This is a genomic window from Thermomicrobiales bacterium (assembly GCA_041390825.1).
Lineage (GTDB): Bacteria > Chloroflexota > Chloroflexia > Thermomicrobiales > UBA6265 > JAMLHN01.
This window is the reverse complement of sequence record JAWKPF010000014.1, coordinates 1-115343: the sequence shown is the minus strand read 5'-3', so window position 1 is coordinate 115343 and position 115343 is coordinate 1. Positions and strand designations below refer to the sequence as shown.

At 61.1% G+C, this 115343-nt stretch carries 99 protein-coding genes, 3 tRNA genes, 1 pseudogene and 1 riboswitch (1 of these 104 running past the window's edge); of the genes and pseudogenes, 47 read left to right on the top strand and 56 right to left on the bottom strand.

Going from position 1 to position 115343, the window contains the following annotated elements:
* From R2855_09305 to R2855_09270, 8 genes are all read left to right on the top strand, one after another.
* A protein-coding gene (locus R2855_09305) for a DUF2085 domain-containing protein (protein MEZ4531214.1) crosses the window boundary here: on the top strand, positions 1 to 608 show its 3' portion. It extends 241 nt beyond the left edge of the window; only the last 608 of its 849 coding nucleotides appear in the window; its start codon lies beyond the left edge, outside the window; the stop codon is at positions 606 to 608.
* A gap of 105 nt (positions 609 to 713) precedes the next feature.
* Positions 714 to 1493: a nuclease-related domain-containing protein gene (locus tag R2855_09300; protein ID MEZ4531213.1), complete on the top strand. Its 780-nt coding sequence runs from the start codon at positions 714 to 716 to the stop codon at positions 1491 to 1493.
* Entirely contained in the window at positions 1493 to 2536 is a 1044-nt protein-coding gene (locus tag R2855_09295) for a hypothetical protein (GenBank protein MEZ4531212.1), read from the top strand. The genes R2855_09300 and R2855_09295 overlap by 1 nt, the downstream gene beginning before the upstream one ends.
* Positions 2509 to 3744, top strand: a complete 1236-nt coding sequence (ricT, locus tag R2855_09290) for a regulatory iron-sulfur-containing complex subunit RicT (protein ID MEZ4531211.1) — start codon at positions 2509 to 2511, stop codon at positions 3742 to 3744. Before R2855_09295 ends, ricT begins: the two co-directional genes overlap by 28 nt.
* The gene (locus R2855_09285) at positions 3741 to 4052 is read left to right on the top strand and encodes a hypothetical protein (GenBank protein MEZ4531210.1); all 312 of its coding nucleotides are present in this window, start codon (positions 3741 to 3743) and stop codon (positions 4050 to 4052) included. Before ricT ends, R2855_09285 begins: the two co-directional genes overlap by 4 nt.
* A 19-nt stretch (positions 4053 to 4071) precedes the next feature.
* Positions 4072 to 5772, top strand: coding sequence for a DNA repair protein RecN (gene recN / locus R2855_09280; GenBank protein ID MEZ4531209.1), 1701 nt, complete (start codon positions 4072 to 4074; stop codon positions 5770 to 5772).
* 88 nt (positions 5773 to 5860) lie between these two features.
* Entirely contained in the window at positions 5861 to 6163 is a 303-nt protein-coding gene (locus R2855_09275) for a YbaB/EbfC family nucleoid-associated protein (protein MEZ4531208.1), read from the top strand.
* Between the two features lie 19 nt (positions 6164 to 6182).
* A complete protein-coding gene (locus R2855_09270; GenBank protein ID MEZ4531207.1) occupies positions 6183 to 6437 on the top strand; it encodes a DUF951 domain-containing protein in 255 nt (84 codons plus the stop codon).
* Here R2855_09270 and pyrB read toward each other — a convergent pair.
* Positions 6411 to 7334 carry an aspartate carbamoyltransferase gene (gene pyrB, locus R2855_09265; protein MEZ4531206.1) on the bottom strand — a complete coding sequence of 308 codons (924 nt, stop codon included), beginning with the start codon at positions 7332 to 7334 and terminating at the stop codon, positions 6411 to 6413. The two genes, R2855_09270 and pyrB, sit on opposite strands and share 27 nt — an antisense overlap.
* A 95-nt stretch (positions 7335 to 7429) precedes the next feature.
* Between pyrB and R2855_09260 the strand changes: the two genes are divergently transcribed.
* The gene (locus R2855_09260) at positions 7430 to 8320 is read left to right on the top strand and encodes an MBL fold metallo-hydrolase (GenBank protein ID MEZ4531205.1); all 891 of its coding nucleotides are present in this window, start codon (positions 7430 to 7432) and stop codon (positions 8318 to 8320) included.
* A 13-nt stretch (positions 8321 to 8333) separates the two neighbouring features.
* On the opposite strand, the gene R2855_09255 is transcribed toward R2855_09260, so the two are convergent.
* The 7 genes from R2855_09255 to nadD form a co-directional block, all read right to left on the bottom strand.
* Positions 8334 to 9653, bottom strand: coding sequence for an NAD(P)/FAD-dependent oxidoreductase (locus R2855_09255; GenBank protein ID MEZ4531204.1), 1320 nt, complete (start codon positions 9651 to 9653; stop codon positions 8334 to 8336).
* Between the two features lie 77 nt (positions 9654 to 9730).
* The gene (locus tag R2855_09250) at positions 9731 to 10042 is read right to left on the bottom strand and encodes a sodium/proton-translocating pyrophosphatase (GenBank protein ID MEZ4531203.1); all 312 of its coding nucleotides are present in this window, start codon (positions 10040 to 10042) and stop codon (positions 9731 to 9733) included.
* Complete coding sequence (locus R2855_09245; protein MEZ4531202.1) at positions 10042 to 11379, bottom strand: sodium/proton-translocating pyrophosphatase; 1338 nt, start codon at positions 11377 to 11379, stop codon at positions 10042 to 10044. Before R2855_09245 ends, R2855_09250 begins: the two co-directional genes overlap by 1 nt.
* Positions 11279 to 11890 (bottom strand): sodium/proton-translocating pyrophosphatase, encoded by a 612-nt coding sequence (locus tag R2855_09240; protein MEZ4531201.1) that lies wholly within the window; start codon positions 11888 to 11890, stop codon positions 11279 to 11281. The genes R2855_09245 and R2855_09240 overlap by 101 nt, the downstream gene beginning before the upstream one ends.
* A 247-nt stretch (positions 11891 to 12137) precedes the next feature.
* A complete protein-coding gene (secF, locus tag R2855_09235; protein MEZ4531200.1) occupies positions 12138 to 13091 on the bottom strand; it encodes a protein translocase subunit SecF in 954 nt (317 codons plus the stop codon).
* 12 nt (positions 13092 to 13103) lie between these two features.
* Positions 13104 to 14537: a protein translocase subunit SecD gene (gene secD / locus R2855_09230; protein MEZ4531199.1), complete on the bottom strand. Its 1434-nt coding sequence runs from the start codon at positions 14535 to 14537 to the stop codon at positions 13104 to 13106.
* Between the two features lie 121 nt (positions 14538 to 14658).
* The gene (nadD, locus tag R2855_09225; protein MEZ4531198.1) at positions 14659 to 15303 is read right to left on the bottom strand and encodes a nicotinate-nucleotide adenylyltransferase; all 645 of its coding nucleotides are present in this window, start codon (positions 15301 to 15303) and stop codon (positions 14659 to 14661) included.
* Positions 15304 to 15392: 89 nt separating this feature from the next.
* On the opposite strand from nadD, the gene R2855_09220 reads away from it, so the two are divergent.
* Together R2855_09220 and R2855_09215 are read left to right on the top strand one after the other, a co-directional pair.
* Complete coding sequence (locus R2855_09220; protein MEZ4531197.1) at positions 15393 to 16217, top strand: histidinol-phosphatase HisJ family protein; 825 nt, start codon at positions 15393 to 15395, stop codon at positions 16215 to 16217.
* Positions 16218 to 16222: 5 nt separating this feature from the next.
* Positions 16223 to 17179, top strand: coding sequence for a hypothetical protein (locus tag R2855_09215; GenBank protein ID MEZ4531196.1), 957 nt, complete (start codon positions 16223 to 16225; stop codon positions 17177 to 17179).
* A gap of 56 nt (positions 17180 to 17235) precedes the next feature.
* On the opposite strand, the gene gyrA is transcribed toward R2855_09215, so the two are convergent.
* The 12 genes from gyrA to lexA all read right to left on the bottom strand — a co-directional run bounded on the left by gyrA (position 17236) and on the right by lexA (position 29317).
* The gene (gene gyrA, locus R2855_09210; protein ID MEZ4531195.1) at positions 17236 to 19710 is read right to left on the bottom strand and encodes a DNA gyrase subunit A; all 2475 of its coding nucleotides are present in this window, start codon (positions 19708 to 19710) and stop codon (positions 17236 to 17238) included.
* Positions 19711 to 19973: 263 nt separating this feature from the next.
* Positions 19974 to 20960 (bottom strand): SPFH domain-containing protein, encoded by a 987-nt coding sequence (locus R2855_09205; GenBank protein MEZ4531194.1) that lies wholly within the window; start codon positions 20958 to 20960, stop codon positions 19974 to 19976.
* 45 nt (positions 20961 to 21005) lie between these two features.
* Complete coding sequence (locus tag R2855_09200) at positions 21006 to 21707, bottom strand: PspA/IM30 family protein (GenBank protein ID MEZ4531193.1); 702 nt, start codon at positions 21705 to 21707, stop codon at positions 21006 to 21008.
* Between the two features lie 87 nt (positions 21708 to 21794).
* Complete coding sequence (locus R2855_09195) at positions 21795 to 22898, bottom strand: hypothetical protein (GenBank protein MEZ4531192.1); 1104 nt, start codon at positions 22896 to 22898, stop codon at positions 21795 to 21797.
* A gap of 47 nt (positions 22899 to 22945) precedes the next feature.
* Positions 22946 to 23470, bottom strand: a complete 525-nt coding sequence (locus R2855_09190) for a hypothetical protein (GenBank protein MEZ4531191.1) — start codon at positions 23468 to 23470, stop codon at positions 22946 to 22948.
* Between the two features lie 36 nt (positions 23471 to 23506).
* Positions 23507 to 24598, bottom strand: coding sequence for a glycosyltransferase family 1 protein (locus R2855_09185; GenBank protein MEZ4531190.1), 1092 nt, complete (start codon positions 24596 to 24598; stop codon positions 23507 to 23509).
* Between the two features lie 29 nt (positions 24599 to 24627).
* On the bottom strand, positions 24628 to 25095 hold the full coding sequence (gene fabZ, locus R2855_09180) for a 3-hydroxyacyl-ACP dehydratase FabZ (protein MEZ4531189.1): 468 nt from the start codon (positions 25093 to 25095) through the stop codon (positions 24628 to 24630).
* Positions 25096 to 25108: 13 nt separating this feature from the next.
* The gene (locus R2855_09175; protein ID MEZ4531188.1) at positions 25109 to 26407 is read right to left on the bottom strand and encodes an adenylosuccinate synthase; all 1299 of its coding nucleotides are present in this window, start codon (positions 26405 to 26407) and stop codon (positions 25109 to 25111) included.
* Between the two features lie 41 nt (positions 26408 to 26448).
* Complete coding sequence (locus R2855_09170) at positions 26449 to 26769, bottom strand: MerR family transcriptional regulator (protein MEZ4531187.1); 321 nt, start codon at positions 26767 to 26769, stop codon at positions 26449 to 26451.
* A gap of 3 nt (positions 26770 to 26772) precedes the next feature.
* Entirely contained in the window at positions 26773 to 27837 is a 1065-nt protein-coding gene (locus R2855_09165; protein MEZ4531186.1) for a J domain-containing protein, read from the bottom strand.
* Positions 27824 to 28522 (bottom strand): DUF4126 domain-containing protein, encoded by a 699-nt coding sequence (locus tag R2855_09160; protein MEZ4531185.1) that lies wholly within the window; start codon positions 28520 to 28522, stop codon positions 27824 to 27826. Before R2855_09160 ends, R2855_09165 begins: the two co-directional genes overlap by 14 nt.
* Positions 28523 to 28678: 156 nt before the next feature.
* Positions 28679 to 29317 (bottom strand): transcriptional repressor LexA, encoded by a 639-nt coding sequence (gene lexA, locus R2855_09155; protein MEZ4531184.1) that lies wholly within the window; start codon positions 29315 to 29317, stop codon positions 28679 to 28681.
* A 171-nt stretch (positions 29318 to 29488) separates the two neighbouring features.
* Between lexA and R2855_09150 the strand changes: the two genes are divergently transcribed.
* Positions 29489 to 31891 carry an endonuclease MutS2 gene (locus R2855_09150; GenBank protein MEZ4531183.1) on the top strand — a complete coding sequence of 801 codons (2403 nt, stop codon included), beginning with the start codon at positions 29489 to 29491 and terminating at the stop codon, positions 31889 to 31891.
* A 14-nt stretch (positions 31892 to 31905) separates the two neighbouring features.
* Here the strand turns inward: R2855_09150 and mfd are convergent, their stop codons facing one another.
* Complete coding sequence (gene mfd, locus R2855_09145) at positions 31906 to 35400, bottom strand: transcription-repair coupling factor (protein ID MEZ4531182.1); 3495 nt, start codon at positions 35398 to 35400, stop codon at positions 31906 to 31908.
* A gap of 150 nt (positions 35401 to 35550) precedes the next feature.
* Here mfd and R2855_09140 point away from each other — a divergent pair, with 150 nt between their 5' ends.
* The 6 genes from R2855_09140 (at position 35551) to R2855_09115 (ending at position 41203) form a co-directional block, all read left to right on the top strand.
* Complete coding sequence (locus tag R2855_09140) at positions 35551 to 36102, top strand: ComEA family DNA-binding protein (protein MEZ4531181.1); 552 nt, start codon at positions 35551 to 35553, stop codon at positions 36100 to 36102.
* A gap of 3 nt (positions 36103 to 36105) precedes the next feature.
* Positions 36106 to 37518 carry a ComEC/Rec2 family competence protein gene (locus R2855_09135; GenBank protein MEZ4531180.1) on the top strand — a complete coding sequence of 471 codons (1413 nt, stop codon included), beginning with the start codon at positions 36106 to 36108 and terminating at the stop codon, positions 37516 to 37518.
* Between the two features lie 73 nt (positions 37519 to 37591).
* Positions 37592 to 37665, top strand: a tRNA-Glu gene (locus R2855_09130).
* 119 nt (positions 37666 to 37784) lie between these two features.
* Positions 37785 to 38759, top strand: coding sequence for a sugar phosphate nucleotidyltransferase (locus tag R2855_09125; GenBank protein ID MEZ4531179.1), 975 nt, complete (start codon positions 37785 to 37787; stop codon positions 38757 to 38759).
* Positions 38756 to 39688, top strand: coding sequence for a 50S ribosomal protein L11 methyltransferase (gene prmA, locus R2855_09120; GenBank protein MEZ4531178.1), 933 nt, complete (start codon positions 38756 to 38758; stop codon positions 39686 to 39688). The genes R2855_09125 and prmA overlap by 4 nt, the downstream gene beginning before the upstream one ends.
* 90 nt (positions 39689 to 39778) lie before the next feature.
* Complete coding sequence (locus R2855_09115) at positions 39779 to 41203, top strand: DUF512 domain-containing protein (protein MEZ4531177.1); 1425 nt, start codon at positions 39779 to 39781, stop codon at positions 41201 to 41203.
* 54 nt (positions 41204 to 41257) lie between these two features.
* Here R2855_09115 and R2855_09110 read toward each other — a convergent pair whose 3' ends face one another.
* From R2855_09110 to R2855_09095, 4 genes are all read right to left on the bottom strand, one after another.
* Positions 41258 to 42133: a glycosyltransferase family 2 protein gene (locus tag R2855_09110; GenBank protein ID MEZ4531176.1), complete on the bottom strand. Its 876-nt coding sequence runs from the start codon at positions 42131 to 42133 to the stop codon at positions 41258 to 41260.
* Between the two features lie 13 nt (positions 42134 to 42146).
* The gene (locus tag R2855_09105; GenBank protein ID MEZ4531175.1) at positions 42147 to 44030 is read right to left on the bottom strand and encodes a VanW family protein; all 1884 of its coding nucleotides are present in this window, start codon (positions 44028 to 44030) and stop codon (positions 42147 to 42149) included.
* A gap of 85 nt (positions 44031 to 44115) precedes the next feature.
* Positions 44116 to 44565, bottom strand: coding sequence for an FHA domain-containing protein (locus R2855_09100; GenBank protein ID MEZ4531174.1), 450 nt, complete (start codon positions 44563 to 44565; stop codon positions 44116 to 44118).
* 25 nt (positions 44566 to 44590) lie between these two features.
* Positions 44591 to 45340, bottom strand: coding sequence for a DUF3662 and FHA domain-containing protein (locus R2855_09095; protein MEZ4531173.1), 750 nt, complete (start codon positions 45338 to 45340; stop codon positions 44591 to 44593).
* Positions 45341 to 45460: 120 nt separating this feature from the next.
* Between R2855_09095 and rpe the strand changes: the two genes are divergently transcribed.
* The 4 genes from rpe to ruvA are packed head-to-tail and all read left to right on the top strand — an operon-like array spanning position 45461 to position 48472.
* Complete coding sequence (rpe, locus tag R2855_09090; GenBank protein MEZ4531172.1) at positions 45461 to 46138, top strand: ribulose-phosphate 3-epimerase; 678 nt, start codon at positions 45461 to 45463, stop codon at positions 46136 to 46138.
* 29 nt (positions 46139 to 46167) lie between these two features.
* The gene (locus R2855_09085; GenBank protein ID MEZ4531171.1) at positions 46168 to 47031 is read left to right on the top strand and encodes a PP2C family serine/threonine-protein phosphatase; all 864 of its coding nucleotides are present in this window, start codon (positions 46168 to 46170) and stop codon (positions 47029 to 47031) included.
* A gap of 5 nt (positions 47032 to 47036) precedes the next feature.
* Positions 47037 to 47894 (top strand): amidohydrolase family protein, encoded by an 858-nt coding sequence (locus tag R2855_09080; GenBank protein MEZ4531170.1) that lies wholly within the window; start codon positions 47037 to 47039, stop codon positions 47892 to 47894.
* Positions 47891 to 48472, top strand: a complete 582-nt coding sequence (gene ruvA / locus R2855_09075; GenBank protein MEZ4531169.1) for a Holliday junction branch migration protein RuvA — start codon at positions 47891 to 47893, stop codon at positions 48470 to 48472. Before R2855_09080 ends, ruvA begins: the two co-directional genes overlap by 4 nt.
* Here the strand turns inward: ruvA and hisD are convergent.
* From hisD to pheS, 3 genes are read right to left on the bottom strand one after another with little or no spacing between them, the layout of a single operon-like run.
* Entirely contained in the window at positions 48469 to 49821 is a 1353-nt protein-coding gene (gene hisD / locus R2855_09070) for a histidinol dehydrogenase (protein MEZ4531168.1), read from the bottom strand. The two genes, ruvA and hisD, sit on opposite strands and share 4 nt — an antisense overlap.
* The gene (pheT, locus tag R2855_09065; protein ID MEZ4531167.1) at positions 49818 to 52265 is read right to left on the bottom strand and encodes a phenylalanine--tRNA ligase subunit beta; all 2448 of its coding nucleotides are present in this window, start codon (positions 52263 to 52265) and stop codon (positions 49818 to 49820) included. Before pheT ends, hisD begins: the two co-directional genes overlap by 4 nt.
* On the bottom strand, positions 52262 to 53335 hold the full coding sequence (gene pheS / locus R2855_09060; protein ID MEZ4531166.1) for a phenylalanine--tRNA ligase subunit alpha: 1074 nt from the start codon (positions 53333 to 53335) through the stop codon (positions 52262 to 52264). The genes pheT and pheS overlap by 4 nt, the downstream gene beginning before the upstream one ends.
* Positions 53336 to 53714: 379 nt before the next feature.
* Between pheS and eno the strand changes: the two genes are divergently transcribed.
* Positions 53715 to 54992, top strand: a complete 1278-nt coding sequence (gene eno / locus R2855_09055) for a phosphopyruvate hydratase (protein MEZ4531165.1) — start codon at positions 53715 to 53717, stop codon at positions 54990 to 54992.
* Between the two features lie 65 nt (positions 54993 to 55057).
* Here eno and gpmI read toward each other — a convergent pair whose 3' ends face one another.
* The gene (gene gpmI, locus R2855_09050) at positions 55058 to 56629 is read right to left on the bottom strand and encodes a 2,3-bisphosphoglycerate-independent phosphoglycerate mutase (GenBank protein ID MEZ4531164.1); all 1572 of its coding nucleotides are present in this window, start codon (positions 56627 to 56629) and stop codon (positions 55058 to 55060) included.
* A gap of 113 nt (positions 56630 to 56742) precedes the next feature.
* Here gpmI and R2855_09045 point away from each other — a divergent pair, with 113 nt between their 5' ends.
* A complete protein-coding gene (locus R2855_09045) occupies positions 56743 to 57819 on the top strand; it encodes an isocitrate/isopropylmalate dehydrogenase family protein (protein ID MEZ4531163.1) in 1077 nt (358 codons plus the stop codon).
* On the opposite strand, the gene R2855_09040 is transcribed toward R2855_09045, so the two are convergent.
* Positions 57816 to 59024 carry an FAD-dependent oxidoreductase gene (locus R2855_09040; protein ID MEZ4531162.1) on the bottom strand — a complete coding sequence of 403 codons (1209 nt, stop codon included), beginning with the start codon at positions 59022 to 59024 and terminating at the stop codon, positions 57816 to 57818. The genes R2855_09045 and R2855_09040 overlap by 4 nt on opposite strands.
* Positions 59025 to 59156: 132 nt before the next feature.
* On the opposite strand from R2855_09040, the gene R2855_09035 reads away from it, so the two are divergent.
* From R2855_09035 to R2855_09025, 3 genes are read left to right on the top strand one after another with little or no spacing between them, the layout of a single operon-like run.
* Positions 59157 to 60617 carry an FAD-linked oxidase C-terminal domain-containing protein gene (locus R2855_09035; GenBank protein ID MEZ4531161.1) on the top strand — a complete coding sequence of 487 codons (1461 nt, stop codon included), beginning with the start codon at positions 59157 to 59159 and terminating at the stop codon, positions 60615 to 60617.
* Positions 60598 to 61797, top strand: coding sequence for an FAD-binding oxidoreductase (locus R2855_09030; protein MEZ4531160.1), 1200 nt, complete (start codon positions 60598 to 60600; stop codon positions 61795 to 61797). The genes R2855_09035 and R2855_09030 overlap by 20 nt, the downstream gene beginning before the upstream one ends.
* Positions 61798 to 63141, top strand: coding sequence for a heterodisulfide reductase-related iron-sulfur binding cluster (locus R2855_09025; GenBank protein ID MEZ4531159.1), 1344 nt, complete (start codon positions 61798 to 61800; stop codon positions 63139 to 63141).
* 2 nt (positions 63142 to 63143) lie between these two features.
* Here the strand turns inward: R2855_09025 and R2855_09020 are convergent, their stop codons facing one another.
* Positions 63144 to 65069, bottom strand: a complete 1926-nt coding sequence (locus R2855_09020) for a GAF domain-containing protein (GenBank protein ID MEZ4531158.1) — start codon at positions 65067 to 65069, stop codon at positions 63144 to 63146.
* Between the two features lie 209 nt (positions 65070 to 65278).
* Between R2855_09020 and R2855_09015 the strand changes: the two genes are divergently transcribed.
* From R2855_09015 to R2855_09005, 3 genes are all read left to right on the top strand, one after another.
* Positions 65279 to 68317 (top strand): O-antigen ligase family protein, encoded by a 3039-nt coding sequence (locus R2855_09015; GenBank protein ID MEZ4531157.1) that lies wholly within the window; start codon positions 65279 to 65281, stop codon positions 68315 to 68317.
* A gap of 46 nt (positions 68318 to 68363) precedes the next feature.
* Positions 68364 to 69740, top strand: coding sequence for an O-antigen ligase family protein (locus R2855_09010; GenBank protein ID MEZ4531156.1), 1377 nt, complete (start codon positions 68364 to 68366; stop codon positions 69738 to 69740).
* Positions 69741 to 69929: 189 nt separating this feature from the next.
* Positions 69930 to 70826, top strand: coding sequence for a lysylphosphatidylglycerol synthase transmembrane domain-containing protein (locus R2855_09005; protein ID MEZ4531155.1), 897 nt, complete (start codon positions 69930 to 69932; stop codon positions 70824 to 70826).
* A 311-nt stretch (positions 70827 to 71137) separates the two neighbouring features.
* Here the strand turns inward: R2855_09005 and R2855_09000 are convergent, their stop codons facing one another.
* The gene (locus tag R2855_09000; GenBank protein MEZ4531154.1) at positions 71138 to 71428 is read right to left on the bottom strand and encodes a hypothetical protein; all 291 of its coding nucleotides are present in this window, start codon (positions 71426 to 71428) and stop codon (positions 71138 to 71140) included.
* 524 nt (positions 71429 to 71952) lie between these two features.
* Between R2855_09000 and R2855_08995 the strand changes: the two genes are divergently transcribed.
* Entirely contained in the window at positions 71953 to 72174 is a 222-nt protein-coding gene (locus R2855_08995; protein ID MEZ4531153.1) for a hypothetical protein, read from the top strand.
* On the opposite strand, the gene R2855_08990 is transcribed toward R2855_08995, so the two are convergent.
* Positions 72143 to 72634 carry a hypothetical protein gene (locus R2855_08990; GenBank protein ID MEZ4531152.1) on the bottom strand — a complete coding sequence of 164 codons (492 nt, stop codon included), beginning with the start codon at positions 72632 to 72634 and terminating at the stop codon, positions 72143 to 72145. The genes R2855_08995 and R2855_08990 overlap by 32 nt on opposite strands.
* Before the next feature lie 50 nt (positions 72635 to 72684).
* On the opposite strand from R2855_08990, the gene R2855_08985 reads away from it, so the two are divergent.
* Positions 72685 to 73194 carry a MoxR family ATPase gene (locus tag R2855_08985; GenBank protein ID MEZ4531151.1) on the top strand — a complete coding sequence of 170 codons (510 nt, stop codon included), beginning with the start codon at positions 72685 to 72687 and terminating at the stop codon, positions 73192 to 73194.
* Positions 73195 to 73197: 3 nt separating this feature from the next.
* On the opposite strand, the gene serS is transcribed toward R2855_08985, so the two are convergent.
* From serS to uvrA, 3 genes are all read right to left on the bottom strand, one after another.
* Positions 73198 to 74502 carry a serine--tRNA ligase gene (serS, locus tag R2855_08980; protein ID MEZ4531150.1) on the bottom strand — a complete coding sequence of 435 codons (1305 nt, stop codon included), beginning with the start codon at positions 74500 to 74502 and terminating at the stop codon, positions 73198 to 73200.
* Positions 74503 to 74587: 85 nt separating this feature from the next.
* Complete coding sequence (locus R2855_08975) at positions 74588 to 75142, bottom strand: HNH endonuclease (protein MEZ4531149.1); 555 nt, start codon at positions 75140 to 75142, stop codon at positions 74588 to 74590.
* 192 nt (positions 75143 to 75334) lie between these two features.
* The gene (uvrA, locus tag R2855_08970) at positions 75335 to 78247 is read right to left on the bottom strand and encodes an excinuclease ABC subunit UvrA (GenBank protein MEZ4531148.1); all 2913 of its coding nucleotides are present in this window, start codon (positions 78245 to 78247) and stop codon (positions 75335 to 75337) included.
* A 124-nt stretch (positions 78248 to 78371) separates the two neighbouring features.
* On the opposite strand from uvrA, the gene R2855_08965 reads away from it, so the two are divergent.
* The 3 genes from R2855_08965 to mutL are packed head-to-tail and all read left to right on the top strand — an operon-like array spanning position 78372 to position 83438.
* The gene (locus tag R2855_08965; protein MEZ4531147.1) at positions 78372 to 81041 is read left to right on the top strand and encodes a valine--tRNA ligase; all 2670 of its coding nucleotides are present in this window, start codon (positions 78372 to 78374) and stop codon (positions 81039 to 81041) included.
* Positions 81034 to 81651, top strand: coding sequence for a DNA-3-methyladenine glycosylase (locus tag R2855_08960; GenBank protein ID MEZ4531146.1), 618 nt, complete (start codon positions 81034 to 81036; stop codon positions 81649 to 81651). Before R2855_08965 ends, R2855_08960 begins: the two co-directional genes overlap by 8 nt.
* Positions 81648 to 83438 carry a DNA mismatch repair endonuclease MutL gene (gene mutL / locus R2855_08955; GenBank protein MEZ4531145.1) on the top strand — a complete coding sequence of 597 codons (1791 nt, stop codon included), beginning with the start codon at positions 81648 to 81650 and terminating at the stop codon, positions 83436 to 83438. Before R2855_08960 ends, mutL begins: the two co-directional genes overlap by 4 nt.
* 6 nt (positions 83439 to 83444) lie before the next feature.
* Here mutL and R2855_08950 read toward each other — a convergent pair whose 3' ends face one another.
* Genes R2855_08950 through R2855_08940 form a run of 3 tightly spaced genes read right to left on the bottom strand, consistent with a single transcriptional unit; the run spans position 83445 to position 86717 of the window.
* The gene (locus R2855_08950) at positions 83445 to 84380 is read right to left on the bottom strand and encodes a sugar ABC transporter permease (GenBank protein MEZ4531144.1); all 936 of its coding nucleotides are present in this window, start codon (positions 84378 to 84380) and stop codon (positions 83445 to 83447) included.
* Between the two features lie 58 nt (positions 84381 to 84438).
* Positions 84439 to 85785: an extracellular solute-binding protein gene (locus R2855_08945; protein MEZ4531143.1), complete on the bottom strand. Its 1347-nt coding sequence runs from the start codon at positions 85783 to 85785 to the stop codon at positions 84439 to 84441.
* A gap of 44 nt (positions 85786 to 85829) precedes the next feature.
* Positions 85830 to 86717, bottom strand: coding sequence for a carbohydrate ABC transporter permease (locus R2855_08940; GenBank protein ID MEZ4531142.1), 888 nt, complete (start codon positions 86715 to 86717; stop codon positions 85830 to 85832).
* Positions 86718 to 86823: 106 nt separating this feature from the next.
* Between R2855_08940 and R2855_08935 the strand changes: the two genes are divergently transcribed.
* Positions 86824 to 87594: an SDR family NAD(P)-dependent oxidoreductase gene (locus R2855_08935; protein ID MEZ4531141.1), complete on the top strand. Its 771-nt coding sequence runs from the start codon at positions 86824 to 86826 to the stop codon at positions 87592 to 87594.
* On the opposite strand, the gene R2855_08930 is transcribed toward R2855_08935, so the two are convergent.
* A complete protein-coding gene (locus R2855_08930) occupies positions 87591 to 88307 on the bottom strand; it encodes a response regulator transcription factor (GenBank protein MEZ4531140.1) in 717 nt (238 codons plus the stop codon). The two genes, R2855_08935 and R2855_08930, sit on opposite strands and share 4 nt — an antisense overlap.
* A gap of 114 nt (positions 88308 to 88421) precedes the next feature.
* A complete protein-coding gene (locus tag R2855_08925; protein MEZ4531139.1) occupies positions 88422 to 89210 on the bottom strand; it encodes a glycosyltransferase family 2 protein in 789 nt (262 codons plus the stop codon).
* A gap of 107 nt (positions 89211 to 89317) precedes the next feature.
* Here R2855_08925 and R2855_08920 point away from each other — a divergent pair, with 107 nt between their 5' ends.
* Both R2855_08920 and R2855_08915 read left to right on the top strand, forming a co-directional pair.
* Positions 89318 to 90166: a deoxyribonuclease IV gene (locus R2855_08920; GenBank protein ID MEZ4531138.1), complete on the top strand. Its 849-nt coding sequence runs from the start codon at positions 89318 to 89320 to the stop codon at positions 90164 to 90166.
* Positions 90167 to 90184: 18 nt separating this feature from the next.
* Positions 90185 to 90544, top strand: a complete 360-nt coding sequence (locus tag R2855_08915) for a DUF2200 domain-containing protein (GenBank protein ID MEZ4531137.1) — start codon at positions 90185 to 90187, stop codon at positions 90542 to 90544.
* Between the two features lie 90 nt (positions 90545 to 90634).
* Here the strand turns inward: R2855_08915 and R2855_08910 are convergent, their stop codons facing one another.
* The 3 genes from R2855_08910 to R2855_08900 form a co-directional block, all read right to left on the bottom strand.
* Positions 90635 to 92080 carry an aldehyde dehydrogenase family protein gene (locus R2855_08910; GenBank protein MEZ4531136.1) on the bottom strand — a complete coding sequence of 482 codons (1446 nt, stop codon included), beginning with the start codon at positions 92078 to 92080 and terminating at the stop codon, positions 90635 to 90637.
* A 73-nt stretch (positions 92081 to 92153) separates the two neighbouring features.
* Positions 92154 to 92615, bottom strand: coding sequence for an NADH-quinone oxidoreductase subunit I (locus R2855_08905; protein MEZ4531135.1), 462 nt, complete (start codon positions 92613 to 92615; stop codon positions 92154 to 92156).
* A gap of 18 nt (positions 92616 to 92633) precedes the next feature.
* Positions 92634 to 95012 carry a molybdopterin-dependent oxidoreductase gene (locus tag R2855_08900; GenBank protein ID MEZ4531134.1) on the bottom strand — a complete coding sequence of 793 codons (2379 nt, stop codon included), beginning with the start codon at positions 95010 to 95012 and terminating at the stop codon, positions 92634 to 92636.
* A gap of 250 nt (positions 95013 to 95262) precedes the next feature.
* On the opposite strand from R2855_08900, the gene gatB reads away from it, so the two are divergent.
* Positions 95263 to 96723, top strand: a complete 1461-nt coding sequence (gatB, locus tag R2855_08895; GenBank protein MEZ4531133.1) for an Asp-tRNA(Asn)/Glu-tRNA(Gln) amidotransferase subunit GatB — start codon at positions 95263 to 95265, stop codon at positions 96721 to 96723.
* A 4-nt stretch (positions 96724 to 96727) separates the two neighbouring features.
* Complete coding sequence (locus R2855_08890; GenBank protein ID MEZ4531132.1) at positions 96728 to 98083, top strand: Glu/Leu/Phe/Val dehydrogenase; 1356 nt, start codon at positions 96728 to 96730, stop codon at positions 98081 to 98083.
* A gap of 110 nt (positions 98084 to 98193) precedes the next feature.
* On the opposite strand, the gene R2855_08885 is transcribed toward R2855_08890, so the two are convergent.
* The 5 genes from R2855_08885 to mnmG all read right to left on the bottom strand — a co-directional run bounded on the left by R2855_08885 (position 98194) and on the right by mnmG (position 102555).
* A complete protein-coding gene (locus R2855_08885; GenBank protein MEZ4531131.1) occupies positions 98194 to 98859 on the bottom strand; it encodes a TrkA family potassium uptake protein in 666 nt (221 codons plus the stop codon).
* A 2-nt stretch (positions 98860 to 98861) separates the two neighbouring features.
* A complete protein-coding gene (locus tag R2855_08880) occupies positions 98862 to 99293 on the bottom strand; it encodes a TrkA family potassium uptake protein (protein ID MEZ4531130.1) in 432 nt (143 codons plus the stop codon).
* Positions 99290 to 99760 carry a universal stress protein gene (locus tag R2855_08875; GenBank protein ID MEZ4531129.1) on the bottom strand — a complete coding sequence of 157 codons (471 nt, stop codon included), beginning with the start codon at positions 99758 to 99760 and terminating at the stop codon, positions 99290 to 99292. Before R2855_08875 ends, R2855_08880 begins: the two co-directional genes overlap by 4 nt.
* Positions 99761 to 99859: 99 nt before the next feature.
* Complete coding sequence (locus R2855_08870; protein MEZ4531128.1) at positions 99860 to 100588, bottom strand: metallophosphoesterase family protein; 729 nt, start codon at positions 100586 to 100588, stop codon at positions 99860 to 99862.
* On the bottom strand, positions 100585 to 102555 hold the full coding sequence (mnmG, locus tag R2855_08865; protein ID MEZ4531127.1) for a tRNA uridine-5-carboxymethylaminomethyl(34) synthesis enzyme MnmG: 1971 nt from the start codon (positions 102553 to 102555) through the stop codon (positions 100585 to 100587). Before mnmG ends, R2855_08870 begins: the two co-directional genes overlap by 4 nt.
* Positions 102556 to 102623: 68 nt before the next feature.
* Between mnmG and R2855_08860 the strand changes: the two genes are divergently transcribed.
* The gene (locus R2855_08860; protein ID MEZ4531126.1) at positions 102624 to 103301 is read left to right on the top strand and encodes a hypothetical protein; all 678 of its coding nucleotides are present in this window, start codon (positions 102624 to 102626) and stop codon (positions 103299 to 103301) included.
* Between the two features lie 51 nt (positions 103302 to 103352).
* Here the strand turns inward: R2855_08860 and secA are convergent, their stop codons facing one another.
* Positions 103353 to 105932, bottom strand: a complete 2580-nt coding sequence (gene secA, locus R2855_08855; GenBank protein MEZ4531125.1) for a preprotein translocase subunit SecA — start codon at positions 105930 to 105932, stop codon at positions 103353 to 103355.
* A 141-nt stretch (positions 105933 to 106073) separates the two neighbouring features.
* Here secA and R2855_08850 point away from each other — a divergent pair.
* Positions 106074 to 106352: pseudogene (locus tag R2855_08850) on the top strand (MGMT family protein).
* A 72-nt stretch (positions 106353 to 106424) separates the two neighbouring features.
* Here the strand turns inward: R2855_08850 and thiS are convergent.
* From thiS to thiD, 4 genes are read right to left on the bottom strand one after another with little or no spacing between them, the layout of a single operon-like run.
* Positions 106425 to 107261 (bottom strand): sulfur carrier protein ThiS, encoded by an 837-nt coding sequence (thiS, locus tag R2855_08845; protein MEZ4531124.1) that lies wholly within the window; start codon positions 107259 to 107261, stop codon positions 106425 to 106427.
* Positions 107248 to 107889 (bottom strand): thiamine phosphate synthase, encoded by a 642-nt coding sequence (gene thiE, locus R2855_08840; GenBank protein MEZ4531123.1) that lies wholly within the window; start codon positions 107887 to 107889, stop codon positions 107248 to 107250. The genes thiS and thiE overlap by 14 nt, the downstream gene beginning before the upstream one ends.
* Positions 107886 to 108698 carry a thiazole synthase gene (locus R2855_08835; protein ID MEZ4531122.1) on the bottom strand — a complete coding sequence of 271 codons (813 nt, stop codon included), beginning with the start codon at positions 108696 to 108698 and terminating at the stop codon, positions 107886 to 107888. Before R2855_08835 ends, thiE begins: the two co-directional genes overlap by 4 nt.
* A 12-nt stretch (positions 108699 to 108710) precedes the next feature.
* Positions 108711 to 109535 carry a bifunctional hydroxymethylpyrimidine kinase/phosphomethylpyrimidine kinase gene (thiD, locus tag R2855_08830; GenBank protein MEZ4531121.1) on the bottom strand — a complete coding sequence of 275 codons (825 nt, stop codon included), beginning with the start codon at positions 109533 to 109535 and terminating at the stop codon, positions 108711 to 108713.
* A gap of 45 nt (positions 109536 to 109580) precedes the next feature.
* Positions 109581 to 109690, bottom strand: a riboswitch (TPP riboswitch).
* A 118-nt stretch (positions 109691 to 109808) separates the two neighbouring features.
* On the opposite strand from thiD, the gene R2855_08825 reads away from it, so the two are divergent.
* Together R2855_08825 and R2855_08820 are read left to right on the top strand one after the other, a co-directional pair.
* The gene (locus tag R2855_08825) at positions 109809 to 110162 is read left to right on the top strand and encodes a hypothetical protein (protein MEZ4531120.1); all 354 of its coding nucleotides are present in this window, start codon (positions 109809 to 109811) and stop codon (positions 110160 to 110162) included.
* A 50-nt stretch (positions 110163 to 110212) separates the two neighbouring features.
* Positions 110213 to 111493 carry an aminotransferase class III-fold pyridoxal phosphate-dependent enzyme gene (locus tag R2855_08820; protein MEZ4531119.1) on the top strand — a complete coding sequence of 427 codons (1281 nt, stop codon included), beginning with the start codon at positions 110213 to 110215 and terminating at the stop codon, positions 111491 to 111493.
* Positions 111494 to 111559: 66 nt separating this feature from the next.
* Here the strand turns inward: R2855_08820 and R2855_08815 are convergent, their stop codons facing one another.
* A complete protein-coding gene (locus R2855_08815; protein MEZ4531118.1) occupies positions 111560 to 112885 on the bottom strand; it encodes a glycosyltransferase in 1326 nt (441 codons plus the stop codon).
* Positions 112886 to 113069: 184 nt separating this feature from the next.
* Here R2855_08815 and R2855_08810 point away from each other — a divergent pair.
* From R2855_08810 to selA, 3 genes are all read left to right on the top strand, one after another.
* A tRNA-Arg gene (locus R2855_08810) sits at positions 113070 to 113145 on the top strand.
* 70 nt (positions 113146 to 113215) lie between these two features.
* Positions 113216 to 113290 (top strand) — tRNA-Pro (locus R2855_08805).
* Between the two features lie 65 nt (positions 113291 to 113355).
* The gene (gene selA, locus R2855_08800; GenBank protein ID MEZ4531117.1) at positions 113356 to 114714 is read left to right on the top strand and encodes an L-seryl-tRNA(Sec) selenium transferase; all 1359 of its coding nucleotides are present in this window, start codon (positions 113356 to 113358) and stop codon (positions 114712 to 114714) included.
* 9 nt (positions 114715 to 114723) lie between these two features.
* Here the strand turns inward: selA and R2855_08795 are convergent.
* On the bottom strand, positions 114724 to 115343 hold a 620-nt coding region (locus R2855_08795; GenBank protein MEZ4531116.1), incomplete at its 5' end, for a hypothetical protein.

Genomic DNA, 115343 nt, shown 5'->3' with positions numbered 1-115343 from the left:
TCGGCATCTTCGGCGGGATGTTTTGCACGATGTTGCTGCTGATTGGCGCCGGACGTCATCGGGCGGCGGGGTTGCCGTCGATCGGGGCTGGCGTCCTGCTCATCGCCTTTCTGGGAGCCATGGCACTGGATGGCATCAACTCGTTGATGACCGATCTCGGCAAGCCGCGCCTCTATGTCCCAACCAATGATCTCCGGCTCCTGACCGGATGGCTGACGGGGATAGGACTGGGCAGCATCTTGATCATGGTTACCGGGATGACGTTCTGGAGAAGACCGAGAACGCAAATGCGGGTGCTCCCGAGCTGGTGGTGGCCCTTGGCGCTCGCGGTTCCGTGCCTGCCTGTATGGTTGTTGCTGCAAACGGATGCAGGTGCAGTCTTCTACTCGATCAGCGTAGCGCTCATTGCTTCCGCGCTCGTCGCATTTGGCGCCCTGGCTGCTTGCGCGATCGTGATGCTGCGCAATCGGGACAATACGTACGAACGATGGGATCAGCTGGCGCCGCTTGCGACGGCGGGGTTCGCGATCGCGCTGGTGATCCTCTTGGGTCTCGCCGGGGGACGCTTCTGGATCGAGTCGACGTTGGGATTGCCCACGCCATCGTAAGCGAAGCATTTTCCGCATGGTAGAATCGCGACCGTCAGCCGGTCGCGGACGTCTGTGATCGTGCCAACGCGCGTTTTCCACCACCAGACGAGACCACCCTCACCCATGCGAATCTATCGAAACACCGGTTATATCGACGCGTCGAAACGCCGCGCCAAGCTGATGGCGGTTGGTGGTTTTGCCCTCCTGATCGCGACGTTTCCAGTTGCGTTCTTCATGAGCAGCCGGAACAACAACTTCATCTTCTTGACCTATGTCTTTCTCGTGATCGGTTTCATCCTGTTCAACCGCGGGATGCAGCAGATCGGAAGATGGGGGAACAACGCGCGTCATGTGCGTGAGGATCTCTCGCTCGACAGCCACCTCAAGTCGCTTTCGGACAAATACACCTTGATCCACTACGGAGAACCGCTGGACAAGGTGGTCGACCACACCCTGGTGCATCCCGGTGGAGTGCTCGTCATCACCACCAAGGACTTCCCAGGGCAGGTGAAGGTCCAGAACGATGTGTGGCGCAAGAACGGTTCCGTCCTGAGCAGAATGTTCGCGTTCAGCGGTCCACAGGTTGGAAACCCGACCAAGGAAACCGAGCAGTCGCTCGATAGGGTCGAGGCCGCTTTGCGTTCCGCGGACCTGGAAGCCGACATCGAAGCAGTCATCGTGTTCACAGCAAGCACGGCGGAGATCGAAGTCGACGGTTCGAGCGACCCGGTCATCCCGGTCGAGGAGCTGGACGCCTATGTGCGTGACCTCGAGCCCGAGATCGAGCTGTCGACCGAAGAGCGAAACGCCATCGTCTCGTTGCTGTCCAAGGGCGAGCAGGTCGAGGAGCCGATCAAGACGACGACTCGGCGTCCCGTCAAGGTCAAGAAACGGGCGGCGTAGTGACTCCGACCGGTTGGCGATTCTGTGGCAATCGCCAGGCCGTGGACAGGCTGCGGAGCGCTGCGGCGCGACGTTCCCCCAGACACGCGTTTCTCTTCTCTGGCGTGCCGTCGCTCGGCAAGGGAACGCTCGCCAGGCGATTTGCCCAGACCCTTCTCTGCGAGCAACCGACTGCCGGTGATCCGTGCTTCGCATGCGCAAGCTGCCGCCGAGTCATGCGCGATGTGCATCCGGACATCTCGATCTTTTCGCTCGATCAGCAGACTGCCGCTGGCAGCGATCGCGCGAGCAAGTCTTCGTCGCTCACCATCGAGACAGCCCGTGCAATCGCCGCGCAGGCGCCTCTCCGGCCGCTCAATGGCGATTGGCGATTCGTGATCGTCGAGGACGCGGAACTGCTCTTGCCGGACGCCCAGGAGGCGCTCCTCAAGACTGTGGAAGAACCGCCTGCGTTCATGGTGCTGGTGCTCGTGACGGACGACCTGGAGGCCATCTTGCCCACTATCCGCAGCCGATGCGAGCTGGTCGAGTTTGGCGCTACTCCCATCAAGGAAATCGAACAGTTCCTGCTCGACCGTGAGATCGAACCGGACATCGCGGAAGCCGCCGCGACGTTCTCGAACGGCGCGCCAGGCTGGGCGATTCGAGCAAGCGAGGATCCCGTCCTGATCGAAGAGAGTGCATCGATCGTGGAGCAGGCCGCCAGTTGGATCGAATCGACCGACTTCGATCGCATCGCCACCGCGTTTGCGATGAGTGACGTGCTGGCCAGGCAACGAGCTGACACGATCGCGGTCATCGAAGCCTCGGCTGGTCTCTGGCGCGATTCGATGCTGGTCAGAAGCGGCAACTCCGATAGAATTACCTATCGAGCCCATTCGGACTTGACTGCTCGACTTGCCGGCTCGCATGACATTGCAGAACTGCTCGGAGCGCTGAGCGCCGTATGGACGTGTCTGGACGACCTCCGGATCAATGTCCGGCCGCGGCTCGCGCTCGAATCGATGGTGCTCTCATGGCCGAAGATGCCAGCCCGCAGTTGACGGGCGGTGTGGCGGAATCCCCGATCTCGTTTCCAAAGAACGTCGACGAGGCTCGTACTCTGGCGAAGCAGCGATTCAAGGATCGACTCGCGAATGGCGAGAAGGTTGGAGATTGCTCCTGCCATGACGACGAGCCTGGATTGGCGGCCGTAGCGCCCGAACATGCCAGGCGCGTGATCGGCACCCGGTTCATCGATTCCGGACAGGTCTACTTCTTCGATCCAGGAGCGACCGAGCTCGAGGCTGGCGATTGGGTGGTGGTCGAGACCTCCCGGGGGCTCGAAGCCGCCCGGGTCGTGATCGCTCCACATCAGGTGGCGGCCAGTCAGCTGAAAGGCGAACTCAAGCCAATACAGCGACGCATGAGCGAGCGGGACATCGAGCGAATGCAATCGCTGCGCAAGAGCTCGGCAAGCGCGATTCGCACCTTCAGCAGTGAGATTCATGCCCGCAAGCTTCCGATGAAGCCCATCAGCGCCGAATACAATTTCGATGGCAGTCAGCTGACCTTGAGTTTTTCGGCCGCCGATCGGGTCGATTTCAGGGAATTGGCTCGCGACCTGAACCAGAAGCTCAAATGCCGCATCGAATTGCGCCAGGTCTCTGCGCGAGAGGAAGCGAAGTTGCTGGGCGGTTTGGGACGATGCGGCCGCACGCTCTGTTGCTCGACCTGGTTGCCGATGTTCCCGGACATCACCATGGGTATGGCAAAGACGCAGGATCTTTCGCTCAATCCAAGCAAGGTCTCTGGCGTCTGTGGGCGGCTTCTCTGCTGCCTTTCGTATGAGAACGAGCAGTACCGGCAGATGAAGGCCGTGATGCCCAAACTGGGACAGAAAACCGAGACTCCATATGGAACCGGTACGGTGGTTTCGTTGCAGTTGCTCAAGGGACTCGTGACCGTCCTCATCGACAACGACAACCAGGAGCAGACGTTTCCTGCTCGGGAGCTCGGTTTTGGTGAGGCTCCGGTGGCGCCAATCCGGGTCGAAAAGCGCCCCAAGGTGGCCGTGCACGAGACCGTCGAGATCGATGTCGTCGACGTCGAAGAAGTCGTTGCCGCAGTCGATGAACCGGAGTCGAAGACCGAGGGCCCCGAGAAGACAGGCGGATCGCGTAGCGGAAAGCGCCGACGCCGGCGTCGCAATCGCGGAGGACAGAGCCAGGACGCGAACAAGTCCGGGCAGGGGAGTGAGCAAAGCGCATGACCACCTATTTGGTCATCCACACGCCAGTCGAATCTGATGAGGCAGACGTCAAGCCACCCACTGATCTCGCTGGTCTGGCGGCAGCGCACGGTAGAGATGGGGCCAGTCCGAGATGGTTGAAGGCTTGGTCGCCCGACTTGTCCGACGATCGCATCTTCTCGTTGTGGGAAGCGAAGAACGCGGGCGAAATCGTGCTCGTGCTGGAGCGGTATGGATTCCTCGACCAGATGGATTACGCCGCGATTCCGGTGAACGAGTGGGGCCCGGACGAGATCATTGCGGCGCAACGCGAGACGGCCGGTTCCTGACCGGGTTGATGGCGCGGCAATGCTGCTCGAACTGGAAATCCGCGATTTCGCGATCATCGACGATCTCCGAATTCAGTTCGGGGCAGGCGTCAACGCGCTGACGGGGGAAACCGGGGCAGGAAAATCGATCATCATCGACGCCCTCGGCGCAGTGCTCGGCGAACGCGTTTCCGCGGACATGGTGCGTGCAGGCGCGCGCACGGCCTATGTCGATGCGCGGTTTCTTCTCGACGATCTGTCTGCATCACAAACCCTTCACTCCTTGCTCGATGAGCATGGCGTCGCATACGAAGATGGCGAGGTCATTCTGAGCCGCGAGATCCAGGCCGGCGGCCGGAGTAGCGCGCGCATCAACGGCCGCAGCGCCACCGCTGCCCTGTTGGGGCAGATCGGAGCGCTGCTCGTCGATATTCACGGGCAAAGCGATCACCTTTCGCTCCTGCGGCCGGCGTCACAACTGGCAATCCTCGACCGTTTTGCGCAGACCGATCCCGTTCGATCCGAGGTCTCATCGCTTGTCCGGGAATGGCGGGCTGCGCGTGCCAGGCTCGACGCGATCGATTCCGGCGCCCGCGATCGGGCGCAACGCATCGATCTTCTTCGCTATCAGGTCCAGGAGATCGAATCCGCTGGACTGCGGCCCATAGAGGAACTGGAGCTCGAAACAGAACGCAGCCGGCTGGCCAATGCCGAGCGGCTCGGTCAACTCGTCGGCAGCGCGGCCGCATCGATCGGGGGCGACGAACTCGGAGAAGCGACCGCCGCGGATGGCTTGCGCACTGCCACACGATCGATTGGGGAGGCTGCGGCGCTCGATCCCTCGCTTGCGGGTGTTTCCGAGCGACTGATGGAGGCGGCCATTCTCGTCGATGAGCTTGCGCTGGAGCTTCGGGACTACCTCGAACAGATCGAAGCCAATCCCGACCGGTTGCTTCTGGTGCTCGAACGGATCGAGGCCATCAAGCAGCTCAAGCGCAAGTACGGCGCGACCATCGAAGACATCCTGGACTATCAGGCGGAGGCGGCGCGCGAGCTCGATTCATTGGGCGGATCCGAGCACGACGAGTCTGCTCTGCGAGCGACGGTGGAACACCTCGAAGAGTCGCTTCGTTCTGCCGCTGCTCGGCTGACCAGGGCGCGAGAGGCAGCAGCAAAGCGCCTGGCGGCCGACGCCTCCGCTGCCGCGGCCGATCTGAATCTCGGGAGCATGATGTTCGATGTCGCGGTGCGGTCGAAAACCGGCTCCCTGGCGATCGACGAAACAGGCGCCGATATCGTCGAGTTCATGTTCGCGCCGAACCGGGGAGAGGCGCCCAAGTCGCTGGCCAGAACCGCATCGGGTGGAGAGACCGCTCGCATGATGCTGGCGCTGAAATCGGTCCTGGCGGATTCGGACAACACGCCAACGCTTGTGTTCGATGAAGTCGATGTCGGAATCGGTGGTCGTTCCGGCCAAATGGTCGGAATGAAGCTCCAGCAACTCGGTATTGGCCATCAGGTGATCGTGATCACCCACCTGCCTCAGATTGCGGCTGTGGCGCAGCAGCACTTCAAGATCAAGAAGACTGCGATCGATGGCCGCACGACATCGCATGTGCTCCTGCTGGAAGGCGACGAGCGCGTCGATGAGATCGCGTCGATGATCGACGGCGAGCCGCCCTCTGCCACGTCGCGCAAGGGCGCGCGCGAAATGCTGGACCGGGCGGCCGTTTCAGCCTGATCTGGTAATTCTCTGCCGTATACTCGATCGGTCGCGGGCGCTCGGGAAGCGCCGCGCTTCGAACTGAACCGAAAGGATGTTTGGCCGCATGGGCGTCAACATGAAGATGATCCAGCAGATGCAGAATCGCATGGCGAAGATTCAGCAGGAGTTGGAAGAGACCGTGGTCGAAGGATCCGCGGGTGGTGGAGTGGTCGTTGCGCGAGTCACCGGAGCCAAGGAGTTCCAGGGCATCAAGATCGATCCCTCTGCGGTCGACCCGTCAGATGTCGAAATGCTCGAGGATCTGATTACCGCTGCCATCCAGGATGCCATGACCAAGGCGACCAATCTGAGCGCTGACAAACTGGGCGCATTGACCGGCGGGATGAAGATCCCCGGATTGATGTAACAGACGCCAGGAACTCTCGATGCCTGTACAGCAGGACGGTCCGCTCGACTTTCGTGTTGGCGACGTCGTGCGCCTGCGCAAGCCGCATCCATGCGGCGGGTTCGAGTGGTCGGTCCTGCGGATCGGTGGCGAGATCGGCGTGAAATGCCAGGTATGCGGCCGGCGATTGATGCTGACGCGGAGAGAGCTGGAACGACGGATGAAGAGCTTTGTCAGCCGCGGTCCCGAAAATGCGCCGGCGAGCGTGTCAGGCGCTCCAGCGTCCGACGAGTAGCGATTCCAGCAGCGCCATTCGTACGAAGACTCCGTTGTGCGCTTCGTCGAAGTACTTGGCACGGGGATCTCGATCGAACGACGGCGCGATTTCGTCGACGCGCGGCAATGGATGGAGCACGATGGCCGACGATGGCAGTCTTGCCATCGTCGATTCATTGACGATGTAAATGCCCTTGTTGCGGGCATACGCTTCGTCTGAAGCGAATCGTTCCTTCTGGATGCGAGTCTGATAGACGACATCGACGCCATCGATAGCGGTGGACAGATCGCTTTCGTCCCGGAACGGTATCCCTGCCTTGCTCAGCGCCTGGCGTACATCGTCGCCCATCTGCACCTCGGGCGGCGAAACGAAGATCAATTCGATCCCCGTGGATTGGGTGAGCAACATCGCCAGCGACCGGACGGCCCGGCCATACCGCAAATCGCCCACGAGCGCGATGCGCAGGTCATCGATGCGGCCAAGCTCGTGCCGGATGGTGTACAGATCCAACAGGGCCTGTGTGGGATGTTCGCCGGGCCCGTCGCCGGCATTCAGGATCGGTACTGAAGCCACCCCAGCCGCTCGAGCCGCCGCGCCTTGCTCGTAGTGGCGAATCACAATGGCGTCGGCGTACCCCTCGACGATGCGAATCGTGTCTTCGACCGATTCTCCCTTGATGGCCGACGAGAACTCGCGCGCATTCTCGGTCGAGATCACATTTCCGCCCAGCCTCAGCATGGCGGATTCGAAACTCAGGCGCGTGCGTGTGGAGGGCTCATAGAAAAGCGTCGCAAGAATGAGCCCTTCGAGACGGCGATCGGGCTTGCGCAGGGCACGCATCTCGTCGGCACGGTCGAAAACGAACTCGAGGTCGCCACGCGAGAACTGACTCACTTCGACGATGTGACGTGGCACCGATCTCCCCTTCTGTCGCGCTCGATTCTCCCGGAACAGTATAGTGAGCGGGGCTGCTCGGAAGGGCCGGTTTGCGGCAAACACCAGGGGGTTGGATGACAGTCGAGTTCTTGACCGAACAGGTGGGTTACGTCCCCGGCGCGGTCAATGTGGGGGTAGTGCGCGCTGCCAATGACCGATACATCCTGATCGACACCGGGCTCAACGACACAAGCGGCAAGAAGGCGATCAAGGCGATTCAGGAACTGAACGGAACCATTGTCGCCATTGTGACCACCCATGCGCATGCCGATCACTTCGGGGCAAACGCGACGGTCGTCAAGCGGACCGGCGCCAAGGTCTATGCACCGGCAATCGACGAAGCAATCATTCGCTATCCGATCCTGCAACCGTCGTTGCTCTACGCTGGAGCGGACCCGCCATCGATGTTGCGCAGCCGGTTCTTGCTTGCTGACGCGAGCCCGGTAGATACCATCATCTCAGCCGATGCCTTCGTGATCGAAGATGTGCCCTTCAAGGTGATTCCACTCGCTGGCCATTCCCCGAACCAGTTGGGTTTCAAGGTCGACGGCGTCTTTTTCAGCGCCGATGTGGCGTTGCCGGAATCGGTGCTGGAGAAGTACCGAATTCCATACCTGTATGCAGTGGGTGACCATCTGAATGCCATCGAAACCGCTCGGGGAGTCGACGCGGACTGGATCGTTCCGGGACACGGCCCGGTTGCGGAATCGATCGAGGATGTGCTCTTGCTGAATCGATCGCTTGTCCTCGAGGTGACCAGCCGACTGCAGGAGTTCGCGCAGTCGCCGGCGACCGCGAGCGACTTGATGGCTAAAGTGCTCGCGAGCTTCGATGCGCCTGTGAGCGATCACGCAGCCTATTTCCTGCTCCATCCGACGTTCTATGCGTTTCTGAGCTATCTACACGGCCAGGGAGCGCTGGAAAGCGCGGTCGAGGGATATCAGACCCTGTGGTGGCGAACGTAGCTCATCTGGCTGGCTACGCGAGATCGGCCTTCACCATCGCCGCGATATCGTTGCCAAGCCGCACAGAGTAATTTGTGCCGCGGTCTTCCGGATAGATTTGGCTGGTGTTCGCCAGATAGAGTCCCGAGAGCGGTGTGCGGTGGTCGGGGAGGCGCTCACTGTAGTTCAGCGTGATGATCGGTTGCGCTGCCCGCTCCCGGAAGACCCAGTAGTTGCTGATCCAGCTCTTCTCGAACGACTTGTTGACCTTGCGCAGGTGCGGCAGATAAGCGTCGATCACGTCCGTGTCGGGCATCGTGAAGTACGGATTGTCTGGCTCGAGATACTTGCTCAAATAGACGTAATGTTTTCCGTTGTAGTTGCCCGGCGCGACGAAGTTCGTGTGCTCGATGATGGCCGTGAATGGCATCGATGGATCAGCGATATTCATCCAGTAAACATCCGAAAGCGCGCGATCCATTTCGAGCAGAACCACGACCGCCGCTTCGTAGTCGAGCGCCAGGAGCTTGGCGCGATAGTCCTCCGGCAGCTGCGGAGCCAGCTTCGCGAAGATGGGCGACGGAACAGACCCGATCACTGCATCAAACGTTTGGTCATCCTGGCCGTCGATCCTGACGATCCAGGAACCGTCCGCTGCTTGTTCGAGTTTCGAGGGACCGACGCCCGAAATCAACGTTGCTCCGGCGTTACGCGCCCCTTCGACGATCGCGTCGATGACCACATCGAAGCTGCCGATGGGATAGCCGAGCTTTTCTCCTTCGAGCGGCGAGCGTCTCGATGTGGTGCGCAGCCAGATCTTCCCCCAGAACCAAACCATGGCGATCTGGTCGGCGTAGCGTCCGAACTTCGCGTCCAGTTGCGCGCCGAACGTCCGAGAATAGGCGCGTTCGCCCATTGCCCGGGTGAGCCACTGCTTGGCGGTGACCTGTTCGTATGGTTTCCAGTTCTTGACTCGCTGCAGGTACGCCGTCACCAGTCCCACCCTGATGCGGTCATGGAAGGGGAGGATGGGTAGCGTCAGAAGGTCCTTCGCGCCATTGAGCGGATAGATCGTGCCATCCGCGAAGTAGCCGACATTCGAGGGAAGCCAGGCCAGCCGATCGCCAATACCGAGCTCCTGGATGAGTTCGGTGATCTGTGTGTCGCTTTGGAAGAGATGGTGATAGAAGTACTCGAGCTTGCCGCCTTCTACCTCGAACGCTCCGGCCTGTCCGCCGAATTTGGGCGCTCGCTCCCAAAGCGTGACCTCGTGTCCCGACTGCGCGAGTCGAAGGGCGGCCGTGAGCCCGGCAATCCCGCCGCCGACGATTGCAATCCGTTTCCGCTCGGTCATTCCGCTCGTCCTCTACTTCTCAAACAAAGAGCGGTCCGCATTGGCGAACCGCTCTCTGTGTGTCGCAAAGTGAAATCCTAGATGAAGAGTGGCGCCAGCACCAGCGTGATTGTCGCGAAGAGCTTGATCAACACATGGAGCGACGGGCCGGCAGTGTCCTTGAACGGGTCACCGACGGTATCACCCACGACCGCGGCATTGTGGGCGTCGGAGCCCTTGCCGAGGACGTTGCCGTTGTCATCCTTGAGATTGCCGGCTTCGATGTACTTCTTCGCGTTGTCCCAGGCGCCACCACCGTTGTTCAGGAAGAGCGCCATGAGCACGCCAGCAATGGTGCCGATCATGAGCAGTCCGGCAGCAGCTTCCCATCCCAGAGCCGTGCCAACCACTACCGGACCCGCGACGGCAAGTACGAGTCCGGCAGCACCATTTCGCGCAGCGCGGAGCGAACCGAGATATCGACGCAGCGTGCGTAGTCGGGCTGGGATGTGCCAGCGATGATGCCGGGGTCGGCTTTGAATTGGCGACGAACCTCTTCGATCATGTCGCCGGCGGCATTGCCGACCGCGCGAATGGCGAGCGAGGTGAAGAGGAACACGATCATCGCGCCGATGAGACCGCCAACGAAGACCTTCGGCTCGGCGACATTGACCACGCGCTCGACTTCATTGCCAACGCCCTTGAAGCGATTGACCTCTTCCAGGAAGGCCGAGAAGAGCAGGAATGCGGCCAGAGCGGCAGTTCCGACGGCGTAGCCCTTGGTGAGCGCCTTGGTGGTATTGCCCACCGAGTCCAGCGCATCGGTCACATCGCGGACCGACTCCGGCTGATCCGACATCTCGACGATACCGCCGGCGTTGTCGGTAATGGGTCCGAACGTGTCCATTGCCAGGATGTATGCGGCCGACATGAGCATACCCATGGTCGCCACCGCGGTGCCGAAAATGCCCGCGGAGACTGCTGCATCAGTCGGGAACTCGACAGAGTGGCCAATGGCATACGACGCGAGCAACGCGGCCGAAATGACGATCGCCGGAAGACCCGTGGTCTCCATACCGACCGAAAGACCAGAAATCATGTTGGTCGCGACGCCGCGCCGCGATTGTTCGGCGATCTCACGAACCGGTCGATAGGTTCCCGCGGTGTAGTACTGCGTGATGAAGAGGAACGCGATCGATGTCACGATCCCGATGACGCCGCAAACAGCGAACTGCCACTGCCCATAGGGGAGCACCCAGTAGCTGACAGCGAAGAGTCCCACCACAGCAAGCGCGGAGACGACATAGAAGCCCTTGTTCAGCTCGCCCATCGGGTCGGTGATGGCTCCCTTGGGACGGACCGACAGAAGGCCAATCAGCGAACAGATCACGCCGACAGCGCCGACGAGCAGCGGGAAGAAGATCCAGGCGATGTTGTCGTCACCGGAGCCGGAGGCCTTGGCCATAGAGGCGACACCGAGGACCATCGCGCCGATGAACTCGGCTGATGACGACTCGAACAGGTCGGCGCCGCGGCCAGCGCAGTCACCGACGTTGTCGCCGACGAGATCGGCGATCACTGCCGGGTTGCGCGGATCGTCTTCCGGAATGCCCGCTTCGAACTTGCCGACCAGGTCGGCGCCAACATCAGCAGCCTTGGTGTAAATACCGCCGCCAAGTTGGGCAAAGAGCGCCACAAAGCTGGCGCCAAACGCGAATCCGACGATCCAGTACGGCGTTTCCGCCACGGTCGGCAGCGCCTTCAGCGAACTGGTAGACGACCAGGTAGACACCCGCCACACCGAGGAGCGCCAGGGCAACCACCAGGAACCCGGACACTGCGCCACCGCGCAACGCGACGTTCATCGCGTCGGCCAGGCTCTTGCGAGCGCCCGCTGCGGTTCGGATGTTGGAGCGCACCGCCACATACATCCCGATGAACCCCGAGATGCCGGAAAGGGCGGCTCCAAAGAGGAACGAGATCGATGTCACCAGGGCCCGCGTGGACTGGTGATCGTTCTCGAAGAAGTAGACGAGGACGCCGAGCACCACGGCAACGACGATAGCGAGGAGCGCAATCGTCCGGTACTGACGCTTCAGATAGGCAAGCGCCCCTTCGAAGATGCGGTCGGAGATGTCCCGCATTTCCGGGGTGCCCGTATCCTTCCGCATCACATCGCGAGCAAGATAGATCGCGAAGATGATCGCTATGACGCCAATGATGATGACTGGCGCGAGATACGAACGAATATCGTCCAAGTTCCCCTCCTCGATTCCCGCATGCGCGAACCGGCTAGTGCCAAAAGCAGTTTCGCTCTACCGTGGTACACACAAAAGTGGCTCTTCGCGAGCAGAACCTTGCCGCTTCGAAGAGTCACTCACAGGCTGATGCAGCCGTTTCGCGTGGATTGTCCGCACCGTTTCTCCTCCCGGCGCGACCACGAAGTTTACCACCGTCGTCGGGTTGTGCCGTCTCCACAATCAGGACGTCGCAATCGGAACTGCATTACCGAGATGGTGCGACGGCAGGAGCACCGCGCTTGCGGGACTCGCGCCACTTCCGAAAGTCATGCTCTTCCCAGGACACGAGGATCTGGGCGGCGTTGAAGATCGATGAGTAGGTGCCGCTGATGACGCCGATGAGCAATGCCAGAACAAAGGTGCGGGTCGATTCGCCGCCAAAGAGGAAGAGCGCCAGCAGCGTGAACACAACCGTCAGCGAGGTGTTGACCGAACGCACGATCGTTTGGGCGAGACTGTAGTTCACGATGCCTTCGAATGTGGGATCGGATTGCCGGGCGAGATTCTCCCGGATACGGTCAAAGACCACGATGGTGTCGTGCACCGAGAATCCAATGATGGTCAGAATCGCGGTGACGAAGAGCGCGTCGACCTGCACACCGAACAACCATCCAAGGATCGAGAAGACGCCGAGCACCAGGAAGACATCGTGCAGCATGCCGATGATTGCCGCGGCGCCGTAATGCAGCGGACGTTGAGTGTTTCGGAACGCGAACGCGATATAGGCCAGGATACCCAGCGACGCCACAGCAATCGCCAGGATCGAGCGAGTGGCAACCTGATCGCTCACGGACGATCCCACCGTCGAGATCTGCAGTTCTGTGAACGGCCCGATCTGGTCTGTCAGCGCTTCGGTAAGCTGGGTCTTGAGTTCAGATGGAGTCGCCATCTCCTCCATGCGGATGATGGCGACATTGTCCGTGCCACCGTCTTCCGACGACGTCTGGACGACCGAATCGTCGACGCCGTACTGAGCGAGCACGTTCTTGACTTCCTCGGTCGAAACCGACTTGTCGAACTGAATCTCCCAGATCGTTCCGCCGGTGAAATCGATCCCAAGGTCGAGCCCGTTGATGATCAGCGAAACGAGCCCCGGGAGGATGATGATGATCGAGAGGAGATACCACCATTTGCGATACGTCGCGAGATGTTCGATCACGATCTGCTTCCCCTAGTCCGCGGCGCTCGAGCTGGCCACCGACTTGCGCGTGGTGCCAAGCCACCAGGTGTTGTGAATGCGGGTCGAACTGAGCACGAGGCGCAGGAAGGTGCGCGTGACGGTGTACGCGGTGAACATACTCACCGCGACGCCGATGAAGAGCGTCAGTGCGAACCCGGTGATGATGGTGGCGCCAGTGTATTGGCCGAACCAATAGAGGATTGCGGCGGTAATCATCGACGTAATGTTCGAGTCGCGAATCGACGGCCAGGCATGCGCAAAGCCGTTCTCGACCGCTTGGGATGCCGGTCTACCGAGCCGTAACTCCTCTTTTAGTCTCGAGAAGATGAGGATGTTTGCGTCGACCGCCATACCGATCGACAAGACGAAACCGGCGATGCCCGCAAGCGTCAAGGTGACCGGAATGAGTTTGAACAACGCGAGCACCAGCAGCGTGTAGATCCCGAGCGCAATCACGGACAGGAATCCCGGCAGGCGGTAGTAAATGATCATGAACAGGGCAACGGTGCCGAGTCCGATGATGGCCGCAGTGAGACTCTTGTCGATCGAATCCTGACCGAGCGAAGGGCCAACAACACGGCTCTGGACGACTTCGAGCGGAACCGCCAACGCTCCTGCCTTCAGCTGGACCACCAGGTTGTCGACATCGGCCGGAGCGATGCCCTCGATTTGCCCCTGATCGGAAATGGCTCCGTTGATGACCGGGGAGGAAATGACGGTCTTGTCGATGACGATCGACATCGGACGGCCGATGTTCTGGCTGGTGAAGTCGTAGAACCGGTCAGCAGCGTCTCCGTTCAGTTCGAAGCCGACGACCACCTGACCCAACGGACCAGTCGCGCGGTAGGCGTCCTTGAGATCGGACCCGGAGATGATGGTTTGGAACACCGGCCCATCAGCCGCGGTGTCGTCCATCGATGCTACTGGAGAAGCCTCTGGCGATGCGACTGGGGATCCGTCCACGGCTGTGGGGGAACCCGGCGTAGTGCTCGACGCGGAACCAAGCGTGGTGTTGACGATCGTTCCGGCCGGGAGCACCTGGCCGTTCGTGTCGATGATCTCGAGCAATGCGGTCTGGCGCACGACCTCGACAGCTTCTTCCGGGTCGGTGACGCCGGGAAGCTCGACGATGATCTGATTATTGCCACGAGTCTGAACCAGCGGTTCGCTGACCCCCAAACCGCCAACTCGCCGTTCGATGGTGTCACGCGTGCCGGACAGCGTGTCCGAATCCAGCTTCTGGCCCTCGGCCGGACGTGCTTCCAGCAATACCTGGACGCCGCCTTGCAGGTCCAGTCCTTCCTGGATCGGGTGGTCCGCCTTGAACGAGCCGACGTCGAGATCTTCGCCGGGGAGCGCGACCCAACCCGCGAAGAGGGTGAGGACGACGATGAATGCGAGTGTTATCCAGGGAGAGATTTTCAACGATGGCACTCCAGTCGCGGCGCGGGGATCAGGTCTCTCGGCACTGCGCGCGACCAAAATAAAGACCCCGTACATCGCAGGGGCCGCTCTGCCGGAGTATAGGGCGTGGCGCGAAGGACGGTCAATCGACTATCTGGCGGTTGGTGAACACCTCGTGCGCGTCGAGGTAGAGACCATTCGCCTCGATATAGCGTTGCACGGCATGTGGGACGAGGTAGTCGATTGGGAGCGCTTGCGACACACGGTGGCGCACTTCGGTCGAGGAGATCTCGATTAGCGGAATATCGACAAAGGTCGTCTGCACGCGCGTTGGAGGAAGCGCACGCGCGAGTTCCACCTCATCGAATGTGCTTTTCGGCCGCAACCCCACCAGAAGATCGGCGTGGTCAAATAGTCTCATTGGCTCATGCCAGCGAGGAAGATCGCGATAGGAGTCGCTTCCCATCAAGAAGTAGATCTTCGCTCCCGGATTCTGCGCCGCCAAAATCGCGAGGGTATCGGCCGAGTAGTGGGGTCCTTCTCGGTCGAGATCAACCGTGGTCATCTCGAAACGCGGATCGGGATCGATAGCACGGAGCAACATTTCGATCCGGTCCGAAACGGGTGAGACGCGCCGGTCCTTGTGCGGGGGATCGGCGGCGGGAGCAAACAGCAATCGATCCAACCCGGCTCCGCTCACAGCATAAGACGCCAGAATCAGGTGGCCGTGATGGATGGGGTCGAACGTGCCCCCGAAGAAGCCGATTTTCGGTGTGCGGTCGCTCATATGCGCGTCGACCGCAAGCAGACCAGTCTGTAAGGGGCGCTGGTATAGTTGGCCGGCGTCGGAGCAGATTCGATGGAGAGAGGTTTGCGTTGTTCGACTACCACGTCCACACCGAGTTTTCGGTCGATTGCGCCACGGCCATGGCGACCTCCTGCGTTGCAGCGATCGATGCCGGCATCACTGAGATCGCATTCACCGATCACATCGATCACCAGCCGAGTGACTTTGGCTTCGGATACTACCGTATCGACGACTATTTTCGGGCGCTCGATGATGTGCGGGCGGAGTTTGGCGATCGTCTGACAATCCTTGCCGGCGCGGAGATCGACTTCCATACCGACACGTACGACGCGGTAGAACAATGGGTGAACGCCAATCTCGAACGATATGACTTCACGATCGGCTCAGTTCACTACGCCAGCGACGGTCGTCTGATCTATCCGCCGCTCTATGACGAAATGACGCTCGACGAGGTGTTCACGGCATACCTGCAGGAAATCGAGACCGCGGTGCGCACCGGTTGGTTCTGTTCGATTGGTCACCTGGACATCCCGAAACGCTATTTGCCCAAGCGCTATCGAATGTACGAACCGGCAGATATTCGTGACCGTTTGCAGCCGGTTTTCCAGGCCATGATCGACTCGAATGTCGGTTTCGAGATCAACACGTCTGGCATTCGGCAGGCCCCCAAGACGAGCATGCCTGGACCAACGATCGTTCGCTGGTATGCGGATGCGGGCGGCACTCGTATCACCACGGGTACCGATTCCCACACAGAGCGCACGATCGGCGCGGGTGTGCCACTGACGCTCGAGATGCTGCGACTCTGCGGTGTGCCCGCCGTCATGTCCTTTCGGGAGCGCCAGGGAACTCCGGTGCCAATCGATCAGCTCCTGGCGCGTGGCGCCGCCTGACAATCATGCGATCGCAGGGGGGCAATCGCTCGAATCAGTCCGGTCTTGGGGACCGGCTGCCTGATTGGGAAGACGATTGGAAACCCCAGACGTGGAAACCACCGGCTGAGGCTGACGAGTACGACGCGGCCGGAAATCGGCGCCCTCGCATTAGCCGGGCAGCCGTTCGGGCTGCCCAGCAGCCCCGCATCGATCGAAGGCGGGAACAACTCCTCCTGGCAGTCTCCCCGGCGGTCACCGGACTGCTTGCCCTCTTGCTTTGGTTTCTGTCGCCATTGCCGGGAGCCGGGTCGATGCCATTGGCATTCATCGTTCTGGCCGCGGTCCAGGTGGTCGGATTCCTGGTGACGCGGGACGATCGGCCTGATGCGTTGGCCAAGCCATGGACGATTCACCTGGCTGCCTCGATCGGGTTGCTCCCAATGTTGGCCATCCAGGTCGCGCTCATTCGTGAACCATATGTCTCGATCGAAAGCGGTTCCGCGATTCCGGCTGTCCTGGCGACCCTGCTGGTGATCTTTTTTTCGTTCGCGCTCGCGGTCGTTTCCGCCGCCCGATTCTGGTCGCGGCCGGATCAAGCGTCACGTGTCTTCTTGCCGGTCGCGCTCCTGATTCCCCAAGCTGTTGGGGAGCGCGAGCAGATTGGCGTTGAGCAGGCGCTCGGCATCGTGGCGATGGCAATGCTCCTTGGCGCCGTGGCGACGGCGATATCGTCCTATGTCGGGGTGGGAATCCGCCTGCTCATCCCACCGGCTGTGCTTGCGCTGCAAATCCTGATTCTTTGGGTTGCCGACCGGGGTCCGGTTTTTCACCCAACCAGCGGTGGCATCGTCCGTTTTCTCTACATCCTGATGTTGGCGACCGCGGTCGTGCTGGTTGTCAGCGTGCCGATTTTTGCAGTTTGGTTGCGCCGCTGGGCGCCGCCAGGGGCGACCGGCGCCGCGTCTGTGCGATCGCGGTAGCAGGAACGAAAATGGCCGGGCGAGCTGCATGCTCACCCGGCCGTTCAGACACGACGTTAGCTGATCGCCTTGCCGTTCAGGGACGCATTCTCCTCGGATCGATCTGTCGAGGGGTCACTGACCGCGACCGATACGACGACCTCGTTCGGTTTCGGTTTCATGACGGTCACACCCTGGGTGGCACGCCCAATGAGCGAGATTTGTGACGCCGGCATGCGAATGACCTGACCGCTCGAACTGATGAGCATGACGGTCTGGTCCGGCCGAACCATCTGCGCTCCCACCAGGTCGCCAGTCTTCTCGGTGCGTTTCATTGCGGTTACGCCCTTTCCGCCTCGCTTCTGAAGCGGGAAGTGCTTGAGCGCGGTTCGCTTGCCGAATCCGTTGGCGGAAATCACGAGCAGGTCTGAACCCTCGGACGAGACCTCCGACGCAATCACCATGTCGCCTTCTTCCAGACGAATTCCGCGCACTCCAGCGGCGGGGCGACCCATCGGCCGGACGTCCTCTTCCGAGAAGCGGATCGCCTGCCCGAGCTTGGTCGAGAGCACGACGTCATCGCTACCGGAACTTACCCGCACCCAAACGAGCTCGTCCCCTTCCTCGAGACCGATCGCGATCAACCCGTTGGATCGCACGGCCTTGAACTGGTCGAGCGACACACGTTTCACCGTTCCCTTGCGGGTCGTGAAGAAGAGGTAACTCGCCGATGAAAAGTCGCGAATGTTGAGGAACGTCGTGACGGTTTCATCCGGAAGCATGCTCACGATGTTGACGATCGGGAGACCCTTGGCCGTGCGGCCGGCATCGGGCAGCTCGTGGACCTTCACCTGATAGACCTTGCCACGGTTTGTAAAGACAAGCAGGGAGTCCATGGTGTTCGCAGCCAGGATGTGTTGCACGCCGTCCTCGTCGCGCATGGTCAGGCCGGTAACACCTTTGCCGCCCCGGCGTTGAGTGCGATAGACATCGGCCGGGATTCGCTTGACATAGCCGCGATTGGTCATCGTGACCAGCACATCGACTTCCGGGATCAAGTCTTCGACACTTAGATCGGACGACACATCCTGGATGATCGTGCGGCGCTCGTCGCCGTACTTCTCCTTGAGATATGCCAGGTCCTGCTTGATCGCGGCCAGAACTTTCTGCGGGTCGGCGAGCAGCGCTTCCAGCTCCGCAATGATCGCCATGACCTCTTTGTACTCGTCTTCGATCTTCTGGCGCTCGAGACCGGCCAGGCGCGCCAATCGCATATCGAGAATGGCGTTGGCCTGTATTTCGGTGAATCCAAAGCCGCTCATCAGGTTGGACCGAGCTTCTTCGGTCGTTCCTGAGGCGCGAATCGTGGCAATGATCTGATCGATGGAGTCGAGCGCCTTGAGCAGCCCTTCGAGGATATGAGCGCGGCGACGGGCGCGCTCCAGCTCGTACTCCGCTCTGCGGACGACGACCTCTTGCCGGTGGCCGATGTACTCCTGAAGCGCGCGTCGCAGGCTGAGAATACGTGGCTGGGATCCTCGCTCCACCAGCGCCAGCATATTGACGCCAAACGATTGCTGCAGCGAGGTGTGCTTGAAGAGGTTGTTGAGCACCTTGAGCGGCTGTGCATCGCGTTTGAGCTCGATGACCATTCGCATTCCGGTACGGTCGGACTCGTCACGCAGGTCGCTGATCCCGTCGAGCTTGCCGTCCTTCACCAGTTCGGCAATGCGCTCGAGCAAGAGGGCTTTGTTGACCTGGTAGGGGAGCTCGGTAACGATGATCTGGAAACGATTGCCGCGCGCCGACTCTTCGACGAATGCTTTGGCGCGGATGACGACGCGACCTCGGCCAGTCGCATAGGCAGCGCGGATGCCTTCAGTGCCGAGAATGGTCCCTCCGGTAGGGAAGTCGGGACCTGGCACGTGTTCCATGAGCTCATCGACGGACGCATCCGGATTGTCGATGAGATGTGAAATGGCATCGCACAGTTCGCCAAGGTTATGCGGCGGAATATTGGTCGCCATGCCCACGGCAATACCGGCCGAACCGTTGAGCAGCAGGTTTGGTAGCCGCCCGGGAAGAACTGTCGGCTCTTCCATGGAGGCATCGTAATTGGGTTTGAAGTCGACGGTGTTCTTGTCGATATCGAGCAGCAGCTCGTCGGAAATGAGCGACAGCCGCGATTCGGTGTAGCGCATCGCCGCCGCGCCATCGCCATCGACCGAGCCGAAGTTGCCTTGCCCATCGATGAGGGGATAGCGAAGATTGAACGGCTGCGCCATGCGGACGAGCGTGTCGTAGACGGCATCGTCACTGTGGGGGTGGTAGTTCTTGAGCACCTCACCAACGGTACCGGCACTCTTGCGGTAGCGCTGGGTCGAGCGCATCCCCATTTCCCACATCGCATAGAGGACGCGGCGGTGAACTGGTTTGAGGCCGTCGCGGGCATCGGGAAGCGCGCGCTGAACGATGACGCTCATTGCGTAGTCGAGATATGACTGCCGCACTTCGGTATCGATGTTCGCTACGCGAACGTTTCCAATATCCACGAATCAGGGATCCTTTTCAGAGTAGATCGCAGTCAAAATGACCCTGAATTCTACCATTTTCCTGGCGTAATTTCGAGTGTTCGTACAAGTCAGATTCCGCGTGATTGCTGACGATTTCCATCGATCTCGTGGCGAGAACGCCAGACAAGAAACGCCGACTGACGAGGCAGAGCAAAGCTGACTGACAGGTCGGTCGAGCGACAAGAAAACGGGTCGCCCTCTCGTGAAGGCGACCCGTACCAGTTGGATCCTGTTGCGCGCGACTACCCTGCGACGAGCTGGTACCCGCAATTGGTGCAGAACTTCGCTCCTGGGGTCACAGGTGTGCCGCAGTTCGGGCAGAAGTTGAGCTGGCCCTGCGCTCCGCCAGGCGCCGCCGCCGCAGCGCCGCCCTGGTTTCCGCTCTGGCTCTGCTTGATCGCGTCGGCCATCGCCTGACCCATGGCCATGCCAGCGCCCAGGCCAACGCCTGTTGCCGCTGCGCCACCGCCGCTGGGGTTCTGTGCGGCGTCGCGCATCGCTTGCGCGGCCTGAAACTGGGTGAAGGCGCCCATGTCGCCAATCGCGCCCATGCCAGAGCGCTGGTCGATCATCGCGGCAACTTCTTCCGGCGGAGTGATGGCCTCCACCTGGAAGGTCACCAGCTCGAGACCGATGCGGTCGAAGTCGTCGCTCAGTGACGCGCGAGAGACCGAATTGAGGTCGGTCATCATGCCGGGTAGATCGGTGAGCGTGCTCTTCATATCCCCGAGGATGTCGTTGAAGTTGCTCACGATGATCGAGCGCAGGAAGTCCTCGATGTTCGCGATCGAGTATCCCCCGCGTGTGCCGACGATGTAGTTCACGAAGAGCGTGGGATTCGTGACGCGGATCGAGAACGTGCCGAACGCGCGCAGGCGCACCATGCCGAGCTGCGTGTCGGAGAAGGTCATTGGGGTCGGTGTGCCCCATTTCAGTCCGGTGAACTCACGGGACGAAACGAAAAAGACCTCGGCCGTAAACGGTGATTTGCCGCCGAATGGCGCACCGATGATGCTGCCCAGGAGCGGGATGTTGTTGGTCGAGAGCGTGTGCCGTCCGGGGCCGAAGGTATCGAGCGCTTTGCCGTCCCGGACGAAAACCGCAGTCTGGTTCTCCCGAACGACAAGTTGGGATCCAAGGCGGAACTCGCCAGAGCCGCTTTCTGGCACACGCCGGACGATCTCGTCTGGCCGCTCATCTGTCCACTGAACCAGGTCCAAAACTGCCAATGTAGCTACTCCTGTCGAAAGCGAATCGACACGTGCAAAGGGGTGCTAGCCTTCAGATTCGAGCGAAGCGGGGAGCTCGGCAGCCGCCGCGTTGCCGGCCTTGAGCGCCGCCAGGCGCTCCTCGATGTCCGCGTCGTAGTCGAGTTCCTCGAACTGCGCATCGATCGAGTCGTCCTGCATTTCGAGCATGGCGGCGGTTCTGGCTTCCTGATTCCGGATCTTGCGCTCCATGCGGTCGAGATCGGACGTGGGATCCATCGACGAGAAATCCGTGCCAGAAAGCGATTCCGCGATCTGTGCCTGGGCGCGAGCGCGCTTCTGGCGGGCAATGAGCGAATCGCGCTGGCTGCGCGTCTGATCGTACTTGGCCTCCAGCTGGGAAAGTTGGCTCTTTAGCTTCGCGACGGCCTGGTTCTGGAGCTCGAGTTGCTGCTCGTAGAGCGCGGCATTGTCGCCATAGTCTTTCTGTCGGCGCAACGCTTCACGGGCCAGGTCGTCTTTCCCGGCGTCGACGGCGCGCTGCGCCTTTTCGCCCCATGCGTCGGCCAGTTTCCGCGTTTCGTTGCGCTCGAACTCGAGCTCTTTTTCTTGCGCAATCATGGCTGCGACCTGCTTGCGAGCGTCGCCGATGTTCGACTCCATGTCGCGCAGGATCTGGTCGATCATGATCTCCGGGTCTTCGGCCTGATCGAGCAAATCATTGACATTGGCGCGCACAAGGCGTGACACGCGATCGATAACTCCCATTGATGATTCCTCCGTTTTCGTTGCAGTGGCGCGTGGCTGCTCTCACGCGGATTGCAGACCGATTGTTTCGCGCCGAAATCAATTATCTCACTTGGCCCGATAGGTTTCGATATCGTCGGGATGCACGTCGGTCGCGGTGAAGTTCTGTACCGCGCCATCGATATCGAGTTGCACGACACTGGAATCTGCCGATGTGCCGGTGCGGATCACTCCTGGGCCGCTTCGGCTGCGTTCGTTCGGCACAGTGACCTTCGCCTTGCCAATCGTCTCCGACCATGCCACCCCTGCTGGCTCGCTGGCAGCCAATAGGCGTCGGGGCGACGTCGCCGGGTCAGTGGACAGCCAGAGCCACATCTGCGGCTTGTTGTCCAGCCGAATAAAGCGCTCGGTGCCGGCGGAGGTGTCGACATCGATGATCGCCTCGATCAGATGGTCGTCACCCATGATCGACATGGCGTCGCCCAGGCTGAGCTCCGGAAGCTCGACACGCTCAGGCGCCTTGGCCTCCCCGTCGTCGAAGGCCTTCTCGGTTGCTGGTGCGGGCTTGACCTCTTTCACCGGCTTGACCGGCCGGCCCTTGTCGATGACATTGCCGCGAAGCGAGAGGCTCGCTTTCAGTTCCGCGATCTGCGCGGTTACCGCTGCGGCCGCTCCGTCCTCGCCGGCTTCGATGGCGTCCACCCCTGTGTCGAGGGCAGTCGCCTTGACCAGCAATCCTTCGTCGAAGAGCCGCAGTTGCGCCAGCGCGATGTCATCGACGGGACGGTCGGAGAAGAGACCGCCATAGCCATAGCTGAGCGACTGAACCAGGTTCGCCGCGTTGCGAAGACCTTGCACGACCGGCTCGAGTTCGTTCACCTGCGTCACGTTTCGCGCCGCGGCGGCGGTGCGCTGAATCGATTCGACCCGGGTTGCATCCTGGTTCAGCTGGCGAGCAATTTCATTGCGAAGCACGCGATCGGAATCACGTGCTTGTTCCTTGCTCTTGTAACCGGTGTAGCCATGAATTCTGCCGAGCATCGATTCGGCGCTGTCTTCATAGTTCTCGGCGAACTCGTTCGTCCGACCGACCGCATCATCGACCGCGCCCTTGACCGTATCGGTCCCGCTGCTCACGCTTTCCTTGATCCAGTTTTCGAACTGATCGGCTTTTGCTTCGGCCTTCAACATGGTTTCTCGAAACCAACTCATTGTTCCCGCTCCTTGATTGGTCGCTTGGCGACCATACTATCCGATGCTCAGGAAAGGAAGATCTGCGCTCCGCAATAGGGGCACGTGACCACTCCCTTTCCTGCAAGCTCCAGCTTTCCGCCGCAATTGGGACAGAACTGCGCGCCTTGCAGTTTGGATGCGTCGACGGAATACAGCATGCCCTTGTTCCAGTCGACGTAGCCACTGAACAGACCGCGACCGACGAGCTCGTTCAAGTCCTTCTCGACCTGGTCTCGGGTCGAATGCATCTCGAGCACGAGATCCGAGATAGAGACCTGTCCGCGCGTCGAGACAATGTTGAGCAGTTGACGCTGCTGATCCACCTTCGCCATCTGCTTTTCTTCCAGCGATCCCTTGCGAGTGAAGAATACGCCTCCCGCAACGAGGGGAATCACAACTGCGCCAAGCAGCAGCACCAGACCGAAAATGGCGGCAGTTCGGTCGAGCTTGTCCTCGTTCATTGCAGAGACCAGCCACGCGCCACCGGCGATCCCCAGGATCGCTCCCGCCGCGATCATGCCCAGTCCAACCATTTTTCCCGATGAGCTCATCGCATACCTCGATCGAACCAACGAGCGCCGTTTCGCTCAGGAGGAATTGTCGCGAACTTCACGCAAGAACGCGAGTGTCTGTAGCGCGCAATTTTGCCATGTGAACATTGCCGACCGTTCCCGACCCCGTGAGACTGCGCTCCTGCGCCAGTTCTCATCGTCAAGCGCGCGCGCCAACGCACCGGCAATTCGGTGGGCATCGCACGGATCGACCAGTATCCCTGCGTCGCCGCAAAGCTCAGGCAGTGACGACCGATTTGCCGCGACCACTGGAGTTCCGCACGCCATCGATTCGAGCACGGGTAGTCCGAAACCTTCGTAGAGCGAAACGAACGCCGTCACGGACGCGGCGGAGTAGAGCGTTGGGAGATCGGCATCGCCAACGTACCCGACGTGCCGGATTCTCGTGGAGAATGGGCTGCGTCGCGCTCGATCGAGAATCTCGTCGCCTCGCCATCCTGGTCGACCGCACAGCACGAGGACCAGCTCAGGATCGTCTCCAGCCAGAATCTCGAACGCCTGGATCAGTCTCAGGAGATTCTTGCGGGGGTGAATTGTTCCGACAGCGAGTATGTATCGCTGTGGCAGCTCGAGGGAAGCTCGAAGCCGATCGATAGCCACAGGGTCGGCGGGGGAGAACGCTGGCGAGATCCCATGCGGAATCACGGCGATCTTCTCCTGTGGAATATCGAGCAGTTCGACGAGATCGCGTCGGGTGGACTCCGAGACAGCGATGATTCCGGTCGCCGCATGACAGTTCCAACGCGTGGTCCATTCCAGTTGCTTACGGTGAAATGGTTCGTGACTCTCCGGTTCGATGAGATATCCGAGATCGTGCACGGTTACGACCGAAACAGGATGCACCGGGGGAATGACATGTGAGGGGACAAAGAGGAGATCGGGTGGATTCCGGCGCATCTCGAGCGAGAGGTTGCGCAAGGTCCAGAAACGCGGTCCCGGAATACAGACTGCCTCCCCGGGGAAGCTCACGTTCTGGGGTGGCGTGGATCGGTTGAAGTAGACGCGGACGTCGTCAGACGGATCGAGTTCGGCAAGCGCGCCGAGCAATTCGATGGCATACCGTTCGGTGCCGGTCGGTTGACCGACCGTTGCCCGGCTTCCGTCGATGCCGATGCTGCGCGCCTGCCGCGGCGTGGTCAGCTCAGCTCCGACAGCAACGGCCCAAGCGCGAACATGAAATCACCCTTGCAGGCAACTTCGCCATCGACCGTGGCAGTCCCGCTTCCAGTTCCGATCGAGCGGCGGACTTGACCAATCTCGACTTCGAGCCGGAGCGTATCGCCAGGTTTCACCTGGCGCTTGAAACGCACGTTGTCGATCCCGGCAAAGAAAGCGATTCGCCCCTTGTACTCATCCAGCGATCCAAGCGCAATACCGCCAACCTGGGCGAGCGCCTCGACGATGAGCACGCCTGGCATCACCGGATACTCGGGAAAGTGCCCCTGAAAAAAGTGCTCGTTGATCGTCACGTTCTTGATGCCGACCGCACGCTTGCCGGCCTCCAGCTCGACGACACGATCGACAAGCAAGAAGGGAAACCGGTGCGGCAAGATCTTCTGAATGGCGACAGCGTCGAGGATCGTCGTCGACTCCTTGTCGGTCATGATTGGCGCCTTTCTAGCGGACGGCCGCGCCGGCAAGGTCGCCGACGGGAACCAACTGATCGCGATCTGGCCCGACTCCCACCATCGATACCGGTGCTCCGGCGAGCTCACCGATTCGCGCAATGTAGTCGAGTGCTCTGGGTGGAAGTTCGCTCGCCGCGCGCGCGGCGGTGATGTCCTCCAGCCACCCTGTGGACGGAGACAGCACCGGCTGGACACGATCGTAGTCCGTGGAAATGCTCGGCACCGTGGTGATAGGGCGGCCGTCGAGCTCGTATCCGACTCCGAACTGGATCGGATCGAAGGCATCGAGCACGTCCAGCAGGGTCAGGGCAATCTCGGTCACGCCGTTGAGCCTTACGACCCGACGCGCCGCCACGGCATCGAACCAGCCCACGCGCCGGGCGCGTCCTGTGGTGGTGCCATATTCACGTCCACGCTCACGAATCTCGTTTCCGGTCTCGTCGAAGAGCTCGGTCGGGAACGGGCCGCTTCCAACCCGGGAGCTATAGGCTTTGAAGACCCCGATGACGGTATCGACCTGATTGGGCGCGATACCGGCGCCCTGGCAGGCTCCGGCTGCGGTCGGGGAGGACGAGGTGACATAGGGATAGCTCCCATAGTCGATGTCCAGCAGCGCGCCCTGGGCGCATTCGACGACCACTCGTTCACCTCGGTCGAGCGCGTCCTGCACCACTTCTTCCGCGTGCCCCAGATAGGGGACGAGAATCTCTGCCGCCTGGAGCAAGAGATCGGTGGTTGCAGCCGCGTCGACTTCTTCAGCGCCGTAGTAACCGGAAAGCAGCCGGTTTCGCGCGTCGAAGTTCCGTGCCAGATCTTCTCGTACAGTCCGCTCGTCGCAGAGGTCGACCATGCGCATTCCACGGCGGGACACCTTGTCCGCATAGGCTGGCCCGATCCCGCGAAGCGTTGTGCCGATCGGCGCCTTTCCACGCAGCGATTCTTCTCCGCGATCGATCCTGGAATGAAACGGGAGCACCACATGGGCACGGTCCGAGATGACGAGCGCGGAGGTGTCGATCCCACGCTCCTGCAGTTCGGCAAGTTCCCTGGCCAGTTGCAGAGGGTCGATGACCACGCCAGCGCCGATGACGCAGGTCGTACCAGGTGAAAGGATGCCGGATGGCACGAGGTGCATCTTGAAGACGCCCTGTGATGTGGAGATGGTGTGACCGGCGTTGCTGCCCCCGTTGGCGCGAACCACCATGCCCGAGGCGCCGGCAAGCGCATCGGTGATCTTGCCCTTCCCCTCGTCTCCCCACTGTCCGCCGAGTACGATCGTTGCTGGCATCGTCTTCCTAACGTGTTCCGAATTCGATCTCGTGCGATCGATCAACCATTTCCTGGAGTCCAGTCCTTTGGGGCGCCCGCCTGGGACTGCAACGCGATGATCTGCTCGCGCATGTTCAGGATGATCTCGACTCCCGCAAGGTTGACCCCAAGATCGTTGGTCAACCGCTCGATGGTCATGACGCGTTCGATGGTTTCTTCCCGATAGAGCCGAAAATGCTCATCGGACTCCGCCGGACCGATCAGTCCGGCTCGCTCGAGATAGCGTACCCGGCGCGCAGTCACGCCAGCGCGCGTCGAGATCGCCTGAAGCGTCACATAGCGAGTTTCGATCATATCGCCAGATCTGCCGGCCTGGTTCATGGGTCAACCTCCAGATCGCAGGTCCCGCAACTCTTCGAGCAGCGCTTTTTCGCGGTCGGTCAGATTCGTGGGTAGCATGACGTTCGCCTTCGCGAGCAGGTCGCCGCGTTCGCCGGTTTTCGACTTCAGCCTCGGCATTCCCTGGCCCCGGAGCCGGAAGACCTTGCCCTGTTGCGTTTCGGCAGGGATCGTCAGCTCGACGCGGCCGGTGGGTGTGGCCACCGTGGCTTTTCCGCCCAACAGCGCGGTGAGCATCGGGACTTCGACCTCGGTGCGCAGGTTGTCGCCCTCGCGTACAAACCGCTTGTCGTCGGCCACCTTGACGATCAGATAGACATCCCCGTTGGGGCCACCAGCTTCGCCTGCGCCGCCTTGACCGGCGACGCGGATGCGTGAGCCATTGGCAACTCCCGCCGGAATCTTGACCTCGATGGTCTTGATGCGTGGAATGTACCCGGCGCCATCGCACGTCGGACAGATCGTGTTGCGCACCAGGCCAGTGCCTCCGCAGGTAGGACAAACCTCCTCGGCCTGTATGTCGAAGCGGCGAGCAGTACCCCTGAACGCCTCCTCGAACGTGACCTCGACCTCTGCGTCTATGTCCTGACCTCGTCGCGGCCGGGGAGTGGCCCGTGCAAACGTATCCGAACCGCGCCGTCCGCCACCAAAGCTGCCGAACAGCGTCTCGAAGAAGTCCGAATGATCACCCGTCGAACCGAAGTTCGTGGTGGTGTATCCACCGCTCTGCCCGGTGAACCAACTGCCGAAGTCCTCGCTCGAAGCCCGACGCGGGCCGCCTGCTGGCTCGTCGCCCGTGTATCCGGCATCCTTGTACCGTTGCCATTCCTCGCCATAGCGATCGTAGAGCTTGCGCTTTTCCTGATCGGAGAGGACCTCGTAGGCCTCGTTGACCTCTTTGAAGCGCTCTTCGGCTTGTGCGTCGCCGGGGTTCACATCGGGATGATGCTTCCGTGCTGCTTTGCGAAATGCGGCTTTCAGCGCCGCATCGTCGGCCGAGCGCTCGACGCCGAGCACCTTGTAGTAGTCCTTGAATTCAAGCTTGGGCATCGGGTGCTTCCGGTCGAACGGTGGACGGTGAGGTCGAAGAAGACCGGCGTCCCACCTGGCGGCGCGGCTTTCGCCCAACATTCACTTCAGAAACGACAACCGCGTCTTCGGACGCTGCCGATGGTTGCTTGACAAAGTCGTTCGGGCCGCTGGTCTTGCGATAGATCCACGCGAGTCCGATACCCGCCGGGATGGCAAACGCAAGCCCTGCCCATGGAAACACGATGGCAAGAAGAGTCGTCACTCCGGCGATGCCATCTTCGATGAAGGAAACCATCGGATTGGCGAGCCCGTTGGTAGCCACAGTGATGCGGGTTCGGTTGATCGACTTGTAGGCATGCACCGCTCCGGCAACGCCGAGCCCGATGAAGAGGGCGACGACTTCATGAATATCGCCTTCGTCTGAGACCACAGCCATCATCAGGAACATGCCAGCTGCCGGCCGGATAGGCGAGTTGATGAGATCGTTGATGTGATCGATACGGGGAATCTTGTCGGCAATCAGGTCGATGGTGACCAGCGCGAGCAGAATGGCGATTCCGCCGACAGAAGAAATGATGTTGTACGGCTGCGGGAGATTCACATAGTTGGTGAATCGATCCGCAAGAGCCAACCCGAGAATTGGCAGGAACGCATTGAGACCAGCCGCTGCCGCAAGCAGCACCCCGGTCAAGGCATTTGTCACGGATTCACCCTGAAGCGCGCAAGCCGACACCCTTCGTGCACGGCGGAACCATGATACCAGTTTGGTCGGAGAGCCCGGACGCGTCAACAGCGGCGAGGGCCCGCAGCCTCACCGCTATTGCATGCTCGCATGCTCTCTCGACGCGGTCCGTCGGAGCTACATGATGGAGCGAACGACGGTCACCAATTTGCCCTGGATTTCGACATTCTCCGGGTTGGTGTAGATGGGCTCCATCGTGACATTCGCCGGCTGCAAGCGGACGCGCCCGTTCTCGTAGTAGAACTTCTTGAGCGTTGTTTCCTTCTCGTCCCTGAGCCAGACGGCGACGGTGTCTCCGTTTTCACAGGTTGCCTGATGCTTGAGCAGGACGACGTCTCCATCGTTGATGAGCGAATCGACCATCGAGTGCCCCTTGACGCGCAGCGCGAAAAGATTGGCGCCGCCATCCGGGATGAGCTCAGAACTGAGCTCGATCGACTCGCTGGCCTCGGCCCCTTCCAGCTCTTCGGGGACAGGAATCGGAAGTCCAGCGGCAATCTGTCCGACGATCGGGACAGCCACCACTTTGCGCCGCCCCGGCCCACGATTCACGAGCTCGATGCCTCGTGAGATGTTGCGGTTGCGACGGATGAGGTTGTGGGCCTCGAGGACCTTCAGGTTGTAGTCGACAACACTGGTTGACGAAATGCCCAGCTCGGCCTGAATATCGCGAATTGTGGGCGGATAGTCGTTCTCGTCCAGAAAGTTCTCGATGAAGTCGAGAATCGCCTGTTGCCTTCGAGAGAGGTCCTTCATACTTTTCTCCATGCCATAGGTCCCAGTGCGGGCGCGGGTTCCTGGAACTCGATTATATGGCGAACACATGTTCGTGTCAAACACTCGTTCTCTTTGTGACGCCAACGGCACAAACTCAAGCAGGATGTGTCCAGGCAGTCGAGATATCTGTTTTGACGAAAGACTCTCGCTATGACTGACAATTCACCCTCCGAGCTTTCGCTTGCCCTGGAAAAACTCGAATACGATGCGGTCCGCATGCGCCTGGCCGCGCAATGCCTGTTCACCGTATCTGCCGAGACTGCCTCGACCCTGGAGCCATCGACGGATCGTTGGTTGGTCGATCGGTGGCTCGAGGCGACCGCCGAAGGCGTCGATCTGCTCACCAACTTCCCGGACATCTCGATTGGTGGAGCGCGCGACATTCGATCGGGAGCCGAGCGCGCCGGAAAGGGGAGTCGCCTGCTTCCGCAGGAGTTGATGACGATCGCGGAGACCGCCCGAGCCGCGCGCTTGCTGCGGAGATCGATCCAGCGCTTACCCGAAGTCGGTCTGCGATTCCCGCAGCTCCTGGATCTCTCGTCGGGTCTCATCGACGCAATCGAGCTGGAAAACACGATTGGTCGGGCAATCGGCCCATCGGGTGATGTCCTCGATTCAGCGAGCCCGGCGCTTTCGAGAATCCGAAAGGAGGTGCGGATCGCGCATGGGCGGTTGATGGATCGACTCAACCGCTTCGTCGGCGGATCGAACCCGGCCCTGCAGGATTCGATCGTTACTTCCCGGGACGGGCGCTATGTCGTTCCGGTCCGGGCCGACAGCCGCAACCAGGTGCCCGGTGTGGTGCACGATGTTTCGTCGAGCGGACAAACGATCTTCGTCGAACCTCTCGAGGTGGTGGAGCTCAACAATCGGTGGCGAGAGGCGCAGATCGAGGAAACGCGCGAGGTGGAGCGGATCCTCGATGAGCTGAGCGCAGAAACCGGGCGATTTGCGAATGAGCTGAAGCTGACGGTCGAATCGGTGGCGAGAATCGATTTCGCGATGGCAAAGGCGAGACTCGCCTTCGAGATGCGTGCAACCCAACCGTCGATCTGGAGCCAGGTGAACGGTGACCGTGACTCCGCGGGGCATCCCAGTCAGCGGATCCGGCTCAGACGGGCGCGGCACCCGCTGCTCGATCCGAAGACGGTGGTGCCTATCGATATCGACCTGGGCGAGGATTTTCGGATCTTGCTCATTACCGGCCCGAACACCGGCGGCAAGACCGTGGCGCTCAAGACCGTGGGACTCCTTTCGGCCATGGCGCAATCCGGTCTCTTCATTCCCGCGGACGATCACTCGATCTTGCCGGTTTTCAGCTCGTACTTCGTCGATATTGGTGACGACCAGAGCATCGCTCAGAGTCTTTCCACCTTCTCGGCGCATATCGCTTCGGTCATCGCGATGCTGGAACACGTGGAACCGACCAGCCTCGTGCTGATCGATGAGGTGGGTTCGGGCACCGACCCCATCGAAGGCTCAGCGCTGGCGCGCGCGATCATCGCGGAACTTCTGGAGCGCGGTCCGCTGGTCATCGCCACGACGCACTATGCCGAGGTCAAGAGTTTCGCCTATGAGACTGTTGGCGTTGAGAATGCCTCGGTGGAGTTCGATGTGGAGACACTGCAACCCACCTACCGCGTCGTCATCGGAGTTCCCGGGCAATCGAACGCGTTGTCGATCGCGAGACGGCTGGGGCTTGGCGAGCGGGTACTCGATCGCGCGGCGGGATACATCGATTCCGAGACTGTCAGAACCGATGAGCTCCTCGGCGAGCTCCGGGTAATTCGCGATCGGACGGAGCAGGAACGCGAGCAGGCGGCGCAAGAACGGCGGGAAGCTGCCCGACTCAGGCGCGCAGCTGCGGAAGAACTGCGCAATGCCGAAATCGAGCGACTGAATGCGCGAGAGGAAGCAATTGCCGCCGCAGAGGCCGAGCTTTCAGAGGCGCGTGCGAGCGTTCGCCGGCTGCAACAGGCGGCTGCCGCCCGTCCCGATCAACGGCCCTCGATCGAACGACCTCAGGAGGAGCTCGACCGCGCGGTGCGGCAGGTGAAGGATCTTCGACGCAGCCTGGGCGCCAGCCGGCCGCGGCAAGCGCTGCCGACACTCTCCGTGGGAGACCGCGTCGAGGTGACGACGCTTGGCATGGAGGGCGAGATCGCATCGATCGAAGGAGACACCGCCGACGTCGTGATGGGCGGACTCCGTATTCGGCAGCAGCTGTCCAGTCTCAAGCGGCTTGGAGGCGCTCGCAAGGAACCGGCACGCAAGGTTTCGATCGCGTCGAACTCCGGAGTCTACGTGCCGATGGAAATCGACATTCGCGGAGAGCGGGTGGCGGATGTGGAAGACCAGCTCGAGCGCTATCTGGATAGCGCGTATCGGGCGAACCTGCCAAGCGTGCGCATCATCCACGGAAAGGGCACCGGAGCGTTACGCCAGGCTGTCCGCCGTCAGCTATCGTCCCATCCTGGGATCGAGCGTAGCGAACCGGGCTCGCAGGGCGAAGGCGGCGATGGTGTGACCATCGCGTACTTTGCCGAGTCATGAGTCGAGTTGCTCTATCACACGACGGAAAGCGCCGCTTCGGCATCGCGGTGGCGCTCGACCGCGAGCTCGACCTCATCGAGCACCGTGTCGAGCGCCTTGGCCCACTCTTCGTCGAGTTCCATGAGCCGTAGGCGAAGCGAGTTTGGCGTGATCTTGATGGCATGCCCAAATCGAGCGATCAATTTGCGGGCGTTCAGCTTTGTCGTGTCGACCGGGCGAATGACGATCTCGCGTTCGCGTTCGACAATCGAGCCAATTCCCAGCCGCTCCGATCTGAGCCGAAGCTTGATGAGCGCAAGGAGATGCTCGACCTCAGTCGGGATGTCGCCGAAGCGGTCTTCCAGTTCGGTGCGAATTTCACGCAACCCACGGTCGTCTTCGATCCCCGAAATGGCGCGATAGGTCGCCAACCGCAGCTCGACATCCTGAATATAGTCAGCCGGGATCAGCGCAGTGATGGGCAAATCCATCGTAACCGCCTCGATCTCTGGAATCGGCGTGCCTCTGCGCGCTTCCTCGACAGCTTGCGCCAGGAGGCGAAGGTACAGCTCATAGCCGATCTCCGCGATGTGCCCGCTTTGTTCGGCACCGAGCAGGTTCCCTGCTCCGCGAATCTCCATATCGCGCAGCGCGACGCGCATACCTGACCCGAGTTCAGTCGCCTCCTGGATCGCCTCGAGTCGCGCTTCGGCCTCGGGCGAAAGCGGCTTGTCGGGTTTCACCAGCAAGTAGGCATAGGCGCGGTGCGCGCCACGCCCTACGCGTCCTCGCAGTTGATAGAGCTGTGTCAAGCCAAAGGTGTCGGCGTTGTCGATGATGATGGTGTTCGCGTTCGGAATGTCGACCCCGGATTCGATGATGGTTGTGCAAACGAGAACGTCGAATTCCCCTTGCACGAATTTCATCATCACAGATTCCAGCACATCCTCGTCCATCTGCCCATGACCGACACCGATCCGCGCTTCCGGCACGATTTCATGAAGGTGTTTGACCACCTTCGAGATCGACTGGACTCGATTGTGAACGAAGAAGATCTGCCCCCCGCGCTCGATCTCACGCAAGATGACATCGCGGATCAGCTGATCGTTCGTCTTCGTGACGAACGTGCGGATCGGCAAGCGGGCGTTTGGCGCCGTCTCGATCACGCTGATATCGCGAATGCCGGCCAGCGCGATATGAAGCGTGCGCGGGATCGGCGTGGCGCTCATCGAGATGATGTCCACCTCGGTCCGCAAATGCTTGAGGAACTCCTTCTGCCGGACACCGAACCGTTGCTCCTCATCGATGATGACCAGTCCCAGGTCCCTGAAGCGCACATCGCGCTGGACCAGGCGGTGCGTGCCGATCACGATGTCGACCGAGCCGTCCGCCAATCCGGCGACGATCTGTTTCTGCTCCTTCTCGGATCGAAGGCGGGAGAGCATTTCCACTCGTACCGGAAACGCGGACAAGCGCTGCGTGAAGGTCGCGAAATGCTGCAACGCCAACACTGTGGTCGGGACGAGCACGGCCACCTGCTTGCCAGCATTCACCGCTTTGAACGCTGCACGCATGGCAACCTCGGTTTTCCCGAAACCTACGTCGCCGCAAATCAGCCGGTCCATTGGCTTCTCGGAGGCCATGTCCGACTTGACGTCGATGATTGCTCGCGCCTGATCCGCTGTTTCCGTGTAGGGAAACGAATTGTCGAGCTCATGATCCCAGACGCTATCCGGACCGAATCGATACCCCTGGGCGGTGTCGCGCGCCGCATAGAGATTGATCAGCTCATAGGCCATGTCACGCACCGCACGACGCACGCGCCGCTTCGTCTTGACCCATTCACCAGAGCCGAGGGTATTGAGTGCCGGTGAAAGCCCACCTGACGAATAGACCGTGACCCGATGCGATTGATCGACCGGCACATAGAGGCGCTCGCCTTTGGCGAACTCCAGCAAGAGGTACTCTCGCTCGACGCCGCCTTGCTCCATGCGCGTAAGGCCCTGGAAGATCGCGACTCCGTGATCGATGTGCACGACGTGATCTCCAGGGGTCAAGGAGGCCGCGAACGCGCGTGCGGCTTCTTTTCTCCTTGGCTCGCGGGCGCGAATGGCTTTGTGGAAGCCAAAAAGCTCGAGGTCGGTAAGCAGCAGCACGCTCTCGCTGGCGACTTCGAAACCACCGTCCAGATCAGAGGAAACGATTTCCACCTCGCCCGGCGCCAGCGGGGAACGCTGTCCACGGCTGTCGCCTTTTGTGCGCCTGGGAAAGAGTTCGTGCTCTTCGAAGATATCGGTCAGGCGATCGACCTGATCGGTCGCGAGCTCGACGCGCCAGCCATCGTTCAGCCTGTCAGACACCGCAGTGATGATTTCGGGGATGCGCCCGGCGAACTGAGACGATGCCGACCAGCCTTCGAACCTGACGGTTTCATGCGCGGATTCAAAATCGTCTCCGAACGAGACGGTCTGCTGTTGCGCAACCCTGGCCATCAGGTCTTCAAATGGCACGAACGGATTGGGCAGCCCCGCTGGAAGCTCTCGGCTGTTGACGGCTGCCAGGTAGTGATCGCGGGCATGTTCATCGCGCTGTGAGCCGGCGAGCGCAATGGTCGCAGGGTCGTCCAGTACGACGATCGTCTCGGAGGGAAGGTGATCGAGGATCGTCACCGGGCGATCGAGCAGGAACGGCGCGAAGAGATCGAGTTCAGACGGGATATGCCCGTCAGCGGCTCGCTCGAGCGTGCGGCTGAGCTCTTCGCGCACTTCGAGACGCAGCGGCGCAATATCGAGATTTCGGATTTTGGCTGATGCCTCCGCCAGTTTCCAAACCGGAAGCTCGATGGCCGGAAGCAGCGTCAAGGAATCGAGTCGTTCCTGGGATCGTTGGGAGCTGGGATCGAAGAGCCGGATGCTCTCCAGCTCGTCACCGAAAAAGTCCAGGCGGGCCGGACCGGACGTTCCCGGCGAAAAGATATCGATGATGCCGCCTCGGCGCGCGACCTCGCCAACACGTTGAACGATCGTCACCGGCTCATAGCCAACCGAAGCAGCCCACGCAAAGAGATCCGCTTGCCGCACGATCTTTCCATTGGAAACCGACCGCTGGTGGGCCAGCAAGTCTCCAGGTGACAGAACTGGATGGGTCATGGACGCCGCCGAAACGAACGTGATCGCGTCTTGCGGAGCTCTCGTCAATTGCTGAAGCGCGGCAACATAGTCGGCGCTTTGGTCGCTGTCGCGAGGAATCCGCTCGTACGGAAGCGCCGCTGGCGCGGGCCAATGGATGACATTGCGGGATCGGTCGAGGAACTCGGCCGTCGCTGAGGAAAGAACATCTACTCGGTCTGCCCGACTGCTGACAACCAGCAGCGGCTTAGCGAATCGAGTCGCAAGCATTGCGATGACCGCGGGCCGCGCGGAACTCGGCAAGTCGCTAACCGACACATCGACGCCGTCTTGCACGTGCTGGAATAAGCGCTTGACCGAGGTGCTCTGGAGCATGTCAGGGAGGAGGTGGGCAAGGTTCAAGCAGTCTGCTCCTGATTGGAGGAACACCAAGAAACCTCCGAACCCCGGTTGCTCGGGGTCGATGGCAGCCGGGAATTCTACCATCGTGCCCCTTCCTTATCCCGTAAAATGTTGCCGTCGAATGTGAATCGCGCCGAAAGCCGTCCCCGCATGAGTTGGCTACGCCGTAACTTCATCCTGCTTGCGGCGGTGGCGCTCGGCATCGTGCTGGGCGTTGCCGCGTTGCGGGTGTTCGACGATCGTTCCGCGCCCCCGATCATCGTGCGTGACGCTGCGCAATCGCGAACCATCTCGGTGCAAGTGAGCGGAGAGGTTGCCGCGCCAGGCGTCTATGACCTGGATCCTGATGCCCGCCTGGAGGATGCGATACGTGCCGCGGGAGGCGCCACGAGTGACGCAGACCTTGCTGCGCTGAACCTCGCGCGGAGGGTGCGGGACGGGGAGGAGATAGAGATTCCCAGAATTCGTCCGACACCCGGCCCAGGCACTCCCGTCGCCGAGGAAGGCGATGAGCGGATAAACGTCAATACGGCGACTGCCGACGAGCTGGACACCTTGCCAGGAATCGGACCGGCGCTCGCCGATGCGATCATCGAGTATCGCGAAACGATCGGTCCGTTCGGCTCGATCGACGAGCTGGCCCGCGTGCCTGGAATCTCCGCGCGCATGGTCGATGCCATGCGTGATCAGGTCACGACCTAGTCGATGACCGGCCTGGCGATTGGCAGCTCGTTCCTCATCAGCTTCGGGCTCGGTTTCGGCGCATTCATTGCTGTCTTTGGAATCACGCTTCTCGTGCGATTGCGGGGAGCGGTGGGCCCTGTTAGCACGGCTGCTATTGTGCTTGCCTCGCTCGCAGGCGCCATCTGGGCGCAGTCATCAAGCCCGACGCCAACCACCGGCCTCACGACAGCCGGGTTCGAAGGCGTCGTTCGAGTCGCAGAAGGGCCCTTTCTCACCGCAAGCGGCCAGCGGTTCGTTGGATATGGCAGATCGACTCGCGAAGAACGCGTGTGCATCTACGCGGGTCCGACACCAAAGCTCCATCGTGGCGACCGCATCTTTCTTTCCGGTCGTCTGATAGCGCCGGTCGATTTGGCCGAGATCGGCAATGCGGCTTTGCGTGCCCGCAACTGTTCGGCTCAACTGAACGCCGAGACGATGGTCGTCGTCGAACCGGGCCATGGCCTCGTATCGGCGCTCTCGCGCGTGCGCACGGACATGTCGGCTTTCCTCATGCAAGCAGCGCCAGGCGATGCGGGTGCTTTGCTCAGCGGACTCGTGACCGGAGATGATGGAGGACTGTCTCGAGAAGCCCGCGACGCATTTCTGGCGTCCGGGACCACCCACATCACAGCGATCTCAGGCGCGAATTTCTCGGTATTGATCTTGCTCCTCAGTGTCATGGCTACTGGCGCAATGAAACGCAGCCTTTGGTTCGTCGGTGCGGCCACCAGCGCTGTCTGGCTCTTTGCGATCATGGTTGGGTTGCAGCCTTCGGCGCTTCGGGCGGCGCTACTGGCGACCGCAGTGCTGTTGGGGCGTTGGTTGGGGAGAGCACCTGACCTGTTGACGCTCACGGTCCTCCTGGCGGCAATCCAGATCTTGTTTCGGCCACATGATTTCTGGACGCTCGGATTCCAGCTGTCCATTGCCGCGACCGTGGCGTTGATCGTGGTGTTCGACGGAAGCGAGCGTTTTGGCGCCAGGTCGGCCGGCGCCTCGCTTGCCCTGAGCGTGGTCGCAGCGCAACTCGCCACGCTGCCAATTCTCGCGGCGACGATCGGCACGCTCAATGGCATTGGGCTCTTCGCCAATCTCCTCATCGGCCCATTGGCGTCGTTGGTGTTTCCGATTGCACTGGTCGGTGCATCGATCGGATTCGCCGCGCCTTGGATCGGAGAGATGGTGTTGTTGCCAGCCATCTGGCTTTCGGGGTTGATGGTCGACATTGTCGAGCTGGCCGACCGTTACCTCCCTGGCGCAGTGCAGCTGGGTCGGCCAGTGTCGGCTGCGATTGCCGTTCTCACCGTTGCGTGCTGGTCGACGATCTTTGCCTTGAGTGGCGATCTGCGCCGCATGGGACGCCACGCAGTCTCGCTCGTTCGCAATTGGTAGATTGGAGTTGCCGCAAGCGGGTCTCTGCCCCTATGCTTAGCAAGCTCGATTTCGCTTTGGCGTGATTGGGCGTGCCCCCATAGTCTAGTGGACCAGGACGTCACCCTTTCAAGGTGAAGATCGCGGGTTCGAATCCCGCTGGGGGTACCTGGGAACGGGCGCCGACAAGGCGCCTTTTTCATTTCCCGCTAGACTTCCCCCATCGAAATCGACAACTGGCGCATCGCCAGCATTTGTGGGCATCGCCCGGCCTGACAGGATGTAGCGTGGACATCATTTTGCCGGTGGCAGGACTAGGAACTCGACTTCGGCCGCAGACCTGGAGCAAGCCAAAGCCGCTTGTTTCGGTTGCCGGTCGACCCATGCTCGCGCACGTGCTCGACCGCGTGATGACGCTCGAGCCCCGTCGCCTCATCTTCATTACGGGTTATCTTGGCAAGCAGATCGAAGAGTGGGTAGCTGCCGAATACGACACCGAAGCCCATTTCGTTGAGCAACCAAAGATGCTTGGGCAGACCGACGCAATCATCCGCGCCAGAGACGCCGCGGATCAGGATGCGCTCATTCTCTTCCCCGACATGCTTTTCGAAGCTGATTTCAGTGTGATCGAATCCAGCGATGCCGATGTGATCGCCTTTGTGAAGGAGGTACCCGATCCATCAGCGTTCGGGATTGCGGTCGAAGAAGGGGGACGTGTGGTGCGGCTGGTGGAGAAACCGCAGAATCCGGTCTCGAACCAGGCGCTTGTAGGCATCTACTACTTCCGGGATATGGCGGATCTCTACAGCGCGATCCTGGAGCAGTTCGAGCGCAAGATTTCGCTCAAGAACGAGTATTTTCTGGCCGATGCGGTTCAGATCATGATCGATCGTGGCAAGAAGGTCGTGACGGCGCCGGTTACGGTTTGGGAGGACTGCGGGAACGACGCCGCCCTGCTGCAGACGAACCGGTACCTGCTCGAAACGATTTCCGACGGTGATCCACGCATCGACGGATCGGGCGTCATCGAGCCGTCATTCATTCATCCGACGGCCAGGATCGAGTCTTCGATTGTTGGACCCTTCGCCAGTATCGGTCCGAACGCCACGGTATCCCATTCGATTGTGCGCGATACGATCGTGGATGCTGGCGCCAAAGTGGACAACGCGATTCTCGACTATTCGATCGTCGGGAAGGATGCCAGCGTTTCGGGGCATGCGGTGAGCGTGAACGTCGGCGACTCCAGCGTGGTGCGGATTTGAACGAGCACGACGCATCCCAGGGGAGTTGGATCGAACTCTCGGTCGAAGTCGATCATGAAGCCGTCGAGCCGGTCGTCGAGCTCTTTTCGCGCTACGGATACAACGAGGGCGTCGTCATCGAAGAGCCATTCACACAGGATCGGGACGGTGACAACGTTCGAGTCGACATTTCTCGCCCGTTTCGAATCCGGACCTTCATTCCGCAGGAATCGTTCGATGCCAGCGCGCTCGACTCCATTCGCACCGGAATCTGGCATCTCGGGCAATTGCGCGGCATCGGCGAGCTGACGGTCGAAACGCGCAACGAAGAAGACTGGGCCAACGCCTGGAAAGCGCACTACAAACCAGTGCGCGTTGGTAGCCGGGTTGTTGTGCGGCCGCCATGGCAAACCTACGATCCCGGTGACGACGACATCGTGGTGCTACTCGACCCCGGAATGGCCTTCGGTACTGGCACACACCCAACAACCCAGACCGCCCTCCGTTTGTTGGAAACGCTCGAGCTCGACGGTCGAACGGTCTTCGATGTCGGCACCGGCTCAGGCATCATTGCGATCGCCGCAGCGAAACTGGGGGCACGCAAGGTCGACGGGGTCGACATCGATGCGGTCTCTGTACGGCAGGCGCAGACGAATATCGACCTGAACGGGGTTCGCGATTCGGTCACGATTTGGCAATCCGGAATGGAAGCGACGGATTCGACGCTGCCAACCTATGACATCGTAGTCGCGAACATCATTGCTCGCGTGTTGGTGGACATCTCCGAGCAAATTGCAGCGTCGGTCGACACGGCCGGGACGCTCGTCCTCAGCGGAATCATCGACTCGAAAGAGCAATCGGTCATCGACTGCTACGCCGCACTCGGATTCGAGATGATCGACCGGCAGCAGATCGAGGATTGGATCGGGCATATCTGGCGACGTCGCTGATGCCGTTCGGCTCGACATGGTAGAATCGCCTGTTTGCCAGTGCGCATACGTGCGCCGATTTGCCATTCACGTGCCGGACATTTCACGCCTGTGGCCCCCAAAATCAGCCAACTGACCAATCGCCGCGTCGATCTTGCGCCCGAGACCCCAGGTCTCATCGCAGGTGTCGCAGAAGGCTCGCTCGGTGCGGAACTTGGACTGAAATCTGGCGACCGAATCGTCTCCATCGACGGTCGCCCCGTCATCGATTTCATCGACTTTCAGTTCCATGCCCAGTCAGAGTCGGTTTCCCTAGAGATCGCGCGCGGCAACCATGTCGAATCGGTCGATCTGGAACTGGAAGGGGACGAATACTGGGGCATCACCTTCGCGGATGCGACGTTCGACGGAGTGCGAATCTGCGAAAACTCCTGTCCCTTCTGCTTCATCAAGCAGATCCCCAAGGGGATGCGCCGTTCGCTCTATGTTATGGACGACGATTTCAGATATTCGATGCTTTACGGCAGCTTCGTCACCCTTACCAACCTCGATGATGAAGACTGGCGCCGCATCGAAGCCGAACGCATTGGACCGTTGCATGTCTCGGTGCATGCGACCAATCCGGAACTCCGTGTTGCGCTTGTCGGGAATCCGAAAGGCGCGCGCATCCTCGACGATCTCGCCCGACTGGATGAGTTGGGAATCGACTTTCATGCGCAACTGGTTCTCTGCCCGAACGTCAACGACGGAGACGAGCTGGACCGATCGCTCACGGACCTGAGTCGATTCGAGCGGCTGCGCTCGATCGCCGGAGTGCCGGTCGGTCTGACCCGGCACGGAATCGAGCTGCAAAGCAAGCAACTCCGCAACTCACGCGAATGCATGCGCACCCTGTCGTCACGACGGATCGAAGTGCGCCGCTACGAGCCGTGGGAAGCCGATGCGGTGATCGAGCAATCAGAGCGCTGGCAGCGACGATTCCGCGCCGAGCGTGGCGAAACGTTCTTCTACCTCGGCGACGAGTTCTATCTGATGACAGGACGCGAAGTGCCGGGCACGGCGATGTACGATGGATTCCCACAGATCGAGGATGGCATTGGCATCACCCGGCACCTGCTGGACAATCTGTCTGGCCTGATGCGCCGCACGAACCCGGATAGGCTCCGCGGTGCGCAAGGGATCGTAGCGTGTGGAACGCTGATTGGTGACACGATGCGCCATGCCGTTGGCCAAATGAATGAGCGGCTCGGCACCGCTCTCGACGTGGTTGTGATCGAGAACGACTACCTGGGACACGAGATCAATGTCTCGGGCCTCCTGACGGGCCACGATTTCAGAGCGGCTCTGGCAGACAAGACGAACGGCCGCCCTGTTTTCATCACGAGTCGGGCAATCTCCGACCGGACACACACGTTGCTCGACGATATGACGCTCGCCGATCTCTCGGCCGCGGTCGGCTCGCCGGTGGTGCCCTGCCTGACGTTTTCGGATGTCGCGGCCGACCTTCGCAAGCGACAGGACCAATTGGCCGCCTGATCGGCCTTCACCGCGGGTCGCGGGCTATCCGTCAGCCATCGGGCGCCTGCGGCGCTACGATCGTTTTCTGCGATTCAGTATTCCCAGAAGCGCCGCCATGCCGGTGAGAGCGCCCGTCGCGACGATCGCGTCTCCCAGGCGGTAAGGGCCGTTGACGTTGGGGCGACCTGGTGGCGGCTGGTATGTGCGCATCCGCCACCAAAGGACGATGGTTTCTTTCATCGCTCGCGCGATTACGCGCGGGTTGCCGCCCGTGGCTTCGCCGGCAACCCGCGGGAAATGGCGAACGCCGACCTGCTGCAATTTCGCGCCCTGGCGACGAGCCTTGGCCTGAATCTCGGTGTTGATCAGCGCGCCGGGCGACGAAAGCTGAAGTGAACGGATCAAGTCTCCGTCGAAGATCTTGAAGGCACAATCGATATCACGCAGATGCACGCCGAAGAGAACGCGAACGACCAGGTTGAAAACCTCGGCGAACACGCGCCGGTGAAGCTCATCCTGTCGCATCATGCGGAAGCCGGCCACGATCTCGTGTGTCGAAATGAATGGATAGAGCCGCTCGATATCGACAATTTCGAACTGCCGGTCGGCATCCATGAACATGACATGGTCGCCCGTCGAAGCGTTGAACCCGGAGGTCAACGCGCCACCATACCCGCGGTTCTTTTTGTGGTGGATTGGGCGAACACGAGCGTCTTCGCGGGATAGGCGGTCGATGATCTCTCCCGTAGCGTCCCGCGAGCCGTCGTTCACGACAATGATCTCGAAGGTATCGAAGTAGGCGGGTAGCACCCCCAGCGCGTCTCGAACGACCAGCTCGATGTTTTCTGCTTCATTGTGGGCTGGAAGAATCAGAGAAAACGAGCCGATGGCGGCTCGTTGCTCTGAGGAAATCTGAGCTAGGGGAGATTCAACGAGAGTCGATGTCACGGTCGCGTCACGATCATGTTTGCCCCGCCATGTCGGGACTGACTTTGTAGACGTCCCCACGTGCGTAGAAGTTCGTTACCCAGTCATCTTCCAGGACCACATCGCCGTCGGCGCCGTAAACGGTGCGGTAGTAGGTGATATCGAGACCTTCGGCCGCCCATTCGGTTTGGATGATGGTTCCCGCAGGCAGCGTTGGATCAACTGTCTGGCTTGGCTGCAACGGCTCATATGTTTCGCCGAAGACCGGATCGGAGATATCGACGGTATAGCCGAGATCAGCCCCATACAGAATCACGAACACACGCGGGTAATCGACGTATGACTCGACCAGCATCCAGGAATCGCTTGGATTCTCGAACCGGAAGTCGCCGCCGCCAAAGGGATCGCCTTCCGGCTGCATGATCGACGCATCGAGGCCCGGGGTCCAATCGTCGAGTTCATAGAAGCCGAGCCGCCACCGATGCGGCCAACCTTCCACAATGGGCATGCCGGAGAAGAACGCGGCCCGGAATACCGTGGTCGAAACCTGGCAGATCCCTCCGCCATAGTCGCGGCCGATCTTTTCGCCATCGATTACCTGTCCCTCGACAAAACCGAGCTCAGGACCAATCACGCCGATCGAATGGTTGAACGAAAACGTCCCATGCGGCGGGATGAGTGTGCCGTTGAGCAGTTCCGCTCCGACGGTAATGTTCGTTGCCCTGGCATCATCAGAACCATCGAAGTTGGACGAACCGACGCCCAATTTAGTGGTGATTCCAAGCGCATCGAGATTGTTCCCGTCGACTTCGGGCTTGAGCACCGTGACGGGGATTTCGACTGGACTGTGGTCGCCGAGGAATGACGCGCTAACCATCTCGGCCATCGTCTGTGGTCGGATCTTCGCCCCGTCGACACTCGCTTCGATGGCTTTCAACTTGGTGCCGTCCCATGCCACCTTGGCGTTCTTTGGATCGGAGTCAACACTGGCAGCGAACTGGGTGCTGAGCCAACTCGCCAGCGCCTCGTTGTCGACAGCGATCGAGACCGCTTCTGCGCCAGTCTTGGCGGGATCGATCGAAGTAGAAACGAACTGCCCGAAGTCAACTGGGTCGATCGTCCAACTCTGGCTGCCGTACGTCACCTTGACTGGCGCGCTCAACGCTGCGGTCAACGCGCTTTCGACGGCCACCAGGTCAGTCGCGTGGACAGACGGCAATTTGTCGACCGTGGGCAGTGACTCGGTGGGAGCCTGCATCGTCTGGAGGCTCGTCAGCAACGACGACTGCAACGCCGCTTGATCGACGATCGTGCCATTCGCTTCGGGAACGACAGAAATCTTCCCGTCCTGCACGACCAACTCCGCATCGTGCGGGATCAGGTTGATCTGCTGATCGACGGACATGCTCCACGCTTCGGTCTTGTCAGAATCGATGGTGAGCACGATTGGAAGGCTGTGCTCTCCGCTCAGACTCGAGATGGCCGATCCGAGTCGGTCCGCGCTCGAAGCTTCCCGTCCGATGGCCATCGCCTGATCGATCGAAGCCTCCAGGTCGACGGTAACTCCCAGGTCCGCGAGCGTCGGCGCCCAATGCTGGTCGAAACCATCGAAATACGCCCGTTGCGCGGTGATTTCGTCGGCGCGAGCCTGGATGGCGGCAGCAGCATCGGCGCGCGTCATGCCTCCGACGTCGATCCCGCCGACATGCACTCCGGGATAGATCTCATCGGCATAGGCCACACGAAACGCGAGAAGAGAGCCCGCGGCGGCGATGGCTATAAGCGCGCACGCGAGGACGATGCGACTCGCAACATGACCAAGTTTCGTGTGAGAAGATGATGTGTCAGTTGCCGCGCCAAACGGCCAAATTCCGGCAAACGGAGAACCGGAAGGCTGAGTCAGGGATTTCTGCGCCACCGTGTCGTTCCTGAACGTGGCTGGCGCATGTCGGGGCGCCAAGCCCTTCCGACTTACGAAAGCGAAGCCGCCTCGCGTCGCAATGCTAGCACATCAACCGCAGCCGAACGCGCCCAAGCTGAATCGCGTCACCGCATGCGAGTTCGACTTGCGACGTGACAGGGCGTCCGTTCACCAGGGTCCCGTTTTTGCTCCCCAGATCCTCGATTGCCCATCCGCCGTTCGCCGGCCGCAGCATGGCATGGTGCGCGGAAACCGACGTGTCGTCCAGCACAACACGCGCTGATTCCGCTCTGCCCAGCGTTGTAACTCCTTGAATATCGAAGACCAATCCTTCTGGCACCGTTGAGCCCGCTTCTCCTTCCATGGTCACCAGTTCGGCGCGCAGTTGAGGTTCGACTGGGCGGCCATAGGCGTGACCTTGGCTCTGAAGATCCCTCATAGTGATGCGGATCACGAGGTAAAGAAACGCGAGGAGCGAAAGAGCGAAGAGCACTCGCACCACCTGATAGAGCGCATCGCTTCCGGCATCCATTGTCAACGTTCTCGACCGAGGAAGTTCACAGTCTCTCGCGCCAGTAGCGGCAGATAGTCGTGCCAAACATCAGTTGGTCGCCGGACTCGATCAGCTGGACGCCGGCCACTGGCACGCCATTCACGAAGGTCCCGTTCATGCTCTGCCGATCGACAATCGAAACACCGCGCTGCGTGTCGTGGAGCTCGGCATGGAAACGCGAAACCTCCGCGCTGTCGATGATCAGGTCGTTGCTCAAGTCCCGACCAATGGTGACGATCTGCTTGCGAACAGTAAAGACCTCCCCGGTTGCGGGTCCGCTACAAATCTCGACATACCCCGAGGGCCCTGCGCCCCGCGACGAGACGACCTCGAATGCCTCGGTCAATCCGGGAGCGAGGAAATGCGCGGTTTCTGGCTCGACCTCGGTTACGGTCGCGTTCACTTCGAATCGTCCCTTGCGCACTCTCTCACTCGGATGAAACTGAACACGCATGACCCCAACCGTGGACAGATTCGATGCGAGGGCGATCTCTTCGAGCCAGCCCTCCAGGTCGTCCGCCAGAACGCGCCCATGCTGCTGGTAGGGACCGAAATCATCGGGATGCAGTTCCACGGAAAAATCGTTCGGCGCCACTCGCCCTCGAACCGTCACGATATTGCCCGCCATCAGCTCACGCTTCAGACGTTTCCCGATCTCGGCCGGCTGCACGGTTCGCTTGAAGAGCATCGCGAAGGGACGCTCCACGATGAACTCGAGCGAGTTCTCTATGCGGGTGAAAGGGCGCAAGCGCATCGGCGAAATCGTAGTTAGGACGAATGACTACGCCGAAAATCTGACCGGCGCATCCGCATGCGAGTATAGTGCGCACGTCGTTCCGGCCAGACTCGATTGGCTGCAGGAGTTCGCATTCGCGTGAAAAAGCCGGCACAAATTGGCGCGTCGATTCTGACCGCGGATTTGCTGAATCTGGGAGATGAGATACGACGCGCCGAGGATGCTGGGGTGGATTTCTTCCATCTCGATATCATGGACGGAATGTTCGTGCCGAACATCACGTTTGGGCCGATCATGGTGGAGACCGTACGATCGGCTACCGATCTGCCGCTCGACGTCCATCTGATGATCGCGTCCCCTGACCGATACCTGGATGCATTCGTCGACGCCGGAGCTACCACGCTCACGTTGCATACCGAGGCGGCGGACCACCTGCATGGAGCGATGCAGCACCTCAAGCGCAGGGGAGTTCGGGCAGGGGTTACGGTCAACCCAGCCACACCGCTCGTCATGCTGGAGGAAGTGCTGCCAATCGCCGACCAGCTGCTTGTCATGAGCGTCAATCCCGGATTTGGGGGTCAAACGTTCATCCCAGGTTCGCTCGGCAAGATCGAGCGAGCGTTTGGGATGATCGAGCGTATGAACCCAGCCTGCAATCTGGAAGTCGATGGCGGGATCAAGGCAAGCAATATCGGCAAGGTGCGGGCCGCGGGCGCGGATATGTTCGTAGTGGGATCCGGAGTCTTCAATCCGGACGCATCGGTCCGTGAATCAGTGGCGCAATTGAGAGAAGCGCTGGTCGCATCAGATTCTTGAAGCTCGAACATTGTGAGGATTCGAAACGCGTGTCAAGCTCTCTTCAGTTAGTTGTCGAACAGCCGCTGCGCTTCAGCACCGGGGCATTTGAAGCGAGTGCCGATTCCACTGGCCGCTCCGCGGTTCTGCTTCGTGAGATCTCGCTGCTCGATTCGGGAATGACGCCCCAGCCGGCGACACTGATGGCGGTTGCCACCGACCACGCCGATGGCGCCGGAAACGCCCGGGCCGAGCGCGCGATTGCGTCGTTCCAAACTGCCGTCGTCGATGGCACCCAGACCGACATGGCCGCGCGGTTGAAAAGCGCATTTCGCGCGGCCAACGCAGACGTCTACGCAACCGATCCCGGCGAGATCTCGATGGTTGCGTTGGTCGCACGTGGAAAGTACGCGTCGTTTGCATCTGTCGGCGACAACCAGGCATTTCTCTATCGCGCCGACCGGGTGAATCAGGTCACGAGGAACCAACGAACTGAGCGAGGAGGAGGACGGCGAAGCGAGCAGCGGACGCTCGACGTGCAGGCCGGACCGCAATTCCTCGGTGTGCAGGAGCGCCTGGAAAGCCGGCTTCCGGCGATCTTCGATATCACGCTCTTGCCGCTCGATGCATTGGCGCTGGTGAGCGGTCCGCTGGCCGACTCGCTTGCGGCTGGGGGAACGACGAACGCCCTCGTCGCGCCAGGGCAATCATTCTCGGGAATGATCGAGCGGCGAGTGGCAGACGCATCGGACCCAGGCAGCGCCGCAACCGTGCTCGAAGTCCTGCCCATCCGGGAACCCATGGCAGAGCCGCCCGCGGAAGCACTCAGCAGCCAAAGCTACTTGCCGTATCTTCTCATTGCATTGGTGATGCTGGCGGGGCTGATCTTCGCGCTCTGGTACTTCTTCGCCTAGCCGGCATGCAAGTCGTCGACGCGCACGTCCATATCTTTCCAGAGGAGATCGTTCGGCATCGAGACCGATTCACTGCGCGTGACCGCTGGTTCGAAGAGCTGTATGCCTCGGAACGGGCGCGGCTGGCAACTGCGGAAGACTTGGTCGAGAGCATGGACGGCGCCGGGATCGACATATCCATCGCCTGCGGGTTTCCGTGGAGAGACGAGGGACTCTGTCGGTTCCACAACGACTATCTTCGTGCGTCCGCGCAGAGTCACCCGGATCGGATCGCGTGGTTGGCGATCGTCTCTCCTCGTGCAGCCGAAGCCGCGTACGACGCAGGAGTCGCGTTGGCCGCGGGCGCCAGCGGGCTGGGTGAGTTGAACGCAGACGCGCAAGGGTTCGACCTGCAGAACCCAGCTGAACTGACAGACATCGTTTCAGTTTGCGTGGAGCGAGATCGCCCGATCATGCTGCATGTCTCCGAACCGGTGGGTCACAGCTATCCCGGCAAGGGGGAATCCACGCCGGCGCGGCTGCTGTCGACGCTGGAGGCGTTTCCTGCGTTGCGAATCGTTGCCGCGCATTGGGGAGGGGGACTGCCCTTCTACGAGTTGATGCCGGAAGTGAAGGCTGCAACGGCAAACCTTGCGTACGACTCAGCAGCCTCGACCTATCTCTACGACCACAGTGTGTTCGAGACCGTCATCGATCTGGTTGGAGTGAATCGAGTGCTCTTCGCGACGGACTTTCCGGTGCTCAAACAGGCGCCGCTCCTGAACAAGGTGCGCGCGCGCCCGGGAATCTCCGCATCCGCGTTGAGCGCTGTCTTGGGCGAGAATGCGAAGCGGATCTACGGACTAGAGGAGGCGATCGCATGATCGCAGGGTTGCAAGGAGCGATCGAATCGAAACGCGCCGACGCGCTGCTGGTCGATGTGAACGGCGTCATCTATCGCGTTGGGACATCGACATCGACCTTGAGTGCGGTCGGTGGTGTGGGCGACCCGGTGCGGCTTTTCACTTACCTGCTGGTACGGGAAGACGCATTGGCGTTGTTCGGATTCGCGACGCAGGAAGAACTCGACATCTTCGAGGCGCTCATCTCCGCATCAGGTATCGGGCCGAAGATCGCGTGCGCGGCACTTTCTCGGTTCCGACCAGAGCAGTTGCGAGAGGCAATCCATCAGGGCAATGCCCAACTCTTCTCGACAGTGCCTGGCATTGGCGCCAAGACGGCTGCCAGACTGATTGTCGACCTGAAAGGGAAACTTCCCGAACCAGCTGCCGGCGCCACCTTTGGCGCTGTCGCGGCCGATGACGATGTCGTTGCCGCGTTGCGGTCTCTCGGGTACTCCGCGGCAGAAGCGATGGCCGCGGCCATGCGCGTCGAATCGATTCCTGGCATGACGAGCGAAGAGCGCGTCATCGCCGCGCTCCGCATCATCAACGAGGACTAATCGGGGGCGATCTGCTCGAGACGAAACTCGATCGCGCGCGCATGGCCGCCGAGCCCTTCCGCCTTCGCCAAAGCGATGGTGGCCGGCCCAAGCCGGTTCAACGCTCGGTCGTTCGCCGCTGCGAGACTGATGACCTTCGTAAAATCTCCCACGTGAATCGGCGAAAAGAAACGCGCGGTGCCTCCAGTGGGCATCACATGACTGGGACCAGCCGTGTAGTCGCCCAACGCTTCCGGGCTTCCTTCCCCGACGAAGATTCCGCCGGCATGCTTGACCAGCGGTACTGCGTCCCATGGATTCTGCAGGAGCAGGCAGAGGTGCTCAGGGGCGTAGAGATTCGCCAGATCGATCGCTTCTTCGGTTGTAGCCACTATCGCGATCACCCCGTTCGCTGCAAGTGACTCTCGAGCGATCGACTCGCGTTCCAGCTGCGCCAATTGCAACCCGAGTTCGACCTGCACCATGTGGGCCAGTCGCTCGCTGGTGGTGATCAGGATTGCGCTGGCCATACCGTCATGCTCCGCCTGGGCCAGCATGTCAGCCGTGGTCAACCGGGGATCGGCAGAGGAATCGGCTACGACGACCGTTTCTGTGGGGCCGGGCAACTGATCGATCGCGACCTGGCCGAAGACACGCCGTTTTGCCAGTACCACAAAGATGTTCCCGGGACCGAACAGCTTGTCGACCCGCGGCACCGACTCTGTCCCAAACGCCATAGCCGCGATGGCCTGGGCGCCCCCAACCTGAATGACCCGATCGACATTGGCGACATGGGCAGCCGCCAGGATCAACGGCGAGACGCCATCTGCCGCCGGTGGCGAGGCGACGACGATTTCCTCCACCCCCGCAACTCGTCCGGGAACGGCGGTCATCAGAAGCGAAGACGGATAGACCGCGCTTCCGCCGGGCGCATAGACTCCGATGCGCTCCAGTGGCCGAACGATCTGCCCCAGCGCCCCCTCCGGACCAAAATCGATCCAGGACGTGCGCTTCTGCTTCTCGTGAAACGACCGGATCTGATCGGCAGCGAGGACAAGTGCTGTTCGAAGCGCGGGATCGATACTGTCGAAGGCTGTCTTCCATGCCGATCTCGGCACATCGATGGAGTCGAGCTCGACGCGATCGATCTCGCGGGTGTAGTGAAGCAGGGCTTCATCCCCGCGGGCGCGCACGTCGTCGACGATACGATCGACCACCTGCTCGGCGGTCAGCGGCGCACCGAAAACGCGCTCGATTCCGCGTCTGGCGCCCTCCGAAAGCTCGAGGGTCTCCAGCCCACCCTTGCGGCGCAAGGCCTCGCGCGCGGCAGAGTAACCATGAACGACCCGAATCGATACCGGTTCGTTCATGCCCGCAGCCGCCCATCCACTTGCTGCTTGAGAGTGCGTTCGATCTTAGCGCGAACCTTGACCAGATCGTCATCGGTCAACGCGCGACCCGGTGATGTGAACGTGAGCCGATAGGCGAGGCTCTTGTTTCCCTCGCCGATTTGCTCACCCTCGAACACATCGAAGAGCACGACCCCGGTCAACAATGGACCTGCGCTTCCGCGAATCGCCGCCTCGACCTCCGCCGCTGGCCGTTCGTTGGCCACGACGACCGCCAGGTCTTGTTCGACCGGCAAGAACTTCGGCGACGTTATGGGAGCTCCATGATGCTGCGAGAGCTGAATGAGCGATTCCGCGTCGATCTCACCAATGGCCACCCGAATCCCGTCGATCCCGAATTCTTTCGCGGCGCCCGGATGGAGTTCGCCGATTCGACCGATCCGTGTGCCGCCGGCGAAGACATCGGCTGTGCGGCCGGGATGCATTCCCGGCGACGTGGTCGGTTCGAAGCGCAAGTCCTGGACGCCAACGGCTCGCAGAGCCGCCTCGACGACCCCTTTGAGATCGTAGAAGTCGACTTGCCCCGGAACCGCAAAGCGGCCGAGATCGTCGCGGGATCCGGCCATCACGATTCCAAGCGTCTGGATCTCGGTTGGCAGCTCGTCCCTGCCAATCGGGAGATAGACGCGAGCCAACTCGAAGAGCGACACCCGTCGCTGGTGACGGAGATTCGCTGCGACTGTCTCCAGCAATGCCGGGATAAGCGTGTTGCGCAAGAGCGGCCGTTCCGCATTCAGTGGATTCACGAGCCGCATGAGCGAATCCAGAGGCTGGGGGAACAGCACTCCAACCGCGCCGTCTTCGTCCTGGAACGTCGACAGCATGTACTCCGATGCCGTGATGTACGTGACCGCTTCGCTCACTCCGGCGGAGGTGAGGACCTGCCGGAGCTTGGTCTGCAAGAGGTAGTTTGGATCGCGCACGACCGGCACCGTGCGGCCGACCGGCAACGTCGCCGGAACCTTGTCGTATCCCATCACCCGGCCAACCTCTTCCACGATGTCCTCCGGGATGGAGACATCACTCCGGAAGGTCGGGATCGTGACGGTGAGTTGTCGCCCACCAGGTCCGTCGAAGATGCTGGGCTCGAAACCGAGGTCCGTGAGCACTTGCTCGACATCGCTGACCGAGAAGCCAATTCCAAGCAACCGTTCGATGCGGTCGAAGTCCATCGTCAATGCGCGTGGTTCAGCCGGTCGTGGATACACGTCCGCGATCTCGACGATTTCCGATCCAGGCGAGACCTCGATCAGAAGTTGAAGCGCGCGCGCGATCCCCACCTCGGCCAGATTCGGGTCGACCCCGCGCTCGAACCGGGCTGAGGCATCGCTTCGGAGCTTGAGTAGCCGTGAAGTACGCCGAACGGACTTCATGTCGAAGCTTGCGCTCTCCAGCAGGATGTCGACCGTCGCGTCCGATACTTCTGAGTCGGTACCGCCCATGACACCGGCCAATCCCACTGCCCGGTCGGCATCGGCAATCACGAGCATGTCGGAATCCAGCACGCGATCGACATGATCGAGCGTTTCCAGCCCTTCACCGTCGACGGCCCTTCGCACGATGATCCGGTTTCCATGCAGATGGTTCAGGTCGAAGGCATGAAGGGGCTGGCCGTATTCCAGCATCACATAGTTCGTGACATCGACCACGTTGTTGATCGAACGAACACCCGCCTGGTTGAGCCGCTGCGCCATCCACTCAGGTGACGGCCCGACCTCGATGCCCTTCACAACTGCGCCAATGTATCGAGCGCAGAGATCTGGTGATTCGATGGAGATCAGTCCCTCGCGTGAAGCGGGCACGGATGCCAGATCGGTCCGAACGGGTTCGGAAAGCGGCTGGTGGTATAGCGCGCCAACCTCTCGGGCGACGCCCAGAATCGAGAAGTCATGCGCCAGGTTCGGCGTTATCTCGAACTCGAGCACCGTGTCACCCAGGTACTCCTGCAACGGCAGCCCGACCGGGGCGTCATCCGGCAAGACGAGGATGCCCTCGTGCTCGTTCGACATGCCGAGCTCTTTCTCGGAGCAGACCATCCCCTCGGACATGATTCCTCGGATCTTGCCTGGCTTGAGTGTCTTGTACTCGCCGGAATCGCTGTACCCGTCGATCAATCGGGCGCCGGCCAGAGCCAACGCGACCTTTTGACCAGCGGCGATGTTTGGCGCGCCGGTAACGACCGTCAGCCGATGCTCACCGGCTTCTACGTCGGCCAACACCAACCGGTCGGCATCGGGATGTCGCTCGACGTTGATGACAGCGGCGGTGAAAACCTTGTCCCAACCGGCGCCAACAATGTCGATCTTTTCGACCTCCAGACCTGCGAGCGTCAAGCGCCGCGCCAGTTCAGCCGGTTCGACATCGACTTCGACGAATTCTTGCAACCACTTCAGCGGAACTCTCATGCCGCCACACCCCCGGAACCAACCGCCTTGGCGGCGAACTGCTGCAAGAAGCGGAGATCGTTTCCAGCGAAGGCGCGGACATCGTCCACACCGTGCCGCATCATGACCATCCGCTCGATCCCCAGGCCGAAGGCGAAGCCGGAGTACTTGTCGGCGTCATAGCCAACCGCTTCCAGCACCTTGCGGTGGACCATGCCCGCGCCGCCCATCTCCAACCATCCCGAATGCTTGCAAACACGGCATCCGGCTCCATCGCAGATCGCGCAATCGACCGCGAAATCGACACCCGGTTCCACAAAGGGGAAAAAGTCGCATCGGAAACGAATCTTGCGTTTGGGACCAAAGAGCTGGCGCGCGAGCTCCTGAAGCACCCCTTTGAGGTCGGCAAGGGTGATGTGCTCATCGACCGCCAAACCCTCGAGCTGATGGAACATCCACTCGTGTGACGCATCCTGCGCTTCATAGCGATAGGCGCGCCCAGGAACGACCACGCGCACTGGCGGGGAGGTCTGCTCCATCACCCGCGCTTGCATCGGCGATGTATGGGTCCGCAGGACGATTTCGGCACTGTCGGTCTCGACCAGGAACGTGTCCCAGACGTCTCTTGCTGGATGGTCGGACGGAATGTTGAGCTGGTCGAAGTTGTAGAACCCGCTCTCGACCTCCCGCCCGAAGACGGTCTGGAAACCCATCAGCGCGAAGATGTCGCTGAGTTCTTCGATCATCTGGAAGACCGGATGCACGATTCCAATCTGAGGCTTCCGGCCGGGGAGGGAAACGTCGATTCGCTCAGCATCGAGCTGTTCGGCCAGTTCCGTTGCGTGCAGCGCCGCCCTTCGCTCGTCCAGGAGCGCCGCAATCGACTGCTTGACACGGTTCGATTCGCGCCCCGCTTCCGGACGCTCGTCGGCACTGAGACCACCAAGCTGCCGCATCAACGTGGTCAGCGACCCCTTGCTGCCGAGGACGTCACGCTCGACCAGGGTTAGGTCAGCAGTCGTGCGCGCGCGTTCGATCTCGGTTACCGCGGTTGCCTGAAGGTCTTCGAGTTGTTCGATGAATGTTGCCATTGGCCATTCGCATTCAGAAAAGGCGCGACCCACGAACAGGGACGCGGGATCGCCGCGCGGTACCACCCTGTTTCGCCGAAATTCGGCGCGCTCGCTGTCTGAATGGAATCTCAGACTGTCCCTGGTAACCGCGGGACCCGCGGAACCGACTACCAACGCTGCGTGCGTCTTCACCGGTCAGCTCAGGAGTGAATTCACGGCGCGCGCTTCGAGGCGGCTCGCAGCTTCCGCCGCCCTCTCTCGTCGATCGCTTGCGCGTTACTGGTCTCCCTCATCGCGTCCTGACAGGTCAGGAACCGGCGAGAGTATAGCAAACGGCTCCTATACTCCCCCTGGAGATTTCGTCGACCTTTCGTGCAGGAGAGATGCTTTGGATTCGATGATCGAGTTCGTTTACGGACGCGAGATCCTGGACTCGCGCGGGAACCCTACCGTCGAGGTGGAGGTTGGTCTGACCAATGGAATCGTCACCCGGGCGGCGGTGCCATCCGGGGCGTCTACCGGAGCGTACGAGGCGATCGAGCTGCGCGACGGGGACAAGAGCCGCTATGGCGGCAAAGGCGTGCTTCAGGCGGTTGCCAATGTCAACCAGACGATCGCCGAAGAGATCGTTGGCATGGACGCAATCGATCAACGTGCCGTCGACCAGATGCTGATCGAGCTGGATGGTTCGCGAAACAAGGGCAATCTCGGCGCAAATGCGATGTTGGGCGTCTCGCTGGCTGTGGCCCGTGCGGCAGCTACGGCAACCGGTTTGCCGCTCTATCGCTATCTCGGTGGCCCGCAAGCACGCACCTTGCCGGTCCCGATGATGAACATTCTCAACGGCGGAAAACATGCACAGGGCTCCAGCGTCGATATGCAGGAGTTCATGGTCATGCCGGTCGGCGCCGAAACGTACACCGAGGGACTGCGCTGGGGCACCGAGATCTTTCACGCGCTCAAGGGCATGCTGGTAAAGGCCGGACTGAACTCAAATGTGGGAGACGAAGGCGGATGCGCGCCCAGCCTCCCTTCCAACGAGGACGCAATCAAGCTCGTCACCGATGCCATCGAAAAGGCGGGATACGTTCCAGGGGAGCAGATCGTGATTGCGCTCGATCCGGCCTCGACCGAGCTCTACAACGACGGCACGTACGAACTGTCTGGCGAGGGACGCACGCTAACGTCCGAGGAAATGGTCGACTATTGGGCCGATTGGGCGGCTCGCTATCCGATCGCGTCCATCGAGGACGGACTGGCAGAAGACGACTGGGCGAGTTGGGAAGCGCTGACCCGCAAGATCGGCGACAGGATCCAGCTGGTGGGAGACGATCTCTTCGTCACCAACACCGATCGGTTGGCGCGGGGAATCGAGGAACACGCCGGAAATGCCATTCTGGTCAAGCTCAACCAGATCGGCACATTGACCGAAACCCTGGAAGCGGTCGAGATGGCGCAGCGAGCCGGGTTCGGCGTGGTGATCTCGCACCGGTCGGGCGAAACGGAAGACACCTTCATCGCGGACCTGGCCGTCGCGACCAATGCCGGTCAAATCAAGACCGGCGCGCCGTCACGCATGGATCGGGTCACCAAGTACAACCAGTTGCTTCGCATCGAGGAGCTGCTTGGTGGGGATGCTGTCTATCCGGGCGCCGCGGTTTTCGATCGCAGGTAACGGATTCGCCGCACCGACAACAGCCATGGGCGGCCAGGACGGCCGCCCATGTTCATGCTGAGAGCCTATGCGAGAAGCGATGGCGCCACCATGGTCGAGGGCACATCCAGGTCGAGTAGCCGCAAGATCGTGGGTGCGACCGACGAGAGCGCCGCATCCGATCGCAACGACGTGCGCCGCAACGGACTCGTTTCGGGCGTGACCAGCACACAGGGAACAGGATTGGTGGTGTGAGCCGTCATCGGCCCACCGGTAGCACGGTCGATTTCCTCTTCCGCGTTGCCATGGTCGGCAATGATGAGGGCGGAACCGCCGGCCGCGTTCAGTGCATCGACAATCTGACCCAGACACGCATCGACGGTTTCGATGGCTTTGACGGCTGCGGGAATCACCCCTGTGTGGCCCACCATGTCGCCGTTCGCGAAGTTCACCACGATGAATCGATGTCGGCCGCCTTCGAATGCTTCGACAACGGCCTTGCACACGCCAGCAGCGCTCATTTCCGGTTGCAGGTCATAGGTCGCGACCTTTGGTGAGGGGACCAATACACGGTCTTCTCCCGTAAAGGGTTCTTCCTGGCCACCGTTGAGGAAAAACGTGACATGCGCGTACTTCTCGGTTTCGGCTACATGCAACTGGGAGAGCCCGGCTTCACTGATGACGCGCGCGAGTGGCTGGTCGATGTTCTCTTCCTCGAAGATGACCGTCGCGTTGAGGTCCTCCATGTAGCGAGTCATGGTCAGGAGCTCGGTCGGCCCGGGTCGGTCAGCAGCCCGGGCAAACCCTGAAAAGTCCGGGTTCGCGAGCGCCTGGGAAAGCTGTCTCCCCCGGTCGGAGCGGAAGTTGAAGAAGATTGCGGTATCCTCGGGACCAAGAGTGATGGGGGATGCCCCTGGCGGGACGATCGTCGATGGCGGGATGAATTCATCGGTGACGTCTTCACGGTGCCAGGTTTCGACACACGCAAGCGCTGAGGTAAACGATCGGCCTGCACCGTCGACGATGACGTCATAGGCAGCCTGCGTGCGATCCCAACGCTTGTCACGATCCATGGCGAAGTAACGGCCCGTGACAGTCACGATACGGCCGACGCCCATTCGCTGAAAGTGATCCTGCAGATACCGGATGTGGTCTCCGGAAGCGGTCGGAAGCGTGTCACGTCCGTCGGTGAACGCGTGAACATAAACGCGTTTCATGCCTCGCAGCGCCGCAACAGCGACAAGCGCCACCAGGTGGTCGCTGTGACTGTGAACGCCCCCGTCGCCGATCAATCCGAGGAGGTGAAGCGCCCCTCCTCGAGCTCTGCAACGGTCGATCGCATCGGTCAGTTCCGCTCGTTCGCCGATCGAGCTGTCGGCGATCGCCTTGTCGATTCGGGTGATCCATTGATCGACCACGAAACCAGCTCCGATGTTGAGATGACCGACCTCAGAATTCCCCATTTGGCCAGCCGGCAAACCGACGGCTAATCCGCTGGTGGTGAGGGTAGTGTGGGGATAGTCCTGCCAGAGCTTGTCCATGGTTGGTGTTTCGGCCAGGGACACCGCGTTACCCGGACCGTCCGGTGCAATCCCCCAACCATCCAGAATGACGAGAACCACCGGTCCCGTGGAAGTCGATTTGCTCTTCAATGCCATGCCGCCTGTCGTCGTCTGTCGATCATGCGTTGAGTGTGCCACGAACGGGACGAACGTCTAGCCCCGTGCGAGAATGGGCGGCGATCGAGTTTGGTGATTCTGAGGGGGATTCGATGACCTATCGGGTAACGTTGATTCCGGGTGACGGCATTGGACCGGAAGTCGCAGACGCAACAAGAACCGTGCTGGACGCTACCGGAGTGCCATTCGAGTGGGATGTCCAGCCTGCGGGAATCGAGGCGATGGAAACGCACGGCGATGTGCTTCCGCAGGCGACGCTCGATTCAGTGAAGGCCAACGGGGTTGGACTGAAGGGTCCGATCACTACCCCGATCGGAAGCGGGTTCCGCAGTGTGAACGTTGCCCTTCGGCATGCGCTCAACCTCTATGCGAACCTGCGTCCGGGCAAGACGATCAAGGGCGTTCAGGCGCCATTCGAGCATGTCGATCTCGTGGTCGTGCGCGAGAACCTGGAAGGAATGTACTCGGGCATCGAGTTCGATACCGGCACGGCGGAAGCGACTGAGGTCATCGACTTCATCAACGCGCGAAGCAAGCGGCAGATCGAGCCCGATGCGGCGCTCAGCATCAAGCTGATTACGCCGCTGAACACCGAGCGGATCGTGCGCTATGCCTTCGAATACGCCCGCGCCAACGGCCGCAAGAAGGTAACGATCGTCCATAAGGCGAACATCATGAAGTTCTCGGACGGACTGTTCCTCAAGGTCGCACAGAACGTGGCCAGCGAGTATCCGGACATCGAATCGAACGACCGCATCATCGACAACATGTGCATGCAGCTGATGCAAAAGCCGGATGAGTACGATGTGCTGGTCATGGCGAATCTCTATGGCGACATCGTGAGCGATCTCGTGGCCGGCATGATCGGCGGTTTGGGGGTCGCGCCGAGCGGAAACATCGGAACAGAGGCGGCCGTGTTCGAGCCGATCCACGGCTCGGCTCCCAGTCACGCTGGCAAGAACGAAGCAAACCCGACTGCCATGATCCTCTCGGGCGCGATGATGTTGCGCCACCTCGGGGAACAGGATGCGGCGGCACGGGTCGAGAACGCGGTGGCCGATGTGATCGCGGACGCCGACCGGGTCACCTATGACCTGCGCGCGGACCGCGATCCGTCGAAGGCCGGCACGACCACCGAGATGACCCAGGCCATCGTCGAGCGGCTCTAGATGCCGTGACCAAAGTCGGAGTCGAAACGGTACTCGGTTTCGCTCCATGGTCGTTTCCAGGCATCAGATGCGAAACGTGAAAGTGCGAAGGGGGCCAGGTCCGCGGACCTGGCCTCACCGTGTTCGATGAGCTCGGCCAATGTGATGCCAACCGCTGGCGCCTTCTTGAACCCGGCGCCACTGAAGCCCGCTGCCATATAGAGCCCTTCGATCCCGGTCGAGCCGATGATCGGATGCGTGTCCGCGCTCATGTCGTACAAACCCGCCTGCCCGTGCAGGTAGCGCGCGTTCTTCATTGCCGGAATGCGACGAGAAATGGCCTCGATCGCTTTGGCGGGGTACGCGTGGTCGTTGAAGAGGTTTGCCGTATTGGGATCGACCTCATCGTGTTGGTCTCCCCCGGCAACGCCAACCAGACTGCGGCCCGGCGCCCAGGGGCGCGTGAAGATGCCGGCAACCGTGTCGAGATAGATGAAATGCGGCTCGACCAGCTCGAACGGCCGCTGGGCGATGATGATCTGCACGCGGATCGTGTCGATCGGCACATCGACCCCAGCGGTTGCCAGCAGGGCTGTCGACCAGGGACCCGCGGCGCAGACGACGACATCGGCAGGCCGATTGCCACTGCTGGTCGAGATCCCTGTGACGCGACCTCCGACCTGCTCGATCGCTCGCACTTCGACGCCCTCGAGGACCTCCGCGCCCGCCTCAATCGCGGCCTGGATCATCGAGGTGGTCGCCTGAATCGAGTCGACATATCCGCTGTCGGGCTCGAACGAGACATAATCGACATCGCCAACGAAAGTGTGCGGCTGCAGTTGCTGGAGCTCGTCGGCGGACATCAACCGAGAGTCGATCCCGACGCGGTTCTGCATAGCGATGTTCGCGCGCAAGAGGCCGATATTTGAGGCGTACTCGCCTTTGGTTGCAACCGTCACTACGACCGGCCAGGGAACGTATCCGCACGATCCCCCAACCACGGTCTCCCAGTTGCGGTACGTTTCCCAACCGAGCTGGGCGAGGCGAGCCTCGGGCTCATTGGTGTAGTGACGTCGCAGCAGGGCGCCGGTGCGACCGCTGGCGCCGGCCGCGACAACCGACTTCTCGTAGATGGTGACGTTCCCCAGACCGCGCGAGGCCAGTTGCCAGGCAATCGACCCGCCAACGATTCCACCACCGATGACCGCAATCTCCGACTTCGCCATCCCGATTCCTTTCGCTGGCAGTAGGTCGCTGAAGGGCGACTCTTCTCGCTTGCAACGCCGCGTAACGATCTGAGAACCATGGCACAATAGCGCTATGACACTGCTGCCCGTATCCAGCAACTTCTCACGCACATGACGACGTCCCTTCTGATCGATGAGCTCGAACGAGCGGTGGGAGCCGGAAATGTTTTCGGCGGCTCGTCCGACCTGCTCGTCTACGAGTACGACGGTTCGGTCGATGCGGCAGTCGAGACGTCTCGCCCGGCAGCAGTCGTACTTCCGCAGACCGTCGAGCAGGTTGCCAGCGTCGTCAAGATCGCTCGCGCCCACAAGTTGCCGATCGTTCCTCGGGGCGCGGGGACAGGTCTCTCTGGAGGTTCTGTCGCGCAAAGCGGGGGTATCGTCGTTGCCCTCACTCGCATGGCAGGGATTCTGGAGGTCGACTACGACAACCGGATCGCATTGGTCGAACCTGGTGTCATCAATCTCGAGCTCAGCGATTGGGTCAAACCAGGCGGGTATTTCTTCGCTCCCGATCCATCGAGCCAGCGCGCATGCACGATCGGCGGAAACGTGGCCGAAAACTCAGGTGGTCCGCATTGTCTCAAGTACGGCGTCACCACCAATCACATTCTCGGACTGGAAGTCGTCGATCCAGACGGGAAGGTCCGCTGGATCGGCGGGCGAGGCGAGGAACAGTCGGGGTACGACCTGACTGGCGTCTTTGTGGGATCCGAGGGCATGCTCGGCATCGTCACCAAGGCGCTGGTGCGATTGACTCCGAAGCCGGAGACCATCTCGGTGCAGCTGGCGGCGTTTCCGACCGTCGAAAGTGCATCGTTGGCCGTCTCGCGCATCATTGGCGCGGGCATTCTCCCGGCAGCGCTGGAAATGATGGACAACCTGACAATTCAGGCAGTCGAACCGGCCTACCACGCCGGATATCCGATGGACGCCGGCGCGGTGTTGCTGGTCGAGACCGATGGCGTCACCGAGGATGTCGAAGACACTGCCCGCGAAATCGAGAAGATCTGTTTCGAGACTGGAGCGACACTGGTCCGCCAGGCCATCACCGAAACCGAACGTGATCTGCTCTGGAAGGGGCGCAAGATGGCGATTGCCGCAATGGGCCGTCTCGCGCCGAGCTACTACCTGCACGACACTGTCGTGCCCCGCACCAAACTGCCCCAAACCCTTTCCCAGGTCGAGGAAATCTCCAGGAATTTCGATCTCCCGATCGCAAACGTCTTCCATGCCGGTGATGGGAATTTGCATCCCCTAATGCTCTTCGACCGCATGAACAAGTCCGACATCGAGAAGGTCGTCGGGGCAAGCAAGGAACTTATCCAATACTGCGTAAGCATTGGCGGAGCGCTTTCCGGCGAACATGGAATTGGCACTGAGAAACGCGACTACATGACGCTGGTCTATACGGGAGACGATCTGGCGGCGATGGCGGGGGTCAAGCAGGCCTTCGACCCGTCCGGCGCGATGAATCCGGAAAAACTCTTCCCCAGGGGTTATATGTGCGGCGAGGTGCGCGCGCACTACAACGCGGCATTGGCGCAGAAATATGGCATCTACCCCCTCTAGCTCAACCTTGCCGATCGCGACGCCGGAGACACCACGGCAGCTTGCCGAGTTGCTGGGGGAGTCGGCAGCGCGTGGGCAGGCGATTTCGCCAGTTGGCGGCGGAAGCAAGCTCGCCTTTGGCAACCCGCTCAGTCGTGAAACTCAGAGGGTTTCGACCAAGAGTCTCGACAAGATCCTGGCGTATGAGCCAGACGATATGACGATTTCGGTGGAGGCAGGCGCCACGATCGAATCGGTCTGGCGGGAACTCGCCGCGCGCGGGCAGACGATTCCGATCGAAGTTCCCGCACCGAACGTGGAGACCATCGGCGGGTTGATTGCTACCGGGCTCTGTGGCCCGCGTCGGCTCGGCTCCGGCTCATTGCGCGACGCTTTGATCGGCATCCAGGCAGCCTACCCCGATGGCACGTTGGGCAATGCGGGTGGCATGGTCGTCAAGAATGTCAGTGGATTCGACCTGATGCGCATGCACCTCGGCGCGCTCGGCACCCTCGGAGTCGTCGTGAGCGCTAACTTCAAAGTCGTTCCGGCGGCACGCGCCGAAGCGACCGTCCTGGCGGATCGTGCCTCGCTGTCGGAGCTCGAAAGCGACCGTGTCTCGGTTGGCAGTGGTCGCATTCGCCCTATCAGTTTCGAAGCGCATCGAAACCGCGACGCGTGGCGGGTGGCAACGCGGATCGAGGGCCGACCAGCGACGGTCGACCAGATGGCCCGCGAGCTTGCTGAGCGACTGGGTGACGGGCGTGTGATCGTCTCCGATGAGAGCAGGGACTTCTGGACGAGATACGTCGCAAAGGAAGCTTTTCCCGATGAGACCGACCAGTTCGTCGCGCAACTGCGCGACAAACCGGCACGGACGATCCGAACGCTCGAAACGGCTCTGGCTACATTCGATTCCGCCGGTGTCAGTGTCGAAGATATTCGAGTCTCGCTTGGCCTGGGAACGGTCCGAGTGACTGGAACCACGCGTGACGAAACGAGTACGGCGCTCGCGGACGCGATACGGCGTCTGCGAAACGATGGCGTGACGGTGCTTATTGTGTCGGCCCCGGAGTCTGTAACGCGCGAAGTGGGAACATTCGGGACGTCGGAGGACGTACTCGAGCTCATGCGCCAACTCAAACAACAATTCGATCCACGGTCGGTGCTCAATCCAGGCCGCGTCATTCCGGAGCTCTAGATGCCCGTTGCCACCTCTGCCGACCTCAAGGAGCTTGGAGAAATCGTTGGGTACACCGACACGGATGCTCCGGACCCTGAGCTCCTGAAAGCATGCGTTCATTGCGGGATGTGTCTGTCGTCGTGCCCGACCTACCGCATCACGGGCCAGGAGATGTCCTCGCCGCGGGGTCGACTCTGGTTGATGAGCGCAGTCTCCCAGGGGCGGCTCTCGATCGACGATCCGCTCTTTCAGGAGCAGATGTACCAGTGTCTGAATTGCAGGGCCTGCGAAGCTGTGTGCCCGTCCGGTGTCCAGTACGGACCATTGGTCGAGGCCGCGCGCTACCAGATCGAGCAACGATTGCATCGACCGGCCAAGCAGCGCATCGCACGTAAGGTCATGCTCGACTGGACGTTTTCAGACATGCGCAAGATGGGCGCCGTGGCACGCATGACCAGACTCTATCAGACCACGGGTTTGCAGAGGGTTGCCCGCAAGACCGGCGCTTTGAAGCTGTTAGGTCTCTCCGAGATGGAGAAGATGGCGCCTGCGACCCACGGGAAACCGCTCAAGCCTGGTCGCGAGACGTGGAATGCTGCTGAACCAGAGCGCGCGGCCCTCCTCTTCAACGGCTGCATAATGGGGACCGCCTTTGGCGACACCAATCGCGCCGCCTGTCGCGTCATGGCTCGCAACGGCGCCAATGTCGAAGTCCCTCCCTGTCAGGGCTGCTGTGGCGCGCTACAGGTTCACAGCGGCATGTTCGAGCTGGCACGGGAAATGGCGAGGGCCAACATCGACGCGTTCGAAGCTGTCCCGGACCGGGAGATCGTAGTGACTGCCGCCGGGTGCGGCTCCACGCTCAAGGAGTATGGGCACCTGCTCAAGGACGATCCGGACTACGCCGAGCGGGCGCATGACTTCGCGCTGCGAGTCAAGGACTTCTCAGAGTTCGTTGCCGCGGAAAACCGCACGACTCCCGGACCGATCAGGCGAAAGATCACCTATCAGGACGCGTGCCACCTGGCGCACGCGCAACGCATTACTGCCCAGCCGCGCGCATTGCTCAAGTCAATCCCGGAACTCGAATTCGTCGAGATGCGGGAGTCGTCGCTCTGTTGCGGAAGCGCCGGGATCTACAACATCTTGCGGCCGGAGATGGCGCGGAAGCTCGGTGAGCGCAAAGTGGGTCACATCATCGAAACCGGCGCGACCGAGGTCGTCACCGCCAATCCTGGTTGCGCCATTCAAATCGCTACATTGCTGCGAGAGGCGGGTTCCGACATCAAGGTGACGCACATCGCGGACTTCCTCGACGAGGCCTACGCGAATGCGACGGGACCGGCGTCCGAGCCGGAATAGCGTCAGGCGATTGCCGGGAATGTCATTCGGGCGGCGGTGCAGGTGCCGTGCCGCTGGAGCGAGAACTCCCCTTTGAGATCCGACTCCACCAGTCGCTGGACAATGCGCAGACCGATTCCCGCATTATCGGATGCCTCGAAATCGGCGGGTAGCGTGTTGCCATCGTTTTTGACTTCGATCGTCACCAGATTCCCGGTCTTCCAGGTGCGAATGCGAATCAGACCGTGCTCGAGACCCGCGAATCCGTGCTCGATCGAGTTCGAGATGAGTTCGTTGAACAGCAACGCCAGCACGGTCGCCTGTTTGGTTGGCACGACCACGTCCGTTGGCTCGATGACGAACTGAACGCTCAGACTCGGCGGAATGAGCGTGATCTTCACTTCGTCCGCCACCAGACGGGCGATTGCATCGATCGTCGCCCCGCGCAAGCGTGACTCGTCGCTGAGCAGATCGTGCACGGAGGCAATCGCCTGCACGCGCCCAATTGCGTCCTGCAGGTGCTTTTCCGCCTCACTTCCTTCGACCTGCCGTAACTGAAGTGACAGCAATGCGGCCACAGTCTGCAGGTTGTTGCGCACGCGATGGTGCATTTCCTGCAATAGCGTGGACGCGGTTTCCACGCTTCGGCGAGCCTCCTCGTAGAGCTCTGCGTTCTCGATTGCTATCGAAGCGGTGTCGGTGAACGCCTGCAGGAGCGCGAGGTCGTCCTCAGTTACCTCCATGCCGGTTCTGAGCCGAACGCAGAGCGCGCCCCAACGCTCACGGGCGGAACTGAGCGGCATGCAGTAGAGGATGTTCGATCCGTCGACATAATCCATGTCGACCGCGCGCGCGCTGCCCGAGTTGATGACGTCGCTCAGCAATGCATCACGCGACGCCTGGTCGGAGACCTGACGGGCGGTGCCGACCCGATACTCGACCATCGGAGCCGACTCTTCTCCTTTTCCGGGACTTGGAAGTCGAAACACCGCAGCGGATTCGGCGTTGGTCAGTTCTACAGCCGACTCGCTGACGAATCGAAGCACATCGTTCAGGTCGAGCGCGGAGGCAACTGTGCGTGAAACGCGCTGCAATGTTCCGAGCTCGATGATCTTCCGCCGAAGGCGTTCGTCGGTCAGCGAATGGAGCTGGGTGTACTCGACACCGATAGCCAACTCGGACGCCACGTCCTTGAGAAATGCGCGCTCGCCTTCGTCGAACGCCTGGGGCTCCCGCATCCAAAGGGTCAGGACACCAACCATGCGGTCCGGGTTCGCCAGCAGCATAGGGAGGGAGGCCTGCGACCGATAGATCTCGTCTCGCAGAGCGGGAGAGGGAAACCAGTCAGGGTCGTTCTTCACCTCTCCGGCGAAGACGGCTTTGCCCTCTGCCATCACCCGGCCGATGATGCCGCGATCACCACGGATCGTCATCGTGCCGACCAATCCGGGATCGAATCCATGTTGGCCGGCCAGGGTGAAGCTGTTTGTCGGCCGGTCGAAGACGAAAACCGTGGCCGCGTCTGCATGAGCAGCTTCGATGATCGCTTCGATGCTCTTCCGCAGGTACTCCGTCGATGACGTTGTGATAGTTGCCGCTCGACTGATTCGGTGCAGCGCGTTCAATCGGGAAATGAGTGGCGAATCAGCAATGTCACGTGCGGAATCTGCCGGGAAACCGGACAACTGGGCAGTGCGGTGACCATTGGCGATTGAGGCGAGCAGAACGCTGAGACGTTCGTTGCGGTTCTCATCTGCAAGCGGCTGTGATCGATCGAACGCCTCGAGCGCAATCGCGAACGTTTGCTCCAGCGAGAGACCGTCATGCGCCGCTTCCGCGCCCATGGCCTCGTAGTCCCTTCGGGCCTTTTCGAACTCGGCTTCTGCTGCGAGTCCAGGTTGGTTGCGGATTTCGTCAATGTCTGTGGTCCGCTCTGGCGGCGTCATCATCTTGGGACCGGTATCCAATCTTGTACTCTTGACCGTCGGCGTCATTTCGCCGAGACGAGAACGGTCAGCACATGCGTCAACGACGAAGCGAGTCGTCACAGCAATTCTATCGGCCCACGCCAGAGAGTCCGACCCAATCGGGGTCGGCGCCACGCCGGCACGGCTCCGTTCGACGGCGAATCGCCGCTGCGATCGTGACGGATCCGGGAGTGGATGGAAGCTTTGGGCGCCTGGTGCGCGCGCTCCTGCTCCTGTCGGTCGGACTGATGATGGCGCTCGGCGCTGCGGTGGCTGACGTCTACCTGCATCGCGGAATCGAAACAAGCGCGGAACCACCCTACGTGCAACAGGTGTCCGGGCGCGGTCTGGCCACGAATGTCGATTTGAGATCGTTCTCCGAGTCCCAGATCGAGGCGATCGCCTCGACGTTGCGATCCAATGGTTTCACCATCGTGCGGCAATCGTTCGATTGGGACGATATCGAGGCGACACAGGGCGAGTTCAACTGGGACGCATACGATCCAATCGTGCGCAATCTGAGTGACGCCGGAATCCAGATCGTAGCAGTTGTCGAGGGCGCGCCGGTCTGGGCTGCCAAGCCGGGCTCCGTGGAGGGAAGCGTCGCTCCGCCGAGCAATTCGGCTGATTTCGCGGCATTTCTGACCGAGTTCGTCGGCCGCTATGGCGCGTATGTCGACTATGTGCAGGTTTGGGACCAGCCGAACGATCCTGCCCATTGGGGTGGTACCGCGGCGACCGCTGATGAATATGTCGGGCTGCTTGCACCTGCATTCAACGCCATCAGGACGGCAAACGGGCAAACCCAGGTGATTCTCGCGGAGTTCTCTCCTACCGGCGCAACCGGCACAACGGGCGACGATCTCAGGTTTCTCCACAATGTCTACGATGTCGGGGGCGCTCCATATTTCGATGCTGCCGCGGCCGCGGTCGATGGGGGAGTGGCGTCTCCGTATGACCGCCGCGTCGCAGGCGACACCCCCAGCTTGTCCCGCGCCGAGCTCTTCCGCGAAGTCATGATCGAGGAAGGCGACTCCACCAAACCGGTGTGGATTACCCATTTTGGATGGGATTTAGGAGGCGGTATCTCCCGTCAGATGCAGGCCGAGTACCTGGTGGCGGGCATGGAACGGATCCGCACCGAATGGCCCTGGGCGGGTCCGGTTTTTCAGTGGGCTTTGCTGCCGCAGCAAGCCGGTCCAGGCGACGAAGGCCGGGCCCTCCTCAACGAAGACGGTACCTCCACCGTCTCATTCGAGTCGGTCACCAAACTCGCAGACTCGGGAGTGGGGACCGTTGCGCCAACCGGGTTCGTTCCGATGGATTCAGGACCGGTGACCTACGGCGGCGCATGGAACGATCAACACCTCGACGGACGCGTCTTCAAGACGACGAGCGAGGTTGGCGCGACCACAACGATCACATTCGAGGGCACCGGCATCGTGGTCTATCTGCGTCGCAGCCCAGATGCGGGGTTGATTCGCGCAACACTGGATGGGGCTCCGCTGCCCGATTGGGGCGACGACGATGGCGCTTCGACGATCGATCTGACCTACTACCAGGCTCAGGATATTGCGGTGTCGCTCGCTTCCAACCTGGACGATGGCGTGCATAAGCTCACCCTGACCATGTCCGATCCCGGACAGCTCACGATCGGCGGGGCCGTCGTCTCGCGCGACCCGCAGCCTTGCGGCATTGAGGTGGTCGCTGCCATCGCGTTTGCGATGACGATCACCGGCGTTGCCGTGAGATCGTACAGTTGCGGCCGAGCTGGCGGATCACGCGCCAGGCGGCGCGGCGACACAAGGTCCCCAGTTGCCGTCGTTGCCGGATTGGCGGCCGATGCCACGCACACGATGATTCAGAACGAGAGAAGCGATTTCGGCGCTGGCCAGCGATCGCTCGTCATCTGGGCAGCGACCCTGGCGATCGGGGCAACCGCCTGGCAGCTGTCCGGCACGCCGTTCGTGGGTGCATGTATCGTTACTGCCGTGCTGCTTGCGGTGGTTTCCCCTGAGGGCGCTCTGTACGGCGCATGCGCAGCGATTCCGCTCGTATTCCACCCGATCGAGGTCGGGTCGCTGCACCTGGGGTTGCTGGAAATCGGAATCCTGGCGACTCTTGCCGGAACGCTGCTTCGGATTGCGTACGACTATTCGGAGAACCGTCAGGGGCGAGTGCAGCTGCATCCCGGTTTCGAGGTCGTTTGGATCCTTCCGATCGCGCTGTTCATCATTGGATCGCTTTCGCTCATCTGGATGCCGTTCGATTCACACCGCGCCGAAGCACTGCGAACGTGGCGCTGGGTCATCCTCGAACCCCTGCTGCTTTTCCTGCTGGCGAGACGGGCGATCGCCCGAGAGGGGCCCGCACCGCTTACGACTGCGTTGGTCTTGCCAGCCGCTGCCGTTGGGTTGGCAGCGATCTGGCAGTTGGGGTTTGCAAGTACCTCATTCTCGGTCGACGAGGTCCAGCGATCCACAGCTACCTATCTCCATCCAAACAATCTGGCTCTCTACCTGGAACGTGCCTTCATGCTCGCACTGGGACCAGCGCTGTTGCTTCACTCGCGCTGGGGGTGGCTCTTTCGGGTCTGTTCAGCACTGACCTTGCTTGGCGTCGCAACCACGTTTTCGCGGGGCGCGATCATCGGCATTGCCGTTGGAATCGCGGTGATCCTTCTGGCTCATCCCATCGAGCACGGGTGGAAACTCCTGGGCGTTGGGACGCTGGCGTCTGCTGTTGCCTTTGCGCTCTTTGCCTCCGATAGGTTTTCAGGTTCCGATTCCTCCGGCTACTTCCAGACTCGACGGTACCTATGGAACGGGGCAGGCGCGATGGTGCGGGATTTTCCGCTGAGCGGTATTGGTCTCGATCAGTTTCTCTGGCTCAACCAGGCAAGGTACATCGATCCGCGCATCTGGGATGAGCGATACTCATCTCATCCGCACAACCTCGTGTTCGACAGCTGGCTTAGCCTGGGAATGCCCGGCCTGATCCTGTTGCTGGGGTTTCTGTGTGCCGGTGGATGGTTGGTATGGAAGTCACGCATGGGGAGAATCGCGCTCTCGCCATGGCAACTCGGCGCTCTTGGGTGTCTGGGAGCCGGAGTGGGACATGGTCTGGTCGACAATGGATACTTTCTCACCGACCTCTCCGCCATGACCTGGTTGGCGATTGCGCTCGTATTGGGCTCGATGTCGTCAAGACGACTGGTCCGACATGACTGACGCGGCTATTCGAGGAGATGCAAGACCGGCTATAGCCACTCCATCAATGGCTGTGGCTGTCGTCGCGATCGGAATTCTGGTTGGCTCGGTTGACTGGCAAACGACCGGACTCGTCCTGGCGATCGCTGTCTGCGTCTGGCTCGGCATGAACAAACGTGACTGGGGTCTGGGAGTGCTTGCGCTCACGCTACCGGTGCAGACGTACAGCCAGGTCGGAATCCAGAGTGGATCGGTGACGCTGACCAAAGTTGCAATTTGGTCGCTGCTCGCCGGATGGACGGTCTCCCTTCTCCGTTCCCGTCAGCGCGTCCTGATCGACTTCGTTACCGTTTCGGTCTTTGTATTGATCGCGGCGTTGGTCCTCTCCGTGTGGAATGCGCGCGACGGTGGCATCTGGATCGGAGAGACGTATCGCTGGCTGGCAACGGGCATCATTTCATGCTTCGCCTTCAACACCTACCGGCGAGGGGGAAGCCCGCTTCCGTTTCTCGTCGGCTCGCTGCTCGGAGTCCTGGGATCGGTCGTGCTGGCGCTTTGGCAGGTGATCTATGCCGTGGGACCAGAGTCATATCAGGTGCGTGGGTTCCTGCGCGCGTACGGTCCATTTACGCATCCCAATCAGCTGGCGATCTATCTCGAGCTGACCGTGCCGCTCTTCCTGGCGTTGTTGCTCGGTCCTGGGGGTGATGCCATACGCGACGGGCGCTGGTATCTCTCGCCTCGATTGCGGCCGCTTTGGATGGTCGGGGTGTTCGCCGGACTCCTGGGATCGGTGCTTTCGCAGTCGCGCGGTGGACTTGCAGGCATGGCGGCGGGGTTCGCCATCGTGGGGGCAATGCTCATCCCGCATCTGCGGATCTCGATCGTGCGCCTGGCTCCGCTAGGATTGATTGTCGCGCTCGCGTTATTGACGATCTCGATTGGGATCGTTTCCGCCGGCGTGAAGACGTTCGCAAATGAGGAGACGCTGGTTACCCCTGCGAATTTCGCGGTGCAGGAACGGCTCTCGCACTGGACTGCTGCGGTTGAGATGGCCAAGGCGCATCCATTTGTTGGAGTCGGAGCGGGAAACTACGACCTAAACTACCGGGACTTCACCCAGGAATGGAGATTTCGCATAGGTAGAGGGCACGCGCACAACACCTATCTTCATTTTCTTGCACAATCCGGGGTCGTGGGATTGACGGCGTATATCGCCATGCTCATGGGAGTCTCGCTCATCATCGTCCGTTCGATTCGGATCATGCCAGGTGGATCGAGGTTGGCGTTGCTCATAGGCGCTGCCGGGGTAACCGCCGCCACGGGGGCGCATGCCGTTTTCGAGTACGTTCATGTTCTGAGCCTCAATATCCAGTTAGTCGTCATCTGGGCGATGGCAATTGCCATCGGCACCGAAGCGTGGAGCGCGCGGGGGAATTCGTGAGCATCGATTCTGACACCGTGCAGTCCAAGCTCGGGTCGACGCCGCAGTCTGAGTTGCCGCCCGATGCCGATCAACCCGTTGGGGATCCCGCTGCGCTCGGCAAGGGCCTGCTTCGCCCGCGAACGTTGATTTCGTTCGGGTTCGCTGTTGCGATTCTGGTTTTCTTCTTCCGGCGACTCGATCTCGATCTTGCCGAGGTCGCGAAACATCAGATCGGCCGACCTGATGCTGCTTTCCGCTGCCATCACGGTCTACGTCGGCACCATCGTGCTGCGCTCAGTGCGATGGCGCTGGATGCTCGTGGTCGCGGGAGCCGGGTCCTTGCCCGGAACGAGGGTGCCTCCCGTTGGGTACCTGACCGCCGTCCTGCTCGTCTCTTGGTTCTTCAACTGCATTCTCCCGGCAAAGCTGGGCGACGCTTATCGGATCTATCGCGTCAAAGTCGACGACGGAATCCGCTACTCCATTGGGTTTGGAACCGTTCTGACCGAGCGGGTGATCGACCTCATGGTGCTCGTGTCGATGCTTGCGGTCTCAGCGCTCGTGGCTTTTCACGGCAACATGCCGTCGGGTGCGTCGAACGCGCTCTATGTCGGGGTTGCTCTCTGTATCGCGGCAGTGATTGGGCTCGTGGTGATCTGGTTCGTCCGCGATCACATCGAGACACGTTTGCCATTGCGCTTTCGCAATCAATGGCAAGCACTGCAGGAATCGGTCTTCGTCAATTTGCGCCGTCCCCTGGTTCCAGCGGTGCTGAGCGCGCTCATCTGGTCGATGGAATCATCTCGCGTGTTTCTCGTCGCGAAGGCCCTCGACGTACACATCTCGTTCCAGCTCGCGATCTTCGTGGGACTGATGGCCGCATTGTTGACGACGCTGCCCTTCACTCCGGCTGGGCTCGGGGTCGTGGAGGTGGCCACTGTTTCCGTGCTGAAACTCGTCGATGTGCCGGTCGATCTCGCAGGGTCTGTCGCGTTGCTCGACCGGTTGATCACATACTGGGGCCTGATTGCGGTGGGTGCGCTGGTCTATCTGTACATGCTCAAGTGGGGAACCCGGAAACGGGCCACCCCGCAGCGCGCCTGACATCGTGCGAGGTGACATCCTCATCGACGTTAGCGCCGCGGTCAATCAGGGCGCCGGAATTGGCCGCTATGCGCGTGAGCTGACCCGTGCGCTCATTCCGCTCCTTTCGGCTGCGGACACGCGATTGTGGTTTGCGCTGGACTCTCACCCGGCCGACCCTCAGCTCCCGGATCGGGATCCCTGGCAGTCGCTGACTGCAACGAGGTCTCTCCTGTCGAGAAGAAATGTCGACCGTTTCTTCTTCCGTGGACAGCTTCCGGCCGGTCCACTTCTGCGGTCTGGTTCACCAGCGGTTTCGTATTCGCCAGACTTTACGGTTCCGCCGGGAAGAGCTGAATCACATAACAGTCCACGATCTTGCCTGGTTGCACCCCGAAGCTGAGACTCCTCCGCCACTGGCCTCGTATCTCGAGCCAGTCGTCGAGCGGGCTATTCAACGCGCCACAACGGTCTTCACGGTCAGCAACACAACCCGTGCTGAGCTTCTCGAACGATTCGCGCTCCCAGAAGACCGGGTCGTGGTCGCGCCAAATGCCCCGGCTGCCAGGTTCTTCGAGCCAGAAGCGTTGCCGCCCGAACACCTTGCGACCCTGGGCGTGCAAGAGCCGTTCCTCTTGTTCGTGGGCACAATCGAACCCAGAAAGAACCTGAGCACGCTGCTCGCCGCACTGCAACGACTGCCAAACGAGATATCGCTCGTTGTGGTTGGGAGACATGGATGGAAGGCCGACCAGCAACTCGAGCCGATCTCTCGTCCTGGACTTGCCGATAGAGTTGTCGAGCTTGGGTACATCGATGATTCGACAGTCACAGGGCTCTTTGCGGCCGCAGCAGCGCTGGTCTATCCATCCCGATATGAGGGATTCGGTCTACCGATTGTCGAGGCGCTCGCGACCGGAACGCCGGTTGCCGCGTCAGACCTTGCTGTTTTTCGCGAAGTCGGAGAGGATGAGGTCGAGTATTTCCAGCCCACCGATCCAGCCGACATGGCTCGCGCGATCGAAGCCTTGCTCGCTTCGAACCGGCAGGGACGAGACGCGAGGCAGCGACGAATCGCGAGGGCGCGAATATTCGATTGGCGAGTGAGCGCCGGCGTCGTTGCAAACGCTTGTTGGCGGAATCCTGAGTGGCGACTGATTCGTACTGGTTTCAGAGGTTCGTGGTCGAGTCCGAGGACCGCACGGATACCGACGTGGTCTGGGCAGATCAGACCGTTGGCCCGACCGCGACCCGGAAGCCAACTCGCGCGGAGAAGCTGTCGATCATTCTGGTAGGTGTGACGGCTATTGGGTTCATCGTACTCATGGTCGTCACGGTCATCGTTGCGGTTTACATTTCCCGTCGATAAGCGCAACAGGAGGCCAATCATGTCCATCGTCGAAGAACGCATGAGTGTTGCGGATTTCCGGGAGCGATTCGAACGCATCCAGTCTGAGGTCGCCAAGATCATGGTCGGCCAGAGCGATGTCGTCGAAGAGGTGCTCATCTGCATACTCGCCGGGGGACACGCACTGCTCGAAGGCGTGCCTGGGCTCGGAAAAACGATGCTGGTGCGCACACTGGCGGACTCGCTGGAGCTCACGTTCAGCCGCATCCAGTTCACACCGGACCTGATGCCGGCAGACATCACCGGCACGAACATTCTGATCGAAACCGAGAGCCGGGACCGCCGCTTCTCGTTCCAGCGCGGTCCGATTTTTGCCAATCTGGTCCTGGCTGACGAGATCAATCGCGCGACGCCCAAGACGCAGTCGGCGCTTCTGGAAGCGATGCAGGACCGAACCTGCACGGTTGCCAATGTGGTCCATCCGATGGCAACCCCGTTCTTCGTCCTTGCGACCCAGAACTCCGGTCGAGCATGGAGGGCACGTATCCCCTCCCCGAAGCGCAACTCGACCGGTTCTTTTTCAAAGTGCTGGTTCAGTTTCCGAACGAAGACGATCTTGCCGAGATTCTGCGGCGCACGACGTCCAGCCTCGATCTCTCGGTCGAACCCACGGCCACCGGGGAGACAATTCTGGAGATGGGGCGATTGGCGCGCGAGGTGCCCATTGCGAGCGGTGTGAGCGAATATGTCGTCCGATTGGTGATGGCGTCTCACCCGGAGAATCCGCGCGCAACCCAGTCGATTCGTCGCTATGTACGCTATGGCGTCAGTCCGCGCGGCGCGCAGGCGATCGTGCTGGGCGCGAAGATCCGCGCCCTCACGCAAGGGCGATTGAACGTGGCGTACGACGACATCCGCGCGGTGGCGTTGCCAGCGTTGCGCCATCGCATCATCCTCAACTTCGAGGCGGAATCGAACGACGTCTCGAGCGACGATGTGCTGCGAGGACTCTTGTCCGAGGTGCCAGAATCGGCCGCCTGACCTCTACGACGGTATGACGGCGGGGCCGATCGGCGCCTGCTTTCCGACGATCTTCTGGCCGCCGAGGTACGGGCGCACGACCTTCGGCACCTCGAAACTGCCATCGGCCAACTGGTAGTTCTCCATGATGGCGATCATCAGGCGCGGCAGAGCAAGTCCGGATCCGTTGAGTGTGTGCACGAATTGAGTCTTGCCGCCGCCAGCCGGGCGGAACTTGATGTTCGCGCGGCGCGCCTGAAAATCGAGGAAGTTGGAGCATGACGAGATTTCCAACCACTCATTGACGCCTGGAGACCAGACCTCGAGGTCGACCTTGTTCGCAGCGGTGAACGAAAGGTCTCCGGTGCAGATTTGCAACAACCGGTACGGCAGCTCCAACTCGATCAACACATCCTCCGCCTCGCGGATGAGTCGAGCGTGCTCGTCCTTTGACGTCTCGGGATGCACGATCTTCACCATTTCGACTTTGTCGAACTGGTAGCCCCGCTTGATGCCGCGCACATCGCGACCCGCGGAAATCTGCTCGCGTCGGAAGCAGGCGGTGTACGCAGTGTTGTAGATCGGAAGCTCGGCCTCTTCCAGGATCTCGTCACGGTAGAGGTTTGTCACCGGAACCTCTGCCGTCGGGATCAGCCACTTCTCGCCTTCGATATCCCGGAACTGCGTCTCGGCGAACTTCGGCAACTGACCGGTGCCCACCAGCATCTCGGTCAACACCAGAAATGGCGGGTAGACCTCGGTGTAGCCGTGTTTCTGTGTGTGCAGATCGATCATCCAGGTGATCAGCGCGCGCTGGAGCCGGGCCCCATCGCCACGAAGCACGTAGTTCCGCGTTCCGGCAATCTTCACGCCGCGATCGAAATCGATGATTCCGAGCTCTTCGGCCGTCTCCCAATGTGGTCGAACCGAGAAGTCCTTGGGATGCTGGTAGTCGACCGTCTTGGTAACCACGTTATGGGACTCGTCAGGACCAACCGGAACCTCAGGCAACGGCAGGTTTGGCACATGCAGGAGCAGTCCATAGAGCTCCTCGTCCATGGCGCGCACCTGTTCGTCCTTGGCCGCGATGTCGTCACCCAGGATGCGCATTTCCTCGATCAACTCGGCGCGGCGCTCGGAGTCCCTGGTTCGCCCAACCTCTTTTGAGCCCTCGTTTCGCTTGGCCTTGAGCGTCTCGACCTCTGTCACGACCTGACGGCGAGACTCGTCCAGCGCGAGGATCTCGTCGATGGGCGCTGTCGCATAGAGCGACTGGAGCGCGCTCCGCACCATATCCGTTTGGTCGCGAATGACTTTGAGATCGATCAACGAACGAGCCTTTCCAGGGCGATAGAACGCCAAAACGCCGCGCCGGTGAGGTCCAGCGCGGCGACGATGATAAACCGTCGGGGTGTCAGTCCGCGCTCAACGGCATGGAATTGGTAGATCGTTCTGAAGACTCGATACCCGGCAGGAACTTGTACCAGCCTTCAGTGATGCATTGCTCGAGCCGCCGCTCGATAGCGTAGTAGCGGCCCGGCGACGGCTCGAAGGGCATTCGCTTGAGCGTCATGCGAGCCTCGGCCACCGACTTGCCGCCCTTACGATGATTGCACGCCCTGCACGCCGACGTGAGGTTCTCCCAGGTGTGCGCGCCGCCTCGTGACCGGGGAACGACGTGATCCAGGGTGAGGTCTCCAGTGCGGCGGCCGCAGTATTGGCACGTATATGAATCACGCAAGAAGACTTCGCGACGCGAAAGCTTTACCCGCGCGCGTGGCGCCCTGATCAGGCAAATGAGCCGGATCACGGACGGGTAGGGAAAGGCATCCTGCGAAGTCGTGATGAGCGCGTCGTGCGTCTCGAGGATCTCGGCCTTGCCGCCAAAGACCAGGACGACCGCGCGCCGCGCATTGCAGATATTCAGGGGTTCGTAGTTTTGATTGAGAACGAGAACCGACTTGTTCACGCGCAACTGCTCTCGACGGACGCGAAGAATCGTTGCCCTCGCACCAGGCAGTTTTCGAGCGCGTCCGGGAGGATGCACGCCCTGACGGTACGGATGGTACGTTGGCAGACCGAATTGCCGCAAGGGTTGACAGTTTGTCATTTTGTTATGGGGGATTCGGTCCCGCGTCGTTCTCGCGTCCCGCGCAAGAACCTAGTCGGCTGCCAGTGCGGTTGGGAAGAGCGTCTCCTTGAGGTAGTGCCCGGTGTGCGACAGCGGGTTCGCCGCGACGTCTTCCGGTGTGCCCGTGGCGATCACCTGGCCGCCGCCTGTTCCGCCTTCGGGACCAAGGTCGATGATCCAGTCAGCCGACTTGATGACGTCGAGGTTGTGCTCGATGACCACGATCGTATTGCCGCCATCCGCCAATCGCTGCAGAACACCGAGCAGGCGCTCGATATCGGCAAAGTGCAAACCCGTGGTTGGCTCGTCGAGAATGTAGAGCGTCCTGCCCGTGGCGCGTCTGGAAAGCTCGGATGAAAGCTTCACACGTTGCGCCTCGCCACCCGAGAGCTGCGTTGCCGGCTGTCCAAGCCTGATGTACCCAAGCCCGACGTCTTCCAGCGTTTGCAGCTTGCTGCGAATGCTCGGAATGTTCTGAAAGAAATCGAGCGCTTCGGTGACCGTCATCTCGAGGACATCGGCGATCGACTTGCCTTTGAAGGTCACTTCCAGTGCTTCGCGGTTGTATCGCTTGCCGTGGCAGACCTCACAGGGAACGAACACGTCAGGCAGGAAGTTCATCTCGATCTGGATGATCCCTTCGCCCTTACATGCTTCGCAGCGGCCACCTTTGACATTGAATGAGAACCGACCGGCCTTGTATCCACGCGCCTTTGCTTCCGGCAGCGATGCATAGAGTTCGCGGATGGGGGTGAACATGCCGGTATATGTAGCTGGGTTGGAACGCGGTGTGCGGCCGATCGGGCTCTGATCGATCTCGATCACCTTGTCCAGGTGCTCGAGACCGAGCACTTCGTCATGCGCGCCCGGGCGTTGGCGGGAACGATGGTATTCCATCGCAAGCCGCGGATAGAGGATGTCGGTGATCAGCGAGCTCTTGCCCGAACCCGAGACCCCGGTGATCGCGGTGAACGTTCCGAGGGGAATATCGACGATCACATCCCGCAAATTGTTCTCGCGTGCCCCGACAACGGTGAGTCTCCTGCCGCTGCCCATTCTCCTCACCGGAGGCGTCTGTATCGCGCGTGCGCCGCTGAGATATTGGCCCGTGAGGGACTGCGAAACGGCTGCAAGATCAGCGATGCTGCCCGCGGCCACGACCTCGCCGCCGTGAACGCCGGCGCCGGGGCCAATATCGACGATCCAGTCCGCCGCGCGCATCATCTCCTCGTCGTGTTCGACGACGATCAACGTGTTCCCGAGATCGCGCAAGCGCAATAGCGTCTTGATGAGACGGTCGTTGTCGCGCTGATGGAGACCGATACTCGGCTCGTCCAGGATGTAGAGCACACCCATCAGCGCCGATCCGATCTGCGTCGCGAGCCGGATACGCTGAGCCTCGCCGCCGGAAAGCGTGTTCGCCGCTCGATCCATGGTTAGATAGTCGAGCCCGACGTCGACCAGGAATCCCAACCGCTCGCGTACCTCTTTCATGATCTGACGACCGATGAGGTATTCACGCGGCGTCAAGATGGCGTCGGCGGACTTGTCGGGATCGACCGACAATCGCTCGGCCCACTCCTGCGCCTGCCGAATTGGGAGCCTGGAGACATCGACGATGTTCTTGCCGTCGATGAGCACGAAAAGAATCTCGCGCCGCAATCTGGTTCCCTGACACGTCGGACATGGGTTCGACGCCATGTACTTGCCCAGCTCCTCCTTGATGTAGTCGGAGGAGGTGGTCGCATATCGCCGCGTCAGATTCGGAATGACTCCTTCATACGGGACCTGATACGCCTTGGTCCGGCCGTTGCGTGCCTGATATTTGACCGTTATCTGCCGCCCCTTGAGACCATGCAAGATCACTGCGCGGGCGTCGTCGTCGATAGTGTTGAACGGCTGCTGCGTCGAAAAGCCATAGAGTTCCGCAAGCGCGTCGAGCTGTGCGGCGTACCACGCATAGCCTTCGCCGGCAGCACTCATCCAGGGAGCGATGGCGCCCTGATCGAGCGACAAACGCGGATTGGGGACAACGAGCTCAGGGTCGAACTCCAGCTTGACGCCCAGACCCGTGCAGTCAGGGCATGCGCCCTGCGGCGAGTTGAACGAGAAGTTCCTTGGTTCGAGCTCACCCAGACTGATACCGCAATCGGCACAAGCGAACTGCTCGGAAAAGGTGAGCTCTTCACCATCGACGATCTGCACCAGCGCGATGCCTTTGGCGATGCGCAACGCTGTTTCCAGCGACTCGATCAATCGCACCCGTTCGGGGCTGTCTTCCGGCGCCACGCCATCGTCGAAATTGAGCGCCACCCGGTCGACCACAACATCGATCGAGTGCTTCTTGGTCTTGGCGAGCTTGATTGGTTCGTCGAGGTCGGTCACCACGCCATCGACGCGCACGCGGACGAATCCCTGCCGCCGGATTTCATCGAGCACCGCCACATGCTCGCCCTTCCGATCGCGAATGACCGGCGCGAGGATCAGCAGTCGGCTTCGTTCCGGTAGCTGCAGAAGCGTGGATGCCATCTGTTGCACCGACTGTTGCTCGATCGGCTTGCCGCAGTTCGGGCAATGCGGACGCCCGATTCGCGCATAGAGCAACCGCAGATAGTCGTAGATTTCGGTGACGGTTCCGACCGTAGAACGCGGATTGCGGCTGGTGCCCTTCTGGTCGATCGAGATGGCCGGCGAGAGTCCGTCGATATGATCGACATCCGGCTTTTCCATCTGGCCGAGGAACTGGCGCGCATATGCCGAAAGCGACTCGACGTACCGTCGTTGGCCTTCTGCGAAGATCGTGTCGAATGCCAGCGAGGACTTGCCGGAACCAGAGAGTCCGGTCAACACGACAAGTCGATCTCGCGGGAGATCGACGTCGATATTCTTCAGATTGTGCTCGCGGGCACCGCGAACGGAGATCTTGTCCAGAATCGGCGACATAGTTCTGTTCCAAGCGGGAAAAGGCGAACGTTTGATCGCATCGAGGATTGTAGCATGATCGTCAACCCCCGACCGGCATAGAATTGAGAGATTGCGCGATTGTGATTACGCCAGGGCTTCCTCTTTGACCGACATACTGAAAGCAACAGAACTTCCGCCAACCTTCGATCCGGCGGCCGTCGAATCGGGACTCTACGACTGGTGGGACAAGCAGGGCTTTTTCCAACCGAGTGATGATCCCGAGGCCGAGCCGTTCGTCATCATCATGCCGCCGCCAAATGTCACGGGCGAGCTCCACGTCGGCCACGCGCTCTTCGTCAGCTTGCAGGACTTGATGATCCGCTGGCGCCGCATGAACGGATACAGCGCGCTCTGGTTGCCTGGCGCCGACCACGCCGGCATCGCAGGACAGTGGGTGGTCGAGAAGATCCTGGCCACCGAAGGTTTGACGCGCCACGACCTGGGGCGTGAGAAGTTCCTGGCACGGGTCTGGGAATACATGGACCCGATGCGTTGGCGCATCCGCGAGCAGATGATGATTCTGGGCGCGTCATGCGACTGGACCCGGCTGGCGTTCACGATGGACCCCGGGCCCTCCCGCGCCGTGCGAAAGGTCTTCAAGCACCTCTACGACAAGGGGTTGATCTATCGCGGGAGCCGGCTCATTTCCTGGTGTCCGCGCTGCATGACAGCGCTTTCGGATCTCGAAGTCGTGCACAAGGACGTGCCAGGACATCTCTGGCAGCTGGCGTACCCTGTGGATGGCGATCCCAATCGCGAGATCATCGTCGCGACGACGCGCCCCGAGACGATGCTTGGCGACACGGCGGTCGCTGTCCATCCCGACGACGAGCGCTACTCCGACCTGATCGGGAATCACGTGCGCCTGCCGATCCTGAATCGCTTGATTCCAATCGTGGCCGATGATGCCGTCGATATGTCGTTCGGCACCGGAGCGGTCAAGGTCACCCCAGCCCACGATCCGAACGACTTCGAAATCGGACGTCGCTGCAACCTTCCGTCGATCAACATCATGAACCCGAATGGCACGATCAATGTGGAGGGTGGGCCGTTCGAGGGAATGACCATTCCGGCGGCGCGAACGGCAGTGGTGGCGCGTCTCGAACAGGATGGCGCGCTACGCGGCGTGACTGAGCACGCTCATCCCGTCGGTCATTGCGACCGGTGTGGAACCGTGGTGGAGCCGCTCATCAGTGAGCAATGGTTCGTCAAGATGGACCCGCTCGCTGCACCCGCAATCCAGGCGGCCAAAGACGGAAGCTTGCGCTTCGTTCCTGAGCGATTCAAAGGTGTCTATCTCAACTGGATGGAGAACATCCACGACTGGTGCATTTCTCGACAGCTTTGGTGGGGACACCGCATCCCCGTCTGGTATTGCCAGTCGTGCGGCCACCTGACCGTCTCCGAGGATGACACTGTCGCCACTTGTCCTGAATGCGGTGGTCCCGTGCTGCAGGACGAGGACGTGCTCGACACCTGGTTCAGCTCGGGCCTGTGGCCGTTCTCGACACTCGGATGGCCCGAACAGACAGCTGACCTTGCCCGCTACTACCCGTCAGACGTGATGGAGACCGGTTACGAGATCCTCTTCTTCTGGGTCGCGCGCATGGTCTTCTTCGGGCTGGAGATGCAAGGGGAACTGCCGTTCCATACGGTCTATCTGCACGGCACCGTGCGGGACGCGGTCGGCGCCAAGATGTCCAAGACCAAAGGGAATGTGCTCGACCCAACCGAGCTGACTGCCACATATGGCGCAGACGCGCTGCGATACGCGCTGGTGACGCAAAGCGGTCCTGGCCAGGACTCGAAGCTTCACGTTGGGCAAATCGAGGCCGCGCGGAACTTTATCAACAAGATCTGGAATGCGACCCGTTTCGCCACGCGCGTCTTCGGTGAAACGCAGGTCGAGCTCGATGCAAATGGACCAGTTGCGCCCACCAGCACTGCTCTGGTCGACCGGTGGATCGTCAGTCGGACGAATGCGGTCATCGCGGAGACGAGCGATCTGCTCGAGACCTATTCCTTCCTCGAAGCTGGGCGAGGACTGCGCGATTTCATCTGGTCAGAACTGTGCGACTGGTACATCGAGGCGGCCAAAGTGCGCTTGCGCGGAACGCCCGACGAGAAGCAGCAGGTGGCGCAAACGCTGGCCTGGGTGCTCGATCGATCGCTGAGACTCCTGCACCCGTTCATGCCGTTTGCAACCGAATCGATGTGGCAAGCGATTCCGCACCAGGGCGAGAGCATCATGGTTTCCTCGTGGCCGCAGGCGGCAGAGCGTGATCTGGCCGCGGAACGCGACTGGTCGCGGCTCATGGAGCTTGTCAGTCGGGTGCGCAACATCCGCACCGAATCGAGTGTGGAGCCGGGACGCTGGATCGCGGCATCGATCTTCACTCCTGCCGAGTCGCAAGCGGTTTTCGAAGGCGCACGGCGCGAGATCGGGCTGCTGGCCCGTATTGGCGACGATCAGTTGACAATCGAAGTCGGTGAGCCGCGGGCCGAACAAGGCGATGTCGTTGTCGCTGCTGACGATCTCGTCGCCGTTCTCCCGTTGGCCGGATTGGTCGATCTTTCGGCAGAGCGTGAGCGCATTGCGAAGGAGCTCGAAGAGGCAGTCGCCGAGCGAATCCGCGCTGAGGCTCAGTTGGCGAACGAAGGTTTTGTGGCGCGCGCTCCTGAGAAGGTGGTGCAGGTCCAGCGCGACCGCCTGGCAAGCGCGGTCGAGCGCATTGCGCTACTCGAGCGGCGACTGAACGAACTCGGTGGCTGACCGTCTCGATCGAGGATTCTTCGAGCGCCCGACGGCCACCGTCGCGGTCGATCTGATCGGCTGCGTGCTTTGGCGCTATTCGACCGCCGGGGTGACGTCCGGGCGCATTGTCGAAACCGAGGCATATCTCGATGCCTCCGATCGCGCATCTCATGCAGCGTGGTCGAAACGCGGCCAGGATGTGATGCAACGTGCGCCGGGAACGATCTACATCTACCGATCCTACGGGATGCACTGGATGTTCAACATCGTTGCCCATGCTCCGGAAAGCGTGGGAGCCGTGCTGGTGCGTGCTGTCGAACCACTCGACGGAATCGACTTGATGGAGAAACGCCGTGGCTTGACGGCACTACGGCAGCTGGCGTCGGGCCCCGGAAAACTCTGCCAGGCATTCGGGATCGACGACGGTCTGCACAAGGTCGATCTGGCAACTTCGGATGCCATCTGGATCACACCCGCGAGCGCACGCGCCTCCCTCGTCGTGGGTGAACGAATCGGGATTACGAAATCCCCTGAACTCGAGTTGCGTTTCTTCGAAGCAGGCAATCGCTACGTTTCTGCGCACCGGCGGGGTGTTCCGTTTTCGCCGGAGATGCTACCTTCGTCGTGAGCAACCCCGCTCCGATCGATTCGAAACGCAGCGCTGTGCCCATACAACTCCTGGACAACGAAACGATTGGCAAGATCGCCGCTGGCGAGGTGGTCGAGCGCCCAGCGTCGGTCGTGAAGGAGCTGATCGAGAACGCCATCGACGCGCACTCGACACGCATCGCCGTTTCGATCGAAGCCGGTGGCACGCGATTGATCGAAGTTGTCGACAACGGGTTCGGCATCGCGGCAGACGAACTGCCACTTGCGTTGCAGCGACACGCCACGTCGAAGTTGAGCGCATTCGAGGACCTGGACGGACTGCACACGCTTGGCTTTCGAGGAGAAGCGTTGCCGAGCATTGCTGCCGTCTCGTCGCTGCGTGTGAAATCGCGTTCGCATGAAGCGCCTCAGGCGGCGTCCGTTCGAGTCGAATTCGGAAGCATCGGGTCCACACTGGCCGAAAGTGGGGGTGGCGGCACTGTTGTGCAGGTGCGTGACCTCTTCGACAACGTTCCGGCGCGACGCAAGTTCCAGCGGCAACCTTCGACCGAGAGCGGGCTCATCACTCGTTTGGTCGGAGCCTATGCGGCGGCCTATCCTGAGATTGGCTTCTCATTCGATGTGGACGGGCGGCGCAGCTTCTCGACTCAGGGAAGCGGCGACCTGATCGAAGCGGCAACCTCCGTCTATGGCATCGATGTCGGCCGCGCCGCCATCGAGCTACAGGAGCCCGATCTTGACGCACGGGTGCCCGGTGTGACCGTCACGGGTTGGCTCTGCGCGCCAACGGTAACGCGATCCCACCGGCAGCAAATGATCTTCTTCGTCAACGGGCGCCAGATCCAAAGCCGCACGTTGATGTACGCACTGGAAGAGGCGTATCACACCCTGCTGATGGTGGGCCGTCATCCCGTCACACTTGTGCGCATTTCGCTCGATCCGGAGTTTGTGGACGTCAACGTTCATCCGACCAAAGCGGAGGTGAAGTTTGCGGACGAGCGGGCTGTGGCTCGGGCCATCTCGCGGGCGGCGCATGCCACGCTCTCGCGCATTCCTCGCGCCGAACCTCCCCGCATTCGGATCGAGAGCTCCGCACCAGTTGCCGGAGGATACTTGCCCACATCGTTGCCGGTTATCGACCACCAGCCGTATCAACAGCGGCCATCAGTACCGCTGCCGTCCTCGAACGCGTCCAGTCAACCCCAGCAACCGGTTCGCGAGGCGCCACGCCCGTCGCTCCCAACGCTTCGAGTGCTTGGGCAGGTCGCGAGCACGTACATCATCGCGGAGGGGCCAGAAGGGCTGTACATGATCGACCAGCATGCCGCGCACGAACGGGTCGTATATGAGCGGTTTCTGGGCCAAATGGCTGCGGCTGGCGTCGAGCGACAACCCATGCTCGATCCTCTGGTGGTCGATCTCTCTCCAGAGGAATCCGCGGTCGTCGAGCAATCGCTGGATGAGTTGCGTCAAGTGGGATTCGATCTGGAACGGTTCGGCCCAAGTTCGATTCTGGTTCGCTCGGTACCCGCTGTTGCTGTCGGAACCGATGTCCAGGCACGGCTTCGCGACATCCTCAAGGAGTTGGGAGAGGGCGGATCGGGCAGCTCATGGCTCGACTCCGTCGCTGTCAGCGTGGCCTGCCATACGTCGATTCGCGCCGGTCAGACGTTGAGTCTGCAGGAAATGCGCGAACTCGTCGAGCAGCTCGAACGCACACAGCAGCCACGCGCCTGCGGTCACGGGCGTCCGACGATGCTCAAGTTGACCCAAGATGAGCTAGAGCGACAGTTCTGGCGCACCTGATTGCGTTCAGGCGCGTTCCCGCCGCATGACGCGAATCAACAGCAGCGTGAGCAGCATGATAGCCAGCAGCAGCAGAATCGATGCGGCGGCCGCCTGCCCCATGTTCAGGTTCGTGAATCCGATCTTCCAGATGCGAAACGAGATCGTTTCGGTCGCGCCGCCAGGACCGCCTGATGTAAGGATGTAGATCAGGTCGTAGGTTTTCATCGCCGAGATCATGCGAATCAAGGCAGCGATGAGTAGGACCGGCGCCATGAGCGGAATCGTTACCGTATGGAGAATCTGCAGCCCGTTCGCTCCGTCGACGCGGGCCGCTTCGAGTGGTTCACGGGGGAGCGCCGCCAATCCTGCCAGCAAGACGACCATCAAGAGCGATGTCTCGTGCCAAACATCGACCCCGACGACGGCCGGCATTGCCGAGCTCTTGATCGAAAGCCACTCCTGGGCCGGTAACCCGAGCTTGCGAAACCACCAGTTGATGGCGCCAAGGTCGGGATGCAACAGCAGCCGCCAGATCAAACCGACAGCAATCGGGCTCACGAGAAGCGGAATCAGCAGCACACAGAGATAGAGGTTCCGGAAGCGGAGATTCGGCTGGTTGAGGAGCAGCGCCAGCCCAAACGCGACGACCAGCTCGATGACGACCACAGAAATCGTCAGGACGACTGTGTTCCGGATTGCCTGGATGAAAACCTCCATTCCGAGAACATCGCGGAAGTTCTGCGACCACGTGAGGTCCCCGATTCCGCCCTCCGTAAGGTCGTACTGGTGCACGGCCACGTAAAGCGCGTAGACGATGGGAAACCCGACAATTGCCAGCAGCGCGAGCAGCGTCGGCAACGCCATCCCCCAGCGAAAGAGGGTATTGCTCCGCTGACCGGTCGAACCGATCGATCGCTGCGCGGAAATTTCTTCGGATGCTGACGTGAGCTCGACGGACATCTGGGCGATACCGGTGAGAGCCGGGCAATGTTGCCCGGCTCTCGCGAAGAACCTGGCCCTATAGCAGCTCTTTGAGTTCGTCGGCAGCGGCGTTCATGGCGTCCTGAGCGGAGGACCCTCCGGTGACGGCATCGCTCAGATGGCGACCCATGATCTCCACCAACTGCGCCTGCTTCGTGACGCCGGGAAGCCCTTTGCCGGTAGCGATAAGGTCCTTGACCTGCGCCATCCATGGGAAGGCCGTGGTGTACTCAGGGTTGTCGTACGGGGCGGTCTGCGCGGCAACTCCGCCGCCGAGCGCGCGGCGCATGGCGACATCGGGAGATTCGACCCACTTGAGGAATTCCCAGGCCGCATCGGGATTCGGTGAGCTCACGGGAATGCCCCAGCTCCAGGAGCCGGTCAACCCGGTTCCTCCCGGCATCGTGGTGACCGCGCCCTTGCCCTTCACCTGGCTGTCCTCCAGCGTTTCGCCGTCGGAAAGCAAGAAGAGATAGCTGACCGAGGTGAGCGCCTTGCCCTGGCGCCAGAGCGCGCCTGTGTCGTTCAGGTCGGCGTTGGCAGCGCCCGGTTGCGCTCCGTTGTTGATCGCATCGACATACAGCTGCACCGCCGCCACGCCGGCTTCGTTGTTGATGGCCGGAGCAGACATGTCATCCGTGAAGAAGTCGCCACCCGCCGAATAGAGGTAGTTGCAGAACTCCATCACGATCGGATCGCCCTGCATACCCTGCATTGCCGCTCCGTAGAGGTTGTCCGGGTCGATCTGATTCGTCGCGGTGATCATGGCCACGTAATCTTCGACCGACGTCGGCATCACGAGCTCGCTTCCCGTGATCTCCTGATACTGCCCCTTGAACTCGTCGCTTTCGAACAGGTCCGTCCGATAGAGGAGTCCCATCGGGTAGACATACATGGGGATGTAGTACGTGGTCCCATCGACCTCGGATCCGATCTTCAGCACCGCCGGATCGTAGCGATCGAGGCTCACTTGCCCGTCGCTGGCGGCGATGCGCTCTCCCAGGTCCTCCATCCAGCCAGCACGCGCGAACTCGTAGACCCAGTAGAAGTCGACCTCGAGGAAGTCATACGTTCCGTTGCCTTCTCCGGCAGCCAGCTGCGACACGAGCTTGTCGTGCATGACCGGATAGACGACCTTCTCGAACTGGACTTTGATACCCGTGAGCTCCTCGAACTCCGGGAGCATCTCCTCGATCAGGGTCGTTTCACGCAGATCTTCCATCAACGCGTTGAGTGTTGTGCCCTCGAATTCGCGGGAGTAGGTGATGTCCTGCGCCGCAGCACCGCCGAAGCGCCCCGATGGCAGCGCGAGGCCCAAACCAGCCGCTCCCGTGAGTTGCATGAGTCGTCGTCGATCGATTGTGCGATTGGTTCTGTTCACCATGTTCTCCTTTCGATCTCTTGCGCCGGACACACGCCAGCGCCTGCTCACTTGACCGCTCCGAAGGTCAATCCCTGAACCAGATGCCGCTGGATGAACCAGGTGAGCACCACGATCGGGACCATCATGGAAATCGTCGCCGCGCAGATTGCTCCGACCTGGTTGCCCTGCGATGTCATCAATGACGCCAGGGCAACCGGCATCGTGCGCGACTCGCGCCCAGTCAGGATCAACGCAAAGAGAAACTCGTTCCAGCTCAACACGAACGCGAAGATGCCCGCGGCCATCAGGCCAGGCAGCGCAAGCGGCATGACCACTTGCCGAAAAGCGCGAAACGGCGTCGCCCCGTCGACCTGAGCGGCTTCCTCGAGATCGACCGGGATCGATTCGAAAAAGCCCATCAGGATCCAGACCACAAAGGGAAGGTTGAATGACAGGTAGATGATCGCAAGCGTGATGCCACGATCGAACATCTTGAGCTCGTATCCCGCAACCTCGACCGTTTGGCGCACGATCAGGTAGAAGGGAATGACCAGCGCCACCGGCGGAAGCATCTGCGTCCCAAGAATCGCCAGCGAGAACGATGTGCCGCCGGTGCGGAAACGCGCGATCGAGTACGCCGCGAGCGCGCCGATTGCCAGGCAGATCGCGGATGAGACCACCGCAATCCAGAACGAGTTCCAGAGGTTGTGCTGGAAATCCTGCTCCACGAACAACTGCCGGTAGTTGTCCAGATTGGGTGAAAAGGACAGATCCATTGGCCGGTACGCCATGTCGTTCGAAGCAAACGAGCTGCGCAGCGTCCACACCACCGGGAGCAGGATCGACAGGCTCGCAACGATCAACACCGCATGGGTTGCCAATCGCGCCCAATCGACGCTCCTGCGGGCCGCGGGCGCTCTGGAAACGAGATTTCCTTCGAGGGGTACCGACATGCGACGGTTGTCCTGAGCGGTTAGATTTTCACGAATGGTTCGAAAGACTTGGTCGCGCTGATAATAGCAGTGTCGTTGCCTTGTATACACGGCGAGGAGCGCAGATATGCCCGGACAGCGTTTGCAGAATCGTGTCGCGGTTGTGACCGGGGCGGGCAGCGGCATCGGCCGAGCGATCTCAGCTGCATTGGCAGCCGACGGCGCGGTCGTGGTTGCCACCGATATCGATGCAGATCTTGCGCGCGATACTGCCAATGCGATCGGTGGCGCTCACGCGCTGCGGCTCGATGTCACTTCGAGCGAATCCGCGCGAGAAGTCGCTCACCAGGTGGAACGCGAGATTGGACCCATCGAAATCCTGGCCAACAATGCGGGCGTCTCGACCATGGGCCCGATCTGGGAGTTGACCGAGGAGGAATGGGACTTCAACTTCGACGTCAATGCGAAGGGTGTTTTCCTGGTCACGCAGGCGGTGCTGCCCGGGATGATGACTCGACGATGCGGTTCCATCGTGAACACAGCCTCGATGGCCGGCAAGAAGGCGCCGAAACTGCTGGCGCACTACGCTGCGTCCAAGTGGGCCTGCATTGGCTTCACCAAGTCCGCCGCGAACGAGCTGGGTGAGTTCGGCATTCGCGTGAACTGCGTTTGCCCTGGCTATGTCGCGACATCGATGCAAGAGCGGGAATTGATCTGGGAGAGCGAAAAGCGGGGGATGACCGTGGAGGCGGTGATCGCCGAATACGTCAGCCAGACCCCGCTCGGCCGACTGCAAACCGCAGAGGATGTTGCTCGGGTAGTGGCATATCTTGCGTCAGACGACGCCGAGTTTCTGACCGGTGCTGCGATCGACATCACCGGCGGCGCGCATCTCTAGCGGACAGCCCGCAATCTTGGCTCGGGCTCGCCTGGCTCGTCGAGCTTGATCCATCCGTGCCGCAAGGCAAAGATGACCGCTTGCGTTCGGTCGTTGACGGCCAGTTTTCGCAGGATCGAGGTGATGTGGTTCTTGACCGTCTGATCGGAGATTCCGAGCTGGAACGCAATCTCTTTGTTGCTGTTGCCTTGCGCGACATAATCGAGAATCTCGATCTCGCGCGGGGTCAGCGGAGAAAAGACGCCATCCGCTGATTCGTCCAGCACCGAGAGTTCCTGGAACTGGTGGAGCACACGCGATGCGACATGCGGACGGGAAAGAACGCTCTCGTTGATGAGATATTCACCCAGCGCAACCTTGCGAAGCACGCGCACGAGATCTTCGAGCTCGATCTCTTTCGAGATGTAGGCGGCCGCGCCCGAGCGTATGGCCTGGAAGAGCTGCTCATCGTCCTCCGTTCTTGTCATGAGGATGACCAGAATCTGCGGATGACGACGCTTCAGTTGCTTCGTAAGCTCGAGAGAGCTGTCGGAACGGAGCTGCGCATCGAGCAGCACGAGTTCCGGAAGGGAAGTGTCGACAGCGTCGAGCGCAGCCGCCGCTGACGCTGCCTCACCGATCACCTGCAAGTCCGGGTACCCCTCGAGCCCACCGCGTACGCCCGCACGAAAGAGGGGATGATCGTCGACGATGAGAAGTCGCGTGCGTGACACGGCTATGCACCCAGCCTGCGGAAAAGCAATCGGCGTTCCAGCCAAACGCCGCCTCAAGTATACGGAAATAGTGTACGTACCCTCAAGATCAACAAACTGGCCGGATTGTTCGGGCTATTTGTAGCGGCCGCGAAGATCGTTCCACTTGACGTGCGCCACATCCGAGAAGTTGGTCAATGTGTCGCCAATCGGATTGACTTTGCTCTGTTCGCCATAGGTCCAGTTGACCGGCACAATGGCGATCCCCAACCCGAGACGCCGCGCGACCACCAGGAGCTCCACGTCGAAGGCAGTCACCTTGGGTGACGAGAGTTCACCATTCGAACCCCGATAGAGCCGCAGACGAGGCAGGATCATGTCGCGCGCGGACGCTGTGAACATCTTGAACCCGCATTGCGTGTCGTGGATGCCGGGAAGGAGCAACAGACGAACGAGTGCGTTGAACCCACGGCCCATCAGGTGGCGGAACTCAGGTTCGCCAATTCGGGACGCTGTTTCACCCTCGCGCGATCCGATGACCACATCGGCGCCGGATGCCACCTCCGCCCGAAACGGCTCCAGATAGGTGATTGGGGTCGCGAGGTCGGCGTCCGCGAAGAGAATCAGGTCACCCCTGGCATGTTCCAGTCCCCAGAGAACAGCGGCGGCCTTGCCCCCGTGCGGGATCGTCTGCACTTCGAGATTGCCGAACTCCCGCGCCACTGTTCGGGCAACCGACGCGGTTCCATCCGTGCTGCCATCATCGACCAACAGGACGTCCGATCGGTATTGCTGTTCGTGTAGGTACTGAAGGATCTCGCGCAGGGAATCTGCGATGCGGAAGGACTCGTTGTAGGCCGGGATGACGACCGTCTGTGAGGGAGGTGTGGCGACCCCTGATTGTCTGGTTTGGTCGAGACTCAATGCACGGTCCTCGGGACGCAAATAGCGGCCCCGGGGCCGTATCCGCTCATGGGCGAATGCTAGCATAGGCCGAATGTTCGACTTTTCCGCAGAAGGGGAAATCCACCGTGTTGGAACTCGGGTCACATGTTTCCGCCAGTGGCGGCGTCGACAAGGCAATCGGGCGCGCCACCGCCCTGGAAATGACCTCGTTTCAGATCTTCACAAAGAACGCTAACCAGTGGAATGCCAAACCGCTCGACCCGGTGGTCATCGAGCGGATTCGCGACGGGATTGCCGCGAATCCGCAGATCACTACCGTGGTCGCCCACGACTCGTATCTCATCAACCTGGCGTCACCGGATGACGCTGCCTGGGAGAAGTCGATTGCGGCGCTCCAGACCGAACTCGAACGCTGCGACCAGTTGGGAATCCCATTTCTTGTATCACATCCCGGGGCGCACATGGGAACCGGCGTCGATGCGGGCACAGCGCGTGTAGCGCACGCCATCAATATCATTCACGAGCGCCTGCCGAATGGAGCCTGCTCACTCGCGATCGAAACGACCGCCGGTCAGGGCTCGACGCTCGGGCGCACCTTCGAGGAAATCGCCCAGATCATCGATGGAGTAGAAGACAAGCAGCGCATATCGGTCTGTTTCGACACGTGTCATGTGTTCGCCGCTGGGTATGACATCCGAACCGAAGCCACATACCAGACCACCATGGAGACGTTCGATGAAATCATCGGACTCGGGCGTCTTCAGGTGCTGCATCTGAACGATTCCGCCAAGGAATTTGGCTCGTACCGGGACCGGCATGCGCACATCGGTGAGGGGTTCATCGGAAGGGATGCGTTCCAGTTCCTCTTGCGGGACGATCGGTTGCAGGGTCGGCCGGGCATTCTCGAAACACCCAAGGACGATGACGTCACCGAAGACCTGATGAACCTGACAACTCTGCGCGGTTTGGCGTAACCGAGAAGGGACGCTGACATGAAAAAGCACCGGATCTACACGATGCCGTTTGCCAGGGTCTATCCGGAATACGTCGCCAAGGCCGAACGCAAGGGACGCACAAAGGGCGAGGTCGACGAGATCATCGAGTGGCTCACCGGTTACGACGACGCGTCCCTGAACGAGGTTCTGGAGCAGGGAACCGACATCGAAACCTTCATCGCCGATGCGCCCGCGCTGAACCCATCGCGCAGCCAGATCACAGGTGTTGTCTGTGGCGTACGCGTCGAAGATATCGAGGAAGAAACGATGCGCGAGATTCGCTATCTCGACAAATTGATCGACGAGCTCGCCAAAGGCAAGCCGATGGACAAGATCCTCCGGCAACCCGCTGGATAGCCAGGTCGCCAGATCTCGACCAAACAGGGCCAAGGCGGGTATCGGCAACCCGCATTGGCCCTGTGATCGTCCACATGACGGGGATCTGGTTCAGTCGATCACGCGCTGACTCTCGAGCCGGTTGATGACCAACAATCGCATTTCGGTCATGTCCTCGATCGTATACCGAATGCCCTCGCGGCTCAGTCCGGAAGATTTCACGCCGCCATATGGCATGTGATCGATGCGATAGGTGGGGATGTCGTTCATCACCACACCACCCGCCTCGATGTTCTCGAAGGCATACAACGCTCGTTCCAGATTGTTGGTGAAAACGCCGGCCTGCAGACCGTAGATCGAGTCGTTCACGGCCTCGACCGCTTTTCCGAACGACGGAACCTTGAACACCGTGACGAGCGGCGCAAAGGCCTCCCGTGAGCAGACGAATGCATCCGGCGGGGCATTCTCGATGATGGTGGGCTGCATGAATCGACCTTCGGCCTTGCCGCCTGTTAGCACCGTGGCGCCGCGCGCAACCGCGTCCTCGATCCATTTCTGGCTTCGAGCGGCCGCCTTGTCGTCGATCATCGGGCCAAGGTCGGTCTCGCGATCGAGCGGATCACCCAGTTTCACCTTTTTCGTCTCGGCAACGAGCAGTTTCACGAACTCGTCGTACACGGCTTCGTGAATGAAGACGCGCTGCACCGAGATGCAGACCTGGCCGGCATAGGCAAACGCGCCCACGCGCACGCGCTGCGCGGCGAATGCGAGATCGGCGTCCTGGTCGACGATCACTCCTGCGTTTCCGCCCAGTTCGAGCACGACCTTCTTCATGCCCGCATTCTTCTTCATCTCCCAGCCAACATCAGGCGAGCCAGTAAACGACAGAAGCTTGAAGCGCGGGTCCTCGACCATCGCGTTGCCGACGTCCCGGTTCATTGGCAGCACGCTCAACGCGCCGGGAACGAGTCCAATCTCGTCCAACAGCTTGGCGACGAAAAGCATCACCAACGGGTCCTTGGAGGGCGGCTTCAGCACGATCGGGTTTCCGGAGGCGATCGCGGGTGCGATCTTGTGCAGGGCGAGGTTCAGGGGAAAGTTGAACGGCGAGATTCCTGCAACCGGTCCAATCGGGAAGCGTCGGACGACTCCGAAACGTCCCTTGGACGACGGCAGGAGATCGAGCGGCATCACCTCTCCCCCGATCCGCTTCGCTTCTTCTGACGCGACCTGAATCGTGAAGATGCCACGATCGGCCTCCACCTCCGCGTCACGGATCGGCTTGCCAGCTTCGAGCGCGATCAATGACGCGATGTGGTCGCGATGCTCCTTCATCTTCGCCGCCAGCGCATCAAGGATGCTGACACGCTCGAACACTGGCTGCTTGCTTGTGTGCGAAAAAGCGCGTTCGGCCGCCTCGACCGCCTGGTTAAGCTGGGCGGCCGATGCCAGATACGTAACGCCGATCACCTCGCCGTTGTAGGGATTCACGATCTCGATGGGATCATCCGATTCGACCCACTCGCCGGCAAGATAGATTGGAAACTTCCTGGTCATCGTCGACTCCTTTGCAATGCGAACGGCGGAGCATGACGCTCCGCCGGTTCCTGATTCCTCAAATCGGTTTCAGTTACTTTGCGGCCGCGTTCACTGGGGGCTCGATCACATCGTCCCACCAACTCGGGGTTTGGCCGCCGATCGTTGCCAGCTCGGTCTTGGTGTAAACGAGCCCATCGCGATCCTGGACCGAGAGCTCGTACTCCTTGCTCATGGTGATTGCGTCCACTGGGCAAACCTGCGCGCAAAGCCCGCAGAACATGCACCGCCCGGAACGCAAGATGAACTCGCCCAGCTCACGGTCGCCTTCCTCGGATGGAATCACGTTCATCTCGAGGCACGACGTGGGGCAGATGCGCGCGCAAAGTCCGCAAGCGACACACAACGCCTCGCCGGTGTCAGGATCGGCGCGAAGCGACGGGATTCCGCGGAACCGTGGAGCCATATCCCGCTTTTCGTCGGGATACTGAATCGTCAGCTTCGGCATCACGGAGCGCTTGAGTGTGACTCCGAACCCTTTGACTTCTTCGAACATGAATCGTGCTCCTCGAGGCTAGTCCGCCGCCATGGAGACGAACGCGGGCGAAAGGGAAGCAAGTCCATCCGGACCGGGCACCAGAATCGAGGCGCCTGGATCGGCATAGGTGCTCACTGGAACATTCAGGCCGTCGCGCTCGAGTCGAGCGAAGTTGACGCCGCCATATTCGGGAACGAACGAGCCGATCTCGTCCATGACGCTGGCAACTGGCAGCCAATCCATCTGGTAGCCCATGCGCTCGGCAAGACCGGATACGATGGCGCCCGTCGATCGCGCTTCACCAATCGCTGGAACCGCGGACCGCACTCGCTGCACCGTGCGATCGAAACTGGTGAAGGTGCCGTCGACCTCGAGCGAAAGCGCGCGCGGCAGAACCACATCGGCCATGCGGGCGATCGGCGAATCGAAACCCCCAGCGTAGATCAGGAACTCGAGTTTCGGAAGCGCGGCCAGCAATTCAGGGCTGTTCTCGGCCTCGCGCGCCAGTGTGCTTTCGAGGTAAAGCGCCTTGACCTCGCCGACTTCGATCGCGCCCGCGATCTCGTCGATTGCATAGCCCTGCATCTCTGGCAGTGTCACGCCCCAGGCTGCTTCGAACTCGGCCCGTGCTGCATCATCGGCAACTGCGCGGCCACCGGGGAGGAACGAGGGGTGCACGCCCATATCGGTCGTGCCCTGGTAGTTGGCGGCGCCACGTGGGGTGGTCACGCCGCCGCCCGGGCGACCGAAATTGCCAGTCAGCAATGCAAGATCGTTGCAAATCTCGGTGATCTCGGAAGCATTGTCCTGCTTACCGCTCGTGTACGGCGCGCCGATGTGCGCGGCGGTGTTGAAGACGACGGACGACGGATAGCCGGTTTCGCCCTTCGCCTCGATCCCGGCTCCGCCAGTGGCATAAAGCACTGCGGCCGCCTGGATCTTGTCGCCGCTCACGCCGGTCGATCGCGCAACTTTGTCCAGGTCATAGTCAGCAAGCGAGTCGGAAAGCCGCGCCAACTCCTTCTTGCCCACACCATCCGCCGCCAGCTTCAGATCGATGATCTGGCGAGCGATCCCCTTCAACAGGGTGCCGGTCGAACCCTCATTTGGCTTGAGCCAGAGTTTGGCGCGCCAGCAGAGCGGATACTCATCCTGCGAAATGACGACCACCTTCGCCTCGCGGAAGATGATCGAGTGGTAGAGCCAGTACGACGCCACCGGAGCGGTCTTGCCAATGTCCGGACCAACGACCATCGCGGCGTTCACCGAGGTGAACATTTCCTGGTTGTTGTTGGTGCTCCCGACATCGCGTCCCAGTGACGCGCGGACCGACCGCTCGACCGCAACCTGCGATGGGGTCAACAGGCGATCGACGTTGTTCGATCCCATGACCGCGCGTGTGAACTTCTGTGCCAGGTACGCGTCTTCGTTCGTATTGTCCGGAGTGATCAGAGCCGCGAACTGATTGCCCTTGTAGTTCTCGAGCGTGGCCGCGATCGAATCGAGCGCATCGTCCCACGTGACTTCGTACCCGAACGTGCCGCGCTGATTGATGCGCGGGTAGCGCAGCCGGTCCGGCGACTGCTGAATCTCATGGCCCCATTTGCCCTTTTCACAAACATAGCCATGATTCGTGCCGCGTTCCCAGAGGTTGGTTGCCCGGCGAACGATGCCTTTGTTCGACTCGACATTGATCGTGCAACCGTAGTCGCAGAAGCCGCAGATCGTTTCTGTGCTGTCGAGGTCCCAGGGATGGTGCGCGAAGTGCCGATCGGTCAGTGCCCCAACCGGACAGACGGCGATGCACATTCCGCAATTGGTGCAAAGCGTGTCGGAAAGCTCGAGACCAAATGCCGGGCTAACCGCCGCCTCGATACTGCGGTTCGTCGATTCGATCGCGGTCACGCCGATCATTTCGTCGCAGACGCGCGTGCAGCGGTTGCACATGATGCAGCGATCGAACTTGTAATCGATCGTTTCGCTGAAGTGCGTGTACGGCTGCGCGAATTTGGGTCGACGATATGGGTTGGTGTTGACGTTGCTGAGGTAGGTGTTGTCCTGTAGGTAGCACTCGCCCGACTTGTCGCAGGTCGGGCAATCGAGCGCATGATCCACCAGGTACATCTGCAGGATGAACTGGCGCGCGTCCTCCACCGGCTCGGAATGGGTGAGCACTTCCATTCCTTCGCCAAGTGGCGTGGCGCAGGATTCGATGAGACCGCCGCGCTTGCCGAGAATCTCGACGGTGCAAATACGGCAAGATCCCCACGGCCGCAGCAACGGCTGGTAACAGAGGTTCGGCACCTCGATGTTCGCCATGCGCGCGGCTTCGAGGATCGTGGTCCCGGCCGGAACGGTCACGTCCTGACCGTTGATCTTGCCCGTGACCATCTTGGTTTCAGCTCGGGTCGCCATCCGCTCGATTCCGCCTCGATTTCTCTCGGTCGATCTCCCGGAAACGGTCCGGGAACCCCGCTTGAACGCCCGGCTGTTGCATCGAACAAGGCAGGCGCGAACCGCCTGGAAAGGCGCTCTGATTCGATGCCGATTCTACCATAGGGCCACGTTCGTTCCGGGCGGTGATTCCGTTTGCGCGGGAGATCGACATGCTAGAATTTCGCCGTTTTCAGCCATTTGGCTGGAATATCGCTGTCGGGTAGCCGCGTTGACTGCAACCGCAACTGAACTCGAATTCCGCACGGTCATTGGCCTCGAGGTGCATGCCCAGGTCATGACCAGGAGCAAGATGTTCTGCAGTTGCTCTGCCGACTACGCGAACGCCACGCCTAACACCCATGTTTGCCAGGTCTGCATGGGGCTTCCGGGCGCGCTTCCTGTCATCAACAAGTCCGCGATCGAATCGGTGATCCGCACCGGATTGGCGTTGAATTGCACGATTCCGCCATTTTGCAAGCTCGACCGCAAGAACTACTTCTATCCCGATTTGCCGAAAGGCTATCAGGTCTCCCAGTACGACCTGCCGCTGTGCGTGGATGGCGTCCTGTCATTCACCAGCGAGGGTGTCGAACGTCGCGCCGGTATCACGCGCGTGCACATAGAGGAAGACACCGGACGCTTGCTCCACCGTGAGGACGGCGGAGAGAGCCTGTCGTTTGTCGATCTCAACCGCTCCGGCGTCCCCCTGATGGAGATCGTAGGCGAGCCCGACCTGACCAGTCCCGTGGAAGCGCGCGACTACCTGATCGCGCTCCGACAGATCCTTCGCTACATCGGCGCGTCGACCGGAAACATGGAAGAAGGCGCGTTCCGCTGCGACGCGAACATTTCGACGCGAACGACCGACGGCTTGCTGGTTGGCGAAAAGGTCGAAATCAAGAACATGAACTCGTTTCGGGCAGTCGAGCGCGCGCTCGCATACGAGGAAGAGCGCCAGCGCGCGTTACTCGCCAGCGGCGAGTCCATTCCGCAGGAAACGCGCGGTTGGGTCGATGCGCGCGGAGTCACCGTCAGCCAGCGAACCAAGGAATCGGCGCACGACTACCGGTACTTTCCCGAACCGGACCTACCGCCGCTGACGATCGACACTGAATTTGTCGATGCGATCCGCGCCGCGTTGCCGGAACTTCCGGGCGCACGGCAGACCAGATTCGTCGATGAGTACGGCCTGGGAGATTCCGAGGCGGACCTGCTGACGCTCGAGCGTGAAACTGCTGACTACTTCGAAGCCGCTGTCGGATCGTCGAGCGAACGAGCCAAACAGACCTCGAACTGGTTGCTCAACGATGTATTTGGCCTGCAGCGCGAACGAGGATTGAGTTCCGATCAGTTTCCAATCGAGGCCACGCAGCTTGCCCAGCTCGTCGAGCTCGTCGAGAGCGGCGACCTCACAGGCAGGGGAGCGAAGGAACTGCTGGCAGGAATCCAACCTGGCGAAGATGCCAGGGCGGCCGCCCAGCGGCTCGATCTGATCTCTGTTGGAGATACCGATGTCATCAGAGCGGCGGCGATGGAGGTCATTGCCGCCAATCCTGCGGCCGTGGCCGATTATCGAGGAGGGAAAAAGGCGGCGATCGGTCGCTTGATGGGAGAGACGATCCGTGCGACGGGGGGACGGGGACGTCCCGATGCTGTGCGCGCGGTTCTCGAAGAGTTGCTATCCGAATAGTCCCGTGCCAGACGAGCAGAATGGACTGCTCGTCCCGGCATTCGACGACGAAGAAACGGGGAGACACGTGTCCGTAATCGAAGCACCCGTTCGGCCGGAGACTCCGGCCGAGCACGAAGAGCCTGACCTCTTTGCCACTGCCGTCCGGCAGTTCGATATCGCCGCCGACATTCTGGATCTCGAGAGTGGCATGCGGCAAATCCTCTCGCACTGCCAACGGGAACTGACGGTCAACTTTCCGGTCGAGATGGACGATGGCTCCGTCCAGGTATTCACCGGATACCGCGTCCAGCACAACACCGGTCCCGGTCCCAGCAAAGGTGGTATCCGCTATCACCAGCTCGTCACGCTGTCAGAAGTGAAAGCGCTGGCAATGTGGATGACCTGGAAGTGCGCGGTTGTCAATCTTCCCTTTGGTGGCGCAAAGGGAGGAGTCTGCGTCAATCCGAAGCTCCTCTCCCAGAACGAGCTCCAGAATCTGACTCGCCGGTACACCACGGAGATTCAGGTCATGATCGGGCCCAATCAGGACATTCCCGCGCCCGACGTGAACACCAACCCGCAGGTCATGGCCTGGATCATGGACACCTATTCCATGAACGTTGGCTATTCGGTACCGAGCGTGGTCACCGGCAAGCCGCTGGGCTTGGGTGGCTCGCCTGGGCGAAGTGAGGCCACCGGGCGCGGATGTGTCTATGTCGCCGAAGAAGCCGCCAAGGCCGCCGGTTTCTCGTTCGACGGGTCGACGTTGATCGTGCAAGGGTTTGGCAACGTCGGAAGCGCTGCCGCCGCGATTGGCCAGGAACACGGCGCCAGAGTGGTGGGCGTGAGTGACGTGCGGGGCGGAATCTACAACCCGAACGGACTCGATATCCCTGCGTTGGCGGCGCATGCGGCCGCAACCGGCAGTGTGGTTGGATTCGCAGGTGGCGACTACATCACCAACGAGGACCTGCTCGAGTTGCCGTGCGACATCCTGATGCCGGCCGCCCTGGAAAGCCAAATCACCAGGCACAACGCATCTGAAATCCGCGCGCGCATGGTGGTCGAAGCTGCCAACGGACCTACGACCCCTGAGGCGGATGAGATTCTCGCCGATCGCGGCATCATCGTGGTGCCGGACATTCTGGCGAACGCCGGCGGCGTCACCGTTTCCTATTTCGAGTGGGTCCAGGCGATGCAGTGGTTCCCCTGGACGCTCGACGAGGTCAACGCCCGCTTGCGCACGATCATGCAGGAGTCGTTCGCGAAGGTCCACGCGCAATCGCAAGCTCGCCGGGTGGACTTGCGCACCGGCGCCATCTGCGTCGCGATCGATCGGGTGGCGGAGTTCACGCGCCTGCGCGGCATCTATCCGTAGCCGATTGCACTGCGCGACCGCTCGCGGTCGCGCATCACCAGACATGCAGACGGGGCGTCGATCGACTCGACGCCCCGTTTTCGTGCATGCGGCAGTCTGCCAGCCCGGCGCTAAAGATTGTGCTTGATCAGGAGCTTGCGAAGATCTTCCTCGATCGAGCGATGCGCTACCGCAATCAAGTCATCGCCTTCCTGGATCGCCGTCGAGGCAGACGGGACGATCAACTCCCCGGACCGAATGATCGCCGCGATGATGCAACCTTCCGGAACCGGAATCTCACCAATCGTGCGGCCCGCGATGGGCGACTGCGCGACAACCTTGGCATCGACGATCGCCATGTCTTCGTGGATGAGATTGACCAGGTGGACGAATGGTTGATCGGGTATGGCCTGCTCGATCAGGTTGAGGATGTAGTCCGTCTGGCTGACGGTAATGTCCACGCCGAGCATGCGGAAGAGATGCTCGTTCTTCGGGTTGTTGACCCGTGCAATCGTGCGGTCGACATGGAATTTCGACTTGGCGACCTGGCAGATGACCAGGTTGTCCTCATCTTCTCCCGTGACTGCGATGACGACATCGGCCCGGGCGGCTCCGGCCGCAGCCATGACTGCCGCCTCGGCGCCATCTCCCGCGACCACGACCGCGCCAAACTGCTCGACGAACTGCTCGGTCTTGTCCGGATCTCGCTCGATCAGAAGAACTTCGTGTCCCTCCGAGAGCAGCGTTTTCGTCAGGTAATAGCCGACCTTGCCGCCGCCAACGATGATGATGTACACGCTCAAGCCTCCTGCGGGCGTACGCCGAGCGACGACGCGGTCATGACCGCGTCGAGGATTTGAGCGGAAATGACCGTCGTGGGACAGACTGTGGTCAAGCCCAATCGCCGATAGGTGTCCTCGCGCACGGGATCGTAGATTCGGCAAATCACCTCGGGCACAGAGAAGATGTTCTTCGCCACCTGTGCCGCCATGATGTTCCGATTGTCGCCGTTGGTGACCGCAATGAATGCGGTCGCTTCGGAAATCCCCGCGCGTTTCAGCACATCTTCATCGATTCCTGTGCCAATGAGCGTGCGCCCATTGAACTCGTCCGGCAGTCGCCGAAACGCGCGGGAATTGACGTCGATCACCGTCACCTTGTGGCCGTTGTGGTCGAGAACGGATGCGACCCGCGCACCAACCCGGCCACAGCCCATGATCACGACTTTCACCCTTCGAGGGCCTCCTGTAGCGGCAGATCGCTCGCGGAACGAATGAGGATCACATCGCACGGCGCGTTCTTGATGACGTACGAAGCAGCCTCGCCGGTGACCTGCTTACCGTACTTGATCGAGATCGCGGTTGCCATAAGGATAAGGTCGGCGTTCTGTTCGATGGCTTCATCGACTACCGCGGCGCCAGACGAGCGCGCCTGCAGCAGATCCGTGGAAATGAGATCGACCGACGTTGGCAAGCGTTGCCGGGTCAACTGCTCCGCGCGTGCCAGGACCGCTTCACCGCGAGCGACCGCCTCCGGGAGCTCGGCATCCAGCGGCATGGCCTGAAGCACTTCGACGACGTACACAAGCGTAATGCTGGTGGGGTGGCGCTGCGCCAATTCGCCAACCAGCTCGATCGCCCGGTCATCTTCTGGTCCGCCTGAGACCGGAATGATTATCCGGTGATAGTGCAATGGCATGCGGTGTTGCTGTCATCCTCCGGCAAGGCACAGTCGCCTGACCACGAACGAGGGCGAAGTATGTATGGATCGGCGGAACTCCGCAACACGGGATGCTCGTTAGCGTCCTCGGCTCAAGCGCGCCGCGAGCTCTCGCGGAAGTCCGGCGCCGGTGATGGCCAGTTGAGCCCGTTCGATGTCATACGGAGTTCGCAGCCACGTTGCCGTCCACGATTCGGTATCGATCAACATCGACGCAGCGCGTGGATCGCCATCCCGCGGCTGCCCGATGCTGCCGGGATTCAGCAATGCCCGCTTACCTGAGAGCGCATACGGGACTCCTGGTTCGATGCGTTGCAGGCCACGGGCGGATTCTGGGCCGCCAACTGCGAACATAGGCACGTGGGTGTGCCCACAAAGGACGAATTGCGCTGGTACCGCGGCGAGGCTCTCGACTGCTTCATCGAACGACTGCACGTAATCCCTGGCTGGATCTCGCGGACTACCGTGAACGAGATAGAACTGTCCGGTCGTCTCGGATGTGAAGCCGGACCGGATTCTGAATTGGTTTTCTGGTGTCAAGCGGGACATCGTCCACCCGGCGGCGGTCGCCGCAAAGGCGTTGAACCACCTGATCGGCAGCAAACCGACGGCAGCCAGATCGTGGTTGCCGACGAGCGCCGGTTGCGCCCCGACCTCGACCAGCAGATCGAGACACTCATTTGGTGAGGCTCCATAGCCCACGGTGTCGCCCAGACTCCAGATTGCATCGTGATCCGGGGCGGAATCGAGCACCGCCTCGAAGGCGGGAAGATTCGCGTGAATGTCGGAAAGAACGAGGATTCTCATACGAGCGCGGGTTCCTGTTCGGTTCGGCGCAAGTAGATCAGGAGCGCTCCGATGTCGGACGGCGTTACCCCTGCCAACCGCCCGGCTTCCCCGATAGTCCGTGGCCGATGAAGAGCGAGCTTGTTGGCCGCCTCGATACGAAGTCCCGGAATCGTCCGATAGTCGACCTGTTCCGGCAACGAACGGTCTCGGAGGGCAGACTGACGAGCGACTTCCTTCGTCTCTCGAGCGAGGAAGGCTCCATAGCGCACCTCATTCTCCACCCGGCAATGGGTGAGGCCGCCCGATGTCGGAGTTTCGAACCCAAGGCGATGACTGATCGATACGATCTGCCCAAGTGTCGATTCCGGTCGCCGCAGTAACTCGGCGGCCGTCGTCGGTTTGCTGACCGGCGCTACCCCATATTCGTTCAACACGGACAAGTGATCCGCTCGTGGGAGGATCGAGATCGACTCGAGCGCCTGCAACATGTCCTGTAGTCCATCGCGCTCTTGCTCGATCGACTTCCAGTTCTCCTCACCGATCAGACCATTCTGGTAGGCAATGTGTCCCAATCGCTCGCGAGCCGTGTCGGGCCGCAACAACAGGCGGTACTCGCAGCGTGACGTCAGCATCCGGTATGGCTCGTCGAAGGGGCGGTTGGCCAGGTCGTCCACCATGACTCCGATATACGCCTGGCTGCGAGCGAGCGACGTCTGCGGGCGCGATTGCGCCACCGCGGCGGCATTCATGCCCGCCAGGATTCCCTGCCCGGCGGCTTCTTCATACCCCGAGGTGCCGTTGATTTGACCCGCCAGGAAGAGACCGCCAATACGCCGCGACTCGAGCGTCGTCGACAGCTCGATCGGGTCGACCGCGTCATACTCGACGGCGTAGCCAAACCGGGTCAGGCGTGCCCGCTCCATGCCCGGAATCGTGCGCACAGCCAACTCTTGCACTTCCGGCGGCAGGCTCGTGCTCATTCCCTGGACGTAGTATTCCGTTGTGCGCCACCCCTCGGGTTCGAGAAAGATGGGATGACTGGTCTTGTCGGCGAAGCGGGCCACCTTGTCTTCGATCGACGGACAGTAGCGCGGACCGACTCCCTCGATGGAGCCGTTGAACATCGGCGCGCGATGCAGATTTGCGCGGATGAGATCATGCGTTGCGGGCTGGGTTGCCGTCTTGAGGCAGGCGAGTTGCGGGCGCCAACTCGTGTCGGATCGGACATGCAACGACAGCGCAGGCAGTCGCAGCGGCTCGATCCGGCCGAGCTCGCCGTCATGACTCAGCCAGATTGGCGACTCGTCCCCGTCTTGGCGTTCGCATTCGCTCATCGAGAGGGTGCGGCCATCAACGCGGGGAGGGGTGCCGGTCTTCAACCGTCGAAGCTGAAACCCAAGATCGAACAGCCGTTCACCAAGACCAGCGTCCGCCCGGTCTCCTGCTCGCGCTCCCGCGGTTCGAGATTCGCCAGAGATCAACGCCCCACGCAGGAAAGTCCCCGCGGTGATGACCACCGCCGACGCATGAATCCGCCCTGCGGATCGACAGACGACACCGGTGACCTCGCCGTTCGATCCAACCTCCAGGCCGATGGCTTCGTCTTGCAAAAGTTCCAGATTTGGCTGCAGTTCCAGCGTTTCTTTCATCGCCAGGGCGTACAGACCCTTGTCCTGCTGGGAGCGCTTGGCCTGGACTGCGGGGCCCTTGCTGGTGTTCAGCATGCGGACATGCAGCGAGGTCTTGTCGGCGACCTTTGCCATCGCTCCCCCCATCGCGTCCACTTCGGCCACGATGTGCGACTTGCCGGGGCCACCGATCGACGGGTTGCATGGCATATATCCGACACGATCGAGGTTCGGCGTGATGACGAGCGTGAGACAACCGGCTCGCGCCGCTGCCAGTCCAGCTTCACAACCGGCATGTCCAGAGCCGACAATAACAACGTCGAAATGTATTGGTAGGTTTAGGGAGACTGTCTGCATCGTCGAAAGTATAGGCAGTCGCTCGCACCGGACCATGTAGATGGCAATCCATCACGAAGGAAAGAACCATGAGCAGTGATTTCGAAACCAAGGTACGTGGCGCTCTGGAGCGTGGGAAACCGCTGCTCGAAGCGGTGATCGCCGATCTCGAACGGGAGGCAACGCTGATCCGGGAGCGTGATCTCGATCCCCGCAAACTGGCGGACGATCAGCGGGTACAGGACGCGCGCAGCAGCGCCGTGGATGCGCTCGAGCATCTCACCAGCTTCGCTAGATCGCTCGACACGCTTGTCAAGTCCTACACAGAGGAGATCGACAAGCGGGTCGATGTCGAGAAAATCAAGGAGCAACTTGCGGCCGCGCCCGCAGCGGGGCGAAACCTGATCGAAGAGCACGGCGGTCATGGCGCAACTGAGCGCATCAAGCTGGCCGGGGAAGATGCCAAAGCGAAGGCGGCGCTCGAGGCCGATCGCGGCAAGGAAAAGGTCGAGGCCGGAGCGCACAAGGCCAAAGCAGACGCAGAAGCTGCCGCGCACAAGGCTAGGGCAGACGCCGAAGCTGCTGCGCACAAAGCGAAAGAGTCGACCAAGGAGATGATTGCCGCCCTTGGCTGGCTTGCGGCCGCCGGTGCGGTCATCTACGTCGTGTTCATGGACGAAAAACGCCGCCGGCAAGCGAAATCCGTTGCCAAGGCGGCAGGGAACGGTCTGATCGTGGTTGCGAACAGCGCAACCAGGAAGAGCTAATCACGGCGACCGGGTCCAGTGCGGGTACACGCCCGCGCTGGACCCATCACGTTACGCCGCCCGGGATCTCACGCGCCCGTGGCAGTGCTTGTACTTCTTGCCGCTGCCACATGGGCACGGAGCGTTGGCGCCAACCTTCTTGCTGGTCGCCTGAGGCTTCGCGGATTCGTCGCTCCGATTGGTCGTCGTAGCCTCTTCCGTGATGCGCGTCTGGACAGGCTGTTCAACAATGGCAGGTTTCACGCGGAAAATCGTGTGCACGGTGTCGTGCCGGATGTGGTCGGTGAGCGTGCCGAACATCCGGTACCCCTCGGTCTTGTAGACGACCAACGGATCCTTCTGGCCGTATGCCTGCAGGCCGACGCCTTCCCGCAGTTCGTCCATGGCGGTCAGGTGTTCGACCCAAAGCCGGTCGATAACACTCAACAGCACGTGACGCTCGACCTGACGCATGGCTTCTGGACCGAACCGGTCTTCGACTTCCTGATACGCCTCGTCCGCATCGTCCTGCAAGAGATCGAGCAGATCGTCTCGAGAAAGCCCTTCGATCTCCTCGACGCCGACGCGTTCGGCTCCGGGTTCGAGGGGGAAGAGCGCATTGTACTCCTGGGCAATCGCGTCGTAATCGATCTCGCCGCCGCGCTCTGCCACGTGCCGATCGACGATGGCCTCGAGTTCGTCTGTCACGAGCTCGTCCATCTTGTCGGACATATCGTCTCCGGCCACGATCCGTCCTCGGTCGGCGTAGATCACCTCACGATGGCGGTTCATGACGTCGTCGTATTGCACGACATGTCGGCGAATATCGGAGTTGTGACCTTCGACCTTTGTTTGAGCGCTCTCGATCGATTTCGAGATAATGCCGTGCTCGATGGGAGTCTCGTCATCCATCCCGAGCTTGCCCATGAGTCCGCGAATACGATCGGTGCCGAAACGCCGCATGAGTTCGTCATCGAGCGATAGATAGAAGCGGGTCGATCCCGGGTCGCCCTGGCGGCCAGCGCGGCCACGCAACTGATTGTCGATACGGCGCGCCTCGTGTCGCTCGGTGCCGATGATGTGCAAGCCACCGGCCTCGGCCACGCCTTCTCCAAGCTTGATGTCGGTACCGCGACCGGCCATATTGGTGGCGATCGTGACCATGCCGGGTTCGCCAGCGCCGCTGACGATCGCCGCTTCGCGCTCATGCTGCTTGGCGTTCAGGACATCGTGCGGGATGCCGCGCTGCGTCAACATGAAGCTCAACCGCTCGGATGCCTCGATGGACACGGTGCCCACCAGGACTGGCCGGCCCTCTGCCCGCATCTCCTCGATCTCATCGATGACAGCGTTGAACTTGGCAGTCTCTGTGTTGTAGACAAGATCGGCGAAGTCATCGCGGATCATCGGGCGGTTGGTCGGAATCACCACCACTGGCAGGTTGTAGATCCGGAGGAACTCCTCCTCTTCGGTTTCCGCGGTACCGGTCATGCCGGCCAACTTCTCATACATGCGGAAGTAGTTTTGGAACGTAATCGTGGCCATGGTGACGTTCTGGCGTTGAACGCGCACGCCCTCCTTGGCTTCGATCGCCTGGTGCAACCCTTCGCTATATCGGCGCCCGATCATCATGCGACCGGTGAACTCGTCCACGATGATGACCTCACCGTCACGAACGATGTAATCCTTGTCCCGATGGAAGACCACTTCCGCCTTGAGCGCCTGCTCGAGATAGTGGGTGAGGTCGATGTAGCGGTCGTCGTAAATGCTCTCGCCGTCAGGAATGCCAGCCAGATCTTCGACCCGGTCGACACCGTCTTCGGTGAGCGAAACGGTCTTGTGTTTGAGATCGAGCTCGTAGTGCCGATCGGCGCGCAGTTGACGCACGATCTGAGCGAATTGGTAGTACTTGTCGGTTGCGCGTTCGGCCTGCCCCGAAATGATGAGTGGCGTGCGCGCCTCGTCGATGAGGATGTTGTCGACCTCGTCCACGATCGCGAAATTCAGGCCACGCTGGACCTGCTGCTGGGCAGACACGACCATGTTGTCGCGCAGATAGTCGAACCCGAATTCGTTGTTGGTTCCGTAGGTGATGTCGGCGGCATATGCCTCTCGACGTTCGACGGGTCTCAGGAACTCGAGCCGGTCATCGGGCGAGTCCCAGTTGGCATCGAAGATGAACGCCTGGTCGTGCTGGATACATGCGACGCTCAGGCCGAGTCTGTCGTAGACGCGGCCCATCCATTGTGTGTCGCGGCGTGCGAGGTAGTCGTTGACCGTGATAACGTGGACTCCATCTTCGGTGATGGCATTGAGTGCAACCGCCGAGGTTGCAGTCAACGTCTTGCCTTCACCGGTGCGCATTTCGGCGATCTTGCCCTGGTGCAGCACGATGCCGCCCATGAGCTGAACGTCGAAGTGCCGCTGACCGAGTCCGCGCCGCGCTGCTTCACGCACGTGAGCGAAGACCTCGGGAAGCAGGTCGTCGAGGCTCTCACCCGCCTTGTACCGTGAGGTGTAGACGAGCCGGAACTGATGCAGTTCGTCGTCCGACGCTTCGAGCAGTTGCGGCTCGAGCGCGTTGATTTCGTCGATTAGGGGTCTGAGCTTGTTGACATTGGTGTCGGGAGACGAACCGAATACTTTCTTCAACAGGGATCGCATTGGAGGTCATGCCTTTAGGTGGTAATCGCCGATCGGAATGAAGGGGCCGCAGGGAGAGCGTAACCCAGCAGAGTATAGCGTCGAAACCGAGCGAATCGGTTTCAAACACGCTGGGAGTCAGCCGAGAGAATGCACCAGGAATGGCACGAATCAACCGAATTCGACGAGTCCACCTTTGCCCAGCGAGTCTTCGAAATCGTGCGGCAGATTCCGGAAGGGCGGGTCACCACCTACGGCGACATTGCCATCGCTCTGGGAGACCCGCGTGGAGCGCGTCAGGTCGGCTGGGCAATTGCGGGCTCACCTCCCGGTCTCGAGCTTCCGTTTCATCGTGTCGTGAACCGCGAGGGCTTCTTGAGCGGCGGCTGGGCGTTCGGTCATCCCGAGATCATGAAACAGCGACTGGTGGCCGAAGGAGTTCCCTTTCGGGACGAGTACACCGTGGATATCGCACGCTGCCGTTGGACTCCGGGCGCATCGTCAACCCCCGCCGACGAAGTGCACGACTTCGAGCAGGTCGCCCTCTTCGATGACGACCTCAGGGAAGGTCGAACGCTTGATGATCTCACCGTTCCGTTCGACGACGACGAGGCGTTCATGCAAATCGCGCCCAGCAAGAAAGTCCGCAACCGTCGTTCCCGCGGGTAGCGTGACCTCCTTGCCGTTGATGGTCGCTGAAATCGACCCGTTTTCTGTACGTGACATGCATGCCTCCAGAGCTGAGCGATATGCGGCGGCCTCGGATCCGATGGTAGCAAGCCTGGTCAGCGGTCCGAGAACCGCAACTCCGACAGCGCCTGCTTCCATGACAGCCCGCACACGTTCCGGTGTGATTCCACCGATTGCGATGACCGGAGCCGGCGCAACGGCAACGATTTCAGCGAACCGATCGAGGCCCAGCGGGCTTCGCCCTGGTTTCGACGCTGTCTCATAGACGTGACCTGCAACGAGATAGCTGGCTCCCTCTGATGCCGTCGCCGCATCCGGTGAATGGACTGACCGGCCCACGAGCGCGTCATGTCCAAGAACTGCACGCGCCTCGGCGATGGTCGGGCCGATCTCCGGAAGATGCACGCCGACACCGAGTGCCTGCGCGAGCTCGATGTCTGTATTCACGACCAGGTCGATCGACGTCCCGGAAGCAGCGCGAACCGCCTGCACGGTCGCCGCGAGCGAGGACCAATCGAGCCCCTTCTCTCTGACCTGAATGACGTCGACGCCTCCGGCCACGGCGGACCTTGCCAGGTCCGAGAGCTCGGCATCGGAACGACTGCTGTCGGTCACCCACATCAGAATAGGCGACTCAACTCGCTGCATCCACGGCCTCTCGCAGTGTTCGAGCAGCTGACTCAGGATCGCTCGCCCGCAAAACCGCGCTCATGACAGCAATGCCGGCTGCACCGGCCTCGATGACCGAACCGGCATTCTCGGCATCGATTCCTCCGATGCCGATCACCGGCAACCCTGAAATGGAGATGCGCCGCCGGAGCACGCTGAGACCGATTGCCGGTCCTGCGTCAGGCTTCGACTTCGTTCCGAAGACCGGGCCGATGCCAAGATAGGACGCGCCTTCCAGCTGCGCCGACCTGGCCCCAACGTCTGAGTCGGGCGAAAACCCGATCACGAAGCTGTCCCCCGCAATGCGCCGCGCGGTCGGAATCGGAATGTCGTCGACCCCGATATGCAACCCGTCCGCATTGGCGGCAAGCGCAAGATCCAGCCGGTCATTGAGGTAGAACGCCGCATCGTGTTCGCGACAAAGCTCGCGAACCCGTTCCGCGAGCAGCAGGATCTCTCGATCGGTACCCGACTTCTCCCTTAGCTGAACGGCCGTGACACCACCGCGCAGCGCCGCCTCGACCGACTCAAGGAGCCCATACGGAGCATCCTGGCTTCCAGCGACCAGGTAAAGCCGCAGATCTTGCCTGAGGTTTCGTCCGGTCACGGCCGCGCGCCAACCACTCCTTCGAGTGGGCTACTCGCCGAGGCATACGCCTTGCGCGGAATGCGGCCCGCGAGATATGCCTTTCGGCCGGCCTCGACGCCTTGCGCCATAGCCGACGCCATGGTGGCCGGATCATTCGCCAGTGCGACAGCGGTGTTGACCAACACCGCGTCAGCGCCGGCTTCCATCGCTTGCGCCGCGTCAGAGGGAACGCCAATCCCGGCGTCGACCACAACCGGCACTTCCGCCTGCTCGATGATGATGCGAATCGCCTCGATGTTGAGCAGTCCTTGGCCTGAACCAATCGGCGAACCAAGCGGCATCACGGTGGCTGTTCCGAGCTCCTGCAGCCGCTGGGCCAGGACCGGGTCGGCGCCGATATAGGGCAGCACCGTGAAGCCCTCTTGCACCAACACCTTGCACGCCTCGAACGTGCCTATTGGGTCAGGCAGGAGGTACTTGGGATCTGGTATCACCTCGACTTTGACCCAGTCCGACAGTTCCAGCGCGCGTGCCATCCGCGCGATGCGGATGGCCTCTTCGGCTGTTTGGCAGCCAGCAGTGTTGGGAAGAATCGTGTACTTCGTCCAGTCGACGTCTTCGAGCACAGACCGGCTCTTTGGGTCGTCGAAGTCGATCCGGCGAAGCGCAACAGTGATGATCTGCGAACCCGCGGCCTCGAACGCCGCGTTCATCTCGATCGAGTCGCGGTACTTTCCTGTGCCGAGCATGAGGCGGCTGTCGAAGCTCTTGCCGCCTATCGTGAGTCGTGCGTCCTTGACTGTATGACCATTGGAATCGAACGCCATTTCGCGCTCCCTCTAGCGAATCGAGCCGACCGGCTCGAACGTGTGGAAATGATTGACAGGTGAATGCCCTCCGCCGACGCGGTAGCTCGAGCGCAGCGCCTCAGTCAAGTAGAGCTTTGCGCGCGCGATCGACTCCAGCGGCCCAAATCCAAGCGCCAGGTTCGCCGCAATTGCCGCGGAGAACGTGCATCCTGTGCCGTGGGTGTTTTCGGTTTCGATGCGATCGGCGGAGAGTTCGCCAAACGAGCTGCCATCGAAGACAAGATCTATGGGCGCGCCCGGTCGGTGGCCTCCCTTGATGACCACAATGCGCGCGCCCAGATCGCAGAGGCGCCTCGCTGCCTCACGCGCATCGTCGTCGGAACTGATCTCCACCCCGGTCAAGGCTGCTGCTTCGTGATGGTTCGGTGTGACGATCAGCGATAGCGGAATCAGGTCTCGCTTGATGGCGCTCACGGCCTCCGGCGCCAGCAGATAGTTGCCGCTCTTGGAAACCATGACCGGATCGACCACGGTGGGAATGCCCCAGGCCTCGATCCGCTCGCTGACTGTCGCCACGATGGCGGCGCTGGAAAGCATTCCGGTCTTGATCGCGCCCGCTCCGATGTCCTCCAGAACCGAGTCGATCTGAGCGGCCACCACCTCTTCGGGGACTTCAGCGATGGCGATAACCTCACGCGTATTTTGCGCGGTCACCGCCGTGATGGCACTCGTGCCATAGACACCATGCGCTGCGAAGGTCTTGAGATCCGCTTGAATCCCGGCGCCGCCTCCCGAATCGGAACCGGCGATGGTGAGCGCTTTGGGAACTGCCTCTTCGGCGTCGAATGAGGTCACGAACCGCTCCTGAAAAAACAAAACGTCGATGGCAGTTGCCATCGACGACGTCGATCGTTGCCGTCCCTTCGCCGGAATGACCCGGATCAGGTTCGGAGGGTTGGCGACCCGTTTCGGCCGCGCTCTCAGCGGTACCCGCACCCCTGGCAACTGGTCCTAGGATAGCACGGATCAGCGGTCGTTCCAGCCGAGGCGCTCAGCCGAGCGGTGGTACAATTCAGGCAACTGCGCATTCGCGGATTCCGTCATTTCCCACAGTTCGAAGGACACAAAATGAACGTTCTGGACGGGCTTCAAAACATTCGGGAGCGGCTCGTCGAGAACGACGCCGAGACCGCGACACTGGCAACAGTCGATCTCTTCATCAAGCGCGCTTCGCTTCCCGAGGCAAAGAACGCCACAGTCAACTCACAACTCCAGCTCGTGCGCATGCTGATGCGCACCCCCGAATCGAACACCAACGTCCGCGTCTACAACGACTTTGTTCGCCTGGAAGAGGAGCTCGAGGCAGGCGCAGCAGATGCGCAAGCGAGACGCGCGGCCGAAGACGCAAAACCGATCCCGAAGACAAAGAAGTACTACAAAGAGCAAAAGGAACGGGAGAAAAAGGCGAGCACTGGCGCCTGATACTGGCAATCCGTCCATTCGTTTCGCACTCGCGATGAGAGGGTAGTGACATGGTTGCAGAAGTTGGACTCGATCCGCAAACGCTGGTTCCTCGCGTCATCGGGCGATACACCCCCGTCTTCGTGGATCACGCAGAGGGCATCTACGTCTGGGACCGCGATGGCCAGCGGTACATGGATTTCACCTCCGGCATTGCGGTGGTGAATGCCGGACATTGCCATCCGCGAGTCGTCGAAGCCATTCGCGCCCAGGCGGGCAAGATCATTCACGCCCAGCAAAACATCTTGCTGCATGAGCCAATGCTCGATGCCGCGGCTGAGCTCACAGCCACGCTTCCGTCGTCACTGAACCAGGTGTTCTGGGCCAACAGCGGGGCAGAAGCGATCGAGGGGGCGCTCAAGCTTGCGAAGATCGCCACGCGCCGCCCAGCCGTAATTGCCATGCGCGGGGCATTTCATGGCCGCACGCATGCCGCCATGTCGGTCACATCCTCACGCGCCAAGGTGCGCGGCCACTACGAACCGCTGCTCTCCGGCATGTATTACGCGCCCTACCCCTACTACTACAGATCGCCGTTCGGCTCAGCGCCCGGTGAAGCGGACGACTACTACCTTTCCGAGCTCAAGGCGTTGTTCGACACCATGGTCATGCCGGACGATGTCGCGGCTATTCTGGTCGAAACGATCGCCGGTGAAGGCGGATACCTGGTGCCCTCGCAGCGATGGCTGCAAGAGGTGCGCGCGATCTGTGACGAGCACGGCATCATGCTCATCCTGGACGAAATCCAGACCGGTGTTGGGCGAACGGGAGCCATGTGGGGCTTCGAGCACTTTGGCGTCACACCAGACATCATGACGGTCGCCAAGGGCATCGCTTCCGGACTGCCGGTCAGCGCGGTGGTCGCCAACAAGGCGACGATGGACAAGTGGCCTCCAGGCGCCCACGGCGGCACCTATGGCGCAAACGCCGTGGGAACTGCTGCAGCAGCCGAAACATTGCGCGTCATGCGGGACGAACGTCTCCCCGAGAACGCCGCCGCCATAGGAAGCGTGCTATCGCAGGGGTTGCGCGCGATTCAGGCGAAGTATCCGGTGATTGGAGAAGTTCGCGGGCTGGGGCTCATGCTTGCCGTGGAGTTCGTCGATTCTCAGGGCGATCCAAACCCGGGCGCGGTGTCGAAGGTCATCGCCAGCTGTCTCGCCGAAAACGTGCTGCTCATCAATTGCGGCACCTACGATCAAGCGATTCGCGTCATTCCGCCGCTGGTTATCGATGAGCAGCAAGCAAGTGAGTTCCTGGCGGTGTTCGAGAACGCGGTAGCTGCCTTGTAGATCGAATCCATTCGCTGTTCGAGAGGTCCGGCCGTGATCGCGGCCGGTCCTCTTGTCGATTCACCTCTAGATTGCGTTGGCGAAGATCTCGTCTTCACAACAGAGATCTGCCCGGTGACCGCCAGCGAGCCGCTCATAGACGTGGAGTATCGACGTCGCCACCGATGTCCATGAGAATCGGAGCGCGTTCAGATGCGCCGCGCGGCCAAACGCGATCCGCTTTTTCTCATCGTTCAGCAGCTCATCGAGCAACGACCCATGCGCTTCCCCGTCACCGATGGGGGCGAGGTAACCAGTGCGACCGTCTTCGATGGTGAAGATCAGTCCCCCCGTGTGTGACGCGACCACCGGCCGTCCCGCGGCCATCGCCTCGACCGCGACCAGTCCGAAGGATTCGTACCGAGACGGAACCGAGACGACGTCGGCGGCAGCTAAGAAGAGTGGAAGGCGATCCTGCGGCTGGGAACCCCACAGCACGAGCCGGTCGTCGATGCCCATTTCGCGCGCCTGTGCCGCAAGCGAGGCGAGGGGACCGACGGGGTCCCCTTCGGCACCCAGGTCTCCTCCGACGATGTGCGTGCGGGCAGGAGACGAAACGGACTTCAGATAGTCTGTGGCGCCGAGCAGGGTGTCCAACCCCTTGATTGGATCGATACGGCCGACGAACAGAACCATTTGCTCCTCGGCGGGGATGCCGAGCTCGAGACGGCAAGCGGCCTGGTGGAGCGGCCGAAAGAGTTCCGTGTCGACCCCCGGCGGAATCGTGCAGATCTTTGCGCTGTCGCCGTGCTGCCTCCAGATCAAATCGGCGGCTTCGTCAGGATTCGCAGCGATGATGCTATCCGCCATGCCGACCAGTCTGGCCTCGATCGCACCGCGAAGCGTCGTCTCTTGCTCGGCTTCTGGCGAGACGATGTTCTTCATGTGCGCGGTGGTGTGGAACATCAACGAGAAGGGGGTATTCCAGTACCGCTTCAGGAGATGAGCAACCCAGCCGGACAGCCAATAGTGCGCGTGGACCACATCGTAGCGCGTGCCAGCTCGCAGCGAATAGAGGGCTATGTTTTCAGCAAACTCGGGGAGAAGATCGAAGAGCTTGTTCTTGTCGACCGGTTCAGGCGGCCCGGCATCGATATAGATCAGATTGACGCCTTCGCAGATCTGGATGGTTTCGGGAAGGTCCGGGTCGGTGCGACGCGTGAAAACATCGACCGGCAGTCCGAGTTGGGCAGTGTGGCAGCTGAGTTCTCGAATGTAGACGTTCATGCCGCCCGCGTCTTTGCCACCAAGCATCGCGAGCGGCGATGTGTGGACCGAGATGGATGCAACGCGCCGGAGATGGTCGGTCTCGTATCCGAAGACCGCCGGTCCGGCATAGGACGAACTTGTCACAATGCACGTTCCTTCGAGGCGAACCGCCTCGGGTCGATTCCTGAAGTTGAGCGTGTTACGTTTTGTAAGCCACGCACTGAAGCGCACTATAGCAGGTCGACTTGCTGCGTGCGCACGTGACAATTGGCCCCTCGGCGCAGGGTGGTGGAGTGATGCCGTGTGCTAGCATGAGCTCCAGATGTTGGCCCGTGTAGCTCAGTGGATAGAGCGCCGCCGTCCTAAGGCGGGCGTCGGGGGTTCGAATCCCTCCTCGGGCACCACGAAAACGCGATGAGCTCAGCGACTCGAGGCCACGCCTGTCGGCTTCTATGCTATGCTGACGTCCGCTCTCGGGGAGTAGCGCAGCCCGGTTAGCGCGCAGCGTTCGGGACGCTGAGGTCGGAGGTTCAAATCCTCTCTCCCCGACCGATCCCGATAGAGGGGGGTGCACGGCACTCCCCTTTGTCATTTCCGAACAGGACGGTAGATCGATGCCTTCCTCCTCCCCTGAAACGACTGCCACGACGTCCAGGTATCGCTCCATCCCATCTGTTGCCTGGTTGCTCGACGAAATCGGTTCCTGTCCGATCGAGCCATCGGTCCTGACCGATCTGATCCGGCAGGAGATCGATGTGATTCGGCGCGAGATCGCGGACGGAGAAGCCTTCGATCGAGCCAGCGTGCTCGATCGATGCCGGCGTTCCATCGATGCGCTCCTCGCTACGCGTCTCACGCCGGTCATCAATGGAACAGGCGTCCTGTTGCACACGAATCTGGGACGCGCCCCGGTCAGTCGAGCGACTGCCGAGGCGATGGCACAGGCTGCCACCGGGTATCTCTCGCTCGAGATCGAACCCCAGACCAATCAACGGGGCGGCCGGATGGATGAGATCTCGCGCCTGCTTCGCGCCCTGACCGGGTCAGAGGCGACCCTCGTGGTCAACAACAACGCGGCGGCCGTACTGCTCGTGCTGACGGCGCTTTGCGCGGGAAAAGAGGTCATCGTTTCACGGGGCGAAGCGGTCGAGATCGGCGGTGGATTCCGGATCCCGGACGTTGTCGCAAAAAGCGGCTGCCGACTTGTGGAGGTCGGCGCCACGAATCGAACGTATGCCTCCGACTATGTGAGCGCGCGTACGCCCGAAACGGGCGCGTTGCTCAAGGTCCACACGAGCAACTTCCGGATCGAAGGCTTCACCGCGCGCCCGACCACGCGTGAGCTGGCATCGATCGCCAACGAACTCGGGACTATTGTGGTGGAGGATCTGGGAAGCGGATCGCTGCTGGAAACCAGTCGATTTGGTCTACGGGCCGAGCCAACCGTTGCCGAGGCCATCGCTGCTGGCGCTTCTGTTGTCACGTTCAGCGGCGACAAGCTGCTCGGAGGCCCACAGGCTGGCATCATCTGCGGCAAGCGCGAACTGATCCGACGGATCGAGCGGCACCCGCTCGCTCGGGCGGTGCGCGCAGACAAGACCGCACTGGCCGGGCTATCGGCAACGTTGCGTCACTACCTGGCTGGAGAGGCGGTCGCGCAGATTCCGATCTGGCAGATGATCGCGACCCCGGTCGATTTGCTACGGGCACGGGCGGAGACGATCGTCGCTGACAGGAAGATCACCATCGTCGAGAGCGAGGCGTCGATCGGGGGAGGGTCGATGCCGGGCGAAACCGTGCCCAGCATTGCGTTGGAGCTGGAAGCCGAAAACGTCGATCTCCTGGCGCGACGCCTGCGAACGGGCTCCCCCGCGGTCTTTCCGGTTGTTCGGCAGAATAGCGTGCGAATCGACCTGCGTACAGTGCACCCCGAACAGGATGCGGTCCTCGCTCAGATCATCAACAGTCTATAGACATAACAACTACGACTGATGTCGAGCCTTTTTCGTTGGGAGGCGTGTACGCGAGTCCCGAAAATAGGGGCTCAGCGGAGGATAGGTGCGCTTGTGCAGCATCGAGAGACGGTCGTACTGTGCCAGAAGCGTCGGAAGCAACTCGACGTCTCGCAACGACTCCGCCGTCGCGATCTCGCTTCGCAGATGGGCTGAGAGCACATCGTAACGTTCCCGCTCCAGTCGCATGAGCGTTTGCAGTACCTCTTCGCGCACTTCACCAGGGAGCTGGCTGGGCCGGTTCGCGAGCGAATCGAGAAGCGTCGTCGCGTGGCCCTGCAGGACAGGATCGAGCGTCTCGACGAATTCGGGACCGAAAGTGTCGTCCGGCAGCGAATCGTCTCGCAGGATACCGAGCAGGGTACGATTGCGCGCATCCATGATGTCATCGGGCGGTACCTCCGACATCAGGTCGAATACCAACGCCCGGTGCTTCAGGAGAAGCGCGATCAGGTGATCTTCGATCTGGAGGCTGGAAACACGTTCCGGCTCGACGCTCGGTCGAGTTGTCCGGGCGGCAGCGCTTTGCACGCCGCGCTGCAATCGCGCCTGAACGTCCCGGAAGGGGAGATCGAGACGTCGAGCGACCA

Excerpts from the sequence above, each read along its gene's own strand:
- lexA (MEZ4531184.1), bottom strand. The coding sequence starts at position 29,317 with ATGAAGGACCTCTCTCGAAGGCAACAGGCGATTCTCGACTTCATCGAG.
- ricT (MEZ4531211.1), top strand. The coding sequence starts at position 2,509 with ATGGCCGAAGATGCCAGCCCGCAGTTGACGGGCGGTGTGGCGGAATCC.
- R2855_09045 (MEZ4531163.1), top strand. The coding sequence starts at position 56,743 with ATGACCTATCGGGTAACGTTGATTCCGGGTGACGGCATTGGACCGGAA.
- R2855_09200 (MEZ4531193.1), bottom strand. The coding sequence starts at position 21,707 with ATGGGAGTTATCGATCGCGTGTCACGCCTTGTGCGCGCCAATGTCAAT.
- uvrA (MEZ4531148.1), bottom strand. The coding sequence starts at position 78,247 with ATGTCGCCGATTCTGGACAAGATCTCCGTTCGCGGTGCCCGCGAGCAC.
- R2855_09285 (MEZ4531210.1), top strand. The coding sequence starts at position 3,741 with ATGACCACCTATTTGGTCATCCACACGCCAGTCGAATCTGATGAGGCA.
- R2855_09190 (MEZ4531191.1), bottom strand. The coding sequence starts at position 23,470 with ATGAGCTCATCGGGAAAAATGGTTGGACTGGGCATGATCGCGGCGGGA.
- R2855_09020 (MEZ4531158.1), bottom strand. The coding sequence starts at position 65,069 with ATGATGACGCCGCCAGAGCGGACCACAGACATTGACGAAATCCGCAAC.
- R2855_08950 (MEZ4531144.1), bottom strand. The coding sequence starts at position 84,380 with ATGTCCGTCGAGCTCACGTCAGCATCCGAAGAAATTTCCGCGCAGCGA.
- R2855_08935 (MEZ4531141.1), top strand. The coding sequence starts at position 86,824 with ATGCCCGGACAGCGTTTGCAGAATCGTGTCGCGGTTGTGACCGGGGCG.
- R2855_09010 (MEZ4531156.1), top strand. The coding sequence starts at position 68,364 with ATGGCTGTGGCTGTCGTCGCGATCGGAATTCTGGTTGGCTCGGTTGAC.
- R2855_08910 (MEZ4531136.1), bottom strand. The coding sequence starts at position 92,080 with ATGACCAGGAAGTTTCCAATCTATCTTGCCGGCGAGTGGGTCGAATCG.
- R2855_09080 (MEZ4531170.1), top strand. The coding sequence starts at position 47,037 with ATGCAAGTCGTCGACGCGCACGTCCATATCTTTCCAGAGGAGATCGTT.
- selA (MEZ4531117.1), top strand. The coding sequence starts at position 113,356 with ATGCCTTCCTCCTCCCCTGAAACGACTGCCACGACGTCCAGGTATCGC.
- R2855_09260 (MEZ4531205.1), top strand. The coding sequence starts at position 7,430 with ATGACAGTCGAGTTCTTGACCGAACAGGTGGGTTACGTCCCCGGCGCG.
- R2855_09275 (MEZ4531208.1), top strand. The coding sequence starts at position 5,861 with ATGGGCGTCAACATGAAGATGATCCAGCAGATGCAGAATCGCATGGCG.
- R2855_08985 (MEZ4531151.1), top strand. The coding sequence starts at position 72,685 with ATGGAGGGCACGTATCCCCTCCCCGAAGCGCAACTCGACCGGTTCTTT.
- R2855_08900 (MEZ4531134.1), bottom strand. The coding sequence starts at position 95,012 with ATGGCGACCCGAGCTGAAACCAAGATGGTCACGGGCAAGATCAACGGT.
- nadD (MEZ4531198.1), bottom strand. The coding sequence starts at position 15,303 with ATGAGCGACCGCACACCGAAAATCGGCTTCTTCGGGGGCACGTTCGAC.
- R2855_09165 (MEZ4531186.1), bottom strand. The coding sequence starts at position 27,837 with ATGCCCAAGCTTGAATTCAAGGACTACTACAAGGTGCTCGGCGTCGAG.
- eno (MEZ4531165.1), top strand. The coding sequence starts at position 53,715 with ATGATCGAGTTCGTTTACGGACGCGAGATCCTGGACTCGCGCGGGAAC.
- R2855_08860 (MEZ4531126.1), top strand. The coding sequence starts at position 102,624 with ATGAGCAGTGATTTCGAAACCAAGGTACGTGGCGCTCTGGAGCGTGGG.
- R2855_08825 (MEZ4531120.1), top strand. The coding sequence starts at position 109,809 with ATGAACGTTCTGGACGGGCTTCAAAACATTCGGGAGCGGCTCGTCGAG.
- fabZ (MEZ4531189.1), bottom strand. The coding sequence starts at position 25,095 with ATGACCGACAAGGAGTCGACGACGATCCTCGACGCTGTCGCCATTCAG.
- R2855_08990 (MEZ4531152.1), bottom strand. The coding sequence starts at position 72,634 with ATGGACCACATTGGCAACCGTGCAGGTTCGGTCCTGCATCGCTTCCAG.
- R2855_09215 (MEZ4531196.1), top strand. The coding sequence starts at position 16,223 with ATGCGATCGCAGGGGGGCAATCGCTCGAATCAGTCCGGTCTTGGGGAC.
- pheT (MEZ4531167.1), bottom strand. The coding sequence starts at position 52,265 with ATGAGAGTTCCGCTGAAGTGGTTGCAAGAATTCGTCGAAGTCGATGTC.
- hisD (MEZ4531168.1), bottom strand. The coding sequence starts at position 49,821 with ATGAACGAACCGGTATCGATTCGGGTCGTTCATGGTTACTCTGCCGCG.
- R2855_08945 (MEZ4531143.1), bottom strand. The coding sequence starts at position 85,785 with ATGGTGAACAGAACCAATCGCACAATCGATCGACGACGACTCATGCAA.
- ruvA (MEZ4531169.1), top strand. The coding sequence starts at position 47,891 with ATGATCGCAGGGTTGCAAGGAGCGATCGAATCGAAACGCGCCGACGCG.
- R2855_08905 (MEZ4531135.1), bottom strand. The coding sequence starts at position 92,615 with ATGTTCGAAGAAGTCAAAGGGTTCGGAGTCACACTCAAGCGCTCCGTG.
- R2855_08835 (MEZ4531122.1), bottom strand. The coding sequence starts at position 108,698 with ATGGCGTTCGATTCCAATGGTCATACAGTCAAGGACGCACGACTCACG.
- R2855_08820 (MEZ4531119.1), top strand. The coding sequence starts at position 110,213 with ATGGTTGCAGAAGTTGGACTCGATCCGCAAACGCTGGTTCCTCGCGTC.
- R2855_09095 (MEZ4531173.1), bottom strand. The coding sequence starts at position 45,340 with ATGCGCTTGCGCCCTTTCACCCGCATAGAGAACTCGCTCGAGTTCATC.
- mnmG (MEZ4531127.1), bottom strand. The coding sequence starts at position 102,555 with ATGCAGACAGTCTCCCTAAACCTACCAATACATTTCGACGTTGTTATT.
- R2855_09030 (MEZ4531160.1), top strand. The coding sequence starts at position 60,598 with ATGGCATCTACCCCCTCTAGCTCAACCTTGCCGATCGCGACGCCGGAG.
- R2855_09255 (MEZ4531204.1), bottom strand. The coding sequence starts at position 9,653 with ATGACCGAGCGGAAACGGATTGCAATCGTCGGCGGCGGGATTGCCGGG.
- R2855_08940 (MEZ4531142.1), bottom strand. The coding sequence starts at position 86,717 with ATGTCGGTACCCCTCGAAGGAAATCTCGTTTCCAGAGCGCCCGCGGCC.
- R2855_09150 (MEZ4531183.1), top strand. The coding sequence starts at position 29,489 with ATGACTGACAATTCACCCTCCGAGCTTTCGCTTGCCCTGGAAAAACTC.
- R2855_09025 (MEZ4531159.1), top strand. The coding sequence starts at position 61,798 with ATGCCCGTTGCCACCTCTGCCGACCTCAAGGAGCTTGGAGAAATCGTT.
- R2855_09195 (MEZ4531192.1), bottom strand. The coding sequence starts at position 22,898 with ATGAGTTGGTTTCGAGAAACCATGTTGAAGGCCGAAGCAAAAGCCGAT.
- R2855_09140 (MEZ4531181.1), top strand. The coding sequence starts at position 35,551 with ATGAGTTGGCTACGCCGTAACTTCATCCTGCTTGCGGCGGTGGCGCTC.
- recN (MEZ4531209.1), top strand. The coding sequence starts at position 4,072 with ATGCTGCTCGAACTGGAAATCCGCGATTTCGCGATCATCGACGATCTC.
- R2855_09100 (MEZ4531174.1), bottom strand. The coding sequence starts at position 44,565 with ATGGATGCCGGAAGCGATGCGCTCTATCAGGTGGTGCGAGTGCTCTTC.
- thiS (MEZ4531124.1), bottom strand. The coding sequence starts at position 107,261 with ATGCAGCGAGTTGAGTCGCCTATTCTGATGTGGGTGACCGACAGCAGT.
- R2855_09175 (MEZ4531188.1), bottom strand. The coding sequence starts at position 26,407 with ATGCCAGCAACGATCGTACTCGGCGGACAGTGGGGAGACGAGGGGAAG.
- R2855_08870 (MEZ4531128.1), bottom strand. The coding sequence starts at position 100,588 with ATGAGAATCCTCGTTCTTTCCGACATTCACGCGAATCTTCCCGCCTTC.
- pheS (MEZ4531166.1), bottom strand. The coding sequence starts at position 53,335 with ATGGCAACATTCATCGAACAACTCGAAGACCTTCAGGCAACCGCGGTA.
- R2855_09040 (MEZ4531162.1), bottom strand. The coding sequence starts at position 59,024 with ATGGCGAAGTCGGAGATTGCGGTCATCGGTGGTGGAATCGTTGGCGGG.
- R2855_08875 (MEZ4531129.1), bottom strand. The coding sequence starts at position 99,760 with ATGCCATTGCACTATCACCGGATAATCATTCCGGTCTCAGGCGGACCA.
- R2855_09135 (MEZ4531180.1), top strand. The coding sequence starts at position 36,106 with ATGACCGGCCTGGCGATTGGCAGCTCGTTCCTCATCAGCTTCGGGCTC.
- R2855_09035 (MEZ4531161.1), top strand. The coding sequence starts at position 59,157 with ATGACGACGTCCCTTCTGATCGATGAGCTCGAACGAGCGGTGGGAGCC.
- R2855_08915 (MEZ4531137.1), top strand. The coding sequence starts at position 90,185 with ATGAAAAAGCACCGGATCTACACGATGCCGTTTGCCAGGGTCTATCCG.
- R2855_09300 (MEZ4531213.1), top strand. The coding sequence starts at position 714 with ATGCGAATCTATCGAAACACCGGTTATATCGACGCGTCGAAACGCCGC.
- gpmI (MEZ4531164.1), bottom strand. The coding sequence starts at position 56,629 with ATGGCATTGAAGAGCAAATCGACTTCCACGGGACCGGTGGTTCTCGTC.
- R2855_09270 (MEZ4531207.1), top strand. The coding sequence starts at position 6,183 with ATGCCTGTACAGCAGGACGGTCCGCTCGACTTTCGTGTTGGCGACGTC.
- R2855_09170 (MEZ4531187.1), bottom strand. The coding sequence starts at position 26,769 with ATGAACCAGGCCGGCAGATCTGGCGATATGATCGAAACTCGCTATGTG.